Origin of the sequence: Pseudonocardia autotrophica (assembly GCF_003945385.1) — a bacterium.
GTDB classification, from domain to species: domain Bacteria; phylum Actinomycetota; class Actinomycetes; order Mycobacteriales; family Pseudonocardiaceae; genus Pseudonocardia; species Pseudonocardia autotrophica.
This window is the reverse complement of sequence record NZ_AP018920.1, coordinates 3,130,325-3,245,667: the sequence shown is the minus strand read 5'-3', so window position 1 is coordinate 3,245,667 and position 115,343 is coordinate 3,130,325. Positions and strand designations below refer to the sequence as shown.

Sequence of the window (115,343 nt, the reverse complement as noted above, 5' to 3'; positions counted from 1 at the left end):
GCCGCGGGTGACGAACCCGAGGATCTCGTCGCCGGGCACCGGGGTGCAGCAGCGGGCGAGCTTCACGTAGAGGTCGCCCATCGCGTTGCCGTCGCCGTCCTGCACGACGACGCCGGCGTTCCCGGACGGCCTGCGGTGCCGGACCGTGGACGGCGTCGCCCGCTCGGCGAGCTCCTCCTCGGCCTCCTCCTCGCCACCGAACCAGGCGACCAGGCGCTGCACGACGTGCTGGGCGCTGGTCTGGTGCTCGCCGACCGCGGCGTAGAGCGCGGACACGTCGGAGTAGTGCAGCTCGCGGGCGATCGCGGACATGGCATCGCCGGAGATCAGCCGCTGCAGCGGCATCCCGGTGCGGCGCGCCTCCCGGGTGATCGCCTCCTTGCCCTCCTCGACGGCCTCCTCGCGGCGCTCCTTGGCGAACCACTGCTTGATCTTCGCCTTGGCCCGCGGCGACTTCGCGATGGCCGGCCAGTCGCGGCTGGGCCCGGCGTCCTCGGCCTTGGAGGTGAAGATCTCGACGACGTCGCCGGAGGACAGCTGCCGCTCCAGCGCGACCAGCTTGCCGTTCACCCGGGAGCCGATGCAGCGGTGCCCGACCTCGGTGTGCACCGCGTAGGCCAGGTCGATCGGGGTGGACCCGGTCGGCAGGGTGACGACGTCACCCTTCGGGGTGAAGACGAAGATCTCCCGGGCGGCGAGGTCGAACCGCAGCGAGTCGAGGAACTCGCCGGGATCGGCGGCCTCCCGCTGCCAGTCGAGCAGCTGGCGCATCCACGCCATCTCCTCGACCTCGACCTCCTTCCCGGCGCCGCCCTTGACCTCCTTGTAGCGCCAGTGCGCGGCGATGCCGTACTCGGCGGTGCGGTGCATCGCGTGCGTGCGGATCTGCACCTCGAGGGGCTTGCCGTCGGGGCCGATCACGGTGGTGTGCAGTGACTGATAGACGCCGAACCGGGGCTGGGCGATGTAGTCCTTGAACCGGCCGGGCATCGGCTGCCACAGCGCGTGCACCATGCCGATCGCGGCGTAGCAGTCGCGCACCTCGTCGACCAGAACCCGCACGCCGACGAGATCGTGGATGTCGTCGAAGTCCCGGCCCTTGACGATCATCTTGCGGTAGATCGAATAGTAGTGCTTGGGCCTGCCCTCGACCTTCGCCGCGATCCGCGCCGAGTCCAGCTGCGAGGCGACCTCGTCGATCACCTGCCGCAGGTAGGTGTCCCGGGACGGCGCCCGGTCGGCGACCAGCCGGACGATCTCCTGGTACTTCTTGGGCTGCAGGATCGCGAAGGACAGGTCCTCCAGCTCCAGCTTCACGGTGGCCATGCCGAGCCGGTGCGCGAGCGGGGCGAACACCTCGAGGGTCTCGTTCGCCTTCTTGACCTGCTTCTCCGGCCGCAGGAACCGCATGGTCCGCATGTTGTGCAGCCGGTCGGACAGCTTGATCACCAGTACCCGCGGGTCGCGGGCCATCGCCACGACCATCTTGCGGATCGTCTCGGCCTCGGCCGCGGTGCCGAACTCGACCTTGTCCAGCTTGGTGACGCCGTCGACCAGGTGCGCGACCTCGTCGCCGAAGTCGGCGCGCAGCCGTTCGAGGGAGTAGTCGGTGTCCTCGACGGTGTCGTGCAGCAGTGCCGCGACCAGCGTCGTGGTGTCCATCCCCAGCTCGGCGAGGATCGTCGAGACGGCCAGCGGATGCGTGATGTACGGGTCGCCGGACTTGCGGGCCTGCCCCTCGTGCTTGGCCTCGGCGACGTCGTAGGCCCGCTGCAGCAGCACCAGATCGGCCTTGGGGTGCAGCGAGCGGTGCACCGCGGCCAGCGGCTCCAGCACCGGGGTCACGATCGCGACCCGCTGCGGCGTCATCCGCCGCGCGATCCGCGCCCGTACCCGCCGGGTGGCGGACGGGCGGGGCGGCTCGTCGTCGGGCGTCAGCGGGCGCGTGGCGGGGTGTGCGCCCGCCGGGGCGCTCGTCCGGTCGACCTCGGTCACCGCACCTCCTGATCGTGCCCGGTAGCGGGTGGTCCGTCCCGAGGATAGTCCGCGGATCGTCACATGACGGAACCGCGCCGTCTCAGGCGCTCAGCAGCGCGTCCACCCGCAGGTCACCGAGCTTCGCACGGCCCTGCAGCGCGGTCAGCTCCAGCAGCGTGCCGAACCCGACGATCTCGGCTCCGACGTCGGTGAGCAGCGCGCAGGCCGCAGCCGCGGTGCCGCCGGTGGCGAGCACGTCGTCGACGACGTAGATCCGGGTGCCCGGCTCGACGACCCCGGCCGGGAGCTCCAGGGTGGCGCTGCCGTACTCCAGGTCGTAGCTACGCGACGCGGCGACGACCGGCAGCTTGCCCGCCTTGCGGACCGGGACCGTCCCCAGACCGGCGACGAGTGCGACCGCGGCCCCCAGCAGGAAGCCGCGGGCCTCGACGCCCACCACCAGCTCCGCCTCGCCGGTGTGCGCGGCCAGCTCGGTCGCGACGGTCGCGAACGCCCCGCCGTCGGCGAGCACCGGTGTGATGTCGCGGAACAGCACCCCGGGCTCGGGATGGTCGGGCACCGGACGGATCAGGTCGGCGATCCGCAGCAGGTCCTCCGCGGAGTCGCCGTCGACGCCGGGGCCGGGCCGGATGTCGTCGACGGCGGTCACCGGCGGGACCGCCCGGTCTTGCCGGTGGGCCGGGACGCCGAGGACGTGGGAGGGGAGCTGCTCACGGTCGCGAGGGTATCCGGCGCCGGTGCGTCGCCGTCCGGGGTGGCCCGCGCCCGGCGGGCGGCGACCCGCCGCGCCTGGTCCCGGAACCGCACGTCACGCAGCTTGATGTCGACCAGCAGCGGGGTCGCCAGCAGCAGCGACGAGATCACCCCGGTGATCATGCCGACGAGCTGGACGAGCGCGAGATCGGCGAGGGTACCGACGCCGAGCAGACCGACCCCGATCACCAGCAGGCCGAGCACCGGCAGGATCGCGATCAGCGAGGTGTTCAGCGACCGCATGAGCGTCTGGTTCAGGGCCAGGTTCGCCGCCTCGGGGTAGCTGCGGCGGGTCAGCTTCAGCAGGCCGCGCGCATTCTCCCGGACCTTGTCGAACACCACGACGGTGTCGTAGAGGGAGAACCCGAGGATGGTCAGCAGGCCGATCACGGTCGCCGGGGTCACCTCCAGGCCGATGATCGAGTACACCCCTGCGGTGACGACGATGTCGTTGACCAGCGCGACCAGCGCGGCGGCCGCCATCGCGCGTTCGAAGTAGACGGCCAGGAAGATCGTCACCAGCACGATGAACACGGCCAGCGCGATCAGCGCCTGGGTGGTCACCTCGCCGCCCCAGGTGCCGGACACCTGGGAGTCGCTGATCGACGCGGCGCTCGGCGCCCCGTCCGGTCCGAGCGGTTGCAGCTGGGTGAACAGCGCGTCCCGCAGCGGGATCAGCTGCTCCGCGGTGAGCGGCTCGGACTGCAGCACGATCGACGCCGCCTCCCCGCTCCCGACCGCCTGCGTGACCTCGGGCGGGGTGCCGATCACGCCCTGGTAGACCTGCTCGACCTGCTGGGTGCTGATCACGCCGGCCGCGCCGTTGGCGGGCAGCTGGATCTGCGAACCACCGGTGAAGTCGATGCCCAGGTTGAACCCGCGGAACACCAGCGACAGCAGGCAGATCACGATCAGCACTGCGAACCCGATGTACCAGGTCCGGCGGCGGCCGATGATGTCGACGTCGGCGGTGCCGGTGGTGAGCCGGGTCCAGCCCGACAGACGCTCCGGGGCGGTCATGCCCGCCCTCCCTTCACGGCGACGCGACGACCGGGGGCCGGTGCGCTGCGACGGTGCTGTGCACCGATCCGGTCGACGGCGGCGAGCCCGGACAGCCCTGGCCTGCCCAGCGTTCGGGACCGGGATATCAGGACGACCAGCGGGAACGTCACCAGGAACACGACGACCAGGTCGAGCACGGTGGACATGCCGAGGGTGAAGGCGAACCCGCGGACCTCGCCGACGGCCAGGATGTACAGCACCGCGGCGGCCAGGAAGCTGACCGCGTCGGCGGTGAGGATCGTGCGCCGGGCCCGCTCCCAGGACCGTGGGACGGCGGAGCGGAAGGTGCGGCCGTCGCGCATCTCATCCTTAAGCCGTTCGAAGAAGATCACGAACGAGTCGGCGGTGATGCCGATCGCGATGATGAACCCGGCGACCCCGGCGAGGTCCAGGGTGAACCCGATCCAACGGCCGAGCAGGATCAGCACGGCGTAGACGACCAGCCCGGACAGCAGCAGCGACAGCATCGTGAGCAGCCCGAGCAGCCGGTAGTAGGCCAGGCAGTAGACGAGCACCAGCAGCAGGCCGACCGCACCGGCGATCAGCCCGGCCTCCAGCGAGGCCAGGCCGAGCGTGGCGGACACGGTCTGCGCGGTGCCGGAGTCGAACGCCAGCGGCAGCGACCCGTATCGCAGCACCTGGGCGAGCTGCTGGGCCCGCTCCTGGTTGAACTGACCGGAGATCTCGGTGGCACCGCCGAGGATCGGGACGTTGATCGACGGGGCGGACACCACGTCGCCGTCGAGCACGAAGCCGACCCGCTTGCCCACGTTGGCCGAGGTGTATTCCCCCCACGCCTGCGCGCCGGCGGGCTTGAAGGTGAGGCTGACGACGTAACCGGCGCCCTGCGCGTTCGGCTGGGCCTGCGCGGAGGCGATCTCGGTGCCCTCGATGAAGGTGGGCCCGAGTACGTACTTGGCGGTGCCGTCCTCGCTGCAGGTGACCAACGGCCGGGCCGGGTCGTCGTAGCCCTGCAGCGGATCGACGGCGGCGCAGTCCAGCGCGAGCAGCGCCTGCGCCTGCACGGCGGGATCGGCGCTCTGCCGGGTCTCCCGCGCCTGCGTCACCTCCGCGGCGATCCGCGGGTCGTCCGGGGCGGGCGCACCGGGACCGGGTGCCGGGGGTTCCGGGGGCGGCGGGTCCTGCAGCGGGGCGGTGTGTGCAACCGGCGCGACCGGGGTGGACCGCTCGGGGGTGACGCCCATGCCCTGCACGCCGGTGCCGGCGTCGGAGCCGGCCTCACTGCCGGAACCGGTGCCGCTGCCCTGGGCCGGTGCGCTGCCCTGAGCCGGTGCGCTCCCCTCAGCCGGGGGTGCGGAGCCGTCGGCCGGAGGCGTGGATCCCGGCGCGGACGGCGCGCCTGCGGCGGCGGGGCCGGCCGGGATCTCCTGGACCACCTCGCGGAAGCGCAGCTGTGCGGTCTGGCCGAGCGAGCGGGCCTGTTCGCCCTCGTCACCGGGGACGGTGATGACGATGTTGCTGCCGTCGAGCTGGACCTCGGCGCCGCTGACCCCGAGTCCGTTGACCCGCTGCTCGATGATCTCCTGCGCCTGCACCAGCTGGTCACGCGGCGGCGGTTGGCCGTCCGTCGTGCGCGCTGTGAGCGAGACGCGGGTGCCACCCTGCAGGTCGATGCCCAGCTTCGGCGTGAGGTTCCCGCCCCCGGTGAACAGCACCAGGGTGTAGAGGATCACGACGATGCCGAGAAAGGCCGTCAGGTAGCGCCAGGGGCGGACATGATGCTGCCCCGACGACGGTGCCACGTTGGTGTTCTCCTGCTCCGACTCGTGCGACGGCCGCGGCCGGCCTCACGGTCGGTCGCCCGGTCCCCGACCGGCCCGGCCGGACACCCAGGGGGTGGTCCGGTGCCGGGCCCGTCCGTGGGACCAGGGCCGCCGGAGCGGGCCCGTGGCCCGCTCCCGACTGCTCAGTGGATCGTCGGCTTGTTCTCCGGCTTCGGCTGCGAGGCGTCCGAGCTGCCGGCGGACTCGGTGGAGTCACCGGACTCGTCCTCCGACGACGTGTCGGGGTCGACCTTCTCCCGGATCGCCGCACGCAGCCAGGTCGTGACCACGCCGTCGGCGATCTCGAGGTCGATCGTGTCCTCGTAGGAGGCGTCGGTGATGGTTCCCCGCAGCCCGGACGTGGTGACGACGACATCGCCGTCCTCCAGCGCCTGCTGCATCGCCTGGGTCTCCGCCATCTGCCTGCGCTGCTTGCGGCCGTTGAGGAACAGCGGCACGAACAGCAGCAGGATGATGAGGAAGGGCAGCAGGGACAGCAGACCGGATCCACCGGCCTCCTGCGCAAGAATCAGATCCATCGTGCGGGGTCTCCGTCTCGTTTCGCCACGTATCAGTGTGCCAGCCGGGGGAATTCACGTCAGCAGCCCCCGGCCATTCGCGCCGCTCGTCGCAGAAACGCAGGACAAGCGGTTGCACCGCGTCCACCACGACCGATTACGACACCGATGCCGAGATTGTCCCACACGCTGCCGATCTGCCCTGCACGTCCTTGCTCGGCACGCTGACCGCAGGGCATCCGCTTTGCCCCGGTACGTCGGGACCGAACGGAGGCCGGGCCGCCGGCGGCGGAGATACCGGGACGCCCCGGGCAACGGAGTCACCGGAAATTGCACCACCGGATTTCCCGGCGGGCCGTGCCTCGTCATTCCGGATCGGTGACGGAGCGATTCGGATGGTCCGACGGAAACCGGACGATCCCTGCCGGGAACGGCGGATCGGCACCGTTCCCGGTTCATTCGCCGACGGCCGGTCCGGCACCGGGGTCCGTGCTGGGGGAGGTGAACATCTCTCCCAGCAGACGACCGACGGTCGTGCACGCCACGTCGCCGGCCGAGGCGCGGTCCGAGGCCAGGATGATGGACCGCGCCGGATCGCCGGACATCGTCGTCAGCGTGATCCGGTCGTCGTCGACGGCCCGCAGTGCCAGACCCGGCAGGAACCCGTGGGCCAGTCCGGCGCCGATGACCGCGCGGTGCACCGTCATGTCGTGCGACTCGAACTGCACGTCCGGTTCGAACCCCGAGGCGCGGCAGGTCGCGTCCGCCCAGCGCCGGGCGGCCGTACCTCGAGGCTCCAGCACCCAGCGGGCCTCCGGCTCGGGCCGACGGGCGCTCTCGCCGGACGGTGTCGCGAGATACAGCGGATCGAGGGCGACCACCCGCCGGAGCACCGACCGCGGCTTCGGCAGCGGGGTGCCCGGGTACTCCTCCAGGAGCGCCAGGTCCACCGCATGCCGGGCCAGGGCGTCCAGCGCCTCCCGCGGCTCCAGGTGCACCACGTCCAGCCGGACACCGGGATAGTGCCGCCGAAGGACCCCGGCGACGTCCGGGAGTGCGGTCAGCGCGGCCGTCTGGAAGGTGGACAACCGGACCCGCCCGACCGGTGTCTCCCCGATCCGCCGGACCTCGCGGGCGGCGGCGTCGAGCGCGTCGAGGATCGCGTCGGCCCGCTCCGCCAGCAGGACGCCGGCCGGCGTCAACCGGACCCCGCGGCCCGCGGCGACGAACAGAGTGCTGCCGGCCTCCTTCTCCAGCAGGGCCAACTGCTGGGAGATCGAGGTCGGCGAGTAGCCGAGCGCACGCGCGGCCGAGGCCATGGTTCCGCTGCGCCGCAACTGGCTCAGCATCCGTAGCCGACGGGGCTCCAGCACCGGGTGACCTCCCCATCCATCAGTTTTCCCGTGCATTCTGCACGTTGATTCATCGCTTGTCGTGGGCATGCGGGCTCTCCACGATGGACCGATGCAGAACGCGACGGCGGCACCGGAGCTGACCCATCGGGTCCACGAGCTCCGGGCGGTCTACGAGAAGGCGAACCCGCGCAGCGCCGAACGCCACCTGCGCGCCCGCACCGTGATGCCCGGTGGGAACACCCGGACGACCCTGCACTACGCACCGTTCCCCCTGGTGTTCACCGGGGCCGCGGGCGCGACGCTGCGGTCCCTCGACGGCGACGACTACCTCGACCTGCTCGGCGACTTCACCGCCGGGCTCTACGGCCACTCCCATCCGGTGCTCCGCGCCGCCCTGAACCGGGCCGTCGACGCGGGCACCACGTTCGGCGGCCACAACGACGACGAGGACTCCTTCGTGGCGGAGCTGGTCCGCCGGTTCCCCTCCCTCGAGCTGGCCCGGCTGACCAACTCGGGCACCGAGGCCAACACGCTCGCGCTCGCCGCCGCGGTCGCCCACACCGGCCGGTCCACGATCCTCGTCTTCCGCGGCGGCTACCACGGCGGCGTCCTCGACTTCACCGCTCCGCAGCGGCCCCTGAACCTGCCCCACCGGTTCCGGGTCTGCGACTACGCCGATCCCGCCGCCGCGGCCGCCGCGATCCGGGAGTGCGGCGAGGACCTCGCCGCGGTCCTGGTCGAGCCGATGCAGGGCAGCGCCGGGTGTATCCCGGCCGACCCGGAGCTGCTCCGCACGGTGCGCGCGGCGACGGCCGAGGTCGGTGCGCTGCTCGTGTTCGACGAGGTGATGACATCGCGCCTCGGCCCGGGCGGGCTGCAGCAGGAGCTGGGCATCACCCCGGACCTGACCACGCTGGGCAAGTACCTGGGTGGCGGGATGACCTTCGGGGCCTTCGGCGGCCGGGCCGACATCATGCGGCGGTTCGATCCCGGTGTCCCCGGCGCGTGGGGGCACCCGGGGACGTTCAACAACAACACGCTCACGGTCGCGGCCGGGCTGGCCGGCCTGGTGCAGGTGCTCACCCCCGAGGTGCTCGCGGACCTCAACACCCGGGGCGACCGGCTACGCGGACGGCTGGTGGAGCTCTTCCGCGCCGCCGACCTGCCGTTCACCGCGACCGGCAGCGGCTCGTTGATGACGATCCACCCGGTCCGCGGTCCGGTGCGTTCGGTAGCGGACCTCGCGGCCGCCGACGACCAGCTCCGGGAACTGCTGTTCCTGCACCTGCTGGGCGAGCGCATCTGGATCGCCCGCCGGGGATTCATCGCACTGACCCTCGCCGTGACCGACGCCGACTGCGACGCACTCGTGGCGTCGGTCGACCGGTTCGCCCACCGGCACGGCGACACCGTTCGCCGGCACGCCGGGCGCTGACCCGACCCGGGCGGCGGACGCCGCCCGCCCCGTCCCGAGGAGCACCGCACCATGCCAGTGAGAACAGTCCGTGGAGACATCGACGGCGCGGCGGCCGGTCACATCCAGCCGCACGAGCACGTGCTCTCCCGCATCGGGCACGCAGCACGGCAGCAGGGCAGCGCCCTGACCACCGACCATCCGATCACGCTCGAGAACGTCTACGAGATCCGGCGGCACCACAGCCGCCTCGACGGGACCGTCGACGACGTCACCGACGCCGTCGACGAGCTGACCTGGTACCGCGACGCCGGCGGCACGACGATCGTCGACGCGACCAGCATCGGGCTGGGCCGCGACCCGGACGGTCTGGTCGAGGTCTCCGAACGGACCGGGGTGCACGTCGTCATGGGCAGCGGCTGGTACCACCGCGACTACCACCCCTCCGGCCTGGAACGACGCAGCCGGTCGGAGCTGGCCGAGGAGATCGTCGGCGACCTGACTACCGGGGTCGGGCCCGGCGCCATGAAGGCCGGGCTGATCGGGGAGATCGGGCTCGGCTGGCCGGTCGACCCGGTGGAGGACCGGGTGCTGCGGGCCGCGGTCGACGCGCATCTCGCGACCGGGGCGGCGCTGATGATCCACCCGGGCCGAGCGCCCCGGGCCCCGCTCGACGCGATGCGCCGGGTGCAGGAGGAGACCTCGTCCACGGCGAAGGTCGTGATGAGCCACGTGGACCGGACGCTGTTCACCCTCGACGAGATGCTCGAACTCGCCGACACCGGCTGCTATCTGGAGTTCGACCTGTTCGGGCAGGAGTCGAGCTACTACCCGTACGCCGACATCGACATGCCCAGCGACGCGACCCGGGTCCGATACATCCGCGCTCTGTGCGACCGCGGCCTGCAGGACCGGGTGCTGCTGTCGCAGGACATCTGCTTCCGCACGCACCTGCGGCGCTACGGCGGCGAGGGCTACGACCACCTGCTCCGCAACGTCGTCCCGCTCATGCTGCGCCGGGGGTTCGACCCGGACGACGTGCGGCGCCTGACCATCGACAACCCCCGAGAGATGCTGGAGATCGCCCCATGAGCTCGTCCGTCCACACCACCACCGATCGGCGGCCGCTGTCCGGTGCCGCCGTCGGCACCCTCGTCGAGTTCTACGACTTCGCGGTCTACGCACTCGTGGTGCCGATCATCGCGGTGGCCTTCTTCCCGCCGGGCGACGCCGGTGCCGCGGTGCTGGCCAGCCTCGCCGTCTACGGCGTCGCGTTCGTCGCCCGGCCGCTCGGCGGCATCGTGTTCGGGCGGCTCGGCGACCGGCTGGGCCGACGGCGTGTGCTGACGCTCGTCCTCACCCTGATCGGGCTCAGCACGGCACTGATCGGGCTGCTCCCGACCTACGGCCAGATCGGCCTGCTCGCACCGGTGCTGCTGGTCGTGCTCCGGCTCCTGCAGGGGCTGTCCGCCGGAGGCGAGGTCACCAGTGCCACGTCGTTCGCGCTCGAACACGCGCCACCGGGCCGCCGGTCGTCCTGGATCACCATCGTGATCGCGATGTCCGCGGTGGCGTCGGTGATCGGGCTGCTGGTCGTCCTCGGGGTCGCCGCTCTGCTCACCGAGGAACAGTTCACCACCTGGGGCTGGCGCATCCCGTTCCTGATCGCGCTGCCGCTGAGCCTGATCGGGCTGTGGATCCGGCTGCGCACCGAGGAGAGTCCTGAGTTCGAACGCGCCCGCGAGGCTCGCGACCTGAGCCGGACACCGCTGCGGGACGCCCTCCAGCAGCACGGCACCGCCGTCTGGTACGCGGTCGCCCTGTCCGCGACCAGTGCCCTGTCCTTCTACTACCTGGTCGGCTACTTCCCGACGTTCCTACAGCTCACCGCCGGGCTGAGCCGGATCCAGGCGCTGACGGCGAATGGCGCCGCGCTCGTCGTCTTCGTGGTCGCGCTGTGCGCGGCGGGTGTCGCCGGCGACCGTGTCGGGCGACGCCCGATGATCCGCTGGGGCTCGGTCCTCCTCGCCGTCGTGGCGGTGCCGGCCTTCCTGCTCGCTTCCTCCGGGTCGGTCGCCGGGGCTCTCGCGGGACAGGTGCTGCTGGCGGCCGCACTGGGGGTGTTCGGTGGCGGTAGCTACACCGCACTGCTCGAGGTGTTCCCGACCCGCACCCGGCTGTCCGGCGCGGCGCTCGGCTACAACATCGGGTACGCGGTGCTCGGCGGGACCGCCCCGCTCCTCGCCGCCACCCTCGTCACCGTCACCGGCTTCGTCGCCGCACCGGGCATGTACCTGGCCGTCGTGGCCCTGCTCGCGCTCGTCGGGGTGTGGGGCATCCCGGAGACCCGGCCGGCCGGCACCGTCGGTCACGACGCCATCGAGCCGGCTCGCTGATCGGGCCGGGCCGGGATCAGAACAGCGGGTCGATCCGGTGCCCGGCCGGCGCGTCGGCGGGCGCGGTCAGGCCCAGGTGCGACCACGCCAGCGGGGTGGCGACCCGGCCGCGCGGTGTGCGGGCGAGCATCCCGGCCCGCACGAGATAGGGCTCGCAGACCTCCTCGACGGTGCCCTGGTCCTCCCCCACCGCGACCGCGAGCGTGGAGATCCCGACCGGCCCGCCGTGGAAGGAGCGGACGAGTGCGCTCAGCACCGCCCGGTCCAGCCGGTCCAGTCCCAGCTCGTCGACGTCGTACACGGCGAGTGCGGCGCGGGCGACGTCGCGGCGGATCACGCCGTCCGCGCGGACCTCGGCGAAGTCCCGCACCCGGCGCAGCAGCCGGTTCGCGACCCGGGGCGTGCCCCGGCAGCGGCCGGCGATCTCCTGTGCGCCGTCCGGCCGCAGGTCGATGTCGAGGATCCCGGCGGCGCGGCGCAGCACCTGCTCCAGCTCGCCGTCGTCGTAGAACTCCATGTGCGCGGTGAAGCCGAACCGGTCGCGCAGCGGGCCGGTCAGCGACCCGGCGCGGGTGGTGGCGCCGACCAGGGTGAAGGGCGCGACGTCGAGCGGGATCGAGGTCGCACCGGGGCCCTTGCCGACGACGACGTCCACCCGGAAGTCCTCCATCGCCAGGTAGAGCATCTCCTCGGCGGGCCGGGCGGTGCGGTGGATCTCGTCGATGAACAGCACGTCGCCGGGCACCAGGTTCGACAGCATTGCGGCGAGATCGCCGGCCCGCTCCAGTGCCGGGCCGGAGGTCAGCCGGATCGCGGCGCCCATCTCCTGGGCGACGATCATCGCGAGGCTGGTCTTGCCGAGCCCGGGCGGGCCGGAGAGCAGGATGTGGTCCGGCGGGTCGCCACGACGGCGGGCGCCCTCCAGCACCAGCTCCAGCTGCTCGCGGACCCGCGGCTGGCCGATGAACTCCTCCAGCGACCGCGGCCGCAGCGAGGCCTCGACGTCGAGGTCCTCGGGATGCACGACCGCGTCGATCTCCCGGAGCTCGGTGTCGTCCCCGCCGGGTTCGACGGTCACCGCGACCGGCCCAGCGACGACAGTGCGGTGCGCAGCAGCACGCTGGCCCCGGCATCCGGGGATCCGGCCAGCACCGCGTCGACGGCCTGCTCGGCGGGTTTCTGGGTGAAGCCGAGGCCGAGCAGTGCCTCCACCACCTGGTCACGGGTTGAGGTGACGGCGGACGGGGCGGCCGCGGCGGAGGGGGTCGCGGCGGGTGCGGTGACCTTGTCGCGCAGCTCCACGACGAGGCGCTCCGCGCTCTTGCGCCCGACCCCCGGGATCCGGGTGAGGACGGCCAGGTCGCCGTCGGCCAGCGCCCGGCGCAGCGTGTCCGGCTGCAGCACGGCGAGGGTGGCCAGCGCCAGCCGGGGGCCGATCCCGGACACCGTCTGCAGGAGCAGGAACAGCTCGCGTTCCTCGCTGTCGACGAAGCCGAACAGGGTCAGCGACTCCTCGCGCACCACCAGCGTGGTCGCGAGCCGGGCCTGCTCGCCACGGCGCAACCCGCCGAGTGTCGCCGGTGTGGCGTACACGGCGAGACCGACCCCGCCCACCTCGACGACGGCGTGGTCGAGCCCGATCTCCAGCACCGGGCCGCGCACCGAGTGGATCACCGACGGGTCCCCTTCCCACGAACGGTCGTTCGATGCCCGACGCTACCGGGCGCACCCGGCGCACCCGGCGACCAGGTGCCGGCCGAGCGCTCCGCGGCGGCGCGGGCGGCGGCCCACTGGGCGGCGGCGGTCGGGGTGGCGTCGCCCTGCTCGGCCCTGGCCTGAGCCAATCGGGCCCGGTGCACCGCGGCGAGTTCCTCGGCGCGGGCCCTGGCCTGCGCCATCCGGTCCTGCATCGGCGAGCGCCAGCAGTGGCAGATCGCGAGCGCCAGCGCGTCCGCGGCGTCGGCAGGCTTCGGCGGGGAGTCGAGCCCGAGCACCTTCGCGACCATCGTCGCGACCTGGGCCTTGCCGGCCCGTCCCTCGCCGGTGACCGCCGCCTTGACCTCGCTCGGCGTGTGGAAGGCGACCGGCAGCCCGGCCCGCGCGGCGACCAGTGCGACGACGCCGCTGGCCTGCGCGGTGCCCATCACGGTGCGCACGTTGTGCTGGCTGAAGACCCGCTCGACGGCGATCACGTCCGGCCGGTGCCGGGTCACCCAGCGCTCGACCTCGTCGGCGACGGTGAGCAACCGGCGTTCCAACGGGACGTCGGGCCCGCTGCGGACCACACCGACGTCGACGAACCCGACCGCCCGACCGGCACCGGTCTCGACGACACCGATCCCGCACCGGGTCAGTCCCGGGTCGACCCCGAGCACCCGCACCGGCGTCACCCCTCCCGCACGTGCGTTCGAGATCCGCACGCTACCGGCCGGTCCATGCGGCCCCGCCGGGGGCGCGCCGGGCGGGGCCGCCTCGATCGGGCCGGAACCGTCGATGGCAGGGTGCGTGGGTGACGTCGTTCCTCCGCGCGCTCGCCCTGATCTGGGCGGCCGTGCTGTTGTTCGTCCTGGTGGGCGCCTTCCGGCCGGAGACGCCGGTGGCCGGCTTCGCCGGATCCTTCGTCACCGGCCAGTACCCGCTGCACCTGGCGCTGGCCGCGGTACTGGGAATCCTGTTCGGGCTGGCCGCCCGGTCGGCGGGTGCCCGGTTCAGCGGCTACGCGGCGGCGACGCTGTCGCTGGCCGCGGTGGTCGGGATGGTGACGGTGCTGGCGGCCCAGGGCCGGGCCGCGGCCGACGAGGGCGTCCGGCTGGACTGGACGGCCACGCTGACCGAGATCGGCCAACCGGACGGGAACCCGGACCGCTCGGTCGAGTTCACCGAGGGACGCGCGCTGGACCTCTACCTGCCCACCGGTCCCGGCCCGCATCCGGTGCTGGTGTGGGTGCACGGCGGCAGCTGGGTCCGCGGTGACCGGGAGGACCGCACAGCGCTGAACCGCTGGCTGGCCGATCGCGGCTGGGCGGTCGCCGCCGTCGACTACCGGCTCCCGCCGCCCGAGCCGGTCGGCCGCGACCAGCAGCGCGACGTCGCCTGTGCAGTCGACTGGATCCGGGCGAACGGCGCCGCCGAGCTCGATCCCGGCCGGCTGGTGCTCGCCGGCCAGTCCGCGGGCGCGACCCTCGCGATCAGCACGACGTCCGGCCTGCTCGACGGCACGCTGGCCTGCTCCGACGCGCCCGCATCGGTCGGCGGCACCGGCCCGGCGGACGCCCCGCCACCGGCCCCCGGGCCGCCGCCGGTCGGCGTGGTCGCGTACTACCCGCCGGTCGACCTGACGCTGATCGATCCGGACCTGCAGCAGACCCTGTTCGGTGGGGCGGCCGCCGACGCGCCCGGTCTGATGCGGCTGCTCTCGCCGTCCGAACAGGTGCGCTCCGACCTGCCGCCCACGCTGCTGCTGCTCGGCTCGGCCGACCACTACGTGTATCCGGACCGGGTCGCCGCCTACGACCGGGAGCTGCGCGACGCCGGCGTCCCCGGCCGGCTGGTGACGGTGCCCTACGCCGACCACGTCTTCGACCGGCCCTTCGGCAGCCCCGGCGCGCAGCTGACCCGCGAGGCCGTCATCCGGTTCCTGACCGGGGTGGGCTGAGCAGCCGGCACCCGACCGCCCGGCGCGGCCTCCGAACCGCCCGGCCATGTCGACCGACCGCCCGGCTGCGACCCGGTAACAGCTGGTCGGAGGCATGCGAGCTCCCCCGCGTCAACCGCGCGGGAGGTGACGCCGATGTCCCCCGTTCCGTATCCACGAACTCCCACCGGCCCGGCCGGGCGCACGGTGATCCGGCGCGATCTGCCGGGTGACCGGGTCACCTGGACGGCCCGGTCGGCCCGGATCAGCGGGCTGCTGCTCGCCCTGTCCGAGCTCGAGGCCGCCGGGGTGGCGGTGCCCGCGCCGGTCGCCGACCGCCGGGTGCTGCGCGCCTGGGCCCGCTCCGCGGGGCCCGTCGTGGGGGCGGCCGGGCTGCGCGGCGACCAGTCCGGGGCGAGCTTCACCGTCGATCTCGACGACGTCGACGCGCTGGCCGAGGCGGGCCGGGCGCTGGCGCTGCTGCTGTGCCGCGCCCGGCAGCCGATCTCCCGGCCCGGGGATCCCGATGCCGCGGTGGTCGTGCAGACCCTGCACCGGGTCGCCATGGCCCACGACATCGCCGCCGAGCAGCTGGTGGCCGAGCTCGGCCGGGCGGCCCGGTTGCTCGCGCCGGCGCACCTGCGCACCCGGGCGGCCGCCGATCCGGTCGGCGCCTGAGCAGGCGGCCCCTATCCGGTCGGCCCCTACCCGGTCGGCCCCTACCCGGTCGGCCACGGCCCGGGTCGCGGCCGGCGCCGTCGGTGGGTGACCGGCGGGATCCCGAGCCGGTCGGGGTGAACCCCCCGGCCGGTCGGCATGGCTCAGTGCGCCGCGGCGTCCCAGCTGCGGCCGTAGCCGACCGACACCTCGAGCGGCACCGACAGCTGCGCGGCGGCGCCCATCCGCTCGCGGACCAGCTTCTCCAGCACCTCCCGCTCGCCGTCGGCGACCTCGAGCACCAGCTCGTCGTGCACCTGCAGCAGCATCCGGCTGCGCAGGCCCTCCTCCGCCAGCCCCCGGAACACCCCCAGCATCGCGACCTTGATGATGTCCGCGGCGCTGCCCTGGATCGGTGCGTTCAGCGCCATCCGCTCGGCCATCTCGCGGCGCTGCCGGTTGTCGCTGGTCAGATCCGGGAGGTAGCGGCGACGGCCGAGGATGGTCGCGGTGTAGCCGTCCTTGCGGGCCTGGTCGACGACGCCCGCGAGGTAGTCGCGCACCCCGCCGAACCCGGCGAAGTAGTCGTCCATCAGGCCCTTGGCCTCGTCGGTGGAGATCCGCAGCTGCCCGGACAGTCCGTAGGCGGACAGCCCGTACGCCAGGCCGTAGTTCATCGCCTTGATCTTGGCTCGCTGCTCGACCGACACGGCGGTCGCCTCGACGCCGAACACCCGGGCGGCGGTCTCGGCGTGGAAGTCGTGCTGCGACCGGAACGCCTCGATCAGCGCAGCGTCCTCGGAGAGGTGAGCCATGATCCGCATCTCGATCTGGCTGTAGTCGGCGGTCATCAGCTCCGCGTACCGCTCGCCGTCGGGACCGGCGCCGACCACGAACGCGTCCCGGATCCGGCGCCCGGCCGCGGTCCGGATCGGGACGTTCTGCAGGTTCGGGTCGGTCGAGGAGAGCCGGCCGGTCGCCGCGATCGTCTGCGAGTAGGTGGTGTGGATCCGGCCGTCGTCGGCGAAGGTCTTGATCAGCCCGTCGACGGTCACCTTCAGCCGGGTCGCGTCGCGGTGCTGCAGCAGGAACTGCAGGAAGGGGTGCTCGGTCTGCTCGTAGAGGGTCTGCAGCGCGTCGGCGTCGGTGGTGTAGCCGGTCTTGGTGCGCTTGGTCTTCGGCATGTTCAGCTCGTCGAACAGCACGACCTGCAGCTGCTTGGGCGAGCCGAGGTTGATCTCCTTGCCGATCACCTCGTAGGCGCTGGCCGCCGCCTCGCGGACCTGGCCGCCGAAGTCGGACTCCAGGTCCGACAACGTCTCCGAGTCGACCGCGATCCCCGCCGCCTCGCATCCGGCCAGCACGAACGCCAGCGGCAGCTCGAGATCGGCGAGCAGCTCGGTGCCGCCGCGCTGGGCCAGCTCGGTGTCGAGCGCGTCGGCCAGCTCGGCGACCGCCGATGCGGACAGCATCTCCTGCTGCGCGGCCTGTGCGTCGGCCTCCTCCTCCCCGCCGAGCAGCGACAGCTGCCCGTCGGCGGGCTCCTCGGTGCGCAGCTCGCGGCGCAGGTAGCGCAGCGCCAGGTCGGCCAGATCGAACGTGCGCTGGCCGGGACGGGCGAGGTACGCGGCGAGCGCGGTGTCGCTGCTCAGCCCCGCGACCGACCAGCCGCGGGCGCGCAGCGCGTGCAGCACCGGCTTGATGTCGTGCGCGGCCTTGGCGACGCCGGCGTCGGCCAGCCAGTCGCCGAGCGCTGCCTCGTCGTCCGGGGTGAGCCCGGTCAGCCCGAGGTATCCGGCCTTCGGCACACCGGCCGTGGCGCCGGCCGCCCGCTGTTCGACGGTCGGCTCGCCGACCGCCAGCGCGACACCGGTGAGATCGCGACCGGCGACCGGGCCCGCCACACCGGCGAAGCTCAGCCCGACCCGGCGGCCGTCCCGCGCGTGCGAGTCCAGCCAGGCCCGCGCCCCGCCGGGGGCGATCACCTCACCGGAGATCTCGAAACCGTCCTCGGCCTCCGGTTCGGCGGAGGACAGGGTGGCGAACAGCCGCTCGCGCAGCACCCGGAACTCCAGCTCGTCGAACAGCCGGTGCACCGCGTCACGATCCCAGGCACGGACCTCCAGCTGCTCCGGGGCCGATCCCAGGTCGACGTCGCGGACCAGCTCGGTCAGCTGCCGGTTCAGCAGCACGTTGGCCAGGTTCGTGCGCAGCGAGTCACCCGCCTTGCCCTTCACCTCGTCGACCCGGTCGGTCAGCTCGGCCAGCGAGCCGAACTCACGGACCCACTTGGCGGCCGTCTTCTCCCCCACCCCGGGGATCGAGGGCAGGTTGTCCGAGGGGTCGCCCCGCAGCGCGGCGAAGTCGGGGTACTGGGTCGGGGTGAGCCCGTACCGCTTGTCGACCTCGGCCGGGTCGATCCGGCCGAGATCGGACACCCCGCGCTTCGGGTAGAGCACCGTGACGTCGTCGGACACCAGCTGGAACGCATCCCGGTCGCCGGTGGTGATGAGCACCTCGAAGCCCTGCTGCTCGGCCTGCGTCGCGAGGGTCGCGATCAGGTCGTCGGCCTCGTAGCCGTCGACCGCGAACACCGGGATGCTCAGCGCGCCGAGCACCTCCTTGATCAGGTCGATCTGGCCACGGAAGTCGTCCGGCGTGGCCGAGCGGTTCGCCTTGTAGTCGGCGTACCGCTCGGAGCGGAAGGTCTTGCGGGAGACGTCGAACGCCACCGCGAGGTGGGTCGGCTCCTCGTCCCGCAGCAGGTTGATCAGCATCGAGGTGAAGCCGTAGACCGCGTTGGTGGTCTGCCCGGTGCCGGTGCGGAAGTTCTCCGCGGGCAGCGCGAAGAAGGCGCGGTAGGCCAGCGAGTGCCCGTCGAGCAGGAGCAACCGCGGCCGGTCCGGCGCCTTCTTCTTCGCCGAGGCCGACTTCGGGGTGCCCGACTTCTGCGCTGCCGACTTCTGGGTGCCCTGCGTCGCTGTGCTCATCGGCGGGGAGTCTAGAACCGACCCCCGACAGTGACCGCGGCCGCCGGTCAGCTCCCGGCCCGGCCCAGCGGCACACCGTCGCCCGCGGCGGTCCGTTCCAGCAGCGGCACCAGCGATCGCAGCGCCCAGTCGATGCTGAGCGGGGACAGGTTCTCGGTCAGCGCCCTGGCGAACACCGGGCTCAGCACGCTGTAGCGACCGGCCGCCACGGCGGGCAGCCGCCGCCACAGTTCCGAGGCCTCGGCCGCGGCGGTCCCGGCGGCGTCGGTGGCCGGGCAGAGCAGCACCCCGGCCGGGGCCAGCACGTCCACCTCCTCGGCCGAGTACCCGGTGACCGCGTCCGGGCCCGTGGTGTGCACCGTCAGCCCGAGATCGCGCAGCAGGCCCACCATCGGGCTCGCGTCGCCCTGCACGTAGATCTGGTCGTGGTAGGCCGAGCCGGCGACGACCGGGAGCCCGCCGAGCCCGTCCAGGCGCGCCGCGGCCGTCGCCACCGAGTCCCGGTACCGCTGCGCCAGGCCCTCCACGCGGTCCTCGCGGCCGAGCGCCGCGGCCACCGTCGTGAGGCCGTCGTGCCAGGTGGTCTCCCAGCCCAGACAGACCGTCGGCGCGATCCGGGAGAGCACGTCGTACTGCTCGGCGGCCGGGGGCATCCCGACCATCAGCTCCGGCCGGGCCGACACCACACGTTCCGGGTCGGCCTGCGACGTCGGGATGTCCATCCGGGCCAGTCCGGCCACCCCGGCCTCGGTCTGCCACGGCATGTTCCCCGAGCCCCAGGCGTCGGTGAACCCGTACAGCACCGGCTGCACGCCCAGCGCCAGCACCAGGTCCAGATCGAGGTAGTCCGACAGCGCCACCACGCGCTCCGGTGCCGCGGGCACCGTCGTCTCCCCCGCCTCGTGCCGCACCGTCCGGGGGAACCCGTCACCGGCCGGGGCCCCGGCGGCGTCGCCGGCGGCGGGACGCCCGCAGGCGGTGAGCAGGGCCAGGCCGAGGCTGCCGGCGAGCAGCCGGCGACGACTGATGGCGGGGGCGGGCATGTGGGTCTCCGTCGTGATCGTGCCGTCCCCGGTGGACGGCTCCCGGGGCAGGAGTCTCACCCGGCCCCGCCGCGGCAGACGGACACGACGTGTCGGCAGACGGTCAGCCCGTGCCCCCGAGCTGCGCGACCGGCGCCGGCCAGCGCCCCGGTGTGGTCCCGGTCTCCCGCCGGAACGCGGCGACGAAGGCCGCCTCCGACCGGTACCCGACCCGATGGGCGACCGCCCGCACCGGCCGCGTGCCGGTCAGCAGCGGGAGTGCGGACAGCACCCGGCAGCGCCGGCGCCAGCTCTCGAAGCCCAGCCCGGTCTCCTCGGTGAACCGGCGGGTCAGTGTGCGGGCGCTCACCCCGACCACGAACCCCCACTGCTCCAGGGTGCGGCGGTCCTGCGGGGCGCCGAGCAACGTCGTCGCGACCAGGCGCACCGGCGCCGAGCGCGGCATCGGCAGGTCCGGGAGCACCGGCGGACCGTCGACGAGCTGATCGCACAGGACCTCTTCGGCCCGGGTGCGCATCGCGACGTCGAGCACCGGCGACAGCAGGTGCTCGACGAGCGCGATCGTCAGCGGCGGGGTCGGGAACGCGGTCAGCCCGGCCGGCACCGTGGCGCGCCGATCGCGGTCGACGTAGCCGACGAGGAACATCGTCCCGGCCGGGGCCGACACCGCGTGCCGGACGCCGGCGGGGATCCAGACCCCGCTGCCCGGCACCGCCGTCCGTACGACGTCACCGGCCCGGACCCGGACTCCGCCGGAGACCACGACCAGGAACTCGTGGTCGACGTGGTCGTGCGCCGCCCACGCGGTGGGCGCGGTGAGGATCCACCGGTACACCTCGATACGCGGGCCCACCGCCCGGTCGACGACCTCGAGGACCTGCAACCCCACCGACACGACCACCCACCCCATTCAGGACAGGCTCACCTTACCGACAGTCGTGCCACCCGGTCCGGGGACGGCGGTGCGGGGCCGCGCTGCTCATGTCGGCACTGTTCACGCGACGCCGCTCGGTCGATACCGCTCAGTCGACCTCGGCCATGACCTCGTCGGACACGTCGAAGTTGGCGTAGACGTTCTGCACCTCGTCGGAGTCCTCCAGCGCCTCGATCAGCCGGAAGACCTTCCTGGCACCGTCGGCGTCCAGCTCGACCTGCATCGACGGGACGAAGATCGCCTCGGCCGAGTCGTAGTCGATACCGCCGTCCTGCAGCGCGGTGCGCACGGCGACGACGTCGGTCGCCTCGGAGACGACCTCCCAGCTCTCGCCGAGGTCGTTGACCTCTTCGGCGCCGGCGTCCAGGACCGCGAGCAGCACATCGTCCTCGGCGAGCTCGCCCTTCGGGAGCACGACGACGCCCTTGCGGGAGAACAGGTACGCCACCGACCCGGGATCGGCCATCGTTCCGCCGTTGCGGGTCATCGCGGTCCGGACCTCGGTGGCGGCCCGGTTCCGGTTGTCGGTGAGGCACTCCACGAGGACGGCGACACCGTTCGGGCCGTACCCCTCGTAGGTGATGGCCTGGTAGTCGGCGCCGCCGGCGTCGGCACCGGACCCGCGCTTGACCGCGCGGTCGATGTTGTCGTTGGGGACCGAGCTCTTCTTCGCCTTCTGGATCGCGTCGTAGAGCGTCGGGTTACCCTCGGGGTCACCACCCCCGGTGCGGGCCGCGACCTCGATGTTCTTGATCAGCTTGGCGAACATCTTGCCGCGGCGGGCGTCGATCACGGCCTTCTTGTGCTTGGTCGTCGCCCACTTGGAGTGGCCACTCATCGGCTGGTCTGCCCACCTCTCGTGTTCGGGGCCGGGCGCATGCGTGGTGCACGGCCGGGGCAGGCCTCGTCGTGCCGCAGCGGACGCTGCGGCCGGGTGGACCTGCGGGAACCCTTCGATGCTACCGGCGCCGTGCGCACGCCGCCGGTCCGCCCCGCCGGAGGGGCGGCGCCACTCCGCCGGGCGATCACGCCTCCGCCCGGCCATCGGGTGTCGTACCCCGGGGCTACTCTGGACCCCTCGGCCGGGATCGGGTTCGTCGTCCCGCTCGCCGAGGTCGCAGGCGGAAGGAGCGGGCGCGTGTTCGGAGCAGTGCTGGGTAAGGCGGCAGGTCTGGTGGTCACGGGCCTGGCCGGAGCGGTGACCTACGACGGCGTGAAGCGGGTGGCCCGCTCCGGTGCCGTCCGCGAGGCCGCGGTGACCGCGACGGCGTGGGGTCTGCGTGGCGCCCGCGCCGCCGAGACCGGTGCGGAGAAGGCCCGGCTGGCGACCGCCGACATCGTCAGCGAGGCCCGCGGCCGGATCGGCGAGGAGTCGCCGGCCCCCGGCAGCGGCCACGGGCACACCCACGAGCACTGACGGCCGATCGGGGCGAGCACCGGTGACCACCGACGATCCGCAGCTCACCGTCCTGAGCGACGCCGCGGGCCGGGTCCGTTACGCCGTGCCTGCGCTGCGCGGGCGGGTCGCGCTGGCCGTGGCCGTCGAGGACCATGTCGACCACGTCGCAGGCGTCCGGCAGGTGCACGCCTATCCACGGACCGGCAGCGTCGTCGTCTGGGTCCGGGCCGACTGCGACCGGGTCGAGCTGGCCGAGGCGATCGGCAAGGGGATCGGCGCCGATCCCGGGGCGACGGCGGCCCGCACCCCCCGCTCGGCCGACACCCATCACGGTGAGCTCGCCCGGCTCGTCGTCGGCGGGATCGCGCTGGCCGCGCTGGGGCTGCGCCGCTACGGGCTGCGCCGGCCGCCGATGCTCGGCCCGGCCAGCCGCACCGTCGCCACCGGCGTCACGATCTTCACCGGCTATCCGTTCCTGCGCGGCGCCCTGCGCTCGCTGACCGGGGGCCGCGGCGCGGGGACCGACGCGCTGGTGTCAGCGGCGACCGTCGCGAGCCTGGTGTTGCGGGAGAACGTCGTCGCGCTCACCGTGCTGTGGCTGCTCAACATCGGCGAGTACCTGCAGGACCTGACACTGCGCCGGTCCCGCCGGGCGATCTCGGAGCTGCTCACCGGCGCGACCACCAAGACCTGGACCCGGCTCGCGGACGGTACCGAGGTCGAGATCGACATCGCCGATCTCGTGATCGGCGACGAGGTCGTCGTGCACGAGCGCATCGTGCTGCCGGTCGACGGCGAGATCGTCGCCGGCGAGGGGGTCGTCGACCAGGCCGCGATCACCGGCGAGCAGCTGCCGGTCACGGTCGGCCCCGGCGCTCCGCTGCACGCCGGATCGGTGGTGTTGCGCGGCCGGCTCGTGGTGCGCGCCACCGCGGTCGGTCAGGACACCGCGATCGGCCGGATCATCGACCGGGTCGAGCAGGCGCAGGGTGACCGGGCGCCGATCCAGACCGTCGGGGAGAACTTCTCCCGGCGGTTCGTGCCGGCGTCGTTCCTGCTGGCCGGGCTGACCCTGCTGGCCACCCGGGACGTGCGGCGGGCGATGACGATGCTGCTCATCGCCTGCCCGTGCGCGGTCGGGCTGTCCACCCCGACCGCGATCAGCGCGGCGATCGGCAACGGCGCCCGGCGCGGCATCCTGATCAAGGGTGGCGCGCACCTGGAGGCGGCGGCCCGGGTCGACGCGATCGTGTTCGACAAGACCGGCACCCTGACCCTGGGCCGCCCGATCGTCACCAACGTCATCTCCTTCCACGACGACTGGTCGCCCGAGCAGGTGCTCGCGTACTCGGCGTCCTCGGAGATCCACTCCCGGCACCCGCTGGCGCAGGCCGTCATCCGGTCCACCGAGGAGCGCCGGATCGAGATTCCGCCGCACGAGGAGTGCGAGGTGCTCGTCGGGCAGGGCATGCGGGTGCAGGCCGACGGCCGGGTGCTGCTGATCGGATCCCGGGAGCTGCTGCGCGCCCAGGGGTGCGGGTCGGCCGCAAGGCCGCCGACTGGGTCCGCCGGTTGCAGCGGGCCACCGAGACGCCGCTGCTGCTGGCCGTCGACGGCGAGCTGGTCGGCCTGGTGTCGCTGCGCGACACGGTGCGCCCGGAGTCCCGTGCGGTGCTGGACCGGCTGCGCGCCGACGGTGTGCGGCGGATCGTCATGCTGACCGGTGACCATCCCCGCACGGCGCAGGCGGTCGCCGAGGAGCTGGGCATCGAGGAGTACCGGGCGCAGGTCATGCCCGAGCAGAAGCAGGACGTCGTGCGTGCGCTCCAGGAGGCGGGCCACACCGTCGCGATGATCGGCGACGGCACCAACGACGCGCCGGCGCTCGCGCTCGCCGACATCGGGATCGCGATGGGGGTGGCCGGCACCGACGTCGCGGTCGAGACCGCCGACGTCGCACTGGCCGCCGACGACCTGAACGCGCTGCTGGAGCTGCGTGATCTCGGCCGCCGCTCGATCACCCTGATCCGGCAGAACTACGGGATGTCGATCGCGGTCAACGCGGCGGGCCTGCTGGTGTCGGCCGGTGGGGCGATGTCACCGGTCGTCGCGGCGATCCTGCACAACGCGTCCAGCGTCGCCGTGGTCGGGAACAGCTCGCGGTTGATCCGCTACCGGCTGACCGGCTGAGGCGCCGGCACACGTTCGGCCCGCTCCCGGATGCCCCGCAGCATCCGGGAGCTCATGAGGCCGCTCACCGACAGCACGAGCTCGACCATCAGCCGCGCCGCGACGTCACGCGGCCGGTAGCGTTCCCGCACCAGCAGCCGGGTGCCCGGCACCCCGGTCGCGTCCGCTTCACCGGGCCGCAGCACGAAGGCCCAGGAGAACCGGAACGGCATCACCTCCGGCTCCCCCGGCTCGGGCGCTCCGAACAGCACCAGATGCGCTCCCGGTTCCAGGGCGGCGACCCGTAGCGCCACCTCCCGGGCGAGGTGGACGGGGTCGCCGACGGCCAGGTCCTGCAGCCGCGGATCGATCCGGTCGGCGCTGTGCACGTCGAGACCGGCGAGGTTCTCCAGCGCGTCGTGGGAGTAGAAGCCGCCGCGGCCCTGCCCCAGCTGCACCAGCCACGGCCATACCCGCTCCGGCGGGGCCGCGATCGAGATCGCCCGGGTGATCGACACCGTGGCGTCGGGCACCAGGACGTCGCCGGGCAACCCGGCGAGTGCCTCGGTGCCGGTGCTCCCGCCGGAACGGGTGGCGCGCAGCGCCAGTCCGAGCCCGAGTGCGGCGCCGGCCGCCGTCAGTGCGATCCGCGTCCTCATCGGCCGATCGTCGGTGGTGCGGTGGCGGAGCGGCAGGGGCGGGCGGCCCGGTTCGTGCGGGCCGACCGGCCCGGGGCCGCCCGGCCGGACCGGCGGCGCGGGCCCGGCATCAGCGGCGCGGGTCCGGGATCAGCGGACCGGGCCGGGCCGGGCAACCCGGCCCGACCGGAAGAACTCGTTCGACGCCGGGTGGAAGAGCAGCACGAGCGCGCCGATCACCTCGAGCACGTGCAACGTCCGCAGCGCCGCGGCCAGCAGCTCCGGGCCGGAGGCCGTGACCAGGAACCCGATGACGGTCGTCTCGCCGAGCAGCGCCTGCACCGGTTCCGCGATCAGCGACCACAGCCCGACGACACCGAGCACCGCGACCACCGTCCACCGGACCGCCTCGCGACCGGTGCGCAGCTGGACCACCAGCACCGCCAGCACCAGGTAGATCGCGGAGCGTGCGGCGAGCTCCCCGAGGGTCGGCGGGATCGGGCCCGCCAGCCGCACGAGCGACTCGGCGACGCCGGCCAGGATCGCGCCGAGCCAGAGCGCGACACTCCCGGCGACGACGAACGGCGGCACCGGATCCGTCGTGGGCCGCGCGACGGCGAGCGTGCTCATCGGAACCTCCGGGTCGTGGGTGGTCGTCCCACTCTCGCCCGGAACGGTCGCCGGACACAGACGGCGCTCCCCCGACCGCGGGTCGGGTCTGCACCAGTGTCAGGCGGCGCGCACCATGCCCACGAACAGTTCGTGCACCCGGCGGTCGCCGGTCAGCTCCGGGTGGAACGAGGTCGCCAGCAGCGGCCCCTGCCGCACCGCGACGGGCCGGCCCACGGCCTCCCCGGCCCCGTCCACCGGCGGGACCGAGGCCAGCACCTCGACGTCGCCACCGGTCTTCTCCACCCACGGCGCCCGGATGAACACCGCGTGCACCGGGCCGCCGGCCAGGCCGCCGAACTCGAGGTCGGTCTCGAACGAGTCCACCTGGCGACCGAACGCGTTGCGCCGCACGACGACGTCCAGCCCGCCGAGCTGGTGCTGGTCGGGGCGGCCGTCGAGGATCTCGTCGGCCAGCAGGATCATCCCGGCGCACGAACCGTAGGCGGGCAGGCCGCCCCGGAGCCGGGCGCGCAGCGGATCGAGCAGCTCGAACGCGTCGAGCAGCTTCGACATGGTGGTCGACTCACCGCCGGGCAGGACGATCCCGTCGACCGCGTCCAGCTCGGCGGCCCGGCGGACCGGGACCGCCGTGGCCCCGGCCGCGGCCAGCGCGGCCAGGTGCTCGCGGACGTTGCCCTGCAGGGCGAGGACACCGACGGTCGGGGAAGACATGACTACCAGGATAACGCCGTCCGACCTGCGGGAACGCCGGTGGTTCCGGTGAGACGGCGCACGCCACCCGGCGCGGCGCGGCACCCCCGGCCACAGGCACAGCCGCTGTCGCTGTCACAGCCATAGTCGCCCGACCGTGCCGGAGGTGCGACGCCCGGGCGCCGCGGGCTCAGCCGGCCTCGACCTCGCCCCGCTTCGCCTGCTTCCCCGCGACCGCACGCAGCGCGTCGGCGACGGCGGGTGCGACGCTCTGGTCGAACACGCTCGGCACGATGAACGACGGGTTCGGCTCGGACACCACGTCCGCGATCGCCTCGGCCGCCGCGAGCATCATCTCGTCGGTGATGTCGTGCGCCTGGGCGTCGAGCAGGCCGCGGAACACACCGGGGAACGCCAGCACGTTGTTGATCTGGTTCGGGTAGTCCGAGCGCCCGGTCGCGACCACGGCGGCGTGCTGCATCGCGACCGTCGGGTCGACCTCCGGATCGGGATTGGCGAGCGCGAACACGATCGAGTCCGGCGCCATCGTCGCCAGCTCCTGCGCCCCGAACAGGTTCGGCGCGCTGACCCCGACGAACACGTCCGCCCCGACGAGCGCGTCGGCCAGGGTGCCCTGCTTGCGCTCCTTGTTGGTCTGCGCCGCGATCGAGCGGAGGTTGTCGTCCATGTCCGGGCGGTCCGGGTGCACGATGCCGTCGACGTCGACCGCGACGATGTCCGCGGTCTCCTCCGAGCCGAGCAGCCTGATGATCGCGGAGCCGGCGGCCCCGACCCCGCAGACCACGACCCGGACGTCGGAGAACTTCTTGCCGACCACCCGCAGCGCGTTGCGCAGCGCGCCGAGCACGACGACGGCGGTGCCGTGCTGGTCGTCGTGGAAGACCGGAATGTCGAGCAGCTCGCGCAGCCGCGCCTCGATCTCGAAACAGCGCGGGGCGGCGATGTCCTCGAGGTTGATGCCGCCGTAGCCGGGGGCGATCAGCTGGACGGTGCGGATGATCTCCTCGGTGTCCTGGGTGTCCAGGCAGACCGGCCAGGCGTCGACGCCGGCGAACTGCTTGAACAGGGCGGCCTTGCCCTCCATCACCGGCATCGCCGCGGCGGCGCCGATGTTGCCGAGCCCGAGCACCGCCGAGCCGTCGGTGACGACCGCGACGGTGTTCCGCTTGATGGTGAGGCGGCGGGCGTCCTCCGGGTTCTCCGCGATCGCCATGCACACCCGCGCGACACCCGGGGTGTAGGCGCGGGAGAGGTCGTCACGGGTGCGCAGGTTGACCTTGGAGCGCACCTCGATCTTTCCGCCGAGGTGCAGCAGGAACGTGCGGTCGGAGACCTTGCGGACCGAGAAGCCGTCGAGCTCCTCGATCGCGGTCTTGATCTCTTCGACGTGCTCGGTGTTGCGGGCGTTCACCGAGATGTCGACGACCAGCGAATCGGTCCGGGCCTCGACGACGTCGAATGCGGTGACGACGCCACCGACCAGGCCGACCGCTGCGGTGAGATCACCGGCGGACGTGGGGCGGGCAGGGGCGTCGACGCGAGCAGTGATGGCGTAACCGGGACCGGGAATGGACACGGGCCGGAACAGTACCGCCGGGAGTGTGGTTACCGGCCGGTCGGCGCTGTGACACCCGTCGGTCGATGCGCGGTCGTGCTCATCGCGGCACAGGTGTGTGATCCGGGACCCGCCGTCGGGCGCCGGCGCGCTGCGGCGGATCACGGCTCGTCGTCGGAGAACCGCGGGATCTGGCCGGTCGGGGTGTCGGCGACGGCGGTCTTGGCCGCCGAGTCGGTCGGCGCGGACGCTCCGAGCTCGGCCAGCGCGGCCGCGTTGCCCACGTCGCGCCCGGCCCGCTCGGACAGCAGCCAGCGGACCTCGAGCAGGTCGCAGTAGGCCTGCACGTCCGAGCCGGCCCGGCCGAGCGCCTCGTGCGCGGTGCGCGTGCCGGGCGTCAGGCAGGTGTCCAGCCAGCTGCGCGCGGCGACCCGGTCGGGCACCTCGGCGCCGGTGCGCCGGCACATCCACTCCTGGTGCGCCCGCAGGTCGCCGAGCAGCACCCTGGCCTGCCCCTCCCCCACGTCCAGCCCGGTCAGCTTGCGGAGCTGGTCGCCGTGGAAGTTCCGGTCCCCGACGGCGACCTGCAGCCGGGCGCGATCCTCGCCGACCGGTTGCAGGGAGACCTCGTCGACGGCGAACCCGAGGTCGTTCAGCTCCCGGATCGTGCCCTCGATCCGGTACCGGTCGCCGAAGGCGAACACCGGCGCGGCGTGCAGCACGTCCCACAGCGCGCGGTAGCGGTCCGGGAGCGCGTTCGCCTCGTCGATCAGCTGCGGGATGATCTCCGGCGGGCGTTCCAGGCGGGTCGCCAGGTCGATCATCCCGGCGGCGACGTTCTCCACCATGATCGTGAGGTCGTGCTCGCGCTGGCCGTCCGAGAGTTCGGCGTGGATCTCGCTGGTCTCGGCGTCGACCAGATAGGCCTGCAGGGTCTGCCCGTCCCGCATGAACAGCGTGTTCGCCAGCGAGCAGTCGCCCCAGAACACGCCGTTGCGGTGCAGGTCGACCAGCAGCGAGATCATCCCGTCGAAGAGCCGGGCCCGCTGCCGGGGCTGGTTCGGCGGCAACCGCATGATCAGCCGCCGGTACTGCCACGAACCCTGCAGGTAGCGGGTGACCAGCAGCGCGGTGTCGTGCTCGGGCTGCAGCACCAGCCCGGCGGGCCGCACGGCCGGCAGGCACTCTTCCTCCAGGAACCGCAGCACCCCGTACTCGCGGCGGGCGATCCGCTCCGGCATGTCCTTGAGCGCCCACAGCTCGCCGTCCGCCTCGACGAACCGGACCAGGTGCCTGCTCGGGCCGACGGCGATGTCGCGCAACGGCACCTCGGTGGCCTGCCACTCGGCCAGCGGTAGCTCCCATGGTAACGCCAGCAGACCGGGACAGGGCGCCCGCAGAACCAGTTCCGGCAGCGCCATCAGGACGCTCCCCGCCGGCCGGGCGGGCGACCGCTGGTCCCCCGGATGACCAGCCGGGTCGGCACCGTCACCAGCGGGTCCACCGGCTCGCCGGCGAGCCCGGCGATGACCGTCCCGGCGGCCAGCTCGCCCTGCTCCGCGGCGGGCTGGGCGACCGTCGACAGGTCGGTGATCGCGGCCAGCGGATGGTCGTCGATCCCGATCACCGACACGTCCTCGGGGACCCGGTAACCGGCCCGTCGCAGGGTCCGCAGCGCGCCGAGCGCGATCTCGTCGGAGTGCGCGTAGACCGCGGTCGGCGGGTCGGCGAGCCCGAGCAGCTCGCTCATCGCTCGGGCGCCGGACTCCGGGCTCCAGGTCACGGTGACCGTCAGGTCGGGATCCGGCTCGATCCCGGCGTCGGCCAGTGCCGCGTGGTAGGCCGTCGAGCGACCCGCGGGCTGGGCCAGGTCGAGCTCCGGATCGGCGGCGGCGATCATCCCGATCCGGCGGTGCCCCAGGTGCAGCAGATGATCCATCGCCTGTCTGCCCGCGGCGTACTCGTCGATCGACACCGACGGATGCGAGCCGACCCGGGTGCCCGCGGCGACGATCCCGACGCCGATCCGGTCCAGCCGCTCGCGTTCGCGCTCGTCCACCCCGAACCCGAGCAGCACGACGGCATCGACCCGCCTGCGGGCCGGCAGCTCGTCGAAGAACGCCTGCCGGGCCTCGGCGTCGCCGAGGCGGTAGAGCAGCAGGTCCAGACCGGCTGCGCGGAGTGCCCCGGACAATCCCTCCAGCGCGGCGCCGAACCACCAGCGGGCCAGGTGCGGCACGACGACGGCGACCCGGCCGGTGGTGCCCCGGGCCAGGCCGGTGGCGTCCGGGGACGCGACGTACTCGAGCTCGCGGGCGGCCTGCCACACCCGCTCGCGGGTGGCCACCGCGACGTGCGGATGGTCGCTCAGCGCACGCGACGCGGTGGCCGACGAGACACCGGCCCGCCGGGCCACGTCCGCCAGGTTCACCGGTCCGGCCACGCCTCATATTTGACGAATCTTGGAAGCGATTGCAACACGGGCTCCGCTCTGAATCGATTCTGAAGATCAGCTTCTGACCGGGAACGACACACCCCGGTAACCGTTCGCCTGTGAGGCTTGACACCGCCGAGGCGAAGCCCGAAAGTCTCTGTCCGCAAACGCTTCCAGGGCGGTCACCCCGACGCGCCCTGGCCACGCCGAGCACTGGGGGTCGATGTTGACCATGCGTCGCGCACGGTGGAGGAGGGGGCTGGCCGCCGGTGTGGCCGCCGCCGCCCTCGCGGGCCTTGCCGGATGCGGGGGCGCATCCGCCGGCCCGCCGGTGCTCAACTGGTACACCAACCCGGACGACGGCGGGCAGGCCGAGATCGCGGCCGCCTGCACCGCGGCGTCCGGCGGGGCGTACCGGATCGCCACCTCGGTACTGCCCCGGCAGGCCGGCGAGCAACGCCAGCAGCTCGTCCGGCGGCTCGCCGCGAACGACTCGTCGATCGACATCATGAGCATCGACCCGCCCTACATCCCGGAGTTCGCCGAGGCCGGCTTCCTCGCCCCGGTGCCCGAGGACGTCGGCAGCCGCGCCACCGAGGGCGTCGTGAACTCGGCGATCGAGGGCGCCAGCTGGAACGGCGAGCTGGTCACGGTCCCGTTCTGGGCGAACACCCAGCTGCTCTGGTACCGCACGTCCCAGGTCGAGGCCACCGGCCTGGACATGGACGGCCCCGTGACCTGGGACCAGATCATCCAGGCCGCCCAGCAGGGCGACAAGCAGATCGCCGCCCAGGGCGCGCGCGCCGAGTCGATGACGGTGTGGCTGAACGCGCTGATCGAGTCGGGCGGCGGGGAGATCATCACGAACCCGTCGCCGGAGGACCCGGAGGGCATCGAGCTGGGGCTCGACTCCCCCGCCGCGACCAAGGCCGCCGAGATCATGAAGCAGGTCTCGCAGGTCGCCGGGCCGGGCTTCTCCACCGCTGACGAGGACCAGAACTCGAACGCCTTCCAGGGCGACGCCGCGATGTTCCAGGTGAACTGGCCGTTCGTCTGGGGCAAGGTCAACAGCGCGGTCGCCGACGGCAGCGTCGAGCAGTCCGTCGCCGACGACTTCGGCTGGGCGCTCTACCCGCAGACCGAGGCGGGCACCCCGTCGGCGCCGCCGTACGGCGGGATCAATCTCGGCGTCGGCGCCTTCAGCCCGAACGTCGACCTGGCCTACCAGGCGACCGAGTGCATCGTCTCGGAGGAGAACCAGAAGCAGTACATGCTGACCAACGGCAACCCGGCGGCGAAGGAGTCGGTGTTCACCGATCCCGAGGTGCTGGAGCAGTTCCCGATGGCACCGCTGATCGAGCAGTCGCTGCAGCAGGCCAAGCCGCGCCCGCAGACCGCGTACTACAGCGAGGTCTCCGAGTCGATCCAGCGCAACTACCACCCGTCGGCCGGTATCGACCCGGCCACCGTCGGCCCCGCGACCGCCGAGCTGATCCGCGCGGTCATGGCGAAGGAGCAGCTGCTGTGACGACGACGGAGCGGACCGGCACCGGGGGCGCCACCCCCGCGTCGCCGGCCGGCCCTGGCACCAGCGACAAGGCCCGTTCCGAACAGCGGCTGGGCTGGATGCTCGCCGGACCGGCATTCGTGATCATGCTGCTGGTCACGGCGTACCCGATCGCCCAGGCCGTCTACTACTCGCTGTTCAACTATCGGCTGACCGACCCGGACAACATCTCGTTCGTCGGGCTGAACAACTACGCGGTGATCCTCACCGACCAGATCTGGTGGACCTCGTTCGGCGTGACCGTGTTCATCACGGTGGTGACGGTGGCGGTCGAGCTGGTGCTCGGCTTCGCGCTCGCGCTGGTGATGATGAACGCGCTCAAGGCGATCCGGCCGGTCCTGCGGGCCGCGATCCTGATCCCGTACGCGGTCATCACGGTCGTCTCGGCGTTCGCCTGGCAGTACGCGTTCTCGCTGGACTCCGGCTTCGTGAACTCGTGGTTCTCCTGGCTGCCCGGGGTGGCCGTGGACACCGACTGGTTCGGCGGCACCTGGTCGTCGCTGTTCGTGATCTGCCTGGCCGAGATCTGGAAGACGACGCCGTTCATCTCGCTGCTGCTGCTCGCCGGCCTCGCCCAGGTGCCGGACGTGCTGCAGGAGGCCGCCCGGGTGGACGGCGCCTCCTGGTGGCAGCGGATGTGGAAGGTCACCATCCCGAACATGAAGGCCGCGATCATGGTGGCCCTGCTGTTCCGGACGCTGGACGCCTTCCGCGTCTTCGACACCGTGTTCGTCATGACCGGCGGCGCCGAGAACACCGAGACGGTGTCGTTCCTGGCCTACCGGCAGACGATCGCCCGGCTGGAGATCGGGCTCGGCTCCGCGGTGTCGGTGCTGCTGTTCCTGTCCGTCGTGGTCATCTGCGTCGGGTTCATCAAGGGCTTCAAGGTCGACCTGTCCCAGGCCCGAGGGGAGAAGTGATGGGCACCCGCGAGAGGGTCCTGTGGATCGTCGCCGGCATCGCGATCGTGATCTACGCGCTGTTCCCGGTCGGCTGGATCGTGTCGCTGTCGCTGAAGTCATCGGCCGACATCGCGAACGGCCAGTTCCTGCCGACCTCGCTGTCCTGGGAGAACTACTCCCAGATCCTGGTCGGTGACGCGGCCGAGCTGTTCCTGCCCGCGCTGCGGAACTCCTTCGGCATCGTGCTGATCTCCACGTTCATCGCCTGCGTGCTGTCGATGTTCGCGGCCTACGCGATCGCCCGGCTGGACTTCCGGGGCAAGCGGCTGATCCTGTCCACCGCGCTCGCGGTGGCGATCTTCCCGGTCATCTCGATCGTCACGCCGCTGTACAACCTGTGGCGCCAGATCGGGCTCTACGACACCTGGCCCGGCCTGATCATCCCCTACCTGTCGCTGACGCTGCCGCTGTCGATCTGGACGATGTCGGCGTTCTTCCGGGAGATCCCGTGGGAGATGGAGCAGGCGGCGCAGGTCGACGGCGCGACCAGCTGGCAGGCGTTCCGCAAGGTGATCGTGCCGCTGGCCACGCCCGGCGTGTTCACCACCGCGATCCTGGCGTTCTTCATCGCCTGGAACGACTTCGCCTACGGCATCTCGCTCACCTCGACGGGTGCGGCGCGACCGGTACCGGCAGCGCTGGGGCTGTTCTCCGGGGCGTCGCAGTTCGAGTCGCCGAACGGCCCGATCGCGGCGGCCGCGGTGATCGTGACCATCCCGGTCGTCGTGCTCGTCCTGATCTTCCAGCGGCGGATCGTCGCCGGCCTCACCAACGGCGCAGTCAAGGGCTGAACAGCGAACATCAGCGCTGCCCCGTCCGCCCCCTTCGTGAAAGGAAACGATCGGACATGGCGTCGATCGAGATGAAGAACATCGTCAAGAAGTACGGCGACGGCTACCCCGCGGTCAACGACGTGAGCATGGACATCGCCGACGGCGAGTTCATGATCCTCGTCGGCCCGTCCGGCTGCGGGAAGTCGACCCTGCTCCGGATGATCGTCGGCCTGGAGGACATCACCTCCGGCGACATGGTGATCGGCGGGACCCGGGTCAACGAGAAGGCCCCCCGCGACCGAAACCTGTCGATGGTGTTCCAGAACTACGCGCTCTACCCGCACCTGTCGGTGTTCGAGAACATCGCCTTCCCGCTGCGCCTGGCCAAGACCCCCGAGGACGAGGTACGGCGCAAGGTCAACGACGCGTCGAAGGTGCTGGAGCTCGACGAGCACCTGCAGCGCAAGCCGGCGAACCTGTCGGGTGGCCAGCGGCAGCGGGTCGCGATGGGCCGGGCGATCGTCCGCGACGCCGACGCGTTCCTGTTCGACGAGCCGCTGTCGAACCTCGACGCCAAGCTGCGCGGCCAGATGCGCACCGAGATCGCCCGGCTGCAGCGCCGGCTGGGCATCACCACCGTCTACGTCACGCACGACCAGACCGAGGCGATGACCCTCGGCGACCGGGTCTGTGTGCTGCGCAAGGGCGTCATCCAGCAGGTCGCGTCGCCGCGCGAGCTCTACGAGCAGCCGGTCAACCTGTTCGTCGCCGGGTTCATCGGCTCGCCCCCGATGAACTTCCTGCCCGCGACCGTCACCGCCGACGGGCTGGAGACCCCGTTCGGGACGATCGGGCTCGACGCGACCCGCGCCGAGCAGGTGAAGGGCCGCGAGCTGGTGCTCGTCGGGATCCGGCCGGAGTACTTCGAGGACGCCTCGCTGGTCGACGAGGCGAAGAAGTCGCTCGGCTCGACGTTCACCGCGCGGGTCGACGTCACCGAGTGGCTCGGTGACTCGCAGTTCGCCTACATCCCGTACGAGGCCCCGGCCGAGGTGGACGCCAAGCTCAAGGAGCTCTCCCGCGAGCTCGACTCCGACCAGCTGCGTACCCAGGCGATCGTGTCGATCGACTCGACCAGCCGGATCCGGGAGGGCCGCGACGCCGAGTTCTGGCTGGACGCGCGCAAGATCCACGTCTTCGACCCGGAGTCCGGCGACAACCTCACCCGCGATCCCGAGGCCGGTGCCGAGCTGACCCGGATCGCCGCCGAGGACCGCGCCGAGCAGGTCGCGAACGCCCGGGAGGCGGCGGCCCAGGCCTGAGCCCGCGCCCGGTTCGCACCCCTTGACCCCGGTCCACACCTGCTGCAGCGGGTGCGAGCCGGGGTCAAGGGGTGCGAACCGGGGCGGACGCGCGTGCGGCGGTGCCCCACGTGCGTGCGGCGGGGCGCCGGAGCGCGGCGGACCCGACACACGTCTCGCGGGGGCGACGTGCGTGCGGCCGGATCGACGGGTGTGCGGCGGGGCCCGGCGCGTGGGCGGCCGTGGTGGTCACGGCCGGGACGGGCCGCGCAGCTCTCGCAAGTAGCGGGTGTGTGCCACGCCGGTGAGGGTCTGCGCCATCACCGCGAACACGAAGCGCTGGGTCGGGTACACGGCCAGCCAGGCCAGACGTCCGGCCAGCCCGCGCGGAGTGAACCGCACGGTCTGCTCGTAGCGGCTGGTCAGCCGGCCGGTGGCACGGACCCGCAGCTCGAGCCGGGCGACACCGGGCAGCGGCGCGGCGGCACGCAGCACCAGTCGCTCGCCCGGTTCCACCGTCTCGATCACCCAGCGGTCCAGCGGCTCCCCGGCGAGCAGCCGCGGTGGGCCGTCCGAGCACCGGCGCGGCAGCTGACCGCCGGCCAGCACGTCGAGGAATCCGGTCACGGTCGCCACCCCGGGCACCGTGTACCAGCCGTGCTCACCGCCGAGCGTCTCGATCACCGACCAGACCGCGTGCGCCGGTGCGTCGACGTCGTGCGCGTCGGTGGTCGCCCACTCGGCTGGGCCGCTCCCGGGCGGGTCGGACGGGCCGGGGCCGGCCGCGCCGGTGCCGTCCAGCGCCCGGCGGACCGCCGTCCGGTACGACGTGCGTCCTCCCGGCGGGGCACCGACCAGCGCGTCGAGGGCGTCCAGGTCCGCGGGGTCGCAGACCAGTTCGTGCCGCATCGACTCGACGAGCGGCTGGGCCAGCCCCCGGTCGACCGGGGTCAGCGCGGCGACCGCACGCGCGGTGAGCCGGGGCGCCGACACCGGGACCGGTAGCGGCAGCGGCCGGCGCAGACCGGCCTCGGCGGCGTACTCGCTCATCAGCGAGCGGTAGGTGAGGACGTCCGGGCCGCCGATGTCGAACGCCCGGTCCACCTCGGGCGGCAACGTGAGGGAGCCGACGACGGCGTGCAGCACGTCGTCCACCGCGACCGGCTGGATCCGGTTCCACAGCCGGTCCGGCAGCGGCAGCACCAGCGGCCCGCCCATCGCCACGTCGGTCAGGTGCCGGATCATCTCGAAGCTCGCCGAGCCGGTCCCGACGACGATCCCGGCGCGGAGCACGGTGGCCGGGACCGGGCCGTCGAGCAGGATGTCCCCGACCTCCCGACGCGAGCTCAGGTGCCCGGAGACGGTGCCGGCATCCTCGTCCGGCTGGAGTCCGCCGAGGTAGACGATCCGCGCGACACCGGCCGCGGCGGCACCGTCGGCCAACGCCCGGGCGGCGTCGCGGTCCCGGTCGGCATAGCCGGGGCCGTCCATCGCGTGCACGAGATGGACGACGGCGTCGACGCCGGTGCAGGCCTCCCGTAGCGCAGCGGCGTCACGGGCGTCGCCGGGCAGCACCTCGACCGCGTCCGCCCAGGGATGGACGTGCACCTTGGCGGGGGTCCGGACGAGTACCCGGACCGCGTGTACCTCGTCGAGCAGGCGCGGGACGAGACGTGATCCGATGTAGCCGGTGGCGCCGACGACGAGGACGTGCATGCCGACGATCCTCGCCGTCCCGGCCCGGCCGCGCGCGGTGGGGCCGGGCCGGGCGTGGTTCCGAACGCCGTGCAGCGCCGGCGGCGGGTCGGGTCGGGTCGGGCATCCGGCGGGATCGGGTGGCGCGGTGCGGTGCGGTGCGGGGCTGCCTGCCGCCCCGCCCGGCTGCGGCCGCCCGCACCCGCCCGGTCAGGGCACCCCGGCCAGGCGGAGCAGCGCCGTCGTCCCGGCGGCGAGCAGCACCACCAGCACGAACGGGAGCCGCAGCCACACCGCCAGCGCGGCCACGGCCACCCCGGCCGGGCGGGCCCATCCGGCGAAGCCGTCCCCGTCGAACCAGGTTCCGGTCGCGACCAGTGCGACCAGCAGGGCAACAGCACCCAGTTCGGTCAGCCGGATCGCCCGGTCGGAGAAGGTGATCCGGCCGTGCAGCAGCAGCGGGAGCAGCCGCAGGAGGTAGGTGCCGCCGGCGAGGACGACCAGCGCGGCGACGGTCACGAGCCACTCCCCCGCTCCGGGCGGTCACCGTCCGGGCGCTGGACCGGCTGCGCCCCGTCGAGCTCCTGGTGCTGTGGACCCGGTGGCCCGTCGGCACGGTCCGGGGGCTGTGCCGCGCCGCGGCGTCCGGCGGCGCCGACGCCGAGCATCCCGGCGAGCACCGGCAGCCCGGCGGGCAGGAACGGTGCGCAGGCCAGCGCGATCGTCGCCGCCGCGGCGGCGACCCGTTGCGCGTCGACCGCGCGCAGCATCGGGACCAGCATCGCGAGCAGCGCGGCCGGGAAGGCGGCGTCCAGCCCGAGCGCGGACGGGTCCGGCACGCTCGCCCCCAGCAGCAGGCCGCCCGCGGTGCCGAGCTGCCAGCAGGCGTACTTCGCGACACCGAGGATCCAGAACGCACGCCGGGCCCGGCCCGGGGTACCGCCGGTCCGGGCCAGCACGAAGGCCGTCGACTCGTCGGTGATCACGTGCGCACCCGGCACCCGCGACCAGCCGCTGCCGAGGTGCCGGGCCAGCGCCAGGCCGAACGGGAGGTGCCGCAGGTTCAGCACCAGACCGGCGGCGACCGCGGCCCAGATCCCGCCGCCGGCCGCCAGCACACCGGTGACCAGAAGCTGGGCGCCGCCGGCGAACACCAGCAGCGACATCGCCATCGTCATCCCCGGGGAGAGGCCCGCCGCCGGGGCGAGGGCACCGAACGAGACCCCCACGACGCCGACGGCCACCGCGACCGTCACGGCATCGCGGACATCGGCGCCGGTCTCCGGGCGGCGTGTTCGGTGTGTCGAACGCATGACCGCTAGAGTGAACAGCAACCCACACGTTCGTCAAGTCGATCGGATCGTACGATGAACCGAACGCCGCCCCTAGCGACCATCGCCGCCGCGATCCGGCGTGAACGGACCCGTCTCGGCATCTCGTCCGCCGAGCTGGCCCGCCGCGCCGGGATTGCGAAGTCGACGTTGTCCCAGCTCGAAGCGGGTACCGGGAACCCGAGCGTGGAGACGCTGTGGGCGATCGCGGTCGTCGTCGAGGTGCCGTTCAGTGCACTGGTGGAGCCGCAGGCCGCGCCGGTCCGGGTGGTTCGGGCGGCCGACCGGCCTGCGCTCCGTTCCGAGGACTCGCCGTTCACCTCGGCACTGCTCTCGGCCTGCCCGCCCGGCGCCCGGCGCGACGTGCACCTCGTCACGTGCGAGCCGGGTGAGCCGCGGGTCGCGCACGCGCACTCACCCGGCACGGCCGAGCACATGATCGTCGGACAGGGGCGGTGGCTGGCCGGCCCGGAGGGTGCGGAGGTCGAGCTGGATCCGGGTGACTACATCACCTTTCCCGGCGACCGCCCGCACGCCTACCGGGCGTTGACTCCCGGGGCCACCGCCGTCCTGGTCATGGAGTACCGCTGACGTCACCGCTCGGGGCGCGGGTCGCCGCCCCCGGCGCCGGGTCCCGGACACCCTCGGTGATCCGCTTCCCCAGCCGGTCCAGGAGTCCCTCGGCGGACGCCGTCTCCGACTCGGGCAGCGAGTACTGCCGGACCCAGTCGACCTCCATCTTCGACGGCTGCACCTCGCCGTCACCGTTCGGGAACCAGTCGAGCTGGATGCACAGGTGCATCGGTCCGGGCGGCAGGATCGAGGTGTCGTCGGTCCGCCACCACTCCTCGCCGTTGACGTAGGCGACGACGCTGTCCGGGGTCCACTCGACGGCCCAGTTGTTCCACTGCGTCCCGTCGATCTCGACCTCGCCCTGCACCTGGCTGTTGTCCTCGCCGTAGTGCAGGAACAGCTCGGTCGTCTGACGGGTGTGGTCGGTCATCTCCATGAAGTCGATCTCGCCGCCGACCGGGAAGTCCTCGGCCGTGGGCCAGAGCAGCAGCAGCGCGTTGTAGGTCGGGTCGGACTCGGGAGCGCGCACCCGGCCCTCCCAGCGGCCGTACTTCTGGCTGTTGCCGGTCCACGCCATGCCGGCGGTGGTGCCGTCGGCGTCGCCGTCGATGGTGAGGATGCCGTTGTCGACCGAGACCGCGTCCGGTGCGCGGGTCCCCTCGCCCGCGTGGCCCGGGCCGTCGTAGATGTTCCAGCCGCTGAGCTCGCCGTCGAACTCGTCGACGTGGTCCGGCTCGCCCCAGCCGTGCGCGGTCGCCGCGCTGGTGTCGGCACCGGCGTAGGCGGCCGGCTCGCTCGGCTCAGCCGGCTCGGTCGGCTCGCTCGGCGACTGCGGGTCCACCGGGGACTGCGGGGCGGTCGGTGCGGTCACCTCGGCCGGGTCGGCCGGGTCGGCCGCGGGATCGCAGTCGGCAGGATCGGTCGCGCCGCCACCGGACGCCGAGTCATCGCCACCGGAGCCCTGATCGCCACCGGAGCCCTGATCGCCACCGGGAGCCGGGTCGTCACCGGGAGCCGGGTCGTCACCGGGAGCCGGGTCGTCACCGGGAGCCGGGTCGTCACCGGGAGCCGGGTCGTCACTGCCGGAGTTCTGGTCGTCACTGCCGGAGCCCTGGCCGCCGCCGGAACCCGGGTCGTCGGCACCGGACGCCGGATCATCGCTGCCGGCGCCCTGGTCGCCGCTGTCGGCCGGATCCCCGGGGCCGTTGTCGTCCTGGCCGCCGGAAGGTCCGGTGTCGCCCGCTCCCCCGTCGTCACCGGAGCCGCTCGGGTCATCCGAGCCGCCGCCGGAGCCGGCGCCGGAGCTCCGGGCATCGCCGGAACCGGCGCTCCCGGAGCTGCCGCCCCCGGAGCCGTCCGGGTCGTCGTCCTCCGCCCCACCGGGCGTCGCCATACCGGGCTCGTCCCCGGCCGCGGTGGCTCCGGTGCCGCCGGGCTTCCCCGTCCCGGCGGCACCGGCACCGTCTCCCGCGTCCGGGCCGGAACCGACCCCGGGCCCCGCCGGAGCGGGGCAGTCCACCGCGGTGGACGAGCCCGGTTGCGCTGCGGCCCCGGTGTCGGCGAACGCCGCAGCCGGCAGGCTGATCAGCATGGCTGCGGCGATCGCCGCGGCTCGCACAGAGCGTCCCATCAGGCTCCTCCGCCCCATCGGTCTCGTGATTCACCGACGACGCTAAATGCCACACAGTCACCACGCTCACCTTTGTCACCACATCGAGTAGGCAACCCCGCCTGCGAGTGACCGCAGAACGTGTCGGAGCCGGGCGCAAGCTCCTTCCGGGGGACCGATCCCGTCACCCGGCCGTGGGGTCACGGCGCAGCCGGCCCCGGAACGCGTCGAGCCCCGCCCGGGCGGACCGGGCGGGGCTCGACGGAACTGCTGCGGGCGGTACTACCAGCCGCGCGAGGCGTAGCGCTGGTCCTCGGGGATGTCCGGGATGTTGATCCCGACCATCGCCTCGCCCAGGCCCCGGGAGACCTTCGCGATCATGTCGGGGTCGTCGTGGAAGGTGGTGGCCTTCACGATCGCCGACGCGCGCAGCGCCGGGTCACCGGACTTGAAGATGCCCGACCCGACGAAGACGCCCTCGGCGCCGAGCTGCATCATCATCGCCGCGTCGGCCGGGGTGGCGATGCCGCCCGCGGTGAACAGGACGACCGGCAGCTTCCCGGTGCGGGCGATCTCGGCGACCAGCTCGACCGGGGCCCGCAGCTCCTTGGCCGCGATGTAGAGCTCGGCGGCGTCGAGCGAGGCGAGCCGGCCGATCTCGGACCGGATCGAGCGCATGTGCCGGGTGGCCTCGACCACGTTGCCGGTGCCGGCCTCGCCCTTGGAACGGATCATCGCGGCACCCTCGGAGATCCGGCGCAGCGCCTCACCGAGGTTCGTCGCACCGCACACGAACGGCACGGTGAACGCCCACTTGTCGATGTGGTGCGCCTCGTCGGCCGGGGTGAGGACCTCGGACTCGTCGATGTAGTCGACGCCGAGCGACTGGATGACCTGAGCCTCGACGAAGTGGCCGATCCGGGCCTTGGCCATCACCGGGATGGACACTGCCTCGACGATGCCGGCGATCATGTCCGGATCGGACATGCGGGCCACGCCGCCGTTCGCGCGGATGTCCGCGGGCACGCGCTCGAGGGCCATGACGGCCACGGCGCCGGCGTCCTCGGCGATCTTCGCCTGGTCGGGGGTGACCACGTCCATGATCACACCGCCCTTGAGCATCTCGGCCATGCCGCGCTTGACCCGCGCGGTGCCGTGCTGCGGACCGGCGTTCTCCGGAGTGCTATCGGCTGCGGACACGGGTGATCGGAGCTCCTCACATGACGGTGCGGTGACGCGTCGATCCTACGTCAGCCCGGCCGCGGGAACCCGCGGGTTCCGGATCGACGATCTCGAAGTACACGGGCTCCGGTGCGGTGCCGTGCAGGTGCAGCCGGCGGACCATCCGACGCGACCTGAGCACCCGGGTGTCGCGAACCGCGTCGTTGTGCACCCGGCGGGCCAGCACGACGAGCTGCTGGGCGTCGTCGAGCTCCGCGGCGAGCGTCGGATCCCGCACCGCCGCACCGTGCGCGGCGAGTTCCCTGGTCAGAGCGTTCTCCGCCATCTCACGGGACTCCCTGGTACCGGCCGGATCCCGGCCGTCCGCGGCCGGCGCAGACCCGGCCCCGGCGGCGGTCGCGGCAGCCGCGAGCGACGCGGCACGCGGTGCGTCGAGCGACTCGGCGACCTGCAGCGCGATCCGCACCCGGCGCGCGAGTGCCGCGGCGAGCCCGGCCCGGGCGGCTTCCACCCTGGCGTGCAGCCGGTGCAGCCTGCGCACCCGTGTCAGGCACCACACGGTGAGGGCCGCCACGGTGGCCACCAGCAGCGCGCCGAGCGCGAGCACACCGCCGCTCACGCCGCACCCCCGCTGGACGCCCGCGGATCGGCCGCGATCGCCGCCCGGTAGACGCGCAGCACCTGGGCCGCGACGACCGGCCAGTCGTAGCGCGCGGCCCTGGCCCGCCCGGCGACGGCGAGCGCGTCCCGGGCGGCGGGATCGTCGAGCAGCCCGGTCAGCTCGGTGGCCAGCGCGGTCGCGTCACCGGCCCGGAACAGCCGGCCCGCGCCGTCGGCGAGCACCGCCCGGAACGGCTCGATGTCGCCGGCCAGCACCGGCGCACCGGCCGCCATCGCCTCGGTGAGCACCATCCCGAAGCTCTCCCCGCCCCGGTGCGGGGCGCAGTAGACGTCGGTCGCGCGCAGCGCCGCCGCCTTGGTCAGCTCGTCGACGGCACCGAGCAGGTCGATCCGCCCGGCGAGCTGCGGCCCGGCGGTGCGCCGCAGCGCCACACCGTCGCCCCGCCCGACGACGAGCAGCCGCAGGTCCGGGTACCGCGGCAGCAGCCGGCGCAGCGCGTCGAGCAGCACCGGCATGCCCTTGCGCGGCTCGTCGAACCGGCCGACGAACCCGATCCGGGTGCCGCCCGGCAGGCCGGGGACGAGTTCGTCGAGCGCGGGACCGTGGGCGAACCGGGCGACATCGACACCGTTCGGGATCTCGGTCGCGTCGCCACCGAGATGCTCGACCTGGACCCGCCGGGCGGTCGCCGATACCGCGATCCGGGCCGTCACCTTCTCCATCAGCGGACGGATCATCCCGCCGAAGGCGGCGAGCGCCCGGGACCGGTCGGTGGAGGTGTGGAAGGTGGCCACGATCGGGCCACCCGCGGCGAGCAGCGCCAGCACCGAGACGCTGACGGTGGTGGGCTCGTGCAGGTGCAGCACGTCGAACCGGTGGCGGGCCAGCCACCGTCGGACCCGGTGGTAGGTCAGCGGCCCGAAGGTGACCCGGGCGACGGAGCCGTTGTAGGGGACGCCGACCGCCCGGCCGAGCGGGGTGACGAACTCCGGGGCCTCCCGCACGCCGGGTGCCAGCACCTCGACCCGGTGCCCGCGCGTCCGCAGCGCCGCGGCCAGGTCGAGCACGTGGTTCTGCACCCCGCCCGGGACGTCCAGCGAGTAGGGGCAGACGATCCCGATCCGCAGTCCGCCGGTCATGCCGCGGCCCCGATCGGCTGCAGCATGTGCCAGTCCTCCGGGCGCTCGGCGATCAGCTCGCCGAACGCGTCGGCGAGTGCCTGGACCGCCTTCGCGTCGGAGCACCGGGAGCGCTCGTCGGGGACCGGGATCTCCGCGCCGACCCGCACCCCCCAGGCCTCCCCGACGAACACCGGGTACGCCGGATGCAGTGCGGCGCCGGTGATCCGGGCCAGCCGCGCCGGTCCGGCCGGGAGCCGGGCCGGGGCCCCGAGGAACGACACGTCGATCCCGCGCCCGGACAGGTCCCGGTCGGCGACCAGGCACACCACCCCGCCGGCGCGCAGACGGGCGGTGAGCGCGCGGTGCGCGGTGCGCGGATCGTCGGCGGTGACCACCTCGAAACCCAGCGCGCGCCGGTAGGCCAGGAACCGGCGGAACAGCGACTCCGGGCGCAGCCGCTGCACCACGGTCGTGATCACCGGATCGAGCCCGCGCCGGGCCAGCTCGCGGACCAGATAGACGCCGGCGACGTCCCAGTTCCCGGCGTGCGGCAGCGCGTACAGCACGCCCCGCCCCCGGCCGAGCGGCTCCAGCGAGGCCGCGATGCCGTGCGCGTGCGGGTGCATCGCGGCGTGCAGCACGTCCGGATCCAGCGCCGGCAACGCGAACGCCTCCCGCCAGTAGCGCGCATAGCTGCGCATCGCACGCCCGACGAGCAGGTCCAGCTCGGCCCGGTCCGCGCCCGGCCGGACCCGGGCCAGGTTGGCACGCAACCGCTGCACCCCGGGCCCGTTGCGGCGGGTGGCGAGATCGGCGCCCAGGTCGAACACCCGGGCGACGACGCCGGTGGGCAGCCTTCCGGCGATCGCCCAGCCCGCGGTGTAGCCGGCTCCCGCGACGGCCTCGTGGAGGCGCCCGGGTAGCTCAGACACGGGGGGCCTCGCGGGCGCTGCGCCGCACCGCCATGATCCGCTGGCCCAGGGTCACCACCGTCCCGGCCGCCAGCACCAGCAACGCGACGGTCAGTGCGTAGGGCACCCCGAGCCCGGAGACGAACGCGCCGAGCAGCCCGAGGATCAGCCGTTCCGCCCGTTCGACGAAGCCGCCCTCCGCGGTCAGCCCGACCGACTCGGCGCGCGCCTTCACATACGACACGATCTGGCCCCCGACCAGGCAGACCAGCGCGGCCGCACCGGCCACCGGCTCGGCGCCACCGGTCATCGCCCACCAGGCGAGCGCGCCGAACAGGGCGCCGTCGACCATCCGGTCACAGGTGGAGTCGAGCACCGCGCCGAACCGGGTGCCGCCACCGAGTGCCCTGGCCATGGCACCGTCGATCAGGTCGGTGAGCACGAACAGCGTCACCAGGACCGCGCCGAGGACCAGCCAGCCCGCGGGCAGGAACACCACGGAGCAGACGATGGCGCCGACGGTGCCCAGCACCGTCACCGTGTCGGGGCCGATACCGAGTCCGACCAGGCGGCGGCCGACCGGGTCGGTGAGCCGGTTGACGTGCCCGCGGGCGAACATGTTCAGCATCGTGCGCCGGGCGCTCCAGGTTCTCGAACGGGACGCCTCAAGCCTAGTCCTGGTGCGGGTCGGCCCGCCGTCGGCTCACCCAAGCGGCAGCCAGCTGATCCCGGGTCTCCGCCAGCAGCTGCGGGATGACCTTGGTCTGCCCGACCACCGCGATGAAGTTGGCGTCCCCGCCCCACCGCGGGACGACGTGCTGGTGCAGATGGTCGGCCAGCGACCCACCGGCCAGGTGCCCGAGATTGAGCCCGACGTTGAACGCGTGCGGGGCGGCGACCTTCTTCATCGTCACCACGGCCTGCCGGGTGAAGTTCATCAGCTCGGCGGCCTCCGAGTCGGTCAGGTCCTCCAGCTCACCGACGTGCCGGTAGGGCAGCACCATCAGATGCCCCGGGTTGTACGGGTGCAGGTTGAGCAGCGCGAACACCTCGTCGCCGCGCGCGACGACGAGGTTGTCCGCGTCCGGGTCGGTGGACTCCTCCAGGGACTCCCCGCGGGCGATCCGGCAGAACGGACAGCCGGCGTCCGTCGAGCCCTTGATGTACGCGAGCCGGTGCGGCGTCCACAGCCGGGCGAAACCGTCGGGCGTCCCGACCCCCTCCTGCGGGATCCACTCCTGCTCCATGAGCCGATCCTAGGCGTCGGGCCCGAAGCTCTCCGCGGTCGGCGAGACGTTGCTCCGGGACGCGACCCAGGCGTCGATCTGCGCGAGGGCGTCGTCGACCGGCACGCCGTTGCGCTGCGAGCCGTCGCGGAACCGGAAGCTGACCGCGCCGGACTCCACGTCACGCGCCCCGACCAGCAGCAGGAACGGCACCTTCTGCAGGGTGTGCGTGCGGATCTTCTTCTGCATCCGGTCGTCGCCGGCGTCGACGTCGATCCGGATGCCCTTGCGCCGCAGCCGGGCCGCGATGTCGCGGACGTAGTCCTCCTGGGCGTCGGTCACCGGGATGCCGACCACCTGCACCGGGGCCAGCCAGGCCGGGAACGCGCCGGCGTAGTGCTCGGTCAGCACACCGAAGAACCGCTCGATCGAGCCGAACAGCGCGCGGTGGATCATCACCGGGCGCTGCCGGGAGCCGTCCGAGGAGGTGTACTCCAGCTCGAAGCGGTCCGGCAGCATGAGGTCGACCTGGATGGTGGACATCTGCCAGTGCCGGCCGATCGCGTCGCGCGCCTGCACCGAGATCTTCGGTGCGTAGAACGCGGCGCCGCCCGGGTCGTCCCGCAGCTCCAGGCCGAAACCCTCGGCGGCCGTGCGCAACGCCTCGGTCGCCTCGGCCCACGACGCGTCGTCGCCGATGGACTTCTCCGGGTTGCGGGTGGAGAGCTCCAGGTAGAAGTCGTCGAGCCCGTAGTCGCGCAGCAGGTCGAGCACGAACTGGAGCAGGCTGCGGATCTCGTCCTGCATCTGCTCGCGGGTGCAGTAGATGTGCGCGTCGTCCTGGGTGAAGCCGCGGGCCCGGGTGAGGCCGTGCACGACGCCGGACTTCTCGTAGCGGTAGACGGTGCCGAACTCGAACAGCCGCAGCGGCAGCTCGCGGTAGGACCGTCCGCGCGAGGCGAAGATCAGGTTGTGCATCGGGCAGTTCATCGGCTTGAGGTAGTAGTCGACGGCCGGCCGCTTCAGGTCGCCCTCGGCGGTGTACTCCGCGTCGAGCTGCATGGGCGGGTACATGCCGTCGGCGTACCACTCCAGGTGCCCGGACTTCTCGAACAGCGCGCCCTTGGTGGCGTGCGGGGTGTAGACGAACTCGTACCCGGCCTCGGCATGCCGCTCGCGGGAGAGGTCCTCCAGCTCCTTGCGGACGACGCCGCCCTTGGGGTGGAAGACCGGCAGGCCGGACCCGATCTCGTCGGGGAAGCTGAACAGGTCCAGCTCGCTGCCCAGCCGGCGGTGGTCGCGGCGCTCGGCCTCGGCGATCCGCTCGAGGTAGGCGTCGAGCGCGTCCTGCGACTCCCACGCGGTGCCGTAGATCCGCTGCAGCTGGGCGTTGTTCTGGTCGCCGCGCCAGTACGCGGCGGCGCTGCGGGTCAGGGTGAACGCCGGGATGACCTTCGTGGTCGGCAGGTGCGGCCCGCGGCACAGGTCGGACCACACGGTGTCGCCGGTGTGCGCGTGCACGTTGTCGTAGATCGTCAGCTCGCCGGAGGAGTCGACCTCCATGACCTCGCCGTCGTCGTCGGCGCCGCCCTTGAGGTCGACCAGCTCCAGCTTGTACGGCTCACCGGCCAGCTCGGCACGGGCCTCGTCGCGGTCGGCGAACCGGCGCCGGCTGAACCGCTGCCCGGCCTTGACGATCTTCTTCATCGCCGACTCGATCTTCTTCAGATCCTCGGGGGTGAAGGGTTCTTCGACGTCGAAGTCGTAGTAGAAGCCGTCGGTGATCGGCGGGCCGATGCCGAGCTTCGCCTTCGGGAACAGCTGCTGGACGGCCTGCGCGAGTACGTGCGCCGCCGAGTGCCGGATGACGCTGCGCCCGTCGTCGGTGTTCGCGCCGACCGCGACGACGTCGGTGTCGGCGTCCGGCGCCCAGGCGAGGTCGCGCAGGTTCCCGTCGGCGTCCCGGACGACGATGATCGCCTCGGGACCGCTGGTCGGCAGGCCCCCCTCCCGGACACGCGCGCCGGCAGTCGTCCCGGCCGGCACCCGGATCGGGGCGGACGCGGGCGGGGCGGGCGGTGCGGACACGGTGCGGCCTCCAGGGCTGTCACGGGGTGGATGTGCTCCACGGGGAGCGTCGTCGATGCTAGTAGGAGCCCGCGAGCCGGTTTCGGGCGCCGCACCCGATCCGGCCGCTTCGGAGATCGGTTCCCGGTTCCGCCGCCGCGGGGAAGAGCGGCGGCAGGCCCCGTGTTGCACCTCGCGTGGTCCCTCTCTCCGTGCTCGACCTGGTCCCCGTCGCCGACGGCTCGTCGGCCTCCGACGCGCTGGCCCACAGCACCCGGCTCGTGCAGCGGGCCGAGGAGCTCGGCTTCACCCGCTACTGGGTCGCCGAGCACCACGCCATGCCGGGGATCGCGAGCTCGTCGCCGCCGGTGCTGATCGCGCACCTCGCCGGGGCGACCGAGCGGATCCGGGTCGGCTCCGGCGGTGTGATGCTGCCGAACCACCGGCCACTCGTGGTCGCCGAGCAGTTCGGGACCCTCGAGGCGCTGCACCCGGACCGGATCGACCTCGGCATCGGACGCGCGCCGGGCACCGACCCGCGCACCGCGGCCGCCCTGCGCGGGATCGCCGCGGCCCGGCTGCACGCGCCCGACGACTTCCCGGACCAGCTGGTGGAGCTCGCGTCCTACTTCCGCGGTGACGCCGACGTGCACGCCGTCCCGGCCACCGGGAACGCACCGGCGCTGTGGCTGCTGGGCTCCTCGGACTACTCGGCGAAGGTCGCCGGGATGCTGGGGCTGCCGTTCGCGTTCGCCCATCACTTCAGCAGCCGGAACACGCTGCCGGCGCTGGAGGTCTACCGGGACCGGTTCCGGCCGTCGGCGACGCTCGCCGAGCCGTACTCGATGATCGCGGCGAGCGTGTTCTGCGCCGACACCGACGAGGCGGCACGCGAGCTCGCGCTGCCGGCCGCGCTGCAGTTCCTGCACCTGCGGCTGGGCAACCCGCGCACGGTGCCCGGGCCCGCGGAGGTCGCGGCGTTCGACTGGACCGACCAGGCGCGGGCGTTCGTCGCGCAGCGGCAGTCCGAGCAGATCATCGGTTCGCCGGAGACGGTCCGTGCCGGCGTCGAGGAGCTGGTGGCACGCACCGGGGTGGACGAGCTCATGGTGACGACGTCGACCTACCGCGGCGAGGACCGGCTGCGGTCCTACGAGCTGCTGGCGGGGGCCGTGGGCACCGCATCGTCCTCCGCTGCGGCATGATCGGCGGATGAGCAGCAGTACGGCGGACCGCTTCCGCGCCGCGATCGAGGCCGGGGATCCGGACGCGGCCGTGGCGCTCTGCACCGACGACGTGGTGTTCCGCTCCCCCGTCGTGCACCGTGCCCATCGCGGACGCGAGCCGCTCCGCGCGATCCTGGGCGCGGTGCTGACGGTGTTCGCCGAGTTCCGCTATGTCGCCGAGTTCGCCGGTGACGGCGGCCACGTCCTGGAGTTCACCGCGCTGGTCGGTGATCGCGAGGTCCAGGGCATCGACCTGCTCCGGATCGACGCCGACGGACGGATCCGCGAACTGACCGTGATGGTCCGCCCGCTCTCGGCCGCCGAGGCGCTCCGGGACCGGATGGCAGCGCTGCTCGGCGGTTGAACGGCACGCCCGGCGGCAGCACCGGGACGCCGATGCCCGGCCGGCTGTCGTTCGGCGCGGACGATCCGCCGCACGGCCGGTCCCCGGGCGACGGCCGGACCGTCCGGCTCCCGGCGTGCGGCGCGTCGTCGCACGCAGATGGCCACTGCTCGACGCGGCGATCGCCGAGGCCGTGTCCGCCGACCGGCGGAGGCAGGATGGGACGAGCGGCGGATGCTCCCCGGCCGGAATGGTCACGCACCGACGCATGACCCCGATGACGTGCCGACATTCGAGTGATGTCGATCAGTTCGGCACAACGCAACGCTCCGGTAACTCGTTGTCCGGGCGAGCGCGCAGCTCCGGTGCCCGACCGCACGGCGGGCTCCCGCCGACGACCGGACCGTGAGAGGAGAGGCGGTTGACCGCAGGCCCGCCCCCGCCCCCGCGGTCCCGGCGATCCACCGACCTGGCCGATCCGTACGGTTCCGACCAGTCGTCCCGGGGTGTCCGCACGGCCGAACGTGCCGGTGGCCGCCACGGCAGCGACGAGATCGCCCGCCCGGACTCCGGGCGGCCGCCGCGGCACGGTGAACCGGCCACGCGGGGCCGGCACGACTCCGGCGCACACGCCCGGCCCGAGCACGACTCCGGCGGTGTGCCCCGGCACGGCCGCCCGGCCCGCGACGCGGCACGCGCCGACGACAGCGAGCGTTCCTTCCGTGACGCCGGGCGCACTGCCGACGGGCTCGGCCGGAGCGCGCGGCAGGAGCCCGGTGCGGCACCGCGCCGGGGCGGCACACGACGGCGGCCGGGCACCCCGCCTGCGGCAGCCGATGCGCCGGGGCGGCAGCCGGGAGCGGGACCGGCCGACGGGCGGCCGGACTCGGCCCCGTCGGCAGGTGGGCCGCGGCAGCCGGGCGCCACACCGGTCAACGGTGGCCCGGACCCCGCCCCGCAGGCGGGCAGGCCGCAGCAGCCGGGCGCCGTCGCCGACGGGCGGAACGCCCCGGGAACCGAGAGCCCGACCCGGGTCGGCCTGCGCGTCCGCGGTGGCACCGTGCCCCGCGAGCCGGGCGCCGGTGCGCCGCCGGCCGGACCGGGCCGGTCCCCCGCCCCCGGCGGGCCCTCCGCCGGTGGGCGCCGCCCGGGTGCCCCGGAGACCGCGCCGGAAGCCGGCGACCGCGGCCCCGCCACGGCAGCAGCCCGACCGGCCGGGTACACCCCTGGCGCAGTCCGTCCGGCGGAGCAGGCGCCCGCCGCGGCCCGGCAGCCGGGGCCACCACCCACCGCCGCCCAGCCGACAGGGCCCGCGCCCACAACCGCCCGACCGGCAGGACCGCCGTCCGGACCCGCCCGACCGGCAGGGCCGGCGCCCACCGCCGCCGCACCGGCGGGACCGCCACCCGCGAGCGCCCCCGCGGGACCGGCACCCGCGGCCGCGCGGCCGGTGCCCCCGCGCGCCGTGCCGACCGGGCAGGCGCCCGCAGTGGCGGCTCCGGCCCCGCCGGCACGACCGGCGACACCGCCGCCCCCGCCCGCGGGCCCGACGACGCGCACCCCCGCCGCCCCGGCCTCGCAGGCGGACGTGACGGCCACCCGGCCGCGCGCTGCCGCCGCACCGGATCCGGCCGGCCCGCTCACGGCGGAGCCCGGCCGCACCCCCGACGACGCCCGCCCCGGCACCCCACAGACCGCGCCCGCGGCACCGGATCCGGCCGGGACCGTCGCGGCCACGCCGGGCGTCCCGATGGCGCCGGACCTCGGTGCGTCCCCCCGGGGTGGCCGCCGCCGTCGCCGTCCCGAGCCCGCCGGGGCGCCGCAGGCCGACGACGAGACCCGGGTCGCCGCAGCCGCCGCCGGTGGATCCGACCAGGGGCCCGACGGTGAATCCGGAGAGGGACCCGACGACGGGACGACCGTGCTCGCCGCGCCACGGCGCCGGCGCCGCCGGGCCGAGCCGCAGGGACCGCTGGACCGGGCGGTCGCCTTCGTCGGGCCCGGGATCGACACCGTGCGCCGCCGGCTCGGGATCCTCGACGCCGACGCCAAGGCCGCGCTCAGCCCGCAGGAGCGGACGGCGCGCCGCCGCAAGCAGGTCCGCTACTCGCTGGCCGGCGGGGCCGCGTCGATCGTGCTGCTGCCCCTGCTGCTGCTCGGGCTCGGCTGGCTGCTCTTCCCGATCCCGAGCCCGGACGACGCCGTCAACAACCAGATCGCCACCGTCGCCTACACCGACGGCGAGCAGCTCGCCCGGCTGGTGCCCGAGCAGGGCAACCGGATCAAGGTGTCGATGGACGCGATCCCGGTGCACGTCCGCGAAGCCGTGCTCGCGGCCGAGGACCGGACCTTCTACTCCAATCCCGGCTTCGACATCACCGGGATCCTGCGCGCGGTCGTCAACCAGCTCACCGGCGGCGGCGGTGGTGGCTCCACCATCACCCAGCAGTACGTCAAGAACACCCTGGTCGGCAACGACGCGACCTACTGGCGCAAGTACAAGGAACTGATCATCTCGCTGAAGGTCTCCGGGCAGAAGTCGAAGGACGAGATCCTCAACGACTATCTGAACGCGATCTACTACGGGCGGGGCGCGTACGGCATCGAGTCCGCCAGCCTCGCCTACTACGGCAAGCCCGCCGCCGAGCTGACCACCAGCGAGGGTGCGCTGCTGGCCGGGATCATCCAGTCGCCGTCCAACTGGGATCCGGCGACCACCCCGGACCGGGCCCGGCAGCGCTGGAGCTTCGTCCTGGACGGGATGGCCCAGCAGGGCTGGATCTCCCGGGAGGACCGGGAGGCCGCGCAGTTCCCGGAGACGATCCCGCCGGAGAACACGTCGCGGTCCTCGTCGCTGACCGACGAGCGCGGGCACATCCTCAACGCCGTCCGCTCCGAGCTGGGCTCCCTGGGCATCTCCGAGCAGGCGTTCGCGCAGGGCGGCCTGCAGGTCACCACGACCGTCGATCCGCAGCGCCAGGAGCAGCTCACCGAGTCGGTGCGCGCGAAGATGGAGGGCCAGCCCGAGGAGCTGCGCACCGGCGCCGTCGCGATCGATCCACGGACCGGCGGGATCGTCGCCTACTACGGCGGGGACAACGGCACCGGCCTCGACTACGCGCGCGTCCTGAAGCAGCCGGGCTCCACGTTCAAGCCGTTCGCCGTGCTCGCCGGCCTCCTGCAGGATCCGCCGGTCGGCCTGGGCACCGAGTTCGACGGCTCCGAGCGGCCGGGACTGCGCAACGCGGAGGGGGCGAACTGCCCCACCTGCGACCTCAAACAGGCGATGACGATCTCCAACAACGTCGTCTTCACCAAGCTCGCTGCCGAGGTCGGGCCGCAGAAGGTCGCCGACGCCGCCCGGCTCGCCGGGATCACCGCCTCGCTGGACAACCCGGACGCGCGGCTCCCGCTGGGCAACAAGGAGGTGACCCCGGTCCAGCTCGCATCGGCGTACGCGACGATCGCCGCCGGCGGGGTCTGGCACGCGCCGCACCTCGTCTCGAAGGTCGTCGACTCGGAGGGCCGCGTGCTCTACGAGTACTCCCCCGGCGAGGGCGAGCAGCGGTTCTCCGAGCAGGTGGCCCGCAACGTCACCGAGACGATGCTGAACGTCCTGCCCAACGACGGGCTGGAGCTGCCCGCCGGGCAGGAGGCGGCCGGCAAGACCGGCACCGTCCAGTCCCGCTTCGAGGGCCAGAACAACGACGCCTGGTTCGCCGGGTTCACCCCCGAGCTGGCCACCGCGGTGTGGGTCGGCACCGACCGCAACGACCCGATCCGCGACGCGGCCGGCACCCCGATCAGCGGCAAGGACCTGCCGGGCGACATGTGGTCGGAGTTCATGTCCAGCGCGGTCCGTACCGGCACGGTCGTCGACTTCCCGACGTTCCGGGCACTCGGGCGACCGCCGTCGACGCTCGCCGCGAACGAACCGACCGAGACCCCCGAGCCGACCCCGGTGAGCAGCGCGCCGCCGTCCCCGCCGCCGCAGCCCGAGGAGCAGCTCCCCCCGCCGCCGGACGAACTGCCGGAGGCACCCCCGGAGCAGGAGCAGCCGGCCGTCACACCGGAGCCGGGCGCGGAGCCGCTGCTCGGCCGGTCCGATCCCCCGGCCGATGACGACTCGGCCGCCTCCGTGGAGCCCACCGTCGGCTGAGGTCCGGCGGAACCTGCCCGCGGCGGCGTCACCGGGCTACCGTGGAGAACGTGACCGGAGCGCGTCATTACGAGGTGGTGGCCTGGCGGGCGGACCGCAGGCTGACCCTCTACGTGCCCGGCATCGAGGCGTCCACCACGGTCGACGACCCGCGCACCGCCGAGGACGCGGTCCGTGACCTGATCGCCGACCTGACCGGCACCGACCGCGGCGACATCACCTGCGACATCCGGCTGGGCCGGCCGTGGCGGTCCGGGATCTGAGCCCGGTCAGCGCTGCGGCGGCGGGACCAGGATCCCGGCCGCGACCTCCCGCACGGCTGCCGTGAGCGCGTCCAGCACGGTCGTGTTCAGCTTCCAGTGCTGCCAGTACAGCGGCACGTCGAGGTACCGCTCGGCGTCGAGCAGCACGATCCGGCCGCGGTCGGCGGACGCGCGGGCCGGGACGTCGGTGAACATCCCCCAGCCGAGCCCCGCCCGGACCGCGTCGTGGTAGCCGTCCGCGGCGGGCACCCGGTGGGCCGGGCCGGTGCACGGCCGGTGCGTCAGCTGCGCGGCGAAGCGGGTCTGCAGCCGGTCCTTCGTCCCGAAGTCGACCCGCGGTGCGCGGGTGAACGCCTCGGCCGGGTCGCGGCCGGCGAACCAGCGGTCGTACACCGGGCGGGCGGCGACCGGCCGGTAGCGGGTCGCCCCGATCGGCTGCACCGCGCAGCCCTGGACCGCCGCGGCCGACGTCGTCACCGCCCCGACCACGGCTCCCTCCCGCAGCAGCGCCGCGGTGTGCTCCTCGTCGTCGATGTGCAGGTCCAGGCGCACCCCGTGGCGCTGCGCGAGCGGCACGACGGCGCGCAGGAACCAGTGGGTGACCGAGTCCGCGTTCACCGCGATCGGCAGGTGCACGGTCCCGGCCGGATCCTGCTCGCCGAGATCGCGCGCCACCTCCCCCTCCAGCAGCGCGATCTGCCGGGCCAGCCGGAGCAGGGTCCGGCCGGCCTCGGTCGCGGCGCACGGCCGGGAGCGGCGGACCAGGATCTGCCGGGACTGCCGCTCCAGGGCCTTGATCCGCTGGGACACCGCGGACGGGGTGATCGCCAGCCGCTCGGCGGCCGCCTCGAAGCTGCCCTCCTCGACGACGGCGCTCAGGGTGGCCAGCCGATCCCGGTCGTACATGAAGCAATTCTAAGCTTCATGACCGAACATGAACCGATGCGTTGATCCGCTGGTCCCCGGCCTAGCGTCGGGATGTGAGCGTGCTGGTGGGGTTCGGGACCGGGTTGTCGCTGATCGCGGCGATCGGAGCGCAGAACGCGTTCGTGCTGCGGCAGGGGCTGCGCCGTGAGCACGTGCCCGCCGTGGTGGCGTTCTGTGTGCTGGCCGATCTGGTGCTCGTGACCGCGGCCGTCGCCGGGGTGGGGCTGGTGCTCGCGGGGGTCCCCGGGCTGGCCGAGGCGGTCCGCTGGGGCGGCGTGGCCTACCTGGCCGGCTACGGGTTGCTGGCGCTGCGCCGGGCGCTGTGGCCGGGCACCCTGATCGCCGACCGGCAGGGCAGCGCCCGGCCGCTGGTCCCGGTGCTGGGCACGGCCGCCGCGCTGACCTTCCTCAACCCGCACATGCTGCTCGACCTGCTGGTGCTCGGCTCGCTGGCGGCCGCGCACGGCGACGGCCGCTGGGCGTTCGCCGCCGGTGTCGTCGCGGCCAGCCTGCTCTGGTTCGCCGGTCTCGGTTTCGGCGCGACCCGGCTCGCCGGGCTGTTCGCGCGTCCGTCGGCCTGGCGGGTGCTCGACGGCGTCGTGGCCGTGGTCGTGCTCGGCCTCGCGACCGGTCTCGCACTCGTCTGAGAAGAAGGGTTGCGGTTGACGTCGCGTCAACTTCTAACGTAGTTGGCGTGACGGAGACACAGAGCTGGACGACCGACGAGGTCGTCCGTCTGGCCGGGGTCAGTTCGCGCACGTTGCGCCACTACGACCAGGTGGGTCTGCTCCGCCCGGCCGATACCGGTCCTGGCGGGCGGCGGATCTACCGGCGAGCGGAGCTGCTGCGGCTGCAGCACGTGCTCGTGCTGCGCGAGCTGGGCCTCGGGCTCCCGGACATCGCCGCGGTGCTCGACGGCGCGTCGGAGACGGCCGCCCTGCGGGCGCACCACGCGCGGCTGCGCAGCGAGATCGCGCGCCTGCGCCGGCTCGCCCGCACCGTCGCACGATCCATCGAAGAACGAGAGGGAGGGGACGCGATGTCCACCGAGGAGATGTTCGCGGCGTTCCGGAACGATCCGTACGCCGCAGAGGCCCGCGAGCGCTGGGGCCCCGAGGCTGTCGCCGTTCAGGAGGAGATCGTGACCTGGGACCGGGACGTGACCACCGAGGTCGGGTCCGAGATGGCCGCCGTGCACCGCAGGCTCGCCGCGCTGATGGCGGCCGGGGAGCCGGTCGACGCACCGCAGGTGCAGCAGGCCGTGGCCGCACACCACGCCTGGGTGAGCCGGTTCTGGACGCCGGGCCGCGAGGCCTACACCGGCCTCGGCCGGCTCTACGTCGACGACGCCCGGTTCACCGCGACGATCGACGGCTATGCCGAGGGTCTGAGCGTGTACCTGCGGGACGCCATCGCGATCCACGCGCAGCAGCTGCCGGAGTAGTCCCGGCACTGGCACGATGCCCGTCATGACCGGGGAGTTCCGGCCGGCACCACCGCCGGCCGTGCTGCGCCCCTTCGTGCTGCGCTATCTCGGCTACCGGGAGGAGTCCGCGACGCCGGTGCTCCGGCGGCAGGCGCCGGCCGCCGGCGTCGCGCTCGTGTTCGGGTTCCATTCGCTGGAGCTGTCCGGCCCGGCCGTCGGCAGCACGACGACGGCCGCGTTCGTCGGCGGTCTCAGCGACACCTGGGTGCTGACCCGGTTCACCGGCCCGCAGGCCGGGATCCAGGTGGACCTCACCCCGGTCGGGCTCTACACGCTGCTCGGCGGCCGCGCGCTGCCGAGCGGCGCGGTGCCCGCACTGGACGAGCTGGCCGATCCGGTGCTGGCCGCGCTGCCCGAGCGGCTCGCCGCCGCACCGGAGTGGCCGGCCCGCTTCGCGCTGGTCAGCGAGGTGCTGGCCGGTCGATTGCTGGACGTGCGGGCCCGCCGACCGGCGCCGGAGGTGGTGCACGCATGGCGCCGGCTCGAGGTCACCGGCGGCCGGGTGCCGGTCTCGGTGCTCGCCGCCGAGACCGGCTGGAGCCGCAGGCACCTGCAGGCCCGGTTCTCCACCCAGATCGGGCTGGGCCCGCGCACCGCGGGCCGGGTGCTGCGCTTCTCGCGGGCGTCCGGGCTGGTCGCCGGCAGCCGGGTCGCGCTGGCCGAGATCGCCGCGACCTGCGGCTACGTCGACCAGGCGCATCTGAGCCGGGAGTTCCGCGCGCTCGCCGGCATCTCCCCCGGCGGGTTCCGCACCGAGTGGGCGGCGGCGTTCCCGTTCGTACAAGACGAGGCAGCGTCCGGCGAGCAGGATCAGCCGGCATGAGCATCCACACCACCCTGCGCTACGACGATCCGCGTGCCGCGATCGACTTCCTGACCGCCGCGCTCGGGTTCCGTCAGCTGGGCACGCACACCGGCGACGGCGGCGTGATCGCGCACGCAGAGCTGGCCTGGGACGACGGCGACGACACCGCCGTGCTGGCCCTCGGCGCCCGACGCGCCGGTGACCGCTTCGACACCGGCCGCGCCGTCCTGTACCTGACCTGTGACGACCCGGACGCCCTGCACGCCAGGGCGGTCGCGGCCGGCGCCCAGGTGGTGATGGAACCGGTCGACCAGGACTACGGGTCACGCGAGTTCGCGGTGGCCGATCCGGAGGGCAACGTCTTCTCCGCGGGTACGTACCGGATGACCGGATGACGGCCCGGCACCCCGATCCCACCGATCCGCTGCCCTGGTTGCGGGAGATCTGCCTGTCGCTGCCCGAGGTCACCGAGAAGATCAGCCACGGCTCACCGTCGTGGTTCGTGAAGCGGATGTTCGTCAGCTACGCCGAGCACCATCACGGGCACCCGCACATCGCGTTCTGGTGCGCGGCACCGCCGGGGGTCCAGGAGGAGCTGGTCGCCGAGGACCCGGACCGGTTCTTCCGGCCGGCCTACGTCGGGCACCGGGGCTGGCTCGGTGTGGTGCTCGACGGGACCGGCGAGCAGGCCGCCGACCGGGACGAGATCACCGAGATCGTCACTGACGCCTACCGGCAGGTGGCGCCGAGACGTCTCACCGGGGCCTGAGCACGTGCACCCGCGCTACGAGTGGGAGCCGGAGGCGCACCGCCGCCGTCCGGTCTGGACCTACCCGGACCGCGAGGACCCGCGCCACGCGCTCTCGGCGCGCCACGACGCGCTCCGCCGGGAGATCACCGCCGAGCTGACGCATCTCGTCCACGCCGATCCCGCCCGCTCGGAGCACCGCGACGGGCGCGGCCACCGGGCCACCGGGCCCGCGCCGGATCAGGGCTAGCGCCCGGGCCGGTCGCTCCGCTCGGTGGTGGGCGCCGAGCAGCTCCTGGGTCGCCTCGTAGGCGACGGCGGCGTCGCTGCTCCATTCGCGCGGCGGCACGTTCGTGACGACCTGTGCCGCGCGGGCCGGTCGGCCGGTTCCGGTCATGTCGAACTCCCGTCCCACCGGTTCCGCGTCAGGCGCCTGCCCCCGCTCCGGCGACACCGATCTTCGTCGCGGGGTGCGGCGCCCCGGTGGCGGCCCGGCCACGGCGGGCGCGCAGCGTCGCCAGCAGACCGCGACCGGGGCGTTCGGCCAGAGCGGCGGTGAACCGGTCGAGGTAGATCGCCACGATCACCACGGCGAGGCCGCCTTCGACACCGGCGGCGATGTCCAGCTGGGTCACCGCGCTGACCACGACCGTCCCCAGGCCGTCGGCCCCGGCGAGCCCGGCGACGACCACCATCGACAGCGCCAGCATGATCACCTGGTTGATCCCGGCCATGATCGAGGGCAGCGCCATCGGGAGCTGCACCTCGCGCAGGATCTGCCGCGGGTGCGCACCGAAGGCGTGCGTGGCCTCGACGACCTCCGGATCGACGCCGCGGATCCCCAGCTCGGTGAGCCGGACCGCGGGCGGGATCGAGAAGATCGTCGTCGCCACCACCCCGGGCACCACGCCGATGCCGAAGAAGAACACCGCCGGGATCAGGTAGACGAACACCGGCGTCGTCTGCATCAGGTCCAGCAGCGGGCGCAGCGCGGCCCCGACCGCGCGGCTGCGGGCGGCCCAGATGCCCAGCGGCACCCCGACCGCGGTCGCGATCAGCGCGGCGACCAGCACCACGCCGAGCGTCTCCATGGTCTCCTGCCACAGGTCGAACGCATCGATCAGCGCGAACCCGAGCAGCGTGAACACGGCCAGGCCCCAGCCGCGCACCAGCAGCGCGCCGAGGGTCAGCAGCACCAGCCAGACCCACCACGGCGGCCCGGCGAACACCGTCGTCAGTGCCTCGACGACGACCGTGACGACCGCGCTGATCCCGTCCAGCAGCGCCGGGATCGCCGACAGCAGCCAGAGCACGAACGTCTCGACGTAGCTGCCGAGCTCGATCCTGGGCATCAGTGGCTCCCGTTCCGGTCGGGCTGAGTGGACAGCGCGGCCAGCACCGCACCGCGCGGGACGACGCCGCGCAGCCGGCCGTCCTCCACGACCGCGAGCGGTACCGGATTGCGGCCGACGTCCTGGAGCAGGTCGATCAGCGGCCGATCGGGCTCGGTCGTGCGGTACTCCTCGACCAGCGCGGACTCGTCGATCGAGCCGGCGCCGCGGCCGGCGGCGTGCCCCAGCCGGTCGTCCCGGATCACGCCGAGGATCCGGTCGTCGTCGTCGACCACATAGGCCCCGGTCGCCTCGGCCTGCCCGAGCCGGACGAGCACGTCGGCCGGGCGCTCGGTGAGCCGCACCGTGATCCGCGGCTCCCGGATGACGTCGGCGGCGGTCAGCACCCGGCTGCGGTCGACGTCGGAGACGAACTCGGCGACGTAGTCGTCGGCCGGGGACTCCAGGATCTGCGGCCCGGTCCCGAGCTGGACCAGCCGGCCGTCCTTGAGCAGCAGGATCCGGTCGCCGAGCAGCATCGCCTCGTTGAGGTCGTGGGTGATGAACACGATCGTCTTGCGCAGCTCACGCTGCAGCCGGACCAGCAGCTGCTGCATGTCCCGGCGGATCAGCGGGTCCAGCGCGGAGTACGGCTCGTCCATCAGCAGTACGTCGGTGTCGGCGGCCAGCGCCCGCGCCAGGCCGACCCGCTGCTGCATGCCCCCGGACAGCTGGCCCGGGTAGGCCTCGGCGCGCTCGGCCAGGCCGACCTGCTCCAGGGCCCATTCGGCCTTCTCCCGGCGCTGCGCGGCGTCGGTCCCGCGGATCTGCAGTCCGTACTCGGCGTTCTGCCGGACGGTGCGGTGCGGCAGCAGCGCGAAGTGCTGGAACACCATGGCGATCCGGTTGTTGCGCAGGGTCCGCAGGTCGGCGTCGCCGAGCGAGCCGAGATCGCGGCCCTCGATCCCGATCGTCCCCGACGTCGGCTCGATCAGCCGGTTCAGCAGCCGGACCAGCGTCGACTTCCCGGAACCGGACAGACCCATGATCACGAACAGTTCGCCGGCCGCGATGTCGAACGAGACGTCGTGCACGGCCAGGGTGGCGCCGGTGCGCTGCTGGATCTCGCTGCGGCCCACCCCCTCGCCGGCCAACGTGACGGCGTCGTCGATCTCCTTCGCCGAGCCGAACACCTTCGTCAGGTTCCGGACCTCGATCATCGTGCTCACGGTGTACCCACCCATTCCCGGACCCGGTCGGGGTTGGTGGCCACGTAGTCGCGGGCCACCGTCTCGACGTCCTCGTTGTCGACGTCCACCCGTTGCAGCATCTGTTCGACATCGGCCAGTGGCAGCTCGAAGCGCCCGAGCAGCTCCGCGAACCGCGGGGCGGTCGTGGTCAGGTCGCCGGCGGCGGCGGTCCACGCCGAGTAGGCCGGCATCGCGCAGGCCCCGTCGCCGGTGGTGAAACAGTCGTCGCGGGCCGGGTTCGGCTCCTCCAGCCTGGTCAGCTCGATCTCCTCGAAGATGTAGTGCGGCCGGTAGAGGTAGACCAGGATCGGCGTCCCGCGCTCCTGTGACCGGCGCAGCTCGGCGATCTGCGCGGCCTCGCTGGAGGTGATCTGCTCCAGGTCCAGGCCGTAGCCGGCGAGCCGCTTGGCGTTCTGTTCGGTGGTGAGGAAGCTCGGGTCGGAGTCGACCAGCCGGTTGTCCAGCGCGGCCGCGTAGTCGTTGAGCTGGGTGACGCTGCGCAGCCCCTCGAGTGGCTGCCCGGGGCCGAGCATCGCGGTGGGGACGTACCAGCCCTGGTCGGCGCCGTCGTAGGTCGGGTGTACCAGCTCGATCCGGGGTTCGGCCTTCGCGGCGAGCTCGGACTGGTTGGGCATCGCGACCTCGGTGAGCACGTCGACGTCACCGCGCTGGGCACCCGCCCACGCGGTCGCGGGCCCGACCTGGATGGTCTTGAGCTCCCCCACCCCGAGCTCCGGATGCCCGGCGGCGACATCGGCCAGGATCGCGTTGGTCAGCTTCGCCGCGCTCCACGGGAACTGGGCGAGCCGCACCGTCTGCCCGTCGGTGGCGCCGGCACAGCCGGTGGCGGTCACGAGCACCGCGACCAGCGCGACGGCCAGCCGCGCGACCCGTCCGGACGGTCGAGTGGGGTGCTGCCGGGCGACGGACACCGGCGGAACCTTTCAGCACCACACAGTCACCCGCAACCCGACGCACCCCGACGAGCGAGGGCCCTCCGGCCACCTCCGCCGTGATCCGCACGGGTTCGTCGCGTTCGCACGGGATCGGATCCCGTGCGAACGCGACGAACCCGTGCGGACGGCGGTGGCGCAGCACCTAGCATGATCGACCGTGCCCGCGACGACCCTGCTGGAACTCGACGGCCTCCGCCACGAGTTCGACGACGTGCCCGGTTCCCCGGACCTCGCGCCCCTGCTGTTCCTGCACGAGGGCCTCGGCTCGGTCGGTCTGTGGCGCGGGTTCCACCGGCGGATCGCCGAGCAGAGCGGCCGGCGCGCCGTCGCCTACTCGCGGCTCGGGCACGGCCGTTCGGATCGCCCGCTCGCCCCACGGACGACGTCGTTCATGGCGGCGGAGGCGACCGGCGTCGTCCCGGCACTGTGCTCCGCGCTCGGGTTGCACCGCCCGATCCCGGTCGGGCACTCCGACGGCGGGACGATCGCGCTGCTGGCCGCCGCCCGGCTCGACGTGTCCGGGGTGGTCGTCCTCGCCCCGCACGTGCTGGTCGAGGACTTCGCGCTCACCGAGATCCGGGCCGCGCGGACCGCGTTCGAGGACGGCGACCTGCGCGACCGGATGGCCCGCCATCACGACGACCCGGACGCCGCCTTCCGCGGCTGGAACGACATGTGGCTGGCCGAGGAGTTCCGCGCCTGGGACGTCCGCGACGAGCTGTCCGCGATCACCGCGCCGGTGCTCGGGATCCAGGGCGACGACGACCCGTACGGCAGCATCGTGCACGTCCGCAGCGTCGCGGAGCGGGCCGCCGGCCCGGTCACCGTCGCCGAGCTGCCCTGCGGGCACTCGCCACATCTGGAGCTTCCGGACGAGGCCGCCGCCGCGATCACCGGATTCCTCGCCGACCTGCCGTGACCGGCTGGCGCGCGCCGCAGGGCGGTGATCCAGCCGCGCCGCGGGCCGGTGATCCAGCAGCGCCGCGGGCCAGTGACCCAGCGGCGCCCCGGGCCGGTGATCCAGCGGCGCCCCGGGCCGATCCGCGCCGAACCGGACGAGACCCGGCGCCCCGGAAGATCGGCGGGGAGGTGGACCCGGCGGCGCCCTTCAACGCGCGCTGAGCCGGCGACCGCGCACCACCCCGGGCGTGCGCGACGACCGGGGCGGCGCGCGGATCGGATCAGTGCGCGGACCAGCCGGTCCAGCGGGTCGGGGTCAGCACGAGCACGTCCCCGTCGGGCGGCTCGGCCGCGTAGGGCGGGTACTTCGCCGCCAGGGCCGCGATCGCGCGCTCGTGGATCTCCCCGCGGGTGTGCAGCTCGGCGACGGCGTCCACCCGCACCCACCACAGCTGCGACCAGTCGTCGTCGTAGTGGTCGGCGAGCAGTCCCACCCGCGGATCGGCGGCGATGTCGCGCAGCCGGGCCAGCCGGGTGTGCCGTTTCGCCTTGACCCGATCGACCACGGACACCAGCACGTCGTCGACCAGCGCGAACGTGATGGGGACCAGCCGTGGGGTGCCGTCGGCGGGCCGGATCGTGGCGAGCCGCGCGACCCGGGCGGAGGCGAGCAGCTCCCCGGCGGTGGACTGCGACAGTGCGGGCATCACCGGTCAGTCTGGCCGCCCGGGAACAGCAGCGCTACCCTTATTGTTGAGCGTTCAACCGACACCGACCCCCGGAGGATCCGATGCCCGCCGTCACCGTCACCGACGTCAGCACGTTGCCCCGCGTCCCCGCGCCGGGCCCGACCGACCTCGATCGCGGGGTCCGCTCGGTCACCACCGCCCCGAAGGGCTACGAGGGCGAGGGCTTCCCGGTCCGCCGCGCCTTCCAGGGTGTCGACCTGCGCGACCTCGATCCCTTCCTGCACATGGACCAGCTGGGCGAGGTCGAGTACGCGCCGGGCGAGCCGAAGGGCACCTCCTGGCATCCGCACCGCGGCTTCGAGACCGTCACCTACATCATCGACGGCACCTTCGAGCACGGTGACTCGCACGGCGGTGGCGGCACCATCACCAACGGCGACACCCAGTGGATGACGGCCGGCTCCGGCCTGCTGCACATCGAGCGTCCACCGGAGGCACTGGTCCGCAGCGGCGGGCTGTTCCACGGCCTGCAGCTCTGGGTGAATCTGCCGAAGAAGGACAAGTGGCTGCCGCCGAAGTACCAGGACCTGCGCGCCGCGGAGTCCGGCCTCGTCGCGAGCCCGGACGGCGGCGCACTGCTGCGGGTGATCGCCGGTGACGTCGCCGGGATCTCCGGCCCGGGCGCGACGCACACCCCGATGGCGATGGTGCACGCGACCGTCTCCCCCGGCGGCGAGCTGCGCCTGCCGTGGCCGCGCGAGTTCAACGCACTGGTCTACGTCATGAGCGGCTCCGGCACGGTCGGCGCCGATCGGCGGCCGATCCGGACCGGGCAGCTCGCCGTGTTCGGCCCGGGCGACGCGATCACCATGGGCGGCAACGTCTCCCAGGAGTCCCGCCATCCCGCGTTCGACGTCGTCGTGCTCGGCGGGCTGCCGATCCGCGAGCCGGTGGCGTGGGCCGGACCGTTCGTGATGAACACCAAGGCCGAGGTGCACGAGGCGTTCGAGGACTACCAGCGCGGACGGCTCGGCGTCGTCCCCTCGGACTACGTGCCGCACGGCTCGCTGCCCGGCTCCTTCAGCTGATCCGCCGTCGTTCAACCTGAGGGTTGAATACGAGCCGGTCCTCCGTTAGCGTCCTATTCAACCGAAAGGTTGAGCAAGGAGGGGAACGTGGAGGACCGGCTCTCGAGGGTGTTCGCCGCGCTGGCGGACCCGCTGCGTCGCGACATGGTGGCCCGGCTGGCCACCGACGACGCGACGGTGAACGAGCTCGCCGAGCCCTACGACGTCTCCCTGCAGGCCGTGTCGAAACACATCAAGGTCCTCGAGGACGCGGGGCTGGTCCGGCGCAGCCGGCAGGCCCAGCGGCGTCCGGTGCATCTCGAGGCGGAGGTGTTCGACCTGATGACGGCCTGGATCGAGCGGTACCGGCGGCAGGTCGAGCAGCGCTACCAGCGCCTCGACGAACTGCTGGCGGACGAGGCGCCGGGATCCACCGGCACGAGCGAGGGAGCAGCGTCATGAGCACGACCACCCGTGAGACCAGCATCGAGTCCGTCCGGGATCTTCCGATGGTCCGGATCACCCGGGAGTTCGACGCCCCGCCGGAGCGGGTCTTCGACGCGCACGTCGACGTCGAGAAGGTGCGGCGCTGGCTCGGCCCGCGCAACCTGACGATGACCGTGCAGCGGTGGGACGCCGAGACCGGTGGCGGTTACCGCTACACGCACACCGACGCCGACGGCGAGTACCGCTTCTACGGGTCCTTCCACGAGGTCCGGCCGTCCGAGCGGATCGTGCAGACCTTCACCTTCGAGGGTTTCCCGGACGGCGTCTGCCTGGAGACCCTCACCCTGACCGCACTCGACGGCGGCCGCACCCGGCTGGTCGGCACGTCGCTGTTCGAGTCGTTCGAGGCCCGCGACGCGATGCTCGCCTCCGGCATGGAGGTCGGCGTGAACGAGGGCTACGAGCAGCTCGACGAACTGCTCACCGCGGGCTGAGCGGCGGCGCGTTCCCGGTAGGCGGCCGGGGTCAGTCCGGTCTCCCGCTTGAACACCTGCCCGAAGTGCGAGGGGCCGCGGAAGCCCCAGCGGGCACCGATCGCCGCCGCGGGCATCGCGGCCGCCGCCGGATCGGCCAGATCGCGCCGGCACATCTCGACCCGGCGCGACCGGATCCAGGACGCCGCACTGGTGCCGGTCCCGGCGAACAGGTTGTGCAGGTGGCGCGCCGAGACGTAGTGCGCGGCGGCGATCCCGGCGGGGCTCAGGTCCGGATCGCCGAGCCGGGCGTCGGCGTAGGCCTTGATCCGGTCCAGCAGGTCGCACCGCGGCTGCGGCTCGGCGCCGGCGGCCGACCGCAGCAGCACCCCGATCAGATCCATCACACCGCGCATCGCCAGCGGGCCGTGCGCGCCGAGCGTCGGCAGATTCCGGTTCAGGCTGATCACGGTGTCCCACACCGTGGCCGGCAGGCCCGGCCGGTAGTCGAACGCGGTGCCGGTGATCCCGGCCAGCGACTCGCCGCCGCGCGGCTCGACCCGGTCGTGCGCGAAGCGCACGCACAGCGCCCGGTAACCGTCGCCGGCCTCCACCCGGACCGGGCGGGACGCGTCGTAGAGGGCGTAGCGGCCCGGTCCGAGCACGGCGGTGCGGCCGTCCTGGGTGATCCGGGCCCCGCCGGCGAGCTGCAGGCCGAGCACGTAGCACCCGGTGTCGGCGGCGGCGATCTCACCGGCGTCGCGGTCCGCGGCGTGCCCGGCGCCGGCGAGCGTCACCAGATCCACGCCGTCCGCCGAACGGGTCCCGACCGACCCGGTGAACACGTGCGGGCGCTCGCACTCGAAGCCGAACCCGGCGATGCCCTCGCGGACCGCGGCCGTCCACGGGACGAAGCGTTGCTCGGCCCCGATGGCCGGGACGGCGGCGGCGAGATCGGTCGTCATCACCCGGTGCCCCACGATCGCCCACGGTAGCCCGCCGTGCACGGACACGACAGGTTCCTGCGCTGCCTGCCGATGCGCACCGGGCCTCCGGGTTCCTACCGTCGGAACCGACCGATCCGGCGACGCAGCGGAGGTTCCACCATGGCCCATGTCGAGGGCTCGCACCACGTGACCCTGTCCGTGGGACACGCCCAGGAGGACGTGGACTTCCACGTGAAGATCCTGGGCATGCGCTTCATCAAGCGCACCGTGCTCTTCGACGGGTCGCTGCCGATCTATCACCTCTACTACTCCAACGCCGACGGCGACCCGTCGAGCGTGGTCACCACGTTCCCGTGGGCGCAGGCAGGCCAGTTCGGCACCCGCGGCACCAACCAGGCCCGTGAGGTCCTGCTGTCGGTGCCGGAGGGCTCGCTGGACTTCTGGTCGCACCGGCTCGCGACGCACGACGTCGAGGTGACCGACGTGGAGCGGTTCGACCGCAGGCGGCTGGCGTTCCGGCACCCGTCCGGTATCGAGTACGTGTTCGTGCCGAACACCGGTGACCCGCGGACCGGCCATGCCGGGCACGGCGTCCCGCCGGAGCACGCGATCCACGGCATCCACGGCGTCGGGCTGCACGTGACCACGCCGGACCGGATGGTCGAGTTCGCCGACGAGTCGTTCTTCGCCCAGGGCGCCCCGGTCGAGGAGGGCGACGTCGCCGCTCTGCGGATCGGCGACGCGAAGTTCGGCAACCACCTGGAGATCACCGTCAACCGGCGGGACGACCAGGGCACCTGGCGCTACGGCGCGGGCACCCACCACCACTTCGCGTGGAACGTGTCCGACCTGCGCAACCAGGACGACGTGAAGTTCGCGATCGAGGGCGCAGGCTACACCGACATCTCCGAGCTCAAGGACCGCAAGTACTTCAAGAGCGTCTACGTCCGGACGCCCGCCGGGGCGCTGTTCGAGCTCGCCGTCACCCACCCGGAGGGCGGCTGGACCTGCGACGAGTCCCCGCACGAGCTGGGCAGCCGGTTCCAGCTCCCCGAGCAGTTCGAGCACCGGCGCGAGGAGATCTTCGGCAAGCTCGAGCCGATCGTCATCTGATGCTCCGCTGGGGCGATCCGGACGCCCCGGTCGCGGTGCTGGCCCTGCACGGGCGGGGCCGCGACCCGGCGGACATGCGGGCGACGGCGACCCGGTTCGGGCCGGTCCCGGCGCGGTTCGTGGCGCCGCGTGCGGACGGCGCGTCCTGGTACCCGAAGCCGTTCCTGGAGCCGTTCGAGCAGAACCGGGCCGCGCTGGAGAGGGCGCTCGGCGTGGTCGACGACCAGCTGGCCCGGCTCGCCGAGGACGGCTACGACCGGGACCGGGTGGTGCTCTGGGGTTTCTCCCAGGGCGCCTGCCTGGCCGCGCACCACGTGCTCACCCGGCACACCGCCCCGCTCGCCGGGCTGGTGCTGTTCACCGGCGGTTTCGTCGGTCCGGACCCGCTGCCGGCGCCGCCCGCCGGATCCCTCGCCGGGACCCCGGTGGTGCTGCGGTCGATCGCCGACGACCCGTGGGTGCCGCGGTGGCGGGTCGAGGAGACCGCCGCGCTGCTCACCGCAGGCGGGGCGGCGGTGGATCTGCGGATCGAGCCCGGGGACGAGCACGTGATCACCGACGAGGCGTGCGGGGCGGCCGCGGGGCTCCTGCGTGGGTCCGCCGCGGACCTCCTGCGTGGGTTCACTGTCGGGGGTGGCCTCTAGCGTGGGGGTGTGCTCGTCGTCCACGCCCTCCACTCCCCCGGCCGCGGTGTGCTGCTCTGGGCGGAGGACGGGGAACGTCCCGCCCGCAGCAGCCGGCGTGCGCTGCGCACCGCCCGCCCGCACCCGTTCGCGGTGCCGTCCGACGAGCTGGCCGCGGTGCACCCGGGCCGCAACGCCTCGGTCACGGTGCTGCTGCCCTCCCATCCCGCCGGCCCGCAGGACTCCCCCGGTCTCGTCCGGTCGACGGCCAGGGCTCGCTCCCGCAGCACCCCCACGCTGGCGCCGTGGACGGTCCCGGCGGTGCTGGTCGACCCGTCCGAGCTGACCGACCTGTCGGCCGACGTGCGCTACGGCGACGACGTCACCCACCTCGCCGAGCTGGTCGCGTTCGCCGAGGAGCTGGCCGCCCGCGGGCGGGTGCTGCCGGTGCTGCGCACCGAGTCCGGCCGGCCGGCGGCGCGCTGGCGGCCGGTGGTGCAGGGGCTCGACGCCCTCGCGCGGGCCGATCTGGTGCGCCGGCTGCCACCGGTGGCGCGCGCCGAGCAGCGGCGGCCGGGCGATGTCTCCGGCGTCGATCCGGACGAGCTGGTCGACTCCGCGCTGGCCCGGTTCACCGACACCGCGGTCCGCGAGCGGCTGGGCCGGTCCCCGTCGATGCCGGTGCCGCTGCCGGCGCGGCCGGACTCGGCGGCGGCGCTGCTGCACGCGCTGAGCGGCCCGGATCCGGCGGTCGCCGCCGGGGCGGAAGGGCTCGGTGTGCTGCGCGACGCGCTCGACGAGTGGGCGCAGGTCGGCCGCGAGCAGCCCGGCGCCGGGACGGTCCTGTTCCGGCTGGCCGAGGTCTCCTCGATGCACGACCCGGCCGATCCCGGGCCGGACGTGCTGGACCAGACCGGTGACGGCACCCGCTGGGAGCTGCAGTTCGTGCTGCAGTCCACCGAGGATCCGAGCCTGCAGGTCGACGCCGCCGACGTCTGGTCGGGCGCGGCCGACGAGCTGGTCACCGGCGCACAGGACGTGCTGCTCGCCGAGCTGGGCCGGGCCGCGCAGGTGCTCCCGGGGCTGGTCCGGGCGCTGCGCAGCCCTCGCCCGGCGGAGCTGGCGCTCGATGTCGAGGGAGCGCACCGGTTCCTCACCCGGGATGCTCCGGCGCTGCTGACCGCCGGCTTCGGCGTCGCGCTGCCGCGCGGCTGGGACGGCGCGCGCACGCTCGGGCTGAAGCTGTCGGCGTCGTCGTCGGCGGCACCCGGCGTGGTCACCCGGGGCGGGTTGGGCCGCGACGAGCTCGCTACCTTCCGCTGGTCGATCGCGGTCGGCGACGACGAGCTGGGCGAGGAGGAGATCGCCGCGCTGGTCGCCGCGAAGGCGCCGCTGGTCCGGCTGCGCGGGCGCTGGGTCGCGGTGGATGCCGACGCGCTGGCCCGCGGCCTGGACTTCCTGCGCCGCTCGCGGGACCGCACGCCGACCGTGCACGACGTGCTGGCCGCCGCCCGCGGCGACGTCGACGCCCCGCTCCCGGTCACCGACGTGCAGGCCCACGGCCGGCTCGGCGAGCTGCTCGACGGGACCGCGGAGCGCGATCTGGAGCCGCTGCCGTCGCCACCGGGGTTCACCGCGCAGCTGCGCCCCTACCAGGAGCGTGGGGTCGCGTGGCTGGCGTTCCTGTCGTCGCTCGGGCTGGGCGCCTGCCTGGCCGACGACATGGGCCTCGGCAAGACCGTGCAGCTGCTCGCCCTGGAGGCGCACGACCGGGCCCCCGGCGACGGCGTGCCCGGGGCGCCGACGCTGATCGTCTGCCCGATGTCGATGGTCGGCACCTGGCAGCGGGAGGCCGCCCGGTTCGCCCCGGATCTGCGGGTGCACGCCCACCACGGCGCCGGCCGGCCCCGCGGGTCGGCGCTGCACGAACGGCTCGGCGCGGTGGACCTGGTGGTCACGACCTACGCCACCGCCACCCGCGACGCCGAGGACCTGCGGCTGTGGCGGTTCCACCGGCTCGTCCTCGACGAGGCCCAGATGATCAAGAATGCGTATGCCGCGGCGTCCCGCACGATGCGCTCGCTCGACGCGGCGCACCGGATCGCGCTGACCGGCACCCCGATGGAGAACCGGCTGGCCGAGCTGTGGTCGGTGATGGACTTCCTCAATCCCGGCATGCTCGGGCTGCCGGAGGTGTTCCGGCAGCGCTTCGCGGTGCCGATCGAGCGGCACGGCGACGCCGGTGCCGCGCGCACGCTGCGCCGGATCACCCGCCCCTACCTGCTGCGCCGGGTCAAGACCGATCCGACGGTGATCGACGACCTGCCGGAGAAGATCGAGATCGTGCAGGACCACCGGCTCACCCGGGAGCAGGCGTCGCTGTACCGCACGGTCGTCGACGACATGATGGAGCGGATCGAGGGCAGCGACGGCATCGAGCGCCGCGGCAACGTGCTCGCGGCGATGAGCAAGCTCAAGCAGGTCTGCAACCATCCCGCCCAGCTGCTGCACGACGGCTCGCCGATCCACCGGGTGGGTGGGCGGCACCGCTCCGGCAAGGTCGCCCGGCTGGAGGAGATCCTGGAGGCGGTGCTCGCCGCGGGCGACAAGGTGCTGCTGTTCACCCAGTACACCGAGTTCGCGGCGATGCTGCGCCCGCACCTGTCGGCGCGCTTCGACACCGAGGTGCTCTACCTGCACGGCGGCACGCCGAAGAAGCGGCGCGACGAGATGGTCGCCCGGTTCCAGGGCCCCGACGGGCCGTCGGTGTTCCTGCTCTCGCTCAAGGCCGGTGGCACCGGGCTCACGCTGACCGCCGCGAACCACGTGATCCACCTGGACCGCTGGTGGAACCCTGCGGTCGAGGACCAGGCCACCGACCGCGCCTTCCGGATCGGCCAGAAGCGTTCGGTGCAGGTCCGCAAGTTCGTCTGTCCGGGCACCGTCGAGGAGCGCATCGACACCCTGGTGGCCTCCAAGCGGTCGCTGTCGGACATGGTCGTCACCGACGGCGAGGACTGGCTGACCTCGCTGTCGGTCGGCGAGCTGCGCGAGGTGTTCGCGCTGGGCGCGGACGCCGTCGCCGATCCGGAGTCCGACACCGACACCGACCCGGGGGGTGTGTCCGATGAGTGACCGGCCGTTCTGGGCGCAGGAGGACTACGCCGGTGGCCGCCCGATCCGGGTGGAGGGCGGCATCCGGATCCATGCACCGAAGCATGCGGTCGCCCGCAGCTGGTGGTCCGCCCGGTTCCTGTCCGTGCTGGATCAGCTCGGTGTCGGCGGGCGGCTGTCCCGTGGCAAGACCTACGCGCGTTCCGGGCAGATCGTGTCGCTCGACATCGACGCGGGCGCCGCCGTCGCGCTGGTCCAGGGCACCCGGCCACAGCCCTATCGGGTGCGGATCGGCTTGCGGGTCTGGGACAAGCCCGAGTGGCGCCGGGTCGAGGAGGCCCTCGCGGCCGACGCCTGGTACGCGGCGGCGCTGCTCGCCGGGACGGTGCCGACCGAGATCGAGGAGCTGCTCGGCGAGCTGGGGATGTCGCTGTTCCCGGAGCCGGGCAACGATCTGTCGCAGGACTGCTCCTGCCCGGATGTGACCGTGCCGTGCAAGCACCTGGCCGCGGTGTTCTACCTGCTTGCCGAGCGCTGCGACACCGATCCCTTCACCCTGCTGACGCTGCGCGGACGTGACCGGGCGGCGCTGCTGGAGCGGCTACGCGAGGAGCGCGACCGGGCAGCCGGCACGGCCGCAGCGCCCGCTGCGGTGGCGCTCGCCGACCGGCTGGACGACTTCTGGTCGGCACCCACCACGGGGACCGTGCCACCCCGGCCGCCGGAGACGGAGCCCGGAGCTGTGCTCGACCAGGTGCCCGAGCCCGGGCTGCGGGCCGGCCGCGATCGGCTGACCGATGCGCTGCGGCCGATCTACGCGACGCTGGCTGATCCGGAGGGCGGGACGGAACGGGTCGGAAACGTGTGAGGGCCCGGCCGCTGTGATCACCACGGCCGGGCCCTCGTCCCGAACTGACGCGCCGCTCCCACCACGAAGCGACAACGCTGAAGTTAGCTCAGGCTTACCTATCGCGTCAAGAGGTGACCCTGAGCCGTGGCTCAACCGGCGAGCTGTCGGACCCGGTCCGCGTCGAGCCGCCCGGTCCGTGCGACGTGCCGCTCGAACCAGATCGTCGTCAGCGGCGGGATGCTCGCGAGCAGGCCGACCGCGGTCGTCCACAGGTCCCAGCGGAACAGCCGCGCGGTCCACAGTGTGACCAGCACGTAGCCGACGAACAGCGCGCCGTGGATCGGGCCGAAGACCTGCACCCCGATCTCGCTGGTGCCCAGCACCCACTTGACGAACATGCCGACGAGCAGTCCGGTCCAGGACATCGCCTCGGCGATCGCGACGACCCGGAAGATCCGGGCGACGAGGGTCGGGTCGTTCATGCTGGCGTCCTCCGGGCGGGGATCGTCGACACGTGCGCCCTCCACTGTGCCGCATCCACCGCACGACCTTCTACCCGGCGTCGAAGCGGCCTCGGGGCCCGGTCGGCGATCGTGAGCAACCACCGGAAAGGGTGACCGGAAAGTGGTCGCGGCGTAACGTGGAGTGAGTGGTCGTTTCCCCGCACGGCAAGGTACGGATCGGCGTCGGATTGCTCGGGGCGCGCTCGCTCCCGGACCTGGGCACCGAGTTCGACGAGCTGCTCGACGCCCTCGACAAGTCCGCCGTGGACTCCCTCTGGCTCGCCGACCTGCCGTCCACGGGGGTGATCGAGGCGACCGTCGGCAGCACCTGGGCCGCCGCCCGCACCCGGCGGCTGAAGGTCGGCACCGGTCTGACGGTGCTTCCCGGACGCAACCCGATGCTGCTCGCCGCCGAGCTCGCCTCACTGGCGGTGCTCGCGCCGAAGCGGATCCTGCCGGTGTTCGGGATCCGCGCCGCGTCCCCGCACGACCGGCAGCTCTATCCGGTGCCGGGCCGGCTCGCCGCGGTGTTCGAGGAGTCGATCACGGTGCTCCGGCGGCTGCTCACCGAGGACTCGGTCACCCACCACGGCGAGTTCTTCACCCTCGACGACGCCACGATCGTGCCGCGCCCGGCGCAGCCGCTGGACCTGTGGTTCGGCGGCCGCGCGGACGCCGGTCTGCGCCGCGTCGGACGGCTCGCCGACGGCTGGCTGGCCAGCTTCCTCACGCCCGCCGAGACCGCCCGCGGCCGGGGGATCATCGAGCAGGCCGCCCGGGACGCCGGACGCACCATCGACGACGACCACTACGGCACGAACGTCTGGGTCGCCGTCCCCGGCACCGACATCGACGCCGCGCTGGCCCGCGCCGCCCTGCAACGCCCGGACATCGATCCCCGGGAGCTGGTCGGGATCGGCTGGGACGGGATCGCGGAGCTGATCCGGCGCCACGTCGAGGGCGGGCTCACCAAGTTCGTCGTGCGCCCGTCCGCTCCGATCGCCGACTGGGCCGGCTATCTCGACGAGTTCACCGCCGAGCTGGGCCCGCTCGAGTCCGGCTGATCAGCGGGCGCCCTCGGCGCCGGAGCCGCGGACCCGTCCGGCGCGGGAGGCGCTGCCCGGCACCGGCGTGCCCGGCGTGGCCGTGGATGGCAGGGTCGGAGCCATGACGACGACCCGCGACCGCGACGAGCGCGGCCGTGCCCGCAACGCCCGCCCCCGGGATGCCGCGGGCCGGCCGCTCCCGCACGGCACCGCAGGCGTCGACCGGGTGCCCGAGGATCTGGTGCTGCCGCCGGACGAGGCGGTCACCGAGGCGCAGCGGCTGCTCGACGAGGGTCTGCCGTTCCAGGCGCACGAGGTGCTGGAAGGCACCTGGAAGGACTGCGGCGACGACTGCCGCGAGCTCTGGCGGGCGCTGGCGCAGCTGGCCGTCGGGCTGACGCACGCCCAGCGCGGCAACGCGCGCGGCGCGGTCGCGCTGCTGCGCCGCGGCGTCGAGGGGATCCGCGTCTGGCGGGTGCTCGGCCGGGCCGCGCCCGCCGGGCTGGATCTGGACGCGGTGACCGCGCACGCCGAGCGCCTCGCCGACGACGTCGAGGCGGGCCACGACGCCGGGCCGGACCGGCTGCGTCCCCGGCTGCGCGGCGGTGCCGTCCGCCACCCGGACGGTGAGCGTCCGTGACGGGAGGCGACCGTCCGGGCACCATGTGGGACATGCTGCTCCCCGGTGCCCCCCGCTGACGGTGCCCGCCCGCTCCGCCGGCACGTCCTGGTTCCGCAGCCTGCTGCGCGAGGCCCGGTCGCTCCCGACCCTGTTGCTGCTCGCCCTGATCGCGGTCGTCGGTGTGCCACTGGTGATCATGGCGACGCCGGAGAACCAGGTCGAGGTGTTCGGCCAGGAGGTCGGCGTCGGTGCCAGGGTCCCGCCGCTCACGCTGTCCGGACCGGCCCAGATCGTGCAGCTCGGCAACGCCGAGTTCGATCTCGGCAGCGTGCAGGTCTACGGCCCGATCCGGCCGCGGCTGTCCATCGGCCCGCTGAAACGGCCCGATGACAACGGCCCGGTGCTCGGCCCGCACACCGTCGACGGCGCCGGTGACGCCGTCCGCACGCTCACCGACGGCTTCGCCACCTGGTACCTGTGGGGTGCTGCGGGCATGGTCGTCACGGCGCTGCTCGCCAGCGGGCTGATGGGCTGCGCGCGGCTGCTGGTCGCGCTGCGCCGGGCCCGGCGGGACGACAGCGAACCCGTGCACTGGGACGACCACGCCGGCCCGATCGGCCGGATGACGACGATCGCGGTGGCCGCGTCGGTGCTGCTGTGGGGCGGTGCCGGTGTCGCCGCCCTGCACGGGACGACGACCGGGCTCGCCTCGGTCACCTCGGTGACCGACCTGGTCGGGGCGTCGACGCTGACCCCGTCACCGGCCGGTCCGCCGATCACCGGCGTCACCGGCGCGGTGATCGGCGACTCCCGGGCCGCGCGGATCGGTGGCCCGCCGGTCGAGCAGCCGGACGGCACCGTCGCCCCGGACGACGCGGCCTGTGCCCGCAGCGCCGACTCGACGGCCGCCGAGCTCTCGCTGCTGCGCGGTGAGGACGTGCTCAACCTCGCCTGTGCCGGGGCGAGCATCGCGGACGGGCTGCGCGGGCCGCAGCTGCGCGACGGCGTCACCCTCGATCCTCAGGTCGGCCGGCTCAAGCAGGTGCAGGGGCTGCAGTGGGTGACCGTCGCGATCGGCCCGAACGACCTGGCGTGGTCGGACTTCCTGCTCTACTGCTACGGCTCCGAGACCTGCGACGACCGGCTCTCCGAGGGCGAGTTCGAATCCCGGCTGGCCGTCTTCGCCCGCGACGTGGGCGCGTTGTTCAACGACCTGGACGCGCTGCCCGGGGATCCGCGGATCGTCGTCACGCTGTCCTACGACCCGTTCCCGGCGACGTTCGACCCGGCGTGCAGCGACATGCAGGGCCCGCCCGGCACAGCCGGGCTGAACCAGGACAAGATCGACCTGCTGGCCGAGCGCAACCGCAGGCTCAACGACGTGCTGGCCGACGGCGCGGCCCGGTTCGGCTTCACCACCGCCGCGCCGAACCTGACCCCGCTGTGCGCGGTGTCCGCCGACCGGATGGGGCCGGACCTGCAGGGCCTGGACCGGCCGGACCCGTTCCACCCGACCGCGGTCGGGTCGCTGCGGATGGCCGCGTCGACGGCGACGGCGCTGGCGATCCCGCGTGAGGAGCCGGGGAGCACCGGCACCCCGTGACGCCCCCGGCTCGGCCCCGGGTGGCCGGGACCGCCGGAACATCGCCCAGGGCATCGGCCCGGGCATCGGCAGCGGCGGCGCCCGGAACCTCGGCAGCGGCCGTCGGCAGAATCCTGGGCAGCCCCCGGCAGAGGCCGTCGGCGGAATCCTGGGCAGCCCCCGGCAGAGGCACCGGCAGAGTCCTAGGCAGGGCCCTCGGCATAGTTGTCGGCAGAGTCGTCGGCGGAGCGCAGCACCCGCAGCGCATTGCGGCCGGCGAGCTTCGCGAGATCGTCACGGCTCCAGCCGCGGTCGGCGAGCGCGTCGAACAGCCGGGGATAGGTCGAGACGTCACCCAGCCCGTCCGGGAGTTCGGCGGTGCCGTCGAAGTCGCCGCCGATCCCGACGTGATCGATGCCCACCACCTCCCGCAGGTGCTCGATGTGCGCGACGACGTCGGCCAGATCGGCGCGCGGCTCCGGCGGCCCGTCCCAGGTGCGGGCGAACCGATCCCGGGCGGCGAGGTCGCGGTGGTCCGCGCCGGCGGCCGCCATCGCGGCGAGCAGCTCCCGGTCCCAGCCGGCGACCCGGCGCGACACGAAGCGGGGCACGAACGTCGCCATGCAGACCCCGCCGGCCCGCGCCATCGTCGCCAGCACGTCGTCGGGCACGTTGCGCGGGTGGTCGGTGACCTCACGGGCGCCGGAGTGGGTGAACAGCACCGGTGCGGTGGAGGCGTCGAGCGCGTCCCGCATCGTCGTCACCGCCACGTGCGAGAGGTCGACGATCATGCCGATCCGGTTCATCTCGGCGACCACCTCGCGGCCGAACGGGCTCAGCCCGCCGTGCCGCGGCTCGTCGGTGGCCGAGTCGGCCCAGTCGTTGTTCTCGTTGTGGGTCAGCGTCAGGTAGCGCACGCCGAGTACCCGCAGGGTGCGCAGCACGGCCAGCGAGTTGGCGATGCAGTGCCCGCCCTCGGCGCCCATCAGCGACGCGATCCGGCCGCCTGCGACGACCCGCTCGGCGTCGTCCGCCCCGTCGGCGAGCCCGAACGCGTCCGGGTATCCCGACGCCAGCCCGCGCACCCGGTCGATCTGCTCCAGCACCGCGGTGACCGCGCGATCGCCGGTGAAGGAGCCCGGGACGTAGACCGACCAGAACTGCGCCGCTACCCGGCCGGCGCGCAACCGGGGCAGGTCGGTGTGCAGCCGCGCGTCACCGCGGGCCAGGTCCGGTTCCGGCCCGTCGAGTTCGCGCAACGCCCAGGGAAGGTCGTTGTGCCCGTCCAGCAGCAGGAGATCGTCCACGCGCCCGAGTATGCGTCGGGCCCCGGTCCCGAAGGACCGGGGCCCTGACCGCACCGGGCTCAGTAGCGGATGACGCCGCGGATGTTCTTGCCTGCGTGCATGTCCTCGTAGGCCGTGGCGACCTGGTCGAGGGTGTAGGTGGCGGTGACCAGCTCGTCGAGCTTCAGCGCACCGGAGCGGTAGAGCTCCAGCTGACGCAGGATGTCCCAGTTCGGGTTGGACATACCGAACATCGCGCCCTGGATCCGCTTCTGGAACAGCGTGACGTCGGCCAGCGAGACCGGCAGCGGCTCGGTCGAGTTGATGTCGCCCAGCGCCGTGACGACGACGGTGCCCGCCTTGCGGATCGAGGCCATCGCCTGCCCGACGTGGTCGGGCTTGATCACGCCGACGGTGACGATCGTCTGGTCGGCGCCCTGGCCGTTGGTGAACTGCTTGGCCAGCTCGGTGGCCTCCTCCATCGTCTCCACCGCGTGGGTGGCTCCGAGCTGCTCGGCCTTCTCCCGCTTCAGCGCGATCGGGTCCACCGCGATGACGTTCGAGGCGCCCGCGTGCGACGCGCCCTGCACCGCGTTGATGCCGATGCCGCCGATGCCCATCACGATCGTGGTGTGGCCGGGCTGGACGCCGCCGGCGTTGACCGCGGAGCCCCAGCCGGTGCCGACGCCGCAGCCGACCAGGCAGGCGACCTCGAGCGGGATGTCGTCGGGCACCTTCACGCAGGAGTCCTCGGACACCAGCGTGGTCTCGCAGAACGTGGAGATCCCACACATCTGACCGACCGGGGTGCCGTCCTCGGCGAGCCGCAGGCGGGTGGTGTTCTCCTCCCAGCGGGTGCCCGCGAGCAGCCCGGCGCCCAGGTCGCAGAGGTTCTGCATGCCGCTGGCGCACCAGCGGCAGTGCCCGCACGATGGCAGGAAGGAGAAGACGACGTGGTCGCCCTCCTTGAGGCCCTTCTTGTTCGCGCCGGCCCTGGTCACGATGCCGGCGCCCTCGTGGCCCCCGGCGAACGGGTAGGTGCCGACCGGGATGTCGCCGGTGGCGATGTGGTCGTCGGAGTGACAGAGCCCCGACGCCACCATCTTCACCTCGATCTCGCCCGGGCGCGGGTCGTCGATCTCGAGATCCACGACCTCGAACTTGCCCGGTGCGCTCCGGACCACGGCTCCACGGGTCTGTGCCACTGTGCTCTCCTCCGACGACGCCGTCGTCGTCTTTGATCGATGCGGTCTTTGATCGATGCGGTCTCAGCTGGATGCTGTCTCAGCTCGATGTGGTCTCAGTTCGATGTGCTCTCAGCTCGGTCTGGTCTCAGCTCGATGCGCACGTGACGATATGACCTGGATCACGGGAGTGGAAGTGCCACACACCGATCGCGGAACATCATTGGTCCGTGGAACGTCGTCAGCGGGGCATCCGGCGCCACACCGCTCGGGGCAGTAGCCGCAGCACGAGGAACAGCAGCCGCAGGGTTCCGGGGACCCAGACGTCGGCGTTCCCGCGGCCTCGGCGCACGGCCGCGACCGTGGCGTCGGCGACCTGTTCCGGGGTGGACGACAACGGCGCCGGGCTCATCCCCTCGGTCATCCGGCCGACCACGAAGCCGGGCCGGATCAGCACCAGCCGCACCCCGCTGCCGTGCAGCGCATCGGCGAGCCCGGACGCAAATCCGTCGAGGCCGGATTTCGCACTGCCGTAGACGTAGTTCGCCCGCCGCACCCGCACGCCGGCGACCGAGGAGTAGACGACCAGCGTGCCGCTCCCCTGCTCGCGCAGCACCTGCGCCAGCTCGGTCAGCACGTGCACCTGGGCGAGGTAGTCGGTGTGCACGATCGCCGCGGCGTGTGCCGCGTCGGTCTCGGCGCGGGCCTGGTCGCCGAGGATCCCGAACGCGACGACGGCGACGTCGATCCGGCCGTGCCGGTCCCGCACGTCGTCGATCAGCGGGCGGTGCGAGGCGAGATCGTCGGCGTCGAACTCGGCGGTCTCCACCCGGGCGCCCGCCGCGGCCACCCGGGCCGTCTCGTCGTCCAGCTCACCGGCCCGGCGCGCGGCGAGCACCACAGTGCCCGCCTCCCGACCGGCGAGCCGCTGCGCGACCGCCAGCCCGATCTCGCTCCGTCCGCCCAGCACCAGCACCGTTCCGCTCACCCGCGCAGCCTGCCACCCGCTGACCCGGGCCCCGCCTCGCGGGGACCGGCCCGCCGCGGTCCGGGGCCGACCGCTCCTCCTCCCACATCGGCCGGTTCGCGGTCGTTGTTGGCCACCTACCGCCGCCCGACCGACTTAGGGTGACCTCATACGACGAACGGAGGCCCCGTGGGAATCGCGACACGCCTGGTCGATCTGGCCGGAGACGCACTGCTGACGGCGTCGGAGGTCACCCGGGTCGAGCGGATCGCTCCCGACCTGGTGCGGGTCGGTCTGCGCGCCGAGGCCTTCCGCGGTGTGCGCTGGACCCCCGGAGCGAAGATCCAGATGCGGCCGCGGCGCGGTGCGCTGCAGTTGCGCACCTACACCCCGATCCGCTGGGACACCGACGACGGCGACACCGAGCTCGTCGCCTTCACCCACGGCGACGGGCCGGCCTCGACCTGGTTCGACCGGGTGCGCCCGGGTGACTCCTGTGAGCTGATCGGCCCGCGCCGGTCGATCGACCTGCCGTCGCTGACCGGGCCGGTGGTGGCGGTCGGCGACGAGTCGTCGGTCGCGCTGGCCTGCGCGCTGCGCACGGTGCACCAGGATGCGACGACCGTGTTCGAGGCGGGCCACCCGGAGCAGCTGTCGGTGGCGCTGTCCGGGCTCGGGCTGGGCGACGCCGTCGTCGTGCCGCGCGCCGCCGACCGCACCGAGCTGGTCGAGCGGACCCGTGCGGCGGTGGCCGCCACGCCCGGCGGCGACCTGCTCGTCACCGGCGACGCCGCGACCCTGCACCACCTGCGGCGGACCGCCCGGCGGTGGGAGGTCCCGCCGCGCCGGATCACCGGCCGCGCGTACTGGGCGGCCGGGCGGACCGGGCTGGACTGAACCGGCGCCGGGCCGGCAGGGATACTCACAGAGGTGACCACCTCCGCCCCACCCGGACGCCGCGCCGCGGTGCTCGGCTCGCCGATCGCGCACTCGCTGTCCCCCGCCCTGCACAACGCGGCCTACGCCGCGCTCGGCCTGGCGGACTGGCACTACGACCGGTTCGAGGTGGACGAGTCCGCCCTGGCCGGGTTCGTCGCGGGCCTGGGCCCGGAATGGGTCGGGCTGTCGCTGACCATGCCGCTCAAGCGGGTGCTGCTCGACGTCGCCGACACCGTCTCCCCCGGTGCAGCCGCGATCGGCGCGGGCAACACGCTGGTGTTCACCGACGAGGGCAGCACCGCGCACAACACCGACGTCACCGGGATCGCCGAGTCGCTGCGCGCTGCAGGGGCGGGCACCGGGCGCGCGGTGATCCTCGGCGCCGGCGGGACCGCGCAGGCCGCACTGGCCGGGCTGCACGACCTGGAGGCCGAGGAGATCGACGTACTGGTCCGGGACGCGGGCCGGGCCGGTGACCTGCAGGACACCGCCGCCCGGCTCGGCTCGGAGACCCGGGTGCACGCGGTGCTCGAGGACCCGGTAGCGGCCGCGACACTGCTGGAGGGGGCCGACGTCGTCGTCTCCACGCTGCCCGCCGGCGCCGCCGACGCGCTCGCCGGCGCGCGCTGGCAGCCCGGCACCGTGCTGCTCGACGCGGTGTACGCGCCGTGGCCGACCGTCGTCGCCGCCGGTGCCGCCGCGGCCGGGGCGACGATCGTGTCCGGCCTGGAGATGCTGCTGCAGCAGGCCGTCGCGCAGGTGGAGCTGATGACCGGCCGGGCGGGCCCGGAGCCCGCGATGCGTGAGGCCCTGGAGGCCGCGGTGCTCGCCCGGAGCTGAGCCCGGCCGGACACCGCGGGGGCACTCCGGGTCCGCCGAGCGCGGTGGTGTCGGGCAGGGTGGCCGGTATGCCGCCGCACGACACCTACACCCACGGCCATCCCGAGGTCGTCGTCCGTTCGCACGCAGCCCGGACCGCGGAGAGCTCCTGCGGGTACCTGCTGCCGTACCTGACGTCGGGCACCACGCTGCTCGACGTCGGGTGCGGACCGGGCAGCATCACCGTCGACCTGGCGGCGCGGGTCGCGCCCGGCCGGGTCCGCGGCGTCGAGCTGGTCCCGGAGCCGCTGGATCAGGCCAGGGCCGACGCCGCCGAGCGCGGCGTGACCGTCGAGTTCGCCGTCGACGACGCCTACGCGCTGTCCGATCCGGACGACACCTGGGACGTCGTGCACGCCCACCAGGTGCTGCAGCACGTCTCCGATCCGGTCGCCGTGCTGCGCGAGATGCGCCGGGTGACCCGCCCGGGCGGGCTGGTCGCCGTCCGGGACGCGGACTACGCGGGCTTCCACTGGTGGCCGCACGATCCGATGCTGGACCGCTGGCTGGAGCTCTACCGGGCGGTCGCCCGCGGCAACGACGCCGAACCCGACGCCGGACGACGGCTGCTGGGCTGGGCACACGCCGCCGGGTTCACCGAGGTGGTCCCGTCGGCCGCCGTCTGGTGCTACGCGACGCCGGACCAGCGGGCCGCCTGGGGCGGCATGTGGGCGGACCGGATCCACACCGGCGTCGGGCGGATGGCCCTCGACCGGGGCCTCGCCGAGCCGGCCGAGCTGACCGCGATCTCGGACGCCTGGCGGGCCTGGACCGCGCATCCGGACGGCTGGTTCGTGGTGCCGCACGGCGAGCTGCTCTGCCGGGCCTGAACCTCAGGGGATCCGGGCGCCCAGCCAGAGCAGCAGCATCTCCACGTGACCCTCGAAGCGCTCGTCGGCGGTGGCCGGCGAGACGTTCCCGAGCGACCGCAGATGCGGCAGCGCGTCGTCGCTGAGGGCCGCCCGGGTCACCGGGGTCGTCTGCTCCGGCGGGCCGTGCCCGGGGTCCGCCGCGGCGGCCCTGCTCTCCCACTCCTCGATCTCGGCGAACCCGGCGACGGTCCCGACGATCAGGTCGCAGCCGCGCCCGACGTCCCCGGCCGGGAGCCCCGCCGCGAGCAGGAACCCGGCGAGGGAGTCCATGTTGCGCAGCGCCGCGGCGCGCACCTGATCGTCCATCGGGGTGGACGCGACGATCCGCAGCAGCACCGGATACCGCCGGTACCAGGCCCGCAGCTCGCGGCAGAAACCGGCGAGCCCGTCCGCCCAGCGTTCCGGGTCGTGCGGTCCGCCGGGCCACTCCCGGGACGCGACCGCGACCGCGGCGACCAGCGCGTCGTCCCGGTCCCGGACGATCTTGTACAGCGCGCGCGGGGTCACGGCGAGCCGGTCGGCCAGCGACCGCATGGTCACCCGGTCCGCTCCCCGGCCGGTGGCCTCCTCGAGCACGGCGCGGCCGATCCGTTCCCGGGTCAGCGTGGGCTCGCCCTTCGGTGGCCTGCCGATCCGCCGGGCGATGCCCGGGGGCGGGCCGGACGTCGGGAGATCGGTCACCGGGTCACGGTATCGGCGGCGGAGCGGCCCGACACCCCCGCGGGTTCCCTGGCGCCACCGGTCCCGTACCGCCGTCCCGGCCCGCGCTGATCGGGCGGGTGCGCCGGTCGGGCTCATCCCGCCGCGGCCGCCAGCGGCGCGTCGAGCTGCTCCAGCCCCCAGCGCAGGCCCAGCACCGACGGTGACCGCAGGGCGGTAGCGGTGATCATGTCCATGGTGTGCACCTGCCCGTCCGGTGCCAGGGTCGCGGCCCGCGGGTCGGTGAGCAGCGGCTCGGCCGCCGCCGGATCGGGGGCGACGACGATCACCAGGTCGGCGGCCAGTTCGGTGAGCTGCTCCGGCCCGAGCGCGACGATCCCCGAGCCGGGTGCCGACTCCGGTCGCCCGGCGAGGGTGTCCGGCAGGCGCAGGCCCAGCTCGCCGAGCACGACGGTCAGGAAGTCGTCCCCGGAGACCAGCGTGCCGAGCGCGGACGGCGACTGGATCACCGAGAAGCTGAACGTGCGGCCGTCGAGCCCGGGATACCGGTCGCGCAGCGCGGTGATCGCCCCGGTGGTCTCGGCGACGGCGGCGTCCGCGGCGTCGGGCCTGCCCAGCGCCGTGCCGACGGCGACGGTGCGGTCCTCCCAGCGGTCGGCGACCGGATCGGTCAGGTGCGCCAGCACCGGCACCCCGATCCGGGTCAGCGACTCGTGGGCCTGCGGGGTGAGCGCCGCCCCGGTACCCAGCACGAGATCGGGCCGGGCCGCGGCGACGGCCTCGGTGTCGATCGTGAAGTCCGGTGCCCCGGGGATGAGCGTGACCTGCGGGCCGAGCCGCCCGGCGAGCCACGGCAGGTCGCCGTCGGGTGCGTAGAACGGTGTCACCACCGCGACCGGCGTGACCCCGACGGCGAGTGCGGCGTCGGCGTCGGCGACGCTCAGCGCGACCACCCGGGACGGCTCGGCCGGAACCTCTGCGACGCCGTACGCGTGCGGCACGGTGACCGGGAAACCGGGCCCGGCGGCGGGCGCCGGCTCCGGCGCGGCCGCGGCACCGCAGGACGTGGTCAGCAGCAGGACGGCCAGTGCGGCCGCGCGGATCACCCGGTTCACCGGGCACCTCCCGTGATGGTGGACAGCGGCGCCGCGGGTGCGGACGCCGCGAGCAGCCGCCGGTAGACGGGGCTGGTCTCGACGAGCTCGTCGTGCGTCCCGGCGGCGTCGATCCGGCCGCCGTCGAGGACGGCGATGTGGTCGGCAGCGCGGACGGTGGACAGCCGGTGCGCGACGACGATCACCGTGCGGCCCCGGGCCAGCCGGGACAGTGCCTGCTGGATCCGGACCTCGGTCTCGGCGTCGACCGAGGCGACCGCCTCGTCGAGCACCAGCACCGGAGCGTCCTTGAGCAGTGCCCTGGCGATCGACAGCCGTTGCCGCTGGCCACCGGACAGGTCGGCGCCGCCCTCGCCGAGCACGGTGTCGAGGCCGTCCGGGAGCGCGTCGACGACATCGGTGCAGTCGGCGGCCGCCAGCGCCGCGGCGATCTCCTCGTCGGTGGCACCGGGGCGGGCCGGCGTCAGGTTCTCCCGGACGGTTCCGGGGAACAGGTAGACGTCCTGGAACACCGTGGTGACCAGCGCCGTCGCACCGGCCGAGCCGAGCTCGCGCAGGTCGGCGCCACCGATCCGGACCGAACCGGAGTCGACGTCCCAGAACCGGGCGACCAGGTTCGCGACCGTGCTCTTGCCCGCACCGGACGGCCCGACCAGCGCCGTCACGGTCCCGGCCGCGGCACGCAGCGAGACCCCGTGCAGCCCGCCGCCGGAGCCGTCGTAGCGGAAGCCGACGTCGTGCAGTTCCACGTCGGTGCCGGCGGCGACGGCGGGTGCCGACGGTTCCGGCAGCACCGGCTGCTCCCAGATCTCGGCGATCCGGCGGGCGATCTGCTGCTGGGTGCGCCGGTAGCCGGCGAGCGCCGCGATCTCACCGAGCGGCTGGTAGAGCACCAGCGACAGCACCAGGAACAACAGCAGTGTCCCGGCCCCGACCCCGCCCGCGGCGTAGAGCGTTGCGCCGGTGACGATCAGCGCCACCAGGCCCAGCTCCAGCGCGACCGAGCCGAGCGCCACCGCCGGGGTGGCCCGCACCGACATCGCGATGCTGGTCCGGCGCAGGTCCTCGACCGCGTCGCGGTAGCGGAGCGCGACCGCCGAACCGGGATAGGCGCGCAGCACCGCGGTGCCGCGCACGTGGTCGAGCAACCGGCTGGTGGCCGCCGACCGCGCCTCGCCGACCGGCCCCATCACCTGCCGGTACACCCGGTCCGACAGCACCGTGCAGGCCGCGAACAGCGGTACCCCGGCGAGTGTCGCCAGTGCCAGCCGCCAGTCCACCAGCAGCAGGACGACGGTCGCGTACAGCGGGGTGATCACCGCGCCGGCGATCTGCTGCGGGGTGTTCTGGAAGTCCAGCATGACGGTGTCGTTGGCGACGGTGGTGGTGATCCGGCCGTTGTCGAGCCGGCTCAGCGTGCCCAGCGGCACGGACCGCAACCGGTCCAGCATGGACAGCTGCAGATCGACCTTGGCCCGGGTGGCGATCCGCCAGACGAGCTGGTTCGCCGCGTTGTTCGCGAGCAGCCGGACCGCCAGCAGCACCACCAGCGCCGTCGAGACGGCGGCGACCGTGCCCGTCGTCAGCGTGCCCTGCACCGCGGCCAGCAGCACGAGATAGACCGCCGCGACCGGCGCCCCGCGGAACAACCCCTCCAGCATCAGCCGGACGGCGCCGGCGCCGCGCAGCCGCGGCCACCACCGGCCGAGCAGCGCGACCCACTGACGCGGGAACGACAGTCCGGCCACGCCGGGGCGGACGATGCCGGCCGCAGCCGCCGACCACGCCCGGCCGTCGGGGTCGCCCGAGTTCAGCGGGGCAGCAGCGGCGGCCCCGGCCGAGCCGGCCGCCCCGACCGCTCCGGCCGCCACAGCAGCTCCGGCCGCACCCCCCGGTGCGGCCGCCGCCACCCTCCCGCGCGTGCCATCCGATCCCGCTCCCGCCGCCCCGGCCGCACCGGCTCCGCCACCCGCTCCGGCCGCGCCGACCGCTCCAGCACCGCCACCCGCTCCGGCCGCGCCGACCGCTCCAGCACCGCCACCCGCTCCGGCCGCGCCGACCGCTCCAGCACCGCCACCCGATCCCGCCGCGTCGACCGGTCCCGCCGCGCCACCGCGACCGGCCGTGTCGCTGCTCGGATCGGTCTCCGCCGCGGCGAGCCGCCAGCCGGCGCCGTCCTGGTAGGCGTTCCAGAGCGCCCGGTACCGCGGCGAGCTCCCGACGAGCTCGGCGTGCGGCCCCGCCGCGAGGATCCGGCCGCCGTCCACCACGACGACCGCGTCGGCGTCGACCACGGTCTGCAACCGGTGCGCGACCACCAGAACGGTCCGCCCGCGGGCCAGCTCGCGCACCGCGGCGAGGGTCGCGCGCTCGTTCTCGGCGTCCAGGAACGCGGTCGCCTCGTCGAGCACCACCACCGGTGAGGCCTTCAGCAGGGCCCGGGCCACCGAGATGCGCTGCCGCTGACCGCCGGAGAACCGGACGCCGCCGGACCCGGGCGTGGTGTCCCATCCCTGCGGCAGCGCGTCGGCGAACTCGTCCACCCTGGCCGACCGGCCCGCCTCGCGGACCTCGTCGTCGGTGGCGTCCGGACGCCCGATCCGGATGTTCTCCAGCACCGAGGCGTCGAAGACGTGGTCGTCATGCCCGACCACGGACACCAGCCGGGCCAGCTCGTCGGGGGCGATGTCGCGGACGTCGACGCCGCCGATCCGGACGGCACCGGCGGTGACGTCGGCGAACCGGGCGACCAGCCGGGCCAGCGTGGACTTCCCGGCCCCGGTCGGGCCGACCAGCGCGGTGACCCGGCCGGCCGGGACCAGCAGGTCCACCTCCGTCAGCACCGGGCGGTCCGGGTCGTAGCCGAAGGTGACGCCGTCGAACTCGACGTCCGGCCCGGCCGGGCCGGGCTGCGGGCTGCGCGGACGCTCCGGCGCGGGCAGCTCGGGCTCCGCCAGCAGCGCGCCGATCCCGGCGGTCGCCATCTGCACCCGGTAGCCGAGCGTGGCCAGCGTGCCGATGAACGCGATCAGCGGCGTGGCATAGCCGAGGCCGAGCAGCAGGAAAAGGGCCAGCGTGGCGAGATCGACCCGGCCCTCGACGAAGCCGGCCCCGGCCACCGGGAGCAGCAGCGCGATCGGTAGGCCGGTCGCCACCATCAGCGCCGACGCCAGCCAGCGGACCGGGCTGCGCAGCGGCGCGTCCCCGGCGTGCACCGCACGGTCCAGCGCACCGGTCAGCCGGTCGTCGCCGTCGACCCGGCGGAACGCCCGCACCACCTTCATCCCGTCCAGGAACCCGACGACCGTGCGGTTGAGCTCGGTCATCGAGGCCATCTGCTCGGCGCTGGAGCGGCGCGCCAGCGCCGAGGCGATCCCGCCGATCAGCAGCAGCAGGACCAGCGCGAGGAACGCGAGCAGCCCGAGCCGCCAGTCCACCGCGAACAGCAGAGCGGTGGTCGCGACCGGAACGGCGGCGGCAGCCACCACGTCCGGCACCCCGTGGGCGAGTGCCTCCTCCAGCTGCTCGACGTCGTCGTGCAGGGTCTTCTTGAGTTCTCCGGCCGGGCGGGCGATCGCCCGGCCCAGTGGGATCCGGTCCAGCCTGCCGACCAGCGCCAGCCGCAGATCGGCCAGCGCACCGTACGCCGCGAGATGCGCCACGTGCGCGGACAGCGCTCCCGCCGCCGCCTTCACCAGCAGCGCGACCGCGGTCCAACCGGCGATCACCGGCACCCGCCCGGGATCCGGGGCGCCTCCCCCGAAGAGCTCCACGGCGACCAGGTACACCGCGACGTACGGGACGAGCCCGGCCGCGGCCGAGGTGACCGCGAGGGCCGCGGAGAGCACCAGTGCCGGTCGCCGACGGCGCACGACGGCGCCCACCGACGGAGCTGGTCCGGGAGGGGATCCGGTTGTCATGCGGTCACTGTCGACCCCTGCTCCAATAAAGTCAACCAGTGTGTACTTATTTGCGACCTCGCGGAACCGGCCCGCCCGCGCGGCGCGCCTGGTATGAACGCTTCGTCCGAACAGCAGCTGGGGGGCTCATGGATGTCGGCGATCTGCCGGTGGGCGCGGAGTTCGGCGACTTCGAGATCCGCGGCCGGCTCGGGGCGGGCGGCATGGGCGTCGTCTTCCGGGCCTACGACCGGCGGCACGGCGGCGAGGTCGCGCTCAAGGTCCTGCCGGCGCATCTGGCCACCGACCGGGTCACCGTCGAGCGGTTCCGGCGCGAGGCCCGCTCCGCGTTCGAGCTGCGCGACCCGCACGTGGTCCCGGTGCACGGCTACGGCGAGGTCGACGGCCGGCTCTACCTGTCGATGCGCCTGATCGACGGTGAGGACCTCGCCCGGCTGTTGTCCCGCAAGGCACCGCTGCCACCGGCGCGGGCGGCCGGGATCGTCCGGCAGGCCGCGCACGCGCTGGACGCGGCGCACACCGCCGGCATGGTCCACCGCGACGTCAAACCGGCGAACCTGCTGGTCGTCGAGGGGCGGGACGACTTCACCTATCTCGTCGACTTCGGCATCGCCCGCGCCGTCGGGCCGGACCCGGACACGGCGCTCACCGCGACCGGCGCCACCGTCGGGACGCTCGGCTATCTCGCCCCGGAACGGCTCTCGAACACCCTCGGCCCGGTCGACGGCCGGGCCGACGTCTACTCGCTGGCCTGCGTGCTGGTCGAGATGCTGACCGGACGGCAGCCGTTCCCCGGTTCGGAGCCGGCGACGGTGCTCTCCGCGCACCTGATGACCCCGCCGCCGCGGGTCACCGAGCTCCGGCCGGAGCTCGATCCCGGCTGGGACGACATCGTCGCCCGCGGGATGGCGAAGGTGCCCGACGAGCGGTACCCGACCGCCGGTGCGCTCGCCGCCGCGGTGACCCGGCTGGCGGGGACCGCGCCGCGAACGGCCCGGGCGCAGACCCTGGACGCCGTCGCGGCTCCCCCGGCGGCCGGCCCCGTGCCGGACTCCCCGGCCGCCGCTCCCCCGGGCGTCACGCCGCCGCACGAGCCGGCACCGCACCACCCCGCGCCCCCGGCTGCGGCACCGCCGGCCGCCGCGTCCCCGCACGATGCGGCCCCGCCGGCCGCGTCACCCGCCGCCGCGCCGCCCGGTCCCCCCGCGGCTGTTTCCCCCGCAGCCGAGGCTCCCGCAGCCGGTGGTCCGGCGCCCGGCACTCCCCCCGCCGGCCACGCGCCCGCTCCCCCGGCACCCGCACCGCACGGCACCGCCGCGCAGCCCCGCCCGACCTGGATCTTCCCGGACCAGGACGGGCCCCCCACGACACCACCGCAACGCTCCCGCGGGCTGTTCATCGCGATCGGCGCCGCGCTGGTCGCGGCGGCCGTCCTGGTCGGCGTGGTGTGGGCGGTCCTGCCGGACCGCGGGAACAGCGAAGGCGACGGTGACACCACGATCGCCGTGCCGACCCTGGATCCGGGGCCGGCGCAGACCGGCTCACCCGGGCCGCTGCAACCCGCGGGCACGGACACCACCACGGCACCGCCGCCGACCAGCACCCTCGACCCGACCGCAGGCGACGGCGACCTGGGTCTCGCACGGCCGGTGACCCGGCTCGGCTGCACGGGCGCCGACGTCGTGATCGTCGGCGCGGGGATCGATCCGGGCCGCTACCCGCAGGACGTGCAGGAGCACCTCGACAACCATCCCGGTTCGAACTACCTGCGGGCGCTGGGCAGCTGCACCTCGTTCCGGCCGCGCACCCCGACCGGCGAGCTGATCTACGTCGTCTATCTCGGTCCGTTCACCGACCGCGGCCGAGCGTGCGAGGCACTGGCCGCAGCAGGCGGGGACTCCTACATCCAGCCGCTCGGCGTCGCGCCGCTGCAGCCGGGCGGTCCCGGCTGCTGATCCGGCACCCGGCCCGGCTCACCGCCGCCGGTGCAGGACGACGGCGTAGTCGCCGCCCCGGTACGGCTCCCGGTCCCAGGTGGCCCACCGCTGCTCGGGTTCGAGGCCCGCGACGGCGCACCAGGCGTCGTACTCGTCGAGGGTGGGCCAGCCGGGACGCAGCGTGAACCCGGCGAGCAGCAGGCCGCCGGGCCGCAGGTGGCGGGCACATCCGCCGACCACGCCCATCCGGTCGCCGGCGTACGGGATCACGTTGCCGGCCAGCACCACCAGCCCGAACTCCTCGGACAGCCGGAGGTCCTCCAGACCGACCGTCTCCCAGCGCAGACCGGGAGCCTTCGCCCGGGCGGCGGCGATCATGTCAGGATCGGGATCGACACCGGTCACCGCGATCCCGCGCCGGTCCAGCTCGATCGCGACCCGGCCGGTGCCGCAGCCGCCGTCGAGCACCGCGCCGCCCTCCAGCAGCGCCTGCACCAGGCCGACCTCGCCGTGCGGGTCGTGCCCCGCCTCGGCCATCTCAGCCCACCGGGCGTCGTAGGTGTTCAGGTCGACCCGGCTCTTCCAGGCCGACCAGTCGTCGGGCAGCTCGTTCGGCACACCGGCGAGACTAGTGCTCGGTCGCCGGACGCTGCGGGCCGAACTCGGCGCCCCCGACGTCCTGGCCGGGTACAGCTGGTGTCGGGTACGCCTACTGCCGGGTGCCGACGGCGGCGCCGAGCCTGCGGCGCAGCCAGCCGGCCAGCCCCTGGCCCCGGTACAGCGGATGCACCAGGACCACCGGGTCCGAGACGGCGCCCGCACCGTCGGCGTCCATCTGCGAACCGGCCGCGACGAGTGTGCCGTCCGCGGTGCGCACCAGCAGGCAGGCGCCTCCGGACGGGGCCAGCACCGACCGCAGGTCGGCGGCCGTCCAGTCGGAAACCGCGGTCCCGTCGCCGGGCAGCCCGGCCAGGCAGGTGCGCAGCAGCACGTCCAGCTCGATCATCTCGTCGCCGGCCGCCGGCTGCGCGGTCAGCTCCGCGCCGTCGGGCAGCAGCACGTCGTGATGGCTGCGGCCCGGCTGGGCGGCCACGGCCCGCAGGAACGCCTCCGCCCGTGCCCGCTCGGTGAGGGTGAACGGCGCCCAGGCCCGGTGGGCGGCCAGCCGGCCACCGTTCGGGGAGGGCAGCACGAGGACGTGCCCGTCACCCGGCTCCGGTCCGTCCGGCACGACCTCGACGGTGTCGGCGTGCAGCAGCTCGGCGAGGCCGTCCGCCAGGTCACCGGCCGTGCGGGTCCGGGTGAGGAGATCGAGGGCCCGGGTCGGGGGGTCGACCAGCTCGTGCGGGTCGGCGACGACCACCTGCACCGCCTCCGGTCCGGCCGAACGCAGCCTGCGCCGGATCACCCGGGACAGCCGGGCCGCGCTCACCCGGCCACCGACCAGCATCTCGTCGACGACCGAGCGGGAGTCCTTGCCGTGCACCGACAACGCCAGGATGTTGCCGTCCACCTCGGCGACGGCCGCGGTCAGCCGGGCCAGCGCACCGGACTCGTCGGGCAGCCGGACCCGGACCTTGTACAACGACGGCAGCCCACCCGCGCCGTCGCCGCCGTCGTCATCGATGTCGCCCGCGGTCGGGACCGCTGCCGGCTCGACGGCGGTCTCGTGCACCACCCGCAGCACGGCACGGTCGCCGGGCGCCCGGCACTCGATGAGCGCCTGGCCGGGCCCGACGGCGGAGCGCCCGACCGCGCCCAGCGCCGCCCACATGGTGACCTGGTTGGCGGTGAGCACCGGCTTGCCGAGCTCCCGTTCCAATCCGGCGATGACGTCGTAGGTGGGCAGGTTCGTGCAGGACACGAAGACCGCCTCGGCGTCCGGGTGGTCGGCGGCGCGCACCGCCCGCACCACCTCGTCCGGCCGCACGTCCCAGATCCGGCCGAGCAGGCCGAGGCCGTGCCGGCTGACCGTGCCGATCCCGTGCGCGGCGAGGAACGCCTCGAGCTTCGCGGTGAGATCGTCGACGTAGGGGGTGGCCAGCGCGAGCCGGTCGACGCCGAGCGCGGCGCAGGCGGCGACCAGCGAACCGGCGGTGGTGACCGCCTGCGGCGCCCCCGCCTCCCGGATCACCTCGCGCAGCGCACGTTCGCCGTCGGCGCCCGCCACGAAGCTGCCCGAGGTGCAGGAGTACGCGACGACGCCCGGTTCGGGCAGCAGCACGTCCTGCACCGCCTGCCGGACGATCTCCGGCGACGAGATCATCAGCGCCTGGCTCGCGTCGGCCGGGGTCGCGACGTAGGGGGTGCGCGTCACGTGCAGCGAGGTCGGTGCCGGGACCCACCGCCACATCTCGCGGTCCTGGGCGAAGTCGTAGGGCACGACCACGCCGATGCCTGCCTCCGGGAGCTCACGATCACCCATCACGGCCTCCACACGCACACGATCGACGGCCGCCGTTTCCGCAGGGGGTCACGACGGTTACACGGGGGTCAGGACGTCCGCCGGAGGCCGTGGGTTCCGTCTCCGCGGCGGAGATTCCGCGCGCAGGAGAGGTGTTCTGCCCATTCTCGATCGTCCTGCCGCCGAGTGTGCCATCCCCACCCGCCCGGACGGCAACCTCGGGCGCTGTGTTCGGGCACAGTTCGACGATCTTGCACGGGTTCGGCCTCCCCGCACGGGTTCGCCGGCCCCGCACAGGTTCGGTCCGCTCGCACAGGTCCGGCGCTCCCACACGGGCTCGGCATTCCCGCGCAGGTTCGCCGTTCCCGCACGGGTTCAGCCTTCCCGCACGGGTTCGTGGCATCCGCACGGGTTCGGACCCCGTGCGGATGCCACGAACCCGTGCGGACGACGAGCAGGCTCAGCACTCCCACCCAGCTCGACGCACCCCCACGGGCTCGGCGTCCCTGCACGAGTGCGGCGCGCTCGCCAGGCCCGGCAATCACACACGACTCGCCCCTCCCGCACGGGTTCGCCGCTCCCGCACGAGTTCGCAACGCTCGCACGGGATCCGAACCCGTGCGGACGGCGCGAACCCGTGCGGACGGCACAAGCCTCTGTGGACGGCGCAAGCCCGTGCAGACCGCGCAAGCCCGTGCAGACCGCGCAAGCCCGTGCAGACCGCGCAAGCCCGTGCAGACCGCGCAAGCCCGTGCAGACCGCGCAAGCCCGTGCAGACCGCGCAAGCCCGTGCAGACCGCGCAAGCCTGTGTAGACCGCGCGAGCCCGTGTGGACCGCGGGCAGACACTCAGGGTGCCGCCGCGGGACTCAGCCGCAGACCGCGCCGTCCGCCGCGGACGAGACCAGTTTGGCGTACTTCCCCAGAACACCGCGCCGGTTCGTCGGCTCCGGGCGCACCCAGGCGGCGTGGCGGCGTTCCAGCTCGGCGGCGTCGATCTCGATGTCGAGGGTCCGGCCCGCCATGTCCAGGGTGATCCGATCACCGTCGCGGACCAGCGCGATCGGCCCGCCGTCCGCCGCCTCCGGTGCCACGTGCCCGACGCACAGTCCGGTGGTGGCGCCGGAGAAGCGGCCGTCGGTCACCAGCAGCACGTCCTTCCCGAGCCCGGCACCCTTGATCCGGCCGGTGACGGCGAGCATCTCGCGCATCCCGGGTCCGCCACGCGGGCCCTCGTACCGGATCAGCACGATGGTGCCCGGGCCGATCTCGCCGGCGTCGACGGCGTCGAGCGCGCCCTGTTCTCCGTCGAACACCCGGGCGGTGCCGGTGAAGGTGCTGGCGTCGAACCCGGCGGACTTCACGACGGCGCCGCCGGGGGCGAGCGAGCCGCGCAGGACCGTGATCCCGCCGGTCGGGTGGATCGGGTTGGCCAGGTCGTGGATCACCGAGCCGTCCAGGCCAGGCGGGTCGAGAGCCTCCAGGTTCTCGGCGACGGTCCGGCCGGTCACGGTGAGCGCGTCGCCGTGGATCAGGCCCGCGTCGAGCAGCGCCTTCATCACCACCGGGATGCCGCCGACCTGGTCGACCGCGTACATCAGGTGCTGTCCGAACGGCTTGACGTCGGCCAGGTGCGGCACCCGGTCCCCGACGGTGTTGAAGTCGTCGAGATCGAGATCCACTTCGGCCTCGCGGGCGATCGCCAGCAGGTGCAGCACCGCGTTGGTCGATCCGCCGAACGCCATGACGACGGCGATCGCGTTCTCGAACGCCTCCCGGGTCAGCACGTCGCGGGCGGTGATGCCCTTCTCGATCATCCCGACGGCCGCCTCGCCGGACGCCCTGGCCACACCGTCGCGCCGCCGGTCGACCGCGGGTGGACTGGCCGATCCGGGCAGCGCCATGCCGAGCGCCTCGGCGGCCGCGGCCATCGTGTTGGCGGTGTAGAAGCCGCCGCAGGCGCCCTCCCCCGGGCACATCGCGCGCTCCAGCACGTCGACCTCCTCGCGGGTGATCAGGCCGCGCGAGCAGGCACCGATGGCCTCGAAGGCGTCACCGATGTTGACCTCGCGGTCGCCGACCCGGCCGGGCATGATCGAACCGGCGTAGACGAACACGCCCGCCAGGTCGAGCCGCGCCGCGGCCATCAGCATCCCGGGCAGCGACTTGTCGCAGCCGGCCAGCAGCACGGTGCCGTCGAGCCGCTCGGCCTGCACGACCGTCTCCACCGAGTCGGCGATGATCTCCCGGCTGACCAGCGAGTAGTGCATGCCGACGTGACCCATCGAGATCGCGTCGGACACCGAGATGGTGCCGAACTCCAGCGGGTAACCGCCGCCGGTGTGCACGCCCTCCTTGGCCGCGGTTGCGAGCCGCTGCAGCGACAGGTTGCAGGGGGTGATCTCGTTCCAGGACGACGCGATCCCGATCTGCGGCTTGGCGAAGTCGTCGTCGCGCATCCCGACGGCGCGCAGCATGCTCCGCGCCGCCGTGGCGCCGATACCATCGGTGACCTGATGACTGCGCGGCTTCCGGCTGGTGGTCATGCACGTACCTCCTGTGCTGACGGCGTTCGGGACCGCCCGATCCTCCCCCAGATCGCGGCGGCGGGCCGGTCGCCGGGCGGCGACACCACCTCGATCGGACGTAACCGTTGCACCGCGTGATCGTTGATCATCGCAACAGCCCCCGAGAGAGGACCCCCACGCCCGCCATGAAGCACACCTCCCGCCGTCGCGCACTCACCGTGGCCGCCGCCGCACTCGTCGTCGGTCTCGGCGCGGCGGGCACCGCGGTCGCACTGCCCGCCACGGACCTGGTGGAGGGCACCCCGTGCTCGGCCACCGCCCGGGCCTGCGTCGACCTGGCGACCGACCGCGCCTGGCTGATCGACGACGGCGAGGTCTCCCACGGCCCGGTGCCGATCAGCCACGGCGGTCAGGGAACCGAGACGCCGACCGGGGACTTCGGCGTCCAGCGCAAGGCACGCGACCACCGGTCGGTCGAGTTCGACGGCGCGAAGATGCCGTGGTCGGTGTTCTTCGCCCCCGGCGGCATCGCGTTCCACGAGGGCGACCAGGACACGTCGTCAGCCGGGTGCGTCCGGCTCGGCCGGGCCGACGCGGTCAAGTTCTTCCACGAGCTGGACGTGTACGACCGGGTCGAGGTCCGCTGAACCACCTGTGACGCTGAACCACCTGTGACGCTGAACCACCCTGTGACGCTGAACCACCCTGTGACGCTGAACCACCCTGTGACGCTGAACCACCCTGATACGCGGAAGGGCCCCGCGACCGGATCCGGTCGCCGGGCCCTTCGGCGTGCTGCTGATCAGGCGCCGGCGCCGTCCCGGTCCCGGCGGACGTTCGCCTTGCGCCCCTTGAGGGTGGTCGCGCCGCGCAGCGAGCGCAGCACGTCCTCGGCGGCGTGCTCGGGGACCTCGACCAGCGCGTGCCGCTCGTGGATCTGGATGGCGCCGATGTCACGGCCGGAGAGCCGGGACTCGTTCGCCAGCGCACCCACGATGTCCTGCGGGCGCACGCCGGAGGCGCGGCCGGCCGACACGAACAGCCGGGTGGTGCCGGCCTTCGGCGGACGGGCGCCCTGACCACGGGCGCCACCACCGGGACGGCCGTCCCGGTCGCGGCGCGGGCCACGCGTGTCCGGCCCACGATCCCGGCCGCCACGGGAGCGGACCTCGGGGATCTCGATCTCGTCGTCCGGCACCGAGGTACCGGCCCGGGCCAGCCGGATCGCCGCCGCGGCGACCGAGGCCAGATCGTGGTCACGGGCCAGGTCGAGCACCAGCTCGTCGACGCCGTCGGACGGCTTCGCGTCACTGTCCTGACCGACCTGCTCACGCAGCGCCAGCGCGGTGCGGGCGAGCCGCACGGTGCGCAGGTCGTGCGGTGTCGGCACCGGCGCGGACGGCACCGAGGCGCCGATCAGCCGCTCGATGTTGCGCAGGTGCCGGACCGAGCCCGGGGTGACCAGGGTGATCGCGACGCCCTCGCGCCCGGCGCGGCCGACCCGGCCGATCCGGTGCACGTAGGACTCCGGCGACGACGGCACGTCGTGGTTGACGACGTGGGTCAGCGAGTCGATGTCCAGACCGCGGGCCGCGACGTCGGTGGCCACCAGCAGCTCGGTGCGACCGGCACGCAGCCGCTCGACCACCCGGGTGCGGTGCTCCTGGTCCATGCCGCCGTGCAGCGCCTCGGCGCGCAGACCGCGCGAGGTCAGTGTCTCGGTGACGGCGTCGACGTCGGCACGGGTGCGGCAGAAGACGATGGCCGCGGTCGGCTGCTCCATCTCGAGCACCCGGCCCAGCGCGATCGTGACGTGGCTGCGCGGAACGTGGTACGCGGTCTGCCGGACCTTCGGGGCCTCCCCCTCTGGGGTGGCCTCCTTCTTGATCCGGATGTCGGCCGGGTCGCTCAGGTGGGTCCGCGCCAGGCTCTGGATCCGGCCGGGCATCGTCGCCGAGAACAGCACGGTCTGCCGGTCACGGGGGGTCGCGCCGAGGATCGTCTCGATGTCCTCGACGAAGCCCATGTCGAGCATCTCGTCGGCCTCGTCCAGGACGGCGACCTCGATCGCGTCCAGCGACAGCGCACCGCGGTTGATCAGGTCGATCGCCCGGCCCGGGGTGGCGACGACGACGTCGACGCCGCGCCGCAGCCTGCCCAGCTGCGGTCCGATCGGGGCGCCGCCGTACACGGTGGCGACGGTCGCGCCCAGCACCGAGCCGTACTTCGCGATCGCCTCGCCGACCTGCATCGCGAGTTCGCGGGTCGGGGCGAGAACCAGGCCGAACGGCTTGGCACCGCGGTCCCGGGACGCCCGGCCGTCGGCCAGGCGCTGCAGCATCGGGAGCGCGAACGCCGCGGTCTTGCCGGTGCCGGTGGCGGCCTGACCGAGCAGGTCGCGGCCGGCGATCAGCGGGCCGATGGCGGCGGCCTGGATCGGGCTGGGGGTCTCGTATCCCAGCTCGTCGAGTGCGGACACCAGCTGCGACGCGAGGCCGAGCTCGGCGAACGTCGGCGTGGCGTCCGCCTCGGGGGTGGTGTCCACCTCGGGAGTGGTGTCCGGTGCGCTGTCGTCCACCGTGTTCTCGGCGGCGTCAACCGTGTCTTCGATGGTGTCGACGCTCTCGATGGTGTCGACGGAGGGGTGCTGTTCCAGCAGGGTGTTCACTCGGTCCTCAGGTCGCGCAGGGGGTTGCGCCTCGTCGTCGGGCGACTCTCGCCCGCTCCCAGCCCGCCAGGCCCGCGCACGACACTGATGGTGCCGGTGAACCCAGACCTCCGGGGCTCGCGACCACCGTCGTTCCCGGCGGCCGTCAGATGTCCATTCTTCCACGCCCTGTCGCTTCCCGTACGGCGGGCCCCACGTGATCGATGCCACGGACCGCCCAGGTCACACGGCCGTGCTGGTCCGGCGGGTGATCGACACCCGACTCGGGCGTCCGGCACCCCCTGACCGCCGCCGGGCAGCGCCGTCCTTGACGCCCACCGGTCCGTCGAAGATTATCTCCGGCAATCACGGACATGTGTCCGACAGGCGGACAGCAATGTCCCCAGCGTGGAGGAGTTGCGATGGCCCAGCCCACCGTCCCCGACGACCGAGAACCCGGAACCGAGGCTCCGACACCGCAGGCCCGGCTGTCCGGTGCGGCGGTGATCGTCGGGTTCGCGGCGTTGTGCCTGTCGTACATGCTCAACGCGATGGACCGGCAGGTCTTCTACCCGCTGGTCCCGGAGATCCGGGCCGAGTACGACTTCACCCTCGACCAGTCCGGGCTGCTCGCCACCGGTTTCACGCTCGGGCTAGCGCTGACCGGCATCCCGGCCGGCTATCTGCTGGACCGGGTGTCCCGCAAGGCCGTGGTGGTCATCAGCGTCCTCGTGTACTCGCTGGGAACGGTGGCGATCCCGTTCTCCGCCGGGTTCGTCGACATGGCGGTCTACCGGCTGCTCAGCGGGGTCGGCGAGGGGGTCCAGGCGACCGCGATCTACGCGATCCTGGGCGCGTTCTTCTTCCACCGGAGGGCGTTCGCGGCCGGATTCGTCGGGCTCGCCTTCGGAATGGGCGTGTTCCTCGGTCCGGTGATCGGCCAGTCCCTGGCGACCGCCGGGGACTCCTGGCGGATCCCGTTCTACGTCTTCGGCGGCGCCGGGATCCTGATGGCCGCGATCCTGGTCGTGGCCGTCCCCCGGTCGATGACCGAGGCGCTCGCCGGCCGGTCCGGCCAGACCGATGCCGCCGCCTACGACCACGTCCCCGCCAGCCCGTGGAACCGCAACACCCTCGCGTTCGGGATCTGCTCGGCCGTCTCCGGCCTGGTGTTCTACGGCTTCCTGGGGCTCTACCCCACGTATCTGCGCGAGCAGCTGGAGTTCAGCCCCGGCCAGGCCGCGCTCGCCGCGTCGCTGGTCGGGTTCGGCGCGATGACGGCGCTGCCCGTTGGCTACCTCGCCGACCGGGTGGACCAGCGGCTGCTGCTGCTGATCGGCTTCGCCGGTGCCGGGATCACCGGCCTGCTCGGCTACACCGTGGTGACCGGGACCGGCGCCCAGTACGTGCTGGCGTTCTTCATGGGCACCTTCGCGAGCGGGGTGCTGTTCACCAACTGCAGCACGGTGCTGCAGCGGGCGGTACGGCCGGAGCACGTCGGGCGCGGCGCGGGCCTGTTCATCCTCACCTACTACGTGGCCGCGGCGTTCTCCGGTCTGCTCTTCGCCCGGCTGGTGGAGTCCACCGGCTGGCAGGGCGCCGGGCTGGTACAGCTGGCGCTGCTGCCACTCGCCGGGATCGCGGCACTGGCGCTGGTCGATCCACGACGGATGCTGCTGCCCCCGGCACTCCGTCCTCGCTGACCGGACATCTGTCCGCCACAGCGTCGGCGAAGCGCACCGTGGTGGTGCGCCGGACCGCGACATCCGCGCCCGGCCGCACCACCACGGCGATCGTCAGCCCTTGCCGAACCCGGCCCGGCGCAGCGCCTCGGCCATCGCGTCGTTCGACGGCGCGGACTGCTTGCGGTCGTCCCGCCGGTTCCCGCCGCCCGGCTTGCCGCCGCCCGGCCTGCCACCGCCCTGGGCTCCGCCGCCCGGCCGGCCGCCCTGCCTGCCACCCGGCCGGCCGCCGCGGTCTCCGGACCCGGAACCGCCCCGGCCCTCCTGCGGACGCCCGCCACCGCGCGGTCCGGAGCCCGGCTCGTCGTCGAGCCGCAGCGTGAGGGAGATGCGCTTGCGGGCCTCGTCGACCTCCAGCACCTTCACCTTGACGACGTCACCGGACTTCACGACGTCCCGCGGGTCGGACACGAAGTCCTTGCTCATCGCGGAGACGTGCACCAGCCCGTCCTGGTGCACCCCGACGTCGACGAACGCCCCGAACGCCGCCACGTTCGTGACCACGCCCTCGAGCAGCATCCCCGGCCGCAGGTCGGAGATCTTGTGCACGCCCTCGGCGAAGGTGGCGGTGCGGAACGCCGGACGCGGGTCGCGACCCGGCTTCTCCAGCTCGGTGAGGATGTCGGTGATCGTCGGGAGCCCGACGGTGCCGTCGACGTAGTCCTTCGGCTTGATCTGGTGCAGTCGCGCACTGTTGCCCATCAGCCCGGACACGTCGATCTTGGTCCGCTCCACCATCCGCCGGACGACCGGGTACGACTCCGGGTGCACACCGGTGACGTCGAGCGGCTCCTCGCCGTCCCGGATCCGCAGGAAGCCCGCGCACTGCTCGAACGCCTTCGGGCCGAGCCGCGGCACCTGGGTGAGCGCGGTGCGCGACTGGAACGGCCCGTTCGCGTCGCGGTGCGCGACGATCGCCCCGGCCAGGGACTCGGAGATCCCGGACACCCGGCGCAGCAGCGGAGCCGAGGCGGAGTTCACGTCGACGCCGACCGCGTTCACACAGTCCTCGACCACCGAGTCCAGCGACCGGGACAGCGACGACTCCGGCAGGTCGTGCTGGTACTGCCCGACCCCGATCGACTTGGGGTCGATCTTGACGAGCTCCGCGAGCGGGTCCTGCAGGCGACGGGCGATCGAGACCGCACCGCGCAGCGAGACGTCCATGTCCGGCAGCTCCGCGGAGGCGTACGCGGACGCCGAGTACACCGACGCACCGGCCTCGGAGACCATCACCTTGGTCAGCTTGAGGCCCGGGTTGGCCTTGATCAGCTCCCCGGCGAGCGCGTCGGTCTCGCGCGACGCGGTGCCGTTGCCGATCGCGACCAGCTCGACGGAGTGCTTGGTGCACAGCGCCGTGAGGACCTTGAGCGCGCCGGCCCGGTCGTTGCGCGGCTCGTGCGGGTAGATCACGGCGGTGTCGAGGACCTTCCCCGTCGCGTCCACCACCGCGACCTTCACGCCGGTGCGCAGCCCCGGGTCGAGACCGATCGTGGCCCGGGTGCCCGCCGGCGCGGCGAGCAGCAGGTCGCGCAGGTTCGTCGCGAAGACGCCGATCGCGCCCTCCTCGGCGGCGGAGCGCAGCCGGACCCGGATGTCGATCCCCAGCGCGGTCTGCAGCCGGGTCCGCCAGGCCCACCGGACGACGCCGAGCAGCCACGCGTCGGCCGCCCGGCCCTGATCGGCGATGCCGTACTCGACGGCGATCATGCGCTCGTAGGAGGTCGGCTCCTCGTCGTCGCCCGCGTCGAGCGCGACGTCCAGCGCCTCCTCGGTCTCGCCGCGGAACACCGCGAGGATCCGGTGCGACGGCAGCGTCGTGAACTTCTCGGAGAACTCGAAGTAGTCGGCGAACTTGGCCGCGGCCTGGTCGTTCTCCTTGCCCTCGCGGGCCTTGGTGACCAGCCGGCCGCGCGACCACATCCGCTCGCGCAGCCCGCCGACCAGGTCGGCGTTCTCCCCGATCCGCTCGACCAGGATCGAGCGGGCACCCTCCAGCGCGGCACCGGCGTCGGCGACCACTGCGCCCTCGCCGTCGCCGCTCTCGGTGGTGACGTACGCCGCGGCCTCGGTGTGCGGGTCGCGGGTCGGGTCACCGAGCAGCAGATCGGCGAGCGGCTCCAGGCCCTGCTCGCGGGCGATCATCGCCTTGGTCCGCCGCTTGGGCTTGTAGGGCAGGTAGATGTCCTCGAGCCGGGCCTTCGACTCGGCGGCCTCGATCCGGCCCTGCAGCGCCTCGTCGAGCTTGCCCTGCGAGCGGATCGACTCCAGGATCACCCCCCGCCGCTCCTCGAGCTCGCGCAGATACCGCAGGCGCTCCTCGAGGGTGCGCAGCTGCGCGTCGTCCAGTCCTCCGGTGGCCTCCTTCCGGTACCGGGCCACGAAGGGGACCGTCGATCCCTCGTCGAGGAGGGCCACCGCGGACCCCACCTGGTCCGGTCGGGCGCCGAGCTCGTCGGCGATCCGCTGGTTGATCGAACGGTGCTGCTGGACGTCCGCGCGGGTGTCCGGGGGTGCCGTGCCTGTCACGGGTCCATCGTCGCGAACGGTGTCCGGGCCGCCACCGCCGGGTGGGTGGTCCGGGTCGAGACACGCTCAGTGTCCGGGTCGATCGGCTCCGGCGGCCTGCTCGGCGAGACCGCGGGACAGCGCCGTCACGGTGCGGGTGTAGAGCCCCGGCGGGACCGATCCCGGGTCCAGCCGGTGCTGCCGGCACAGCCCGTGGAACAGCGAGGTGAGCAGCACGGCGAGCTCGTCGTCGGGGACGCCGAACTCGTGGCCGGTCTCCGCCCGGCCCCGCCGGACCAGCGCCGCCGCGGCGGACTGCACCCCGTTCTCGTGCTCGGCCAGCAGCGAGCGCAGCGCGGGGGTGCGCATCGCCGATGCCCAGGTCTCGGCGTCGAGCAGGGTCTGCCGCCGCGAGGTCGCCGTCTCCTGCACCAGGTCGTCCAATGCGCGCAGGCCACCCTCCGGGCCGGCGGCGAAGCCGTCCCGGACCCGGATCAGGTCACGCTCCATGTACTGGGTCATCAGCTGCCGGAACAGGTTCCGCTTGCTCCCGAAACGGCTGTAGATCGAGCCCACGGAGACCCCGGCAGCCCCGGCGATCTCGTCGACCGAGGCGCCGTCGTACCCGCGTTCGGCGAACACCTCGGCGGCCGCCTGCAGCAGGACCTCCCTGGTCCGTGCCGCTCCCCCGCGCGCCCGCCTGCGCCGTGCCTCCGCCACGTCTGCCCCTCTCCCGCACCCGTCCCTACGGACCGGAGCGGGAGTCCGCTCACCCCGACCGAGGACGGGGCGGAATAGAGGGTAGGTGCGGTTGCGGGGGTCGTCGACGCGATGCCGGACACCTCCGCCGGCCGGTCACCAGGTGACCGGCAGCGCCCGCACACCCCCGGTGATCTGGTCGGACCGGACGTCGAGCTCGTCCGGTGAGACCGCAAGGCGCAGGCCGGGCAGCCGGGTGAACAGCCGGGCGAACACCGTCGACAGCTCGGTGCGGGCCAGGCTCGCACCGATGCAGAAGTATCCGCCGTAGCCGAACGAGACGTGCGGGTTCGGCCGGCGGGTCGGGTCGAACTCCTCGGGGGCGTCGAAGGCGTCGGTGTCCCGGTTCGCCGAGTCGGTGGAGATCATCACCGCGTCACCGCGCCGGATCGTCACCCCGCCGATCTCGATGTCGTCGTGCGCGTAGCGCAGCAGGCCCAGCCCGCCCGGCGCGGACAGCCGCAGCACCTCCTCGACGGTGCCGTGCAGCCTGCCCTCGACGTCGGCGACGAAGGCGTCCCGCCGCGCCGGATCGGTCAGCAGCAGCAACACGCCGAGATCGATCCGGCCGACCGTGGTCTCGTGCCCGGCGAAGAGCAGGCCGGCGGCGATCCGGGTCAGCTCCTCCTCCCCGAACGACGGGTCCGCCTCCTGCGCCCGGACCAGGTCGGTCATCACGTCCTCACCGGGCTGTGCCCGCTTGGTGGCGGCGAGCCGGCCGGTGTAGGCGCGGAACTCGGCCATCGCGGTCGCCGCGTCCCCGCCGGAGCGGATCGCGGCCACCCGCTCCGACAGCCCGCTGAAGTACTCGCGATCGGAGTAGGGCACCCCCAGCAGCTCACAGATCACCAGCACCGGCAGCGGGAACGACAGGTGCGCGTGCAGGTCGGCGACGCCGTCGGCGTCGCGCGCCGCGACCAGGTCGTCCAGGCAGCCGTCGACCAGCTCGCCGACGTGGTCGCCGAGCAGCCGCATCCGCTTCGCGGAGAACGCCGGCACCAGCAGCGCGCGCAGCCGGGCGTGCTCCTCCTGCTCGGTCTCGTAGCTGCCGCTCGGCCCGTTCAGGATGGCCGCCTCGGTGATCATCGCCGCGTTCTCCGGTTCCGGGTGCGAGCGACCGAGCCGGGAGTCGCCGAACAGCTCACGGGCCTCCGCGTACCGGGTCACCAGCCAGGCCGGATCACCGACCGGGGTACGCACCGGCACCACCGGCGCCTGCCTGCGGAGCACCGCGTAGAGCGGCGCGATCTCGAGGATGTTCGGGCGGTCGAAGGGCAGCTGCGGTGCGGTGATCATCTTTGGAACGATAGGGAGCTATCATTTAGTCGGCAACCGGACCCGCCTGATACCGCCCCGGCTGTCCGGATCCGAGCGCCGGGAGGACGACGGCGGCGAGATAGTCGTGCAGGTGACGCGCGTCCACGGCGCCGGCTCGGCCCTCCAGCAGCGACGGCGCGAGCAGCGCACCGGTCAGCATGTGCTGAAGGTAGCGGGCGGCCGGCGGCTCCGCAGGCAGTTCACCCCGGACGACGGCCCGGGTGACGATCGCCCGCAACGCGTCGATCTCGGGCAGCAGCCGGGCGGACAACGCGGCCAGCAGCGCCGGATCGCGCTGGCCGGCCCGGGCGATGCCGAGCACGATCGGCACGTTCACCGACGCCCGCTCGGCCAGCATGTCCGCGACCGCACCGAGATCCCCGGCGAGTGTGCCGGTGTCGATCCGGCCGATCGCGATCCCGCTGCCGGCCGACACCGCCTCCACCACCAGCGACGCCTTGTCCCCCCACTGCCGGTAGAGCGTCGCCTTGCTGGTGCGGGTGGCGGCCGCGACCGCCTCGACGGTCGTCACCTCGAAGCCGCGTTCGGCGACCAGCGCACGCGCCGCGTCGAGTACCTGGCGGCGGCGCTGCGCGGGGAACCGGCTGCTCACTCGCGGCGCAGGAAGAAGATGAACGGCGACGGCAGGCCGCGCAGGTCCATCGCACCCAGCACGGTGTCGGCGTCCACCCGGCGGAAGACGTCGTGGATCGGCAGGTCGTCGTAGCACATGGTGGCACTGACGACGCCGCGGTACTCGGTGCGCCGCAGGCGCGCCTTCGGCGCCCGGGTGCCGAGCGCCGGGGCGATCGCCCGGGCCACCCGGCCCAGGGCGGCGTGCCGGAACAGCCCGGGCCGGCGCTGCAGCGCGGGCAGCAGCGCCGGCAGCGGGACCAGGCCCGGGTGCAGGCTGAACACCCCGCCGCCGGGCCGGTCCATGACGAGCGGATGGACCTCGTCGGCGGAGTCGAACCGCTTGCCGTGCCAGCCGAAGCGCTCCAGCAGGCCGTCCATCGGGTTGCCGGTGGGGATCTCCCCGCCGCGCCAGCTGCCGAGCAGCTCGGGCACCTCGACCGCGGGCAGCCCGTCGAAGAACGCCAGCGCCTCGCCGATCGTGGCGCCGTGCTCCAGGTGCCGGAGGGTTGCGACCGGCTCGGCCGTCGTCATACGGGCTCCCATCGAAACGGCATCGTTTCGATCGACGCTACCGGAACCGGCCGGACACCTCCGCGGTGAGCCTGCGACCCGACAGCTCCACCGACACCCGGGTACCGGGCTCGGCCCGCTCGGCGGGCAGCCACGCATGGGCCAGTGAGGTCCCCGTGGTGTAGCCGGTCGCGGCGACGGTGATCCGGCCGATCACCGGCCCCCGAGCCAGGTCGGGGGCTCCGTCCAGCAGGACCGGATCGCGCGAGTACCGGCGGGGCTCCGGCAGGTCGTGGACCGGCTCCCCGCCGTGCAGCACGGCCCCGGCGTCGTCCAGTACGAGTGTCGCGAGCCGCTGCACCGGACCGCCGGCCGACCGCGACGCGTGCACCGCGGCCCGCCCGACGAACGGGCCCTTGTCCATCACGACCGCGTCACCGACGCCTGCGGCGTCCGGCCCGTGCTCGGCGGACAGATCGATCCCGGCCACCCGCCGGCCCGCCTCGATCCGCAGCGCCTCCAGGGCGTGCCCGCCCGCCGCGACCAGGCCGTACGGGGCGCCCGCAACGTAGAGGACGTCCCAGAGCCGCTCGGCGTCGGCGGCGGTGCAGATCAGCTCCCAGCCCTCCGCACCGATCCCGGAGATCCGCAGACCGGTCACCGGGACGCCGCCGAGACAGAACGCGGCGGCCCGCAACCGGCCGAGCTGCGCCACCTCGGCGGGGACCAGCCCGTCGAGGATCGTGGACACCCTGGGGCCCCAGAGCCCGATTGCGGCCGTCGCCTCGGTGATGTCGGTGACCGTGGCACCGGGCCGCCCCCAGCGGCGCAGCGCGGCGACCCCGCGCCGGTCCGGGACGACCGCCAGGAACCGCCGGTCCGCCAGCCGGGTCACGGTCAGGTCGGTGAGGACTCCCCCGGCCGCGTCGAGCAGCAGGGTGGGCAGTACCTGCCCGACCGGACCGTCGACGTCGCCGGTGACAGTGCGCTGCAACAGCTCTGCCGCTGCGGGTCCGGTGATCTCGACCCGGCGCAGCGGCGACAGGTCGAACAGCCCGGCGGCCCGGTGGGTCACCAGCGCCTCGGCTCCGGCGATCGGCGACCAGTTGCGCGCGGTCCAGCCCCGGCGCGGGGTGAGCTCGCAGACCTCGGGCAGCCAGGCGTTCGCCTCGAACCACATCGGACGCTCGACCGCCCCGGCCTCGGTGAACACCGCGCGCAGCTCGACCTGCCGGGAGTACAGCGGAGAGATCCGCACCGGCCGCGCCACGGCGGGTGGGTCGAGCGGGTGCCGGACGTCGTCGGCCTGCTCGAACGCCCGGATCGTGCGGGCCCGCACGACCGACGGCGCGAGGGTGGCCGGATCGAAGCGGTCGATGTGCAGGTGCGCGAGGTCGAGCGGCTCGCCCCCGAGCATCGGGCGTCCGGTCGTCAGCCACTCCGCGACCGCCTCGGCGATCCCGGCCGAGTGCGCGAGCCGGACCCCCTCGGCCGTCCAGAACCCCGCGAGGTCCGGGTGCTCGCCGAGCAGCGGCAGGCCGTCCGGGGTGGCCGGGAGGATCCCGTTCGCGCCGTCCTCGACCTTGGCGTCGCCGAGCACCGGCAGCAGCGCGGCCGCCGCCGCCCAGGACGGCTCGAAGTCGTCGGGGGTGAAGCGGCGCTCCGCGGGCAGCACCGCGCCGGGTCCGGGGGTGTCCAGCTCGTGCGGGGCCACCGGCATCGCACGATGGCCGTGTGCCCCGATCCCGAGCCGGTGCCCGTGCGGGCGGACGTGCAGGGCCGCGTCGGGGTGCCGCAGGACCGGCAGCACCGGATCACGTCGCCCGGACGCCGACTCCAGCGCGTGGATCGTCTCCAGCGCGCGCAGCGGGTTCGTCCGCGCGTACTGGTGCACCATCGGGACCAGCGGGACCTCCACGCCGGCCAGCCTGCCGATCAGCGGCGCCCAGATCCCGGCGCAGGAGAACACCACGTCGGCCTCGAACAGCTCGTCGCCGCACCGGACACCGGTGACCCGGCCGCCGCGCTGCTCGACGGCCGTCACCGTGCGGCCCTGCAGGAAGACCGCTCCGCGGTGGATCGCCGCGCGGGCCTGCTCGCGGGCCGCGTCGACCGCCCCGGCGATGCCGTCGCCGGGGACGTGCAACCCGCCGAGGATCCGGTCCTTGTCCAGCAACGGATGCAGCGTCGCGCACTCCCCCGGCTCCAGCATCCGCGACTCGACGCCTGCGGCCGCCGCCCAGCCGTGCCTGCGATGCAGGTCGGTGAGCCGCTCCGGAGTGGTCGCCACCTCGATGCCGCCCGCCCGGCGCAGGCACGGTGTCCCCTGCGCGCGCAGCGCGGAGTACTTGGCGACGGTCGCGGCCGCCAGCCGGGTGAGGTTCCGGTCCGGCCCGACCTGGAACACCAGCCCGGGTTCGTGCGACGTCGAGCCGCCGGTACGGAACAGCGGGCCCTTGTCCAGGACCGTCACGTCGCGGTGACCGCGGGCGGTCAGCTCGTCGGAGAGTGCGCAGCCGACGATGCCGGCTCCGATGATCACGATGCGGGGGGTGGTGGTCGCCATGGCGGTTCTCCTGCGTGCGAATCCGCGTGCCCTCGCGGGCAGCTCTCGAATTCGTCGCTGCGCAGCGTGCAGCGCCCCGCCAGGGCGGGGTGCCTACACACGGATTGAGCCGGCGGCCACCATCGATCCGACAGCGTGTGTTGCCTTATACGCAACGTCGAGGTACTGACCGCAACACCGTGCAACCCGGGGAATCCCCGTGTCAAGAGGCCGTCGACCAGCGGATTCCACTGCGCCCGGTGGTGACCCGCCGGTTCCCGGGTCGAAACACGTTTCGCCGCGTAAGCACCGGGAGGTCACAAGTCGAGTACCAGCAGGTCACGGACCGGACACGGCCCGTGAGGGTCGCCGACGCGCCGCCGGCGTGGACACCGGAACGCAACATCGCGCACCGGCACCGTTCAGCGCAGCACCGATCCCCGCGTCTCGGGCAGGGTCAGGATCGCGCCGAAGGCGATCGCCGCCCCGACCGCGACATAGACGAAGAACAGGGTGGCCAGCCCGGCCTGCTGCAGCGACTGCACGACCAGCGGGGCGGTGCCGCCGAAGACGGCGACGGTCAGGTTGTACCAGGCCCCGATGCCCAGCGCCCGGACCGACGTCGGGAACAGCTCGCTCATCACCGCGGGCGCGATCGAGGTCATCATCGTGTAGAGGCCGAGGCCGACGGTGAACACGACGAGCATGTTCCAGAAGCCGGGTCCGATCAGGAACGACAGCGGCACGACCAGGATCGCCGTCGACGCCGACCAGATCAGCAGCTGCGGCCTGCGCCCGTACCGGTCGGAGGCGGCGCCCATCGGGTACTGCAACAGCACGAAGATCGTCGTCGCGATCGACAGCGCCAGGAACACCTCGGTGGCGTCCGCCCCGCGCGAGGTCGTCGCGAACGGGGTGAGCGCGGAGAAGAAGGTGTAGTAGCAGAGCGTGGACAGCAGGGTGAAGCCGACGAGCTGCGCCACCGCCCGCGGGTGCTCACGCAGCGTCAGCAGCAGCGGGTTCCGGATCTTGGCCGCGGCCTCCTTGTTGTCCTCGAACTGCTCGGTCTCCGACATCTGCCTGCGCATCCACATGCCGATCAGGCCGAGCAGCCCACCGATCAGGAACGGGACCCGCCAGCCCCACGAGGCGAGCTGGTCCTCGGTCAGCGTCGCCGCGAGCACGAAGCCCATCAGTGACGCGATCAGCACTGCGGTGCCGGTCGAGATGTAGAAGAACGACGAGTAGCGGCCGCGGCGCTCCGCCGGGGCGATCTCGGCCAGGTACGCCGAGGCGTTCGACACCTCACCGCCGAGCGACATGCCCTGCGCGATCCGGGCCAGCAGCAACAGCACCGGGGCCAGCCAGCCGACCATCGCGAAGGTCGGCAGCAGACCGATCACCACCGATCCGCCGGCCATCATCAGGATCGTCACCAGCATCGCGGTGCGCCTGCCGTGCAGGTCCGCGAACCGGCCGAGCAGCATCCCGCCGAGCGGGCGGAAGAAGAACGCGAGCGCGTAGGTCGCGAGGGTGGAGATCAGCGCGAGGGCGGCGTTCTCCGGCGGGAAGATCTGGGTCGCGAAGTAGATCGAGAACGTCGCGTAGATCGTCCAGTCGTACCACTCGACCGCGTTGCCGATCGAGGCCGCGACGAGCGTCCGGACCGGAAGCCGGTGACGCTGTGTCGCTGCGGTGGCGGGTGTCTCCGACATCGTCCCCCTGACGGGTCGCCCGGCGATCGACAAACAGTAACCTTGATATTTGCGTTGCGGAAGGCAGCGTTGCGGAGTGCTCCGCTCGCTGCGATCCGGCCGAGCTGGTAATCCCGGAGGCGGCGAACCGACCCCGAGGAGCCCCCGATGCCGCTGTCCGACGCGATCGACGACTTCCACCTGGCCTACGACCGGCACGGCGTGCCGGGCAATCCACCCGTCCTGCTGCTGCACGGCTGGCCGGGCGACCGGACCGACATGACCGCCGTCGCCGAACGGCTCACCGATGATCACGACGTCGTCGTCCCGGACCTGCGCGGTTTCGGTGCGTCGGACAAGCACGACCGGGACCCGGTCGAGCAGTACGGAGCCGCCGCGCAGGCCCGCAGCGTCGTCGGGCTGCTGACCGAGCTCGGCCTGACCGGCGTCGTGATCGGCGGGTACGACGTCGGGAGCCGGGTCGCCCAGCAGGTCGCGCGGGAACGCCCGGACCTGGTGCGGGCACTCGTCGTCACCCCTCCGGCGCCCGGCGTCGGACGGCGGATCCTGGACGAGGCGCCGTTGCGCGAGTTCTGGTACCAGTCCTTCCACCAGCTCGAACTCGCCCGCGAGCTGGTCGACGGCGAGATCGGCGCCACCCGCTCCTACCTGCGGCACTTCTGGTCGCACTGGTCCGGTCCGGACTTCACGCCGGACGACGACCGGCTCGATCACCTGACCGCCGCCTACTCGCCGCCCGGGGCCTTCGTCGCCTCGATCGGCTGGTACCGCGCCGGTGGCGGCGCGGTCGCCCGCTCGCTCGCCGAGACCGCGCCGGAGCCCGCCGACCGGATCAGCGTGCCCACCACGTTCCTGTGGCCCGAGCACGATCCGCTGTTCCCGCGGGAGTGGTCGGACCGGGTGGGCGAGTTCTTCACCGACGTGCGGGTGACCGAGGTCGACGACGCCGGGCACTTCGTGCCGGTGGAGGCGCCGCAGGTGTTCTCCGCCGCGGTCGCCGCGGCCGCCCGCTGAGCGGGTTCCGGCGGATCGCCGCCGACGACCCGGGCCGGCCGGTCCCCACGGGCCGGCCGGTCACCCGGGCCGGGCCACCGGGCCGAGGCGCTGCACCCGGACGGCCTCGACGCGATCGCCACGGTGCCGGGTGCCGGGTGCCGGGTGCCGGGTGCCGGGTGCCGGCGAGCGTCGACGTGTTCGCGCAGCCGCGACCCGCGACGCGACCGCCCGGTACCGGTCGTAGGGTCGCGCCATGGCCGCCACCACCAAGATCGCCGACCTGACCGGGCCCGGGCACACCGACCGGTTCGGGATCGGCGGAACCGATCTCGGGATCGTCACGACCGCCCCGGACGGCCGGCTGGTCGCCGTGTTCGGCGACACCTTCGACCGGGCCGGCGTCGGCGGACCCGGCTGGCGCTCGCCGGTGGTGCTGTTCGCCGACCCGGAGGGCTTCCGGTCCGGGCTGCGCTGGACCGGCTCCGGTGGCGACGCGGCCGAGTACGCCTGCCGGCTCGTCAGCAAGCCGGCGACGAACTGGTTCCGGCTGCACCGGCGGGTCACCACGACGCTGCCCGCCGACGTCATCACCGTCGGCGACACGATGTACCTGCACGTGATGGCCAACAAAGGGCTCGGCAACGTGCTGTGGAGCGAGATCATCGCGTCCCGGGACAACGGGCTGACCTGGGAACGGACCGGCTGCGACTGGCCCGGCGGGCACTGCGACGGACTGTTCCAGCAGCTCACCTGGGAGCACGGCGGCGACGGCTACGTCTACGCCTACACCACCGGCTTCCAGCGCCGCGACGGACTGCTGCTGCACCGGGTGCCCGCCGACCGGATCACCGAGCGCGACGCCTGGGAATCCTGGGGATTCGCCGGGGAGCGCTGGGACTGGGGCAATCCGCCGACCCTGACGATCCCGGGCTCGTTCGGTGAGCTGAACCTGCGCCGGGTGCCCGGCCCGGACGGCCGGGAGCACCTGCTGCTCACCTACTTCGACGCGGGCAACTACCGGATCGACGCGATGCTGCTCGACCGGCCGAACGCCGACCTGCACCGGGCGCCCCGCACCACCCTGCTGCGCGGCTGCGGATGGGGCGACGAGGACCACGCCCACGGCCGGGTCGCCCAGCTCTACGGCGGCTACGTCGTCCCCGGATCCACGCTGGACGACCTGCACCTCGTGGTGAGCCAGTGGAACACCACCACGAACTGGCCGTACCGGTCGATGCAGTTCCGCACCGACGCCACCGCCCTGCTCACCCCCTGACGACCGCGCCGAGGGGTACACCGGAGCAGAACGATCATCTGCGGACCGCTCCGGTGTACCTCTCGATCAGGCGGTGACGACGGCGCCCACCGGCTCGCCGGTCAGGGCCTTCGTCAGCGCGCCGGGGGTGGTGCCGTCGATCACCCGCAGCGACCGGACGTGCTTGGCCCGCTGCAGCGTCTCCAGCGCCTCCCGGTCGATCGGCGCGGTACCGGCCGGATCGGCCAGCAGCGCGGTCGCGGTGGTGTCGGCGGCGGGCACGCCGTCGGCGTCGCGCAGGTAGGTCAGCGATGCCGCGCCCCAGGCGTCGGCGAGCAGCAGCGCACCGGTGTCGGTGCGGTGCGGCGGGATCTTCCCGGCGCGGGCCGGGAACTCGTGTACACCGAACGGCGGGTACCCGTTGGTCACCGCGGCGTTCGACGCCGCCAGGTGCACCGGCAGCTGGTGGGCGACGGTGTCATGGCCCAGATACGCCACACCCCGGTCGGCCAGCAACGCCGCGACCAGGTGCCCGTTCTGCTCCGCCTCGCGCCCCGCGAGCTCGGCCAGCGCCCCGGTCGGCAACCCCAGGTCCAGACCGACGCCGAGCACGTGCCGGGCCCGGATCCCGGCGCCGGTGCAGATCAGCAGCGGGTCGCCGTCGAGCGCGGCGCGGATCTCCTCGACCAGCGGCAACAGCACGTCCCGGCCACGGTCGATGATCGAACGCCCGCCGAGCACGACCACCCGCAGCGCCGGCAGCATCCGGATCACCGGCTGCTGCTGGTCGACCGGGCGGACCTGATCACGGTCGAGCAGGGTCTGACGAGCCAGGGCGGACTCGACGTCCTTCGGGTACGTGCTGCTCATCGCGCACCTCCGGCGGTGATGATCGTGCCGACGTGCTCGCCGGCCAGGGCCCGGGTCAGGTTGCCGGGCACCAGCCCGTTGACGATCTGGATCGACCGGACGTGCCGGGCCCGGCGCAGCAGGTCCAGCACCGGCCGTTCCACGATCAGGTCCGGCAGGTCCCGCTCGATCAGCTCCTCGGCGCTGATCTGCGGGATCAGGGTCGCCGACGGGTCGGTCTTCGGGTTCGCCGTGTACAGGCCGTCCTCGTCCTTGACGAAGATCATGTTCTTGCAGCCGTAGGTCTCGGCGACCAGATAGCAGCCCGCGTCGGTGCGGTAGGGCGGGATGACGCCCTCGTCGGGCAGCGGCTGCCACATCGCGTACGGCGGCATCCCGGCGAAGATCGCCGCACGCGACTCCGACAGATACAGCGGCAACGCCTCGAACCCGCCACCGGAGACGACCGGCACACCGTGCTTGGCCATCAGGTAGCCCAGCATCGTGGCGTTCTGCCCGGCGACGGCATTACCGACCGAGCTGAGTACCCCGGTCGGCAGGCCCAGCTCCGCGGCCAGCGCATAGGCGTGCCGGGCCCGCGTCCCACCACCGGTGCCGATCAGCAGCCGGTGCGCAGCCCGAGCCTCGAGCAGCTCCTCGACCAGCGGGAACACCGCAGCCCGCCCACGGTCGACGAAACTCTGGCCGCCGACCTTCACCACCGACACGTCCGGCAGCACAGGGGTGTCGGGAATCCGCTCGGTGGCCGCCGCGAGCTCCGGGTCGTCCAGCGACCGGGTCAGCAGCAGCGATTCGAGATCGGCCGCGGTCGCGGCGTGCGTCATCGCATCTCCTCGTGTTCGGCGCGCAGACCCGGACGGGCCGTGCGGTCGAGCGCGAACCTAGCGACTGCAGGTCGCCCTGTGTCGGACGGTGCCACGGAACGCACCCAACGGGCTGCGGCGCCGGGTCCGGCCACCGCGCCGTCGGCGCGGACGGTCATGCCGCACCGGTCCGTATCCGCTGATCAGCGCCCCACCTGAGTGATCCATGCCACTCTCTGTGACCCGTTCCGCGCCTCCGCCCCGCTCCGCCGCGGGCCTCCGCAACCGCGGTACGCCACCGCGCCACGGGGGACCGGCGGAGACGGCGCGAACGTGTGGCGGCAGTGGTGCTCAGGCCCCCGCGCCGGACCGCAGCCGGAACGTGCCGGAGCCCGCGTCGAAGACCAGCTCGTCGGTGTCGAACGCCGCACCCACCGCACCGGAGGCAGCGAGCTCGTCCGGCGTGCCGGTGACGATCCCGCCGGCGCCGTCGAGCAGCCACGCCCGGTCGGCGAGCCGCAGCGCCAGCTCCAGGTCGTGCGTGGACAGCAGCACGCAGAGGCCCTGCTCTCGGGCCAGCCGGCGCAGCAGGCCGAGCAGCGCGACCCGGGCGGCGACGTCGAGGAACGCACTCGGCTCGTCGAGCAGCAGCAGCGAGGGCTGCTGGGCCAGTGCCCGCGCGACCATCATCCGCTGCCGCTCGCCGTCGGAGAGCCGCGCGAGCGGGCGCCCGGCCAGCGGCCCGGCCCGGACGGCGTCGATCGCGGTGTCGACGGCGGCATCGTCGGCCGGCCCCAGGACGCCGCCGGTGCCGGTGTGCGGCAACCGCCCCAGCTCGACGACGTCGCGCCCGGTCAGCAGCCCCGGATCCGGCCGGTCGGTGAGCACGACCCCGACCCGGCGGGCCCTGGCCGGGGCACGCAGGGCGAGCAGATCGCCGTCGTCGAGAGCCGCCGATCCGCCCAGCGCGGGCTGCAGCCCGGCGAGGGTGCGCAGCAGCGTGGACTTGCCGGCACCGTTCGGCCCGAGCAGCACGGTCAGCTCGCCGCGGCCGGCGACGGCGTCGATCCCGGACAGCACCGGCGCGGCCCGGCCGCGGCGCAGCGCCCCATCGGCCCGGTACCCCACGGTCAGCCCGGACAGCACCAGCCCGCTCACCACGCGCCCCCGCCCAGGCGCCGGGAGCGCAGCAGCACCGCGATCACCACGGGCGCCCCGACCAGCGAGGTCACCACGTTCAGCGGGATCACCGTGCCGACCCCCGGCGGGTGCGCGGCGATCGCGCAGGCCAGCCCGACCACCGCCCCGGTCAGCGCGGTCGCCGGCACCAGCACCCGGTGCCGTGAGGTCCCGACCGCCATCCGGGCCAGGTGCGGCACCGCGATCCCGAGGAACCCGATCGGCCCGCAGAACGCGGTGACCGTCCCGGCCAGCACGGCGGCGACGATCAGCACCCCCAGCCGCACCCTGGCCACGTCGACCCCGGCGGTGCGCGCGTAGTCGTCGCCGAGCAGCAGCCCGTCCAGCGGCTTGGCCAGCAGCCACACCCCGAGGAGTCCGGCGCCGGCGATCACCCCGAGCACCGGCAGCTCGGCGCGGGCCACCCCGCTCACGCTGCCCAGGCCCCACATCAGGAACTGCTGCGCGGTGTCCGGGTCGGTCCACACCAGCAGCAGGCTGACCACGGCGGTGATCGCCGAGCCGATCATCACGCCGATCACCAGCAGCGCCGTCACCGAGCGCGCGAACCGCGACAGCAGCAGGACCAGCCCGAGCACGAGTGCGGCACCGACCGCGGCCGCGCCGACCATGCCCAGTCGCCCGCCGGGCACCGGTGCCGCGCCGAGGCCGCCGGTCGCGAACGCGGTGGCGCCCGCGGCCGCGCCGAGCGTGGTGATCAGCGCGACACCGAGCCCGGCGCCCGCGCTCACGCCGAGCACGTAGGGCTCGGCCAGCGGGTTGCGGAACAGGGTCTGGGTGAGCAGGCCGGCCGTGCCGAGTGCGGCCCCGGCCAGCGCCGCCGTCACCGCGCGCGGTACCCGCAGGTCGGTGACCAGCAGGTCCAGCCGCGGATCCGGGGAGCCGACGCCGAACAGCGCGGACAGCGTCCGAGCCGGTCCGATGATCACCGAGCCGGTCGACACGGCCAGCGCGAAGAGCAGCACCGCGGCGACGGCGAGCACCCCCAGCACGACCGCGGCGCGGCCGCCCGAGCGCTGCGCGGAGCGATCGGGTGCGGGGACCGGGGACGGCGCGGCGCCGGCCACCGGGTGACGCGGCGCGGCGCCCGTCATCCGGTGGGCACCTGCCGGTAGTAGACGAACTCGTGGCCGGGCATCAGGTCGGGGTGCAGGATCGCGGTCAGGTCGGCGAGGATCTCGTCGGGATGCAGCACGCCCCGCTCGTAGATCTGGTTGCCGCCGGTCGGGCCGAGGAACCGGTCCCTGGTCCAGACCTGCCCGTCCGGCCCGGCGGCGGCGATCGAGGTCAGCCGCGGGTCGGTGGCGGCGATGTCGGCGGTGGTGTTCCACGGACCGTCGGCGAGCCAGATGCGGGCGTCGCCGTCCTCGGCGAGCACCGACTCCAGGGCCTGCGGCAGCCGGCCGGTGGCCCGCTCCCGCTCCCCCGACCAGGACGCGCCGGCGTCCTGGAACAGGATCCCGGCCGTCGAGTCACCGCCGGGGACCGGCCAGCTGCCCTGGTAGGGCTGCCCGGCGACGATCGGCGTCGGCTCGGCGCCGCGGACCCGCCCGGCGAGCTCGGTGTAGCGCTGCTCGATGCCCTCGAACGCGGCGGCCGCCTCGGCGTCGTTTCCGGTCAGCGCGCCCATCACCTTGATCCACTCGGCCTGGCCGAGCGCGCCGGTCTCCAGGTAATCGGCCCAGCCGACGGTCGGGGTCCCGGCCGCGGCGAGTGCCGGCAGGGCCGGATCGTCCTCGCCGCCGGTGAGCAGCACCGGCGGGGACTCGGCGACGACCCGCTCGGCGTCGATCGCGAAGTTCCGCCCGAACTCGACGGCGGCACCGGACTCGACGTGCTCGCGCACCGTCTCGTCGCTGATCAGGTCGAGCGAGCCCACGCCGGTCAGCCGGTCCAGCTCGCCCAGCTCGGTGATCATCGGGAGCTGGGTGGTGGAGTAGGCGAAGATCCCGTCGACCGGGGTCCGCAGCACCGGGGCGTCGGTCAGCTCGGCAGGCAGCGCCGGATCCGCCTGGTCGCAGCCGAGCAGCACCACCGACTGCAGGTCCCCGCCCGGATAGGGCTGGCGGACGGTCAGCACCCGATAGTCGTCACCGCCGACGATCTCGACGTTGGTGGCGTGCGAGAACGAGACGCCGGTGGTGGGGGCCTCCCCGGCTCCCGGGATGCAGCCGGCCGCCCGCTCCGGGGCGACGGTGGGCGCCGAGCACCCGGCGAGCAACAGCAGGGACAGCGATGCGGCGGCGAGCCACCGAAGGCGAATCACCTGAACAGTCTCACATACGTCGGTCAGGCCCCGACCAGACCGGACAGTGCGCCGAGCAGCCGGTCCACGTCGGATTCGTCGGTGTAGCAGGCCAGTCCGATCCGCAGGGCCCCGGTGTCACCCAGGCCGAGCCGGCGCGAGCACTCCAGCGCGTAGAACGACGCGGCGGGTGCCGCGATCCGGCGCTCCGCCAGATACCGGTACACCTGCTGCGGCTCGTGGCCGTCGACGGTGACCAGCAGGGTCGGTGTCCGGGACGCGGCCCGCGAACGCACCGTCACGCCGGGGAGTCCGCTCAGGTGGGACTCGATCCGCTCGCGCAGCCCCAGCTCGTGCACGCCGACCGCCGTCATCGACGCCCGCAGCCGGGCCCGCCGGTCCCCGGTGGCGCCGGTGT

99 protein-coding genes and 3 pseudogenes (2 of these 102 running past the window's edge) are annotated in these 115,343 nt (G+C 73.7%); 42 read left to right on the top strand and 60 right to left on the bottom strand.

What is annotated here, in order from left to right:
• The 6 genes from Pdca_RS15320 to Pdca_RS15295 all read right to left on the bottom strand — a co-directional run.
• Positions 1-1,938 carry the 5' portion of a RelA/SpoT family protein gene (locus Pdca_RS15320; RefSeq protein WP_085912180.1) on the bottom strand. 348 nt of this gene lie to the left of the window's left edge, so 1,938 of the gene's 2,286 nt are visible here — the first part of the coding sequence; the start codon lies at positions 1,936-1,938; the stop codon falls past the left edge of the window.
• Positions 1,939-2,077: 139 nt separating this feature from the next.
• On the bottom strand, positions 2,078-2,647 hold the full coding sequence (locus Pdca_RS15315; RefSeq protein WP_085912058.1) for an adenine phosphoribosyltransferase: 570 nt from the start codon (positions 2,645-2,647) through the stop codon (positions 2,078-2,080).
• On the bottom strand, positions 2,644-3,771 hold the full coding sequence (gene secF / locus Pdca_RS15310; protein ID WP_085912059.1) for a protein translocase subunit SecF: 1,128 nt from the start codon (positions 3,769-3,771) through the stop codon (positions 2,644-2,646). The genes Pdca_RS15315 and secF overlap by 4 nt, the downstream gene beginning before the upstream one ends.
• Positions 3,768-5,576 (bottom strand): protein translocase subunit SecD, encoded by a 1,809-nt coding sequence (gene secD / locus Pdca_RS15305; RefSeq protein ID WP_085912060.1) that lies wholly within the window; start codon positions 5,574-5,576, stop codon positions 3,768-3,770. Before secD ends, secF begins: the two co-directional genes overlap by 4 nt.
• Before the next feature lie 164 nt (positions 5,577-5,740).
• Positions 5,741-6,136, bottom strand: coding sequence for a preprotein translocase subunit YajC (yajC, locus tag Pdca_RS15300; protein WP_232021583.1), 396 nt, complete (start codon positions 6,134-6,136; stop codon positions 5,741-5,743).
• A 434-nt stretch (positions 6,137-6,570) separates the two neighbouring features.
• Complete coding sequence (locus Pdca_RS15295; protein ID WP_158092108.1) at positions 6,571-7,488, bottom strand: LysR family transcriptional regulator; 918 nt, start codon at positions 7,486-7,488, stop codon at positions 6,571-6,573.
• Positions 7,489-7,579: 91 nt separating this feature from the next.
• Between Pdca_RS15295 and Pdca_RS15290 the strand changes: the two genes are divergently transcribed.
• From Pdca_RS15290 to Pdca_RS15280, 3 genes are read left to right on the top strand one after another with little or no spacing between them, the layout of a single operon-like run.
• On the top strand, positions 7,580-8,905 hold the full coding sequence (locus tag Pdca_RS15290; RefSeq protein WP_085912062.1) for an aminotransferase class III-fold pyridoxal phosphate-dependent enzyme: 1,326 nt from the start codon (positions 7,580-7,582) through the stop codon (positions 8,903-8,905).
• A 51-nt stretch (positions 8,906-8,956) separates the two neighbouring features.
• Positions 8,957-9,976 carry a phosphotriesterase family protein gene (locus Pdca_RS15285; protein WP_085912063.1) on the top strand — a complete coding sequence of 340 codons (1,020 nt, stop codon included), beginning with the start codon at positions 8,957-8,959 and terminating at the stop codon, positions 9,974-9,976.
• The gene (locus Pdca_RS15280; protein ID WP_085912064.1) at positions 9,973-11,280 is read left to right on the top strand and encodes an MFS transporter; all 1,308 of its coding nucleotides are present in this window, start codon (positions 9,973-9,975) and stop codon (positions 11,278-11,280) included. Before Pdca_RS15285 ends, Pdca_RS15280 begins: the two co-directional genes overlap by 4 nt.
• A gap of 16 nt (positions 11,281-11,296) precedes the next feature.
• On the opposite strand, the gene ruvB is transcribed toward Pdca_RS15280, so the two are convergent.
• The 3 genes and pseudogenes from ruvB to ruvC all read right to left on the bottom strand — a co-directional run.
• Entirely contained in the window at positions 11,297-12,316 is a 1,020-nt protein-coding gene (ruvB, locus tag Pdca_RS15275; RefSeq protein ID WP_085912181.1) for a Holliday junction branch migration DNA helicase RuvB, read from the bottom strand.
• Between the two features lie 38 nt (positions 12,317-12,354).
• Positions 12,355-12,954 (bottom strand): Holliday junction branch migration protein RuvA, encoded by a 600-nt coding sequence (ruvA, locus tag Pdca_RS15270; RefSeq protein WP_085912065.1) that lies wholly within the window; start codon positions 12,952-12,954, stop codon positions 12,355-12,357.
• Positions 12,955-13,040: 86 nt separating this feature from the next.
• Positions 13,041-13,661, bottom strand: a pseudogene (ruvC, locus tag Pdca_RS15265) (crossover junction endodeoxyribonuclease RuvC); the annotation flags it as partial.
• A gap of 128 nt (positions 13,662-13,789) precedes the next feature.
• Here ruvC and Pdca_RS15260 point away from each other — a divergent pair.
• On the top strand, positions 13,790-14,935 hold the full coding sequence (locus Pdca_RS15260; protein ID WP_085912066.1) for an alpha/beta hydrolase: 1,146 nt from the start codon (positions 13,790-13,792) through the stop codon (positions 14,933-14,935).
• A gap of 135 nt (positions 14,936-15,070) precedes the next feature.
• Positions 15,071-15,592: a hypothetical protein gene (locus tag Pdca_RS15255; RefSeq protein WP_125911424.1), complete on the top strand. Its 522-nt coding sequence runs from the start codon at positions 15,071-15,073 to the stop codon at positions 15,590-15,592.
• Positions 15,593-15,735: 143 nt separating this feature from the next.
• On the opposite strand, the gene polA is transcribed toward Pdca_RS15255, so the two are convergent.
• From polA to Pdca_RS15235, 4 genes are all read right to left on the bottom strand, one after another.
• Complete coding sequence (polA, locus tag Pdca_RS15250; protein WP_085912068.1) at positions 15,736-18,561, bottom strand: DNA polymerase I; 2,826 nt, start codon at positions 18,559-18,561, stop codon at positions 15,736-15,738.
• A 47-nt stretch (positions 18,562-18,608) separates the two neighbouring features.
• The gene (locus tag Pdca_RS15245) at positions 18,609-19,604 is read right to left on the bottom strand and encodes an ABC transporter substrate-binding protein (RefSeq protein ID WP_125911423.1); all 996 of its coding nucleotides are present in this window, start codon (positions 19,602-19,604) and stop codon (positions 18,609-18,611) included.
• Positions 19,605-19,707: 103 nt separating this feature from the next.
• Entirely contained in the window at positions 19,708-20,514 is an 807-nt protein-coding gene (locus Pdca_RS15240; protein ID WP_085912070.1) for a helix-turn-helix domain-containing protein, read from the bottom strand.
• Between the two features lie 112 nt (positions 20,515-20,626).
• Positions 20,627-21,376 carry a YebC/PmpR family DNA-binding transcriptional regulator gene (locus Pdca_RS15235; RefSeq protein WP_085912071.1) on the bottom strand — a complete coding sequence of 250 codons (750 nt, stop codon included), beginning with the start codon at positions 21,374-21,376 and terminating at the stop codon, positions 20,627-20,629.
• Positions 21,377-21,676: 300 nt separating this feature from the next.
• On the opposite strand from Pdca_RS15235, the gene Pdca_RS15230 reads away from it, so the two are divergent.
• The 3 genes from Pdca_RS15230 to Pdca_RS37565 are packed head-to-tail and all read left to right on the top strand — an operon-like array spanning position 21,677 to position 24,127.
• Positions 21,677-21,955, top strand: a complete 279-nt coding sequence (locus Pdca_RS15230) for a DUF1490 family protein (RefSeq protein ID WP_166665835.1) — start codon at positions 21,677-21,679, stop codon at positions 21,953-21,955.
• Positions 21,956-21,977: 22 nt separating this feature from the next.
• Positions 21,978-23,657, top strand: coding sequence for a heavy metal translocating P-type ATPase (locus Pdca_RS38020; RefSeq protein ID WP_408635068.1), 1,680 nt, complete (start codon positions 21,978-21,980; stop codon positions 23,655-23,657).
• Positions 23,540-24,127 (top strand): HAD-IC family P-type ATPase, encoded by a 588-nt coding sequence (locus Pdca_RS37565; protein ID WP_408635072.1) that lies wholly within the window; start codon positions 23,540-23,542, stop codon positions 24,125-24,127. Before Pdca_RS38020 ends, Pdca_RS37565 begins: the two co-directional genes overlap by 118 nt.
• Here the strand turns inward: Pdca_RS37565 and Pdca_RS15220 are convergent.
• The 6 genes from Pdca_RS15220 to Pdca_RS15195 all read right to left on the bottom strand — a co-directional run bounded on the left by Pdca_RS15220 (position 24,109) and on the right by Pdca_RS15195 (position 30,086).
• Entirely contained in the window at positions 24,109-24,765 is a 657-nt protein-coding gene (locus Pdca_RS15220; protein WP_085912073.1) for a hypothetical protein, read from the bottom strand. The two genes, Pdca_RS37565 and Pdca_RS15220, sit on opposite strands and share 19 nt — an antisense overlap.
• Positions 24,766-24,894: 129 nt before the next feature.
• Positions 24,895-25,374: a hypothetical protein gene (locus Pdca_RS15215; protein ID WP_085912074.1), complete on the bottom strand. Its 480-nt coding sequence runs from the start codon at positions 25,372-25,374 to the stop codon at positions 24,895-24,897.
• Between the two features lie 99 nt (positions 25,375-25,473).
• Positions 25,474-26,088: a pyridoxal 5'-phosphate synthase glutaminase subunit PdxT gene (gene pdxT, locus Pdca_RS15210; RefSeq protein ID WP_085912075.1), complete on the bottom strand. Its 615-nt coding sequence runs from the start codon at positions 26,086-26,088 to the stop codon at positions 25,474-25,476.
• A 169-nt stretch (positions 26,089-26,257) separates the two neighbouring features.
• On the bottom strand, positions 26,258-27,664 hold the full coding sequence (locus Pdca_RS15205) for an NAD-dependent malic enzyme (protein ID WP_085912184.1): 1,407 nt from the start codon (positions 27,662-27,664) through the stop codon (positions 26,258-26,260).
• A 140-nt stretch (positions 27,665-27,804) separates the two neighbouring features.
• Positions 27,805-29,064 carry a DUF4032 domain-containing protein gene (locus tag Pdca_RS15200; protein ID WP_085912076.1) on the bottom strand — a complete coding sequence of 420 codons (1,260 nt, stop codon included), beginning with the start codon at positions 29,062-29,064 and terminating at the stop codon, positions 27,805-27,807.
• Positions 29,064-30,086, bottom strand: coding sequence for a LacI family DNA-binding transcriptional regulator (locus Pdca_RS15195; RefSeq protein ID WP_085912077.1), 1,023 nt, complete (start codon positions 30,084-30,086; stop codon positions 29,064-29,066). Before Pdca_RS15195 ends, Pdca_RS15200 begins: the two co-directional genes overlap by 1 nt.
• Before the next feature lie 223 nt (positions 30,087-30,309).
• Between Pdca_RS15195 and Pdca_RS15190 the strand changes: the two genes are divergently transcribed.
• From Pdca_RS15190 to Pdca_RS15175, 4 genes are read left to right on the top strand one after another with little or no spacing between them, the layout of a single operon-like run.
• On the top strand, positions 30,310-31,605 hold the full coding sequence (locus Pdca_RS15190) for an extracellular solute-binding protein (protein ID WP_085912078.1): 1,296 nt from the start codon (positions 30,310-30,312) through the stop codon (positions 31,603-31,605).
• The gene (locus Pdca_RS15185; RefSeq protein ID WP_085912079.1) at positions 31,602-32,564 is read left to right on the top strand and encodes a carbohydrate ABC transporter permease; all 963 of its coding nucleotides are present in this window, start codon (positions 31,602-31,604) and stop codon (positions 32,562-32,564) included. The genes Pdca_RS15190 and Pdca_RS15185 overlap by 4 nt, the downstream gene beginning before the upstream one ends.
• The gene (locus tag Pdca_RS15180; RefSeq protein ID WP_085912080.1) at positions 32,564-33,397 is read left to right on the top strand and encodes a carbohydrate ABC transporter permease; all 834 of its coding nucleotides are present in this window, start codon (positions 32,564-32,566) and stop codon (positions 33,395-33,397) included. Before Pdca_RS15185 ends, Pdca_RS15180 begins: the two co-directional genes overlap by 1 nt.
• A gap of 56 nt (positions 33,398-33,453) precedes the next feature.
• Entirely contained in the window at positions 33,454-34,701 is a 1,248-nt protein-coding gene (locus tag Pdca_RS15175) for an ABC transporter ATP-binding protein (RefSeq protein ID WP_085912081.1), read from the top strand.
• Between the two features lie 228 nt (positions 34,702-34,929).
• Here the strand turns inward: Pdca_RS15175 and Pdca_RS15170 are convergent, their stop codons facing one another.
• From Pdca_RS15170 to Pdca_RS15160, 3 genes are all read right to left on the bottom strand, one after another.
• Positions 34,930-36,396 (bottom strand): DUF2867 domain-containing protein, encoded by a 1,467-nt coding sequence (locus tag Pdca_RS15170; RefSeq protein ID WP_085912082.1) that lies wholly within the window; start codon positions 36,394-36,396, stop codon positions 34,930-34,932.
• A 189-nt stretch (positions 36,397-36,585) separates the two neighbouring features.
• Positions 36,586-36,894 carry an AzlD domain-containing protein gene (locus Pdca_RS15165; RefSeq protein WP_085912083.1) on the bottom strand — a complete coding sequence of 103 codons (309 nt, stop codon included), beginning with the start codon at positions 36,892-36,894 and terminating at the stop codon, positions 36,586-36,588.
• Positions 36,891-37,688, bottom strand: a complete 798-nt coding sequence (locus tag Pdca_RS15160; protein WP_085912084.1) for an AzlC family ABC transporter permease — start codon at positions 37,686-37,688, stop codon at positions 36,891-36,893. Before Pdca_RS15160 ends, Pdca_RS15165 begins: the two co-directional genes overlap by 4 nt.
• A 54-nt stretch (positions 37,689-37,742) precedes the next feature.
• Between Pdca_RS15160 and Pdca_RS15155 the strand changes: the two genes are divergently transcribed.
• Positions 37,743-38,297, top strand: coding sequence for a helix-turn-helix domain-containing protein (locus Pdca_RS15155; RefSeq protein ID WP_085912085.1), 555 nt, complete (start codon positions 37,743-37,745; stop codon positions 38,295-38,297).
• Here Pdca_RS15155 and Pdca_RS15150 read toward each other — a convergent pair.
• The 8 genes from Pdca_RS15150 to thrS all read right to left on the bottom strand — a co-directional run bounded on the left by Pdca_RS15150 (position 38,281) and on the right by thrS (position 47,038).
• A complete protein-coding gene (locus tag Pdca_RS15150; protein WP_125911422.1) occupies positions 38,281-39,909 on the bottom strand; it encodes a family 16 glycosylhydrolase in 1,629 nt (542 codons plus the stop codon). The two genes, Pdca_RS15155 and Pdca_RS15150, sit on opposite strands and share 17 nt — an antisense overlap.
• 261 nt (positions 39,910-40,170) lie before the next feature.
• Positions 40,171-41,088, bottom strand: a complete 918-nt coding sequence (pdxS, locus tag Pdca_RS15145; RefSeq protein WP_085912087.1) for a pyridoxal 5'-phosphate synthase lyase subunit PdxS — start codon at positions 41,086-41,088, stop codon at positions 40,171-40,173.
• A 16-nt stretch (positions 41,089-41,104) separates the two neighbouring features.
• A complete protein-coding gene (locus Pdca_RS35590; protein WP_158092109.1) occupies positions 41,105-41,689 on the bottom strand; it encodes an NUDIX hydrolase in 585 nt (194 codons plus the stop codon).
• Complete coding sequence (locus Pdca_RS15130) at positions 41,686-42,819, bottom strand: glycosyltransferase family 4 protein (protein ID WP_085912185.1); 1,134 nt, start codon at positions 42,817-42,819, stop codon at positions 41,686-41,688. Before Pdca_RS15130 ends, Pdca_RS35590 begins: the two co-directional genes overlap by 4 nt.
• Positions 42,820-42,827: 8 nt before the next feature.
• Positions 42,828-43,745 (bottom strand): phosphatidylinositol mannoside acyltransferase, encoded by a 918-nt coding sequence (locus tag Pdca_RS15125; RefSeq protein ID WP_085912088.1) that lies wholly within the window; start codon positions 43,743-43,745, stop codon positions 42,828-42,830.
• Positions 43,738-44,352 (bottom strand): phosphatidylinositol phosphate synthase, encoded by a 615-nt coding sequence (pgsA, locus tag Pdca_RS15120; protein ID WP_085912089.1) that lies wholly within the window; start codon positions 44,350-44,352, stop codon positions 43,738-43,740. The genes Pdca_RS15125 and pgsA overlap by 8 nt, the downstream gene beginning before the upstream one ends.
• Positions 44,353-44,395: 43 nt before the next feature.
• Positions 44,396-44,971: an HIT family protein gene (locus Pdca_RS15115; RefSeq protein WP_085912090.1), complete on the bottom strand. Its 576-nt coding sequence runs from the start codon at positions 44,969-44,971 to the stop codon at positions 44,396-44,398.
• A 9-nt stretch (positions 44,972-44,980) separates the two neighbouring features.
• Entirely contained in the window at positions 44,981-47,038 is a 2,058-nt protein-coding gene (gene thrS, locus Pdca_RS15110; RefSeq protein WP_085912091.1) for a threonine--tRNA ligase, read from the bottom strand.
• Between the two features lie 176 nt (positions 47,039-47,214).
• Here thrS and Pdca_RS15105 point away from each other — a divergent pair, with 176 nt between their 5' ends.
• The 4 genes from Pdca_RS15105 (at position 47,215) to Pdca_RS15090 (ending at position 53,008) form a co-directional block, all read left to right on the top strand.
• Entirely contained in the window at positions 47,215-48,222 is a 1,008-nt protein-coding gene (locus Pdca_RS15105; RefSeq protein ID WP_232021582.1) for an LLM class flavin-dependent oxidoreductase, read from the top strand.
• 7 nt (positions 48,223-48,229) lie between these two features.
• Positions 48,230-48,607: a nuclear transport factor 2 family protein gene (locus Pdca_RS15100; protein WP_085912092.1), complete on the top strand. Its 378-nt coding sequence runs from the start codon at positions 48,230-48,232 to the stop codon at positions 48,605-48,607.
• A 1,567-nt stretch (positions 48,608-50,174) separates the two neighbouring features.
• Positions 50,175-52,745 carry a transglycosylase domain-containing protein gene (locus Pdca_RS15095; RefSeq protein WP_232021685.1) on the top strand — a complete coding sequence of 857 codons (2,571 nt, stop codon included), beginning with the start codon at positions 50,175-50,177 and terminating at the stop codon, positions 52,743-52,745.
• A gap of 50 nt (positions 52,746-52,795) precedes the next feature.
• Positions 52,796-53,008: a hypothetical protein gene (locus tag Pdca_RS15090; protein ID WP_125911419.1), complete on the top strand. Its 213-nt coding sequence runs from the start codon at positions 52,796-52,798 to the stop codon at positions 53,006-53,008.
• 6 nt (positions 53,009-53,014) lie between these two features.
• Here the strand turns inward: Pdca_RS15090 and Pdca_RS15085 are convergent, their stop codons facing one another.
• Entirely contained in the window at positions 53,015-53,914 is a 900-nt protein-coding gene (locus Pdca_RS15085) for a LysR family transcriptional regulator ArgP (protein ID WP_085912094.1), read from the bottom strand.
• Positions 53,915-53,988: 74 nt separating this feature from the next.
• Between Pdca_RS15085 and Pdca_RS15080 the strand changes: the two genes are divergently transcribed.
• Genes Pdca_RS15080 through Pdca_RS15055 form a run of 6 tightly spaced genes read left to right on the top strand, consistent with a single transcriptional unit; the run spans position 53,989 to position 57,224 of the window.
• Positions 53,989-54,582, top strand: coding sequence for a LysE/ArgO family amino acid transporter (locus Pdca_RS15080; RefSeq protein WP_085912095.1), 594 nt, complete (start codon positions 53,989-53,991; stop codon positions 54,580-54,582).
• A 47-nt stretch (positions 54,583-54,629) separates the two neighbouring features.
• The gene (locus Pdca_RS15075; protein WP_085912096.1) at positions 54,630-55,379 is read left to right on the top strand and encodes a MerR family transcriptional regulator; all 750 of its coding nucleotides are present in this window, start codon (positions 54,630-54,632) and stop codon (positions 55,377-55,379) included.
• A 25-nt stretch (positions 55,380-55,404) separates the two neighbouring features.
• Positions 55,405-56,244, top strand: coding sequence for a helix-turn-helix domain-containing protein (locus Pdca_RS15070; RefSeq protein ID WP_158092110.1), 840 nt, complete (start codon positions 55,405-55,407; stop codon positions 56,242-56,244).
• Positions 56,241-56,621, top strand: a complete 381-nt coding sequence (locus tag Pdca_RS15065; protein WP_085912098.1) for a VOC family protein — start codon at positions 56,241-56,243, stop codon at positions 56,619-56,621. The genes Pdca_RS15070 and Pdca_RS15065 overlap by 4 nt, the downstream gene beginning before the upstream one ends.
• On the top strand, positions 56,618-56,995 hold the full coding sequence (locus tag Pdca_RS15060) for an MmcQ/YjbR family DNA-binding protein (protein WP_085912099.1): 378 nt from the start codon (positions 56,618-56,620) through the stop codon (positions 56,993-56,995). The genes Pdca_RS15065 and Pdca_RS15060 overlap by 4 nt, the downstream gene beginning before the upstream one ends.
• Before the next feature lie 4 nt (positions 56,996-56,999).
• Positions 57,000-57,224, top strand: coding sequence for a hypothetical protein (locus Pdca_RS15055; RefSeq protein ID WP_085912100.1), 225 nt, complete (start codon positions 57,000-57,002; stop codon positions 57,222-57,224).
• A gap of 175 nt (positions 57,225-57,399) precedes the next feature.
• Here the strand turns inward: Pdca_RS15055 and Pdca_RS15050 are convergent, their stop codons facing one another.
• The 3 genes from Pdca_RS15050 to Pdca_RS15040 are packed head-to-tail and all read right to left on the bottom strand — an operon-like array spanning position 57,400 to position 60,487.
• Entirely contained in the window at positions 57,400-58,326 is a 927-nt protein-coding gene (locus Pdca_RS15050) for an ABC transporter permease (RefSeq protein ID WP_166665834.1), read from the bottom strand.
• Positions 58,326-59,525, bottom strand: a complete 1,200-nt coding sequence (locus tag Pdca_RS15045) for a quaternary amine ABC transporter ATP-binding protein (RefSeq protein WP_232021581.1) — start codon at positions 59,523-59,525, stop codon at positions 58,326-58,328. The genes Pdca_RS15050 and Pdca_RS15045 overlap by 1 nt, the downstream gene beginning before the upstream one ends.
• 5 nt (positions 59,526-59,530) lie before the next feature.
• A complete protein-coding gene (locus Pdca_RS15040) occupies positions 59,531-60,487 on the bottom strand; it encodes a glycine betaine ABC transporter substrate-binding protein (protein ID WP_085912103.1) in 957 nt (318 codons plus the stop codon).
• Positions 60,488-60,668: 181 nt separating this feature from the next.
• On the opposite strand from Pdca_RS15040, the gene Pdca_RS15035 reads away from it, so the two are divergent.
• The gene (locus Pdca_RS15035) at positions 60,669-61,430 is read left to right on the top strand and encodes an alpha/beta fold hydrolase (RefSeq protein ID WP_085912104.1); all 762 of its coding nucleotides are present in this window, start codon (positions 60,669-60,671) and stop codon (positions 61,428-61,430) included.
• Between the two features lie 262 nt (positions 61,431-61,692).
• Here the strand turns inward: Pdca_RS15035 and Pdca_RS15030 are convergent, their stop codons facing one another.
• The gene (locus tag Pdca_RS15030; RefSeq protein WP_085912105.1) at positions 61,693-62,118 is read right to left on the bottom strand and encodes a TIGR03668 family PPOX class F420-dependent oxidoreductase; all 426 of its coding nucleotides are present in this window, start codon (positions 62,116-62,118) and stop codon (positions 61,693-61,695) included.
• A gap of 83 nt (positions 62,119-62,201) precedes the next feature.
• On the opposite strand from Pdca_RS15030, the gene Pdca_RS15025 reads away from it, so the two are divergent.
• From Pdca_RS15025 to Pdca_RS15015, 3 genes are all read left to right on the top strand, one after another.
• Positions 62,202-63,188 (top strand): pirin family protein, encoded by a 987-nt coding sequence (locus Pdca_RS15025; protein ID WP_085912106.1) that lies wholly within the window; start codon positions 62,202-62,204, stop codon positions 63,186-63,188.
• 87 nt (positions 63,189-63,275) lie between these two features.
• The gene (locus Pdca_RS15020) at positions 63,276-63,629 is read left to right on the top strand and encodes an ArsR/SmtB family transcription factor (protein ID WP_085912107.1); all 354 of its coding nucleotides are present in this window, start codon (positions 63,276-63,278) and stop codon (positions 63,627-63,629) included.
• Positions 63,626-64,108 (top strand): SRPBCC family protein, encoded by a 483-nt coding sequence (locus Pdca_RS15015; RefSeq protein ID WP_085912108.1) that lies wholly within the window; start codon positions 63,626-63,628, stop codon positions 64,106-64,108. Before Pdca_RS15020 ends, Pdca_RS15015 begins: the two co-directional genes overlap by 4 nt.
• Here the strand turns inward: Pdca_RS15015 and Pdca_RS15010 are convergent.
• Positions 64,072-65,100, bottom strand: a complete 1,029-nt coding sequence (locus Pdca_RS15010; protein ID WP_158092111.1) for an AraC-like ligand-binding domain-containing protein — start codon at positions 65,098-65,100, stop codon at positions 64,072-64,074. The two genes, Pdca_RS15015 and Pdca_RS15010, sit on opposite strands and share 37 nt — an antisense overlap.
• A gap of 93 nt (positions 65,101-65,193) precedes the next feature.
• Here Pdca_RS15010 and Pdca_RS15005 point away from each other — a divergent pair, with 93 nt between their 5' ends.
• Genes Pdca_RS15005 through Pdca_RS14990 form a run of 4 tightly spaced genes read left to right on the top strand, consistent with a single transcriptional unit; the run spans position 65,194 to position 70,752 of the window.
• A complete protein-coding gene (locus Pdca_RS15005; protein ID WP_085912110.1) occupies positions 65,194-66,147 on the top strand; it encodes a VOC family protein in 954 nt (317 codons plus the stop codon).
• The gene (locus Pdca_RS15000) at positions 66,147-66,791 is read left to right on the top strand and encodes an alpha/beta hydrolase (RefSeq protein WP_085912111.1); all 645 of its coding nucleotides are present in this window, start codon (positions 66,147-66,149) and stop codon (positions 66,789-66,791) included. Before Pdca_RS15005 ends, Pdca_RS15000 begins: the two co-directional genes overlap by 1 nt.
• Positions 66,792-66,800: 9 nt before the next feature.
• The gene (locus tag Pdca_RS14995) at positions 66,801-69,905 is read left to right on the top strand and encodes a DEAD/DEAH box helicase (RefSeq protein WP_085912112.1); all 3,105 of its coding nucleotides are present in this window, start codon (positions 66,801-66,803) and stop codon (positions 69,903-69,905) included.
• On the top strand, positions 69,898-70,752 hold the full coding sequence (locus Pdca_RS14990) for an SWIM zinc finger family protein (RefSeq protein ID WP_085912113.1): 855 nt from the start codon (positions 69,898-69,900) through the stop codon (positions 70,750-70,752). The genes Pdca_RS14995 and Pdca_RS14990 overlap by 8 nt, the downstream gene beginning before the upstream one ends.
• A gap of 131 nt (positions 70,753-70,883) precedes the next feature.
• On the opposite strand, the gene Pdca_RS14985 is transcribed toward Pdca_RS14990, so the two are convergent.
• A complete protein-coding gene (locus Pdca_RS14985) occupies positions 70,884-71,216 on the bottom strand; it encodes a DUF3817 domain-containing protein (protein ID WP_085912188.1) in 333 nt (110 codons plus the stop codon).
• A gap of 167 nt (positions 71,217-71,383) precedes the next feature.
• On the opposite strand from Pdca_RS14985, the gene Pdca_RS14980 reads away from it, so the two are divergent.
• The 3 genes from Pdca_RS14980 to Pdca_RS14970 all read left to right on the top strand — a co-directional run bounded on the left by Pdca_RS14980 (position 71,384) and on the right by Pdca_RS14970 (position 74,508).
• Positions 71,384-72,301, top strand: a complete 918-nt coding sequence (locus Pdca_RS14980; RefSeq protein ID WP_085912114.1) for a TIGR03854 family LLM class F420-dependent oxidoreductase — start codon at positions 71,384-71,386, stop codon at positions 72,299-72,301.
• Between the two features lie 103 nt (positions 72,302-72,404).
• Entirely contained in the window at positions 72,405-72,923 is a 519-nt protein-coding gene (locus Pdca_RS14975) for a DUF309 domain-containing protein (RefSeq protein WP_085912115.1), read from the top strand.
• A 61-nt stretch (positions 72,924-72,984) separates the two neighbouring features.
• Complete coding sequence (locus tag Pdca_RS14970; protein WP_085912116.1) at positions 72,985-74,508, top strand: GDSL-type esterase/lipase family protein; 1,524 nt, start codon at positions 72,985-72,987, stop codon at positions 74,506-74,508.
• Between the two features lie 182 nt (positions 74,509-74,690).
• Here the strand turns inward: Pdca_RS14970 and Pdca_RS14965 are convergent, their stop codons facing one another.
• The 3 genes from Pdca_RS14965 to Pdca_RS14955 all read right to left on the bottom strand — a co-directional run bounded on the left by Pdca_RS14965 (position 74,691) and on the right by Pdca_RS14955 (position 77,945).
• Positions 74,691-75,794: a dipeptidase gene (locus Pdca_RS14965; RefSeq protein WP_085912117.1), complete on the bottom strand. Its 1,104-nt coding sequence runs from the start codon at positions 75,792-75,794 to the stop codon at positions 74,691-74,693.
• Positions 75,795-75,853: 59 nt separating this feature from the next.
• Complete coding sequence (locus Pdca_RS14960) at positions 75,854-76,978, bottom strand: NDMA-dependent alcohol dehydrogenase (protein ID WP_085912118.1); 1,125 nt, start codon at positions 76,976-76,978, stop codon at positions 75,854-75,856.
• A gap of 220 nt (positions 76,979-77,198) precedes the next feature.
• Positions 77,199-77,945, bottom strand: coding sequence for a decaprenylphospho-beta-D-erythro-pentofuranosid-2-ulose 2-reductase (locus Pdca_RS14955; protein ID WP_085912119.1), 747 nt, complete (start codon positions 77,943-77,945; stop codon positions 77,199-77,201).
• 168 nt (positions 77,946-78,113) lie between these two features.
• On the opposite strand from Pdca_RS14955, the gene Pdca_RS14950 reads away from it, so the two are divergent.
• From Pdca_RS14950 to Pdca_RS14940, 3 genes are all read left to right on the top strand, one after another.
• Positions 78,114-78,821 (top strand): siderophore-interacting protein, encoded by a 708-nt coding sequence (locus tag Pdca_RS14950; RefSeq protein WP_085912120.1) that lies wholly within the window; start codon positions 78,114-78,116, stop codon positions 78,819-78,821.
• A gap of 33 nt (positions 78,822-78,854) precedes the next feature.
• On the top strand, positions 78,855-79,703 hold the full coding sequence (locus Pdca_RS14945; protein ID WP_085912121.1) for a shikimate dehydrogenase: 849 nt from the start codon (positions 78,855-78,857) through the stop codon (positions 79,701-79,703).
• A gap of 68 nt (positions 79,704-79,771) precedes the next feature.
• Entirely contained in the window at positions 79,772-80,572 is an 801-nt protein-coding gene (locus tag Pdca_RS14940; protein ID WP_085912122.1) for a methyltransferase domain-containing protein, read from the top strand.
• Positions 80,573-80,575: 3 nt separating this feature from the next.
• Here Pdca_RS14940 and Pdca_RS14935 read toward each other — a convergent pair whose 3' ends face one another.
• The 3 genes from Pdca_RS14935 to Pdca_RS37560 all read right to left on the bottom strand — a co-directional run bounded on the left by Pdca_RS14935 (position 80,576) and on the right by Pdca_RS37560 (position 86,309).
• Entirely contained in the window at positions 80,576-81,295 is a 720-nt protein-coding gene (locus Pdca_RS14935) for a TetR/AcrR family transcriptional regulator C-terminal domain-containing protein (protein ID WP_158092112.1), read from the bottom strand.
• Positions 81,296-81,408: 113 nt separating this feature from the next.
• A complete protein-coding gene (locus Pdca_RS14930; RefSeq protein ID WP_085912124.1) occupies positions 81,409-82,389 on the bottom strand; it encodes an ABC transporter substrate-binding protein in 981 nt (326 codons plus the stop codon).
• A complete protein-coding gene (locus Pdca_RS37560) occupies positions 82,386-86,309 on the bottom strand; it encodes an ABC transporter ATP-binding protein (protein ID WP_085912125.1) in 3,924 nt (1,307 codons plus the stop codon). The genes Pdca_RS14930 and Pdca_RS37560 overlap by 4 nt, the downstream gene beginning before the upstream one ends.
• Before the next feature lie 128 nt (positions 86,310-86,437).
• Between Pdca_RS37560 and Pdca_RS14920 the strand changes: the two genes are divergently transcribed.
• Positions 86,438-88,264, top strand: a complete 1,827-nt coding sequence (locus Pdca_RS14920) for a serine/threonine-protein kinase (RefSeq protein WP_085912126.1) — start codon at positions 86,438-86,440, stop codon at positions 88,262-88,264.
• Between the two features lie 18 nt (positions 88,265-88,282).
• Here the strand turns inward: Pdca_RS14920 and Pdca_RS14915 are convergent, their stop codons facing one another.
• From Pdca_RS14915 to ilvD, 3 genes and pseudogenes are all read right to left on the bottom strand, one after another.
• Complete coding sequence (locus tag Pdca_RS14915) at positions 88,283-88,864, bottom strand: class I SAM-dependent DNA methyltransferase (RefSeq protein WP_197719991.1); 582 nt, start codon at positions 88,862-88,864, stop codon at positions 88,283-88,285.
• A 1,093-nt stretch (positions 88,865-89,957) separates the two neighbouring features.
• Positions 89,958-90,671: pseudogene (locus Pdca_RS38175) on the bottom strand (maleate cis-trans isomerase family protein); the annotation flags it as partial.
• A gap of 847 nt (positions 90,672-91,518) precedes the next feature.
• Entirely contained in the window at positions 91,519-93,195 is a 1,677-nt protein-coding gene (gene ilvD / locus Pdca_RS14905) for a dihydroxy-acid dehydratase (protein WP_085912127.1), read from the bottom strand.
• A 167-nt stretch (positions 93,196-93,362) separates the two neighbouring features.
• Between ilvD and Pdca_RS14900 the strand changes: the two genes are divergently transcribed.
• The gene (locus Pdca_RS14900; RefSeq protein ID WP_085912128.1) at positions 93,363-93,824 is read left to right on the top strand and encodes a L,D-transpeptidase; all 462 of its coding nucleotides are present in this window, start codon (positions 93,363-93,365) and stop codon (positions 93,822-93,824) included.
• A gap of 155 nt (positions 93,825-93,979) precedes the next feature.
• Here the strand turns inward: Pdca_RS14900 and Pdca_RS14895 are convergent, their stop codons facing one another.
• Complete coding sequence (locus Pdca_RS14895; protein WP_085912190.1) at positions 93,980-95,722, bottom strand: DEAD/DEAH box helicase; 1,743 nt, start codon at positions 95,720-95,722, stop codon at positions 93,980-93,982.
• A gap of 524 nt (positions 95,723-96,246) precedes the next feature.
• Here Pdca_RS14895 and Pdca_RS14890 point away from each other — a divergent pair.
• Positions 96,247-97,527, top strand: a complete 1,281-nt coding sequence (locus tag Pdca_RS14890) for an MFS transporter (protein WP_158092113.1) — start codon at positions 96,247-96,249, stop codon at positions 97,525-97,527.
• A gap of 93 nt (positions 97,528-97,620) precedes the next feature.
• Here the strand turns inward: Pdca_RS14890 and Pdca_RS14885 are convergent, their stop codons facing one another.
• From Pdca_RS14885 to Pdca_RS14855, 7 genes are all read right to left on the bottom strand, one after another.
• A complete protein-coding gene (locus tag Pdca_RS14885; RefSeq protein WP_085912130.1) occupies positions 97,621-100,095 on the bottom strand; it encodes a Tex family protein in 2,475 nt (824 codons plus the stop codon).
• Positions 100,096-100,161: 66 nt separating this feature from the next.
• Positions 100,162-100,794, bottom strand: coding sequence for a TetR/AcrR family transcriptional regulator (locus Pdca_RS14880; RefSeq protein WP_085912131.1), 633 nt, complete (start codon positions 100,792-100,794; stop codon positions 100,162-100,164).
• A gap of 135 nt (positions 100,795-100,929) precedes the next feature.
• Entirely contained in the window at positions 100,930-102,129 is a 1,200-nt protein-coding gene (locus Pdca_RS14875) for a cytochrome P450 (RefSeq protein ID WP_085912132.1), read from the bottom strand.
• A 25-nt stretch (positions 102,130-102,154) separates the two neighbouring features.
• Positions 102,155-102,763, bottom strand: a complete 609-nt coding sequence (locus Pdca_RS14870) for a TetR/AcrR family transcriptional regulator (protein WP_085912133.1) — start codon at positions 102,761-102,763, stop codon at positions 102,155-102,157.
• On the bottom strand, positions 102,760-103,317 hold the full coding sequence (locus Pdca_RS14865) for a DUF4334 domain-containing protein (protein WP_085912134.1): 558 nt from the start codon (positions 103,315-103,317) through the stop codon (positions 102,760-102,762). Before Pdca_RS14865 ends, Pdca_RS14870 begins: the two co-directional genes overlap by 4 nt.
• Before the next feature lie 37 nt (positions 103,318-103,354).
• Complete coding sequence (locus Pdca_RS14860) at positions 103,355-105,862, bottom strand: FAD-dependent oxidoreductase (protein WP_085912135.1); 2,508 nt, start codon at positions 105,860-105,862, stop codon at positions 103,355-103,357.
• Between the two features lie 401 nt (positions 105,863-106,263).
• On the bottom strand, positions 106,264-107,556 hold the full coding sequence (locus tag Pdca_RS14855; RefSeq protein WP_085912136.1) for an MFS transporter: 1,293 nt from the start codon (positions 107,554-107,556) through the stop codon (positions 106,264-106,266).
• A gap of 147 nt (positions 107,557-107,703) precedes the next feature.
• Here Pdca_RS14855 and Pdca_RS14850 point away from each other — a divergent pair, with 147 nt between their 5' ends.
• Together Pdca_RS14850 and Pdca_RS14845 are read left to right on the top strand one after the other, a co-directional pair.
• Entirely contained in the window at positions 107,704-108,570 is an 867-nt protein-coding gene (locus tag Pdca_RS14850) for an alpha/beta fold hydrolase (protein WP_085912137.1), read from the top strand.
• Positions 108,571-108,805: 235 nt separating this feature from the next.
• On the top strand, positions 108,806-109,828 hold the full coding sequence (locus Pdca_RS14845; protein WP_085912138.1) for a glycoside hydrolase family 183 protein: 1,023 nt from the start codon (positions 108,806-108,808) through the stop codon (positions 109,826-109,828).
• Between the two features lie 66 nt (positions 109,829-109,894).
• On the opposite strand, the gene Pdca_RS14840 is transcribed toward Pdca_RS14845, so the two are convergent.
• The 6 genes and pseudogenes from Pdca_RS14840 to Pdca_RS14815 form a co-directional block, all read right to left on the bottom strand.
• Complete coding sequence (locus Pdca_RS14840; RefSeq protein WP_085912139.1) at positions 109,895-110,677, bottom strand: amino acid kinase family protein; 783 nt, start codon at positions 110,675-110,677, stop codon at positions 109,895-109,897.
• On the bottom strand, positions 110,674-111,501 hold the full coding sequence (locus tag Pdca_RS14835) for an amino acid kinase family protein (protein ID WP_085912140.1): 828 nt from the start codon (positions 111,499-111,501) through the stop codon (positions 110,674-110,676). Before Pdca_RS14835 ends, Pdca_RS14840 begins: the two co-directional genes overlap by 4 nt.
• A gap of 330 nt (positions 111,502-111,831) precedes the next feature.
• Positions 111,832-112,527: pseudogene (locus tag Pdca_RS14830) on the bottom strand (ABC transporter ATP-binding protein); the annotation flags it as partial.
• Between the two features lie 107 nt (positions 112,528-112,634).
• Positions 112,635-113,774: a FecCD family ABC transporter permease gene (locus Pdca_RS14825; protein WP_085912141.1), complete on the bottom strand. Its 1,140-nt coding sequence runs from the start codon at positions 113,772-113,774 to the stop codon at positions 112,635-112,637.
• A complete protein-coding gene (locus Pdca_RS14820; protein WP_085912142.1) occupies positions 113,771-114,946 on the bottom strand; it encodes an ABC transporter substrate-binding protein in 1,176 nt (391 codons plus the stop codon). The genes Pdca_RS14825 and Pdca_RS14820 overlap by 4 nt, the downstream gene beginning before the upstream one ends.
• Before the next feature lie 23 nt (positions 114,947-114,969).
• Positions 114,970-115,343, bottom strand: the 3' portion of a protein-coding gene (locus tag Pdca_RS14815) for a cysteine desulfurase-like protein (RefSeq protein ID WP_085912143.1). 826 nt of this gene lie beyond the right edge of the window; 374 of the gene's 1,200 nt are visible here — the last part of the coding sequence; its start codon lies beyond the right edge, outside the window — the gene reads right to left on this strand; it ends in the stop codon at positions 114,970-114,972.

Coding starts and splice junctions, on each gene's coding strand:
- secF (WP_085912059.1), bottom strand. CDS start 3,771: ATGACCGCCCCGGAGCGTCTGTCGGGCTGGACCCGGCTCACCACCGGC.
- yajC (WP_232021583.1), bottom strand. CDS start 6,136: ATGGATCTGATTCTTGCGCAGGAGGCCGGTGGATCCGGTCTGCTGTCC.
- Pdca_RS15290 (WP_085912062.1), top strand. CDS start 7,580: ATGCAGAACGCGACGGCGGCACCGGAGCTGACCCATCGGGTCCACGAG.
- Pdca_RS15285 (WP_085912063.1), top strand. CDS start 8,957: ATGCCAGTGAGAACAGTCCGTGGAGACATCGACGGCGCGGCGGCCGGT.
- Pdca_RS15280 (WP_085912064.1), top strand. CDS start 9,973: ATGAGCTCGTCCGTCCACACCACCACCGATCGGCGGCCGCTGTCCGGT.
- Pdca_RS15255 (WP_125911424.1), top strand. CDS start 15,071: ATGTCCCCCGTTCCGTATCCACGAACTCCCACCGGCCCGGCCGGGCGC.
- polA (WP_085912068.1), bottom strand. CDS start 18,561: ATGAGCACAGCGACGCAGGGCACCCAGAAGTCGGCAGCGCAGAAGTCG.
- Pdca_RS15245 (WP_125911423.1), bottom strand. CDS start 19,604: ATGCCCGCCCCCGCCATCAGTCGTCGCCGGCTGCTCGCCGGCAGCCTC.
- Pdca_RS15240 (WP_085912070.1), bottom strand. CDS start 20,514: ATGGGGTGGGTGGTCGTGTCGGTGGGGTTGCAGGTCCTCGAGGTCGTC.
- Pdca_RS15235 (WP_085912071.1), bottom strand. CDS start 21,376: ATGAGTGGCCACTCCAAGTGGGCGACGACCAAGCACAAGAAGGCCGTG.
- Pdca_RS15220 (WP_085912073.1), bottom strand. CDS start 24,765: ATGAGGACGCGGATCGCACTGACGGCGGCCGGCGCCGCACTCGGGCTC.
- Pdca_RS15215 (WP_085912074.1), bottom strand. CDS start 25,374: ATGAGCACGCTCGCCGTCGCGCGGCCCACGACGGATCCGGTGCCGCCG.
- pdxT (WP_085912075.1), bottom strand. CDS start 26,088: ATGTCTTCCCCGACCGTCGGTGTCCTCGCCCTGCAGGGCAACGTCCGC.
- Pdca_RS15200 (WP_085912076.1), bottom strand. CDS start 29,064: ATGGCGCTGCCGGAACTGGTTCTGCGGGCGCCCTGTCCCGGTCTGCTG.
- Pdca_RS15190 (WP_085912078.1), top strand. CDS start 30,310: ATGCGTCGCGCACGGTGGAGGAGGGGGCTGGCCGCCGGTGTGGCCGCC.
- Pdca_RS15180 (WP_085912080.1), top strand. CDS start 32,564: ATGGGCACCCGCGAGAGGGTCCTGTGGATCGTCGCCGGCATCGCGATC.
- Pdca_RS15175 (WP_085912081.1), top strand. CDS start 33,454: ATGGCGTCGATCGAGATGAAGAACATCGTCAAGAAGTACGGCGACGGC.
- Pdca_RS15170 (WP_085912082.1), bottom strand. CDS start 36,396: ATGCACGTCCTCGTCGTCGGCGCCACCGGCTACATCGGATCACGTCTC.
- Pdca_RS15160 (WP_085912084.1), bottom strand. CDS start 37,688: ATGCGTTCGACACACCGAACACGCCGCCCGGAGACCGGCGCCGATGTC.
- Pdca_RS15155 (WP_085912085.1), top strand. CDS start 37,743: ATGAACCGAACGCCGCCCCTAGCGACCATCGCCGCCGCGATCCGGCGT.
- Pdca_RS15150 (WP_125911422.1), bottom strand. CDS start 39,909: ATGGGACGCTCTGTGCGAGCCGCGGCGATCGCCGCAGCCATGCTGATC.
- pgsA (WP_085912089.1), bottom strand. CDS start 44,352: ATGCTGAACATGTTCGCCCGCGGGCACGTCAACCGGCTCACCGACCCG.
- Pdca_RS15115 (WP_085912090.1), bottom strand. CDS start 44,971: ATGGAGCAGGAGTGGATCCCGCAGGAGGGGGTCGGGACGCCCGACGGT.
- Pdca_RS15100 (WP_085912092.1), top strand. CDS start 48,230: ATGAGCAGCAGTACGGCGGACCGCTTCCGCGCCGCGATCGAGGCCGGG.
- Pdca_RS15085 (WP_085912094.1), bottom strand. CDS start 53,914: ATGTACGACCGGGATCGGCTGGCCACCCTGAGCGCCGTCGTCGAGGAG.
- Pdca_RS15070 (WP_158092110.1), top strand. CDS start 55,405: ATGACCGGGGAGTTCCGGCCGGCACCACCGCCGGCCGTGCTGCGCCCC.
- Pdca_RS15065 (WP_085912098.1), top strand. CDS start 56,241: ATGAGCATCCACACCACCCTGCGCTACGACGATCCGCGTGCCGCGATC.
- Pdca_RS15060 (WP_085912099.1), top strand. CDS start 56,618: ATGACGGCCCGGCACCCCGATCCCACCGATCCGCTGCCCTGGTTGCGG.
- Pdca_RS15050 (WP_166665834.1), bottom strand. CDS start 58,326: ATGCCCAGGATCGAGCTCGGCAGCTACGTCGAGACGTTCGTGCTCTGG.
- Pdca_RS15045 (WP_232021581.1), bottom strand. CDS start 59,525: ATGATCGAGGTCCGGAACCTGACGAAGGTGTTCGGCTCGGCGAAGGAG.
- Pdca_RS15030 (WP_085912105.1), bottom strand. CDS start 62,118: ATGCCCGCACTGTCGCAGTCCACCGCCGGGGAGCTGCTCGCCTCCGCC.
- Pdca_RS15025 (WP_085912106.1), top strand. CDS start 62,202: ATGCCCGCCGTCACCGTCACCGACGTCAGCACGTTGCCCCGCGTCCCC.
- Pdca_RS15015 (WP_085912108.1), top strand. CDS start 63,626: ATGAGCACGACCACCCGTGAGACCAGCATCGAGTCCGTCCGGGATCTT.
- Pdca_RS15005 (WP_085912110.1), top strand. CDS start 65,194: ATGGCCCATGTCGAGGGCTCGCACCACGTGACCCTGTCCGTGGGACAC.
- Pdca_RS15000 (WP_085912111.1), top strand. CDS start 66,147: ATGCTCCGCTGGGGCGATCCGGACGCCCCGGTCGCGGTGCTGGCCCTG.
- Pdca_RS14990 (WP_085912113.1), top strand. CDS start 69,898: ATGAGTGACCGGCCGTTCTGGGCGCAGGAGGACTACGCCGGTGGCCGC.
- Pdca_RS14985 (WP_085912188.1), bottom strand. CDS start 71,216: ATGAACGACCCGACCCTCGTCGCCCGGATCTTCCGGGTCGTCGCGATC.
- Pdca_RS14975 (WP_085912115.1), top strand. CDS start 72,405: ATGACGACGACCCGCGACCGCGACGAGCGCGGCCGTGCCCGCAACGCC.
- Pdca_RS14940 (WP_085912122.1), top strand. CDS start 79,772: ATGCCGCCGCACGACACCTACACCCACGGCCATCCCGAGGTCGTCGTC.
- Pdca_RS37560 (WP_085912125.1), bottom strand. CDS start 86,309: ATGACAACCGGATCCCCTCCCGGACCAGCTCCGTCGGTGGGCGCCGTC.
- Pdca_RS14920 (WP_085912126.1), top strand. CDS start 86,438: ATGGATGTCGGCGATCTGCCGGTGGGCGCGGAGTTCGGCGACTTCGAG.
- ilvD (WP_085912127.1), bottom strand. CDS start 93,195: ATGACCACCAGCCGGAAGCCGCGCAGTCATCAGGTCACCGATGGTATC.
- Pdca_RS14900 (WP_085912128.1), top strand. CDS start 93,363: ATGAAGCACACCTCCCGCCGTCGCGCACTCACCGTGGCCGCCGCCGCA.
- Pdca_RS14890 (WP_158092113.1), top strand. CDS start 96,247: ATGGCCCAGCCCACCGTCCCCGACGACCGAGAACCCGGAACCGAGGCT.
- Pdca_RS14875 (WP_085912132.1), bottom strand. CDS start 102,129: ATGATCACCGCACCGCAGCTGCCCTTCGACCGCCCGAACATCCTCGAG.
- Pdca_RS14865 (WP_085912134.1), bottom strand. CDS start 103,317: ATGACGACGGCCGAGCCGGTCGCAACCCTCCGGCACCTGGAGCACGGC.
- Pdca_RS14860 (WP_085912135.1), bottom strand. CDS start 105,862: ATGGCGACCACCACCCCCCGCATCGTGATCATCGGAGCCGGCATCGTC.
- Pdca_RS14855 (WP_085912136.1), bottom strand. CDS start 107,556: ATGTCGGAGACACCCGCCACCGCAGCGACACAGCGTCACCGGCTTCCG.
- Pdca_RS14850 (WP_085912137.1), top strand. CDS start 107,704: ATGCCGCTGTCCGACGCGATCGACGACTTCCACCTGGCCTACGACCGG.
- Pdca_RS14845 (WP_085912138.1), top strand. CDS start 108,806: ATGGCCGCCACCACCAAGATCGCCGACCTGACCGGGCCCGGGCACACC.
- Pdca_RS14840 (WP_085912139.1), bottom strand. CDS start 110,677: ATGAGCAGCACGTACCCGAAGGACGTCGAGTCCGCCCTGGCTCGTCAG.
- Pdca_RS14835 (WP_085912140.1), bottom strand. CDS start 111,501: ATGACGCACGCCGCGACCGCGGCCGATCTCGAATCGCTGCTGCTGACC.
- Pdca_RS14825 (WP_085912141.1), bottom strand. CDS start 113,774: ATGACGGGCGCCGCGCCGCGTCACCCGGTGGCCGGCGCCGCGCCGTCC.